The 83669-nt window shown below is 40.8% G+C and carries 68 protein-coding genes and 1 rRNA gene (1 of these 69 cut by a window edge); 40 read left to right on the top strand and 29 right to left on the bottom strand.

Going from position 1 to position 83669, the window contains the following annotated elements:
• Window positions 1-107: ribosomal RNA gene (locus L0657_RS17175) — 16S ribosomal RNA — on the bottom strand; the annotation flags it as partial.
• Window positions 108-182: 75 nt separating this feature from the next.
• On the opposite strand from L0657_RS17175, the gene L0657_RS17170 reads away from it, so the two are divergent.
• The 4 genes from L0657_RS17170 (at window position 183) to L0657_RS17155 (ending at window position 3365) form a co-directional block, all read left to right on the top strand.
• A complete protein-coding gene (locus L0657_RS17170) occupies window positions 183-332 on the top strand; it encodes a hypothetical protein (protein WP_235151979.1) in 150 nt (49 codons plus the stop codon).
• A 17-nt stretch (window positions 333-349) separates the two neighbouring features.
• A complete protein-coding gene (locus L0657_RS17165; RefSeq protein WP_235151978.1) occupies window positions 350-592 on the top strand; it encodes a hypothetical protein in 243 nt (80 codons plus the stop codon).
• Window positions 593-996: 404 nt separating this feature from the next.
• Entirely contained in the window at window positions 997-2712 is a 1716-nt protein-coding gene (locus L0657_RS17160) for a GMC oxidoreductase (RefSeq protein ID WP_235151977.1), read from the top strand.
• A 119-nt stretch (window positions 2713-2831) separates the two neighbouring features.
• Window positions 2832-3365 carry a YceI family protein gene (locus L0657_RS17155; protein ID WP_235151976.1) on the top strand — a complete coding sequence of 178 codons (534 nt, stop codon included), beginning with the start codon at window positions 2832-2834 and terminating at the stop codon, window positions 3363-3365.
• A 63-nt stretch (window positions 3366-3428) separates the two neighbouring features.
• On the opposite strand, the gene L0657_RS17150 is transcribed toward L0657_RS17155, so the two are convergent.
• Window positions 3429-4475, bottom strand: coding sequence for a T9SS type A sorting domain-containing protein (locus L0657_RS17150; RefSeq protein WP_235151975.1), 1047 nt, complete (start codon window positions 4473-4475; stop codon window positions 3429-3431).
• Window positions 4476-5314: 839 nt separating this feature from the next.
• Between L0657_RS17150 and L0657_RS27895 the strand changes: the two genes are divergently transcribed.
• Together L0657_RS27895 and L0657_RS17145 are read left to right on the top strand one after the other, a co-directional pair.
• The gene (locus L0657_RS27895) at window positions 5315-5446 is read left to right on the top strand and encodes a hypothetical protein (protein WP_255717881.1); all 132 of its coding nucleotides are present in this window, start codon (window positions 5315-5317) and stop codon (window positions 5444-5446) included.
• 6 nt (window positions 5447-5452) lie between these two features.
• The gene (locus L0657_RS17145; protein ID WP_235151974.1) at window positions 5453-5863 is read left to right on the top strand and encodes a transcriptional regulator; all 411 of its coding nucleotides are present in this window, start codon (window positions 5453-5455) and stop codon (window positions 5861-5863) included.
• A gap of 33 nt (window positions 5864-5896) precedes the next feature.
• Here L0657_RS17145 and L0657_RS17140 read toward each other — a convergent pair whose 3' ends face one another.
• Window positions 5897-6895, bottom strand: coding sequence for a GlxA family transcriptional regulator (locus L0657_RS17140; protein WP_235151973.1), 999 nt, complete (start codon window positions 6893-6895; stop codon window positions 5897-5899).
• A 223-nt stretch (window positions 6896-7118) separates the two neighbouring features.
• Here L0657_RS17140 and L0657_RS17135 point away from each other — a divergent pair, with 223 nt between their 5' ends.
• The 4 genes from L0657_RS17135 to L0657_RS17120 all read left to right on the top strand — a co-directional run bounded on the left by L0657_RS17135 (window position 7119) and on the right by L0657_RS17120 (window position 9813).
• Entirely contained in the window at window positions 7119-7604 is a 486-nt protein-coding gene (locus tag L0657_RS17135) for a hypothetical protein (RefSeq protein ID WP_235151972.1), read from the top strand.
• Window positions 7601-8098 carry a DUF1579 domain-containing protein gene (locus L0657_RS17130; RefSeq protein ID WP_235151971.1) on the top strand — a complete coding sequence of 166 codons (498 nt, stop codon included), beginning with the start codon at window positions 7601-7603 and terminating at the stop codon, window positions 8096-8098. The genes L0657_RS17135 and L0657_RS17130 overlap by 4 nt, the downstream gene beginning before the upstream one ends.
• 118 nt (window positions 8099-8216) lie before the next feature.
• A complete protein-coding gene (locus tag L0657_RS17125) occupies window positions 8217-9359 on the top strand; it encodes a M23 family metallopeptidase (RefSeq protein WP_235151970.1) in 1143 nt (380 codons plus the stop codon).
• A gap of 4 nt (window positions 9360-9363) precedes the next feature.
• A complete protein-coding gene (locus tag L0657_RS17120) occupies window positions 9364-9813 on the top strand; it encodes a nucleoside deaminase (protein WP_235151969.1) in 450 nt (149 codons plus the stop codon).
• Window positions 9814-9822: 9 nt separating this feature from the next.
• Here the strand turns inward: L0657_RS17120 and L0657_RS17115 are convergent, their stop codons facing one another.
• Window positions 9823-11262, bottom strand: a complete 1440-nt coding sequence (locus L0657_RS17115; protein WP_235151968.1) for an arylsulfatase — start codon at window positions 11260-11262, stop codon at window positions 9823-9825.
• Window positions 11263-11832: 570 nt separating this feature from the next.
• On the opposite strand from L0657_RS17115, the gene L0657_RS17110 reads away from it, so the two are divergent.
• From L0657_RS17110 to L0657_RS17075, 8 genes are all read left to right on the top strand, one after another.
• Window positions 11833-12891 (top strand): substrate-binding domain-containing protein, encoded by a 1059-nt coding sequence (locus L0657_RS17110; RefSeq protein ID WP_235151967.1) that lies wholly within the window; start codon window positions 11833-11835, stop codon window positions 12889-12891.
• A gap of 185 nt (window positions 12892-13076) precedes the next feature.
• Window positions 13077-14081: a Gfo/Idh/MocA family protein gene (locus L0657_RS17105; RefSeq protein WP_235151966.1), complete on the top strand. Its 1005-nt coding sequence runs from the start codon at window positions 13077-13079 to the stop codon at window positions 14079-14081.
• 295 nt (window positions 14082-14376) lie between these two features.
• Entirely contained in the window at window positions 14377-15777 is a 1401-nt protein-coding gene (locus L0657_RS17100) for a Gfo/Idh/MocA family protein (RefSeq protein WP_235151965.1), read from the top strand.
• A gap of 75 nt (window positions 15778-15852) precedes the next feature.
• A complete protein-coding gene (locus tag L0657_RS17095; RefSeq protein ID WP_235151964.1) occupies window positions 15853-17175 on the top strand; it encodes a sugar MFS transporter in 1323 nt (440 codons plus the stop codon).
• Between the two features lie 170 nt (window positions 17176-17345).
• Window positions 17346-18548 (top strand): N-acetylglucosamine-6-phosphate deacetylase, encoded by a 1203-nt coding sequence (gene nagA, locus L0657_RS17090; protein WP_235151963.1) that lies wholly within the window; start codon window positions 17346-17348, stop codon window positions 18546-18548.
• Window positions 18549-18602: 54 nt separating this feature from the next.
• Window positions 18603-19400, top strand: a complete 798-nt coding sequence (locus tag L0657_RS17085) for a glucosamine-6-phosphate deaminase (protein ID WP_310588292.1) — start codon at window positions 18603-18605, stop codon at window positions 19398-19400.
• A gap of 75 nt (window positions 19401-19475) precedes the next feature.
• On the top strand, window positions 19476-20864 hold the full coding sequence (locus tag L0657_RS17080; RefSeq protein ID WP_235151962.1) for a putative oxidoreductase C-terminal domain-containing protein: 1389 nt from the start codon (window positions 19476-19478) through the stop codon (window positions 20862-20864).
• Between the two features lie 137 nt (window positions 20865-21001).
• Window positions 21002-21595: a Uma2 family endonuclease gene (locus tag L0657_RS17075; protein WP_235151961.1), complete on the top strand. Its 594-nt coding sequence runs from the start codon at window positions 21002-21004 to the stop codon at window positions 21593-21595.
• An 81-nt stretch (window positions 21596-21676) separates the two neighbouring features.
• Here L0657_RS17075 and L0657_RS17070 read toward each other — a convergent pair whose 3' ends face one another.
• From L0657_RS17070 to L0657_RS17010, 13 genes are all read right to left on the bottom strand, one after another.
• Window positions 21677-22603, bottom strand: a complete 927-nt coding sequence (locus L0657_RS17070) for an anti-sigma factor domain-containing protein (protein WP_235151960.1) — start codon at window positions 22601-22603, stop codon at window positions 21677-21679.
• Window positions 22600-23145 (bottom strand): RNA polymerase sigma factor, encoded by a 546-nt coding sequence (locus tag L0657_RS17065; RefSeq protein ID WP_235151959.1) that lies wholly within the window; start codon window positions 23143-23145, stop codon window positions 22600-22602. The genes L0657_RS17070 and L0657_RS17065 overlap by 4 nt, the downstream gene beginning before the upstream one ends.
• 377 nt (window positions 23146-23522) lie before the next feature.
• A complete protein-coding gene (gldF, locus tag L0657_RS17060; protein WP_235151958.1) occupies window positions 23523-24251 on the bottom strand; it encodes a gliding motility-associated ABC transporter permease subunit GldF in 729 nt (242 codons plus the stop codon).
• A gap of 111 nt (window positions 24252-24362) precedes the next feature.
• Complete coding sequence (locus L0657_RS17055; RefSeq protein ID WP_235151957.1) at window positions 24363-24878, bottom strand: DUF4199 domain-containing protein; 516 nt, start codon at window positions 24876-24878, stop codon at window positions 24363-24365.
• 59 nt (window positions 24879-24937) lie between these two features.
• On the bottom strand, window positions 24938-25498 hold the full coding sequence (locus L0657_RS17050) for a DUF4199 domain-containing protein (RefSeq protein WP_235151956.1): 561 nt from the start codon (window positions 25496-25498) through the stop codon (window positions 24938-24940).
• Window positions 25499-25570: 72 nt separating this feature from the next.
• Entirely contained in the window at window positions 25571-26854 is a 1284-nt protein-coding gene (locus tag L0657_RS17045) for a dihydroorotase family protein (protein ID WP_235151955.1), read from the bottom strand.
• A gap of 143 nt (window positions 26855-26997) precedes the next feature.
• Window positions 26998-27378, bottom strand: a complete 381-nt coding sequence (gene gcvH / locus L0657_RS17040; RefSeq protein ID WP_235151954.1) for a glycine cleavage system protein GcvH — start codon at window positions 27376-27378, stop codon at window positions 26998-27000.
• Window positions 27379-27455: 77 nt separating this feature from the next.
• A complete protein-coding gene (gene sprA / locus L0657_RS17035) occupies window positions 27456-34634 on the bottom strand; it encodes a cell surface protein SprA (RefSeq protein ID WP_235151953.1) in 7179 nt (2392 codons plus the stop codon).
• A gap of 110 nt (window positions 34635-34744) precedes the next feature.
• The gene (gene ruvA, locus L0657_RS17030; protein WP_090341385.1) at window positions 34745-35335 is read right to left on the bottom strand and encodes a Holliday junction branch migration protein RuvA; all 591 of its coding nucleotides are present in this window, start codon (window positions 35333-35335) and stop codon (window positions 34745-34747) included.
• 32 nt (window positions 35336-35367) lie between these two features.
• Window positions 35368-37203: a LysM peptidoglycan-binding domain-containing protein gene (locus L0657_RS17025; RefSeq protein ID WP_235151952.1), complete on the bottom strand. Its 1836-nt coding sequence runs from the start codon at window positions 37201-37203 to the stop codon at window positions 35368-35370.
• A gap of 238 nt (window positions 37204-37441) precedes the next feature.
• Complete coding sequence (gene gatA / locus L0657_RS17020; protein WP_235151951.1) at window positions 37442-38884, bottom strand: Asp-tRNA(Asn)/Glu-tRNA(Gln) amidotransferase subunit GatA; 1443 nt, start codon at window positions 38882-38884, stop codon at window positions 37442-37444.
• Between the two features lie 91 nt (window positions 38885-38975).
• Window positions 38976-39185 carry a twin-arginine translocase TatA/TatE family subunit gene (locus L0657_RS17015; RefSeq protein ID WP_137338602.1) on the bottom strand — a complete coding sequence of 70 codons (210 nt, stop codon included), beginning with the start codon at window positions 39183-39185 and terminating at the stop codon, window positions 38976-38978.
• A 69-nt stretch (window positions 39186-39254) separates the two neighbouring features.
• Window positions 39255-39686 carry a YkvA family protein gene (locus L0657_RS17010; RefSeq protein WP_235151950.1) on the bottom strand — a complete coding sequence of 144 codons (432 nt, stop codon included), beginning with the start codon at window positions 39684-39686 and terminating at the stop codon, window positions 39255-39257.
• Between the two features lie 193 nt (window positions 39687-39879).
• Between L0657_RS17010 and mdh the strand changes: the two genes are divergently transcribed.
• Window positions 39880-40806: a malate dehydrogenase gene (gene mdh / locus L0657_RS17005; RefSeq protein WP_235151949.1), complete on the top strand. Its 927-nt coding sequence runs from the start codon at window positions 39880-39882 to the stop codon at window positions 40804-40806.
• A 76-nt stretch (window positions 40807-40882) separates the two neighbouring features.
• Here mdh and L0657_RS17000 read toward each other — a convergent pair whose 3' ends face one another.
• Entirely contained in the window at window positions 40883-42259 is a 1377-nt protein-coding gene (locus L0657_RS17000; protein ID WP_235151948.1) for a hypothetical protein, read from the bottom strand.
• Between the two features lie 83 nt (window positions 42260-42342).
• Here L0657_RS17000 and L0657_RS16995 point away from each other — a divergent pair, with 83 nt between their 5' ends.
• From L0657_RS16995 to L0657_RS16965, 7 genes are all read left to right on the top strand, one after another.
• On the top strand, window positions 42343-45201 hold the full coding sequence (locus L0657_RS16995) for a triple tyrosine motif-containing protein (protein ID WP_235151947.1): 2859 nt from the start codon (window positions 42343-42345) through the stop codon (window positions 45199-45201).
• A 165-nt stretch (window positions 45202-45366) separates the two neighbouring features.
• Window positions 45367-48402, top strand: a complete 3036-nt coding sequence (locus L0657_RS16990; protein ID WP_235151946.1) for a TonB-dependent receptor — start codon at window positions 45367-45369, stop codon at window positions 48400-48402.
• A gap of 13 nt (window positions 48403-48415) precedes the next feature.
• Window positions 48416-49909, top strand: a complete 1494-nt coding sequence (locus L0657_RS16985; protein WP_235151945.1) for a RagB/SusD family nutrient uptake outer membrane protein — start codon at window positions 48416-48418, stop codon at window positions 49907-49909.
• A gap of 150 nt (window positions 49910-50059) precedes the next feature.
• Window positions 50060-51406 carry a glucoamylase family protein gene (locus tag L0657_RS16980; RefSeq protein WP_310588291.1) on the top strand — a complete coding sequence of 449 codons (1347 nt, stop codon included), beginning with the start codon at window positions 50060-50062 and terminating at the stop codon, window positions 51404-51406.
• A 43-nt stretch (window positions 51407-51449) separates the two neighbouring features.
• Complete coding sequence (locus L0657_RS16975) at window positions 51450-52826, top strand: glucoamylase family protein (RefSeq protein ID WP_235151944.1); 1377 nt, start codon at window positions 51450-51452, stop codon at window positions 52824-52826.
• A gap of 139 nt (window positions 52827-52965) precedes the next feature.
• Entirely contained in the window at window positions 52966-53949 is a 984-nt protein-coding gene (locus L0657_RS16970) for a kelch repeat-containing protein (RefSeq protein ID WP_235151943.1), read from the top strand.
• A 35-nt stretch (window positions 53950-53984) separates the two neighbouring features.
• On the top strand, window positions 53985-55616 hold the full coding sequence (locus tag L0657_RS16965) for a M1 family metallopeptidase (RefSeq protein WP_235151942.1): 1632 nt from the start codon (window positions 53985-53987) through the stop codon (window positions 55614-55616).
• A 4-nt stretch (window positions 55617-55620) separates the two neighbouring features.
• Here the strand turns inward: L0657_RS16965 and L0657_RS16960 are convergent, their stop codons facing one another.
• From L0657_RS16960 to mazG, 3 genes are all read right to left on the bottom strand, one after another.
• Window positions 55621-56283, bottom strand: coding sequence for a thiamine diphosphokinase (locus L0657_RS16960; RefSeq protein ID WP_235151941.1), 663 nt, complete (start codon window positions 56281-56283; stop codon window positions 55621-55623).
• Between the two features lie 9 nt (window positions 56284-56292).
• The gene (locus L0657_RS16955; protein WP_235151940.1) at window positions 56293-56760 is read right to left on the bottom strand and encodes a hypothetical protein; all 468 of its coding nucleotides are present in this window, start codon (window positions 56758-56760) and stop codon (window positions 56293-56295) included.
• Window positions 56761-56903: 143 nt separating this feature from the next.
• Complete coding sequence (gene mazG / locus L0657_RS16950) at window positions 56904-57734, bottom strand: nucleoside triphosphate pyrophosphohydrolase (RefSeq protein ID WP_235151939.1); 831 nt, start codon at window positions 57732-57734, stop codon at window positions 56904-56906.
• 145 nt (window positions 57735-57879) lie between these two features.
• Here mazG and L0657_RS16945 point away from each other — a divergent pair, with 145 nt between their 5' ends.
• Window positions 57880-59727, top strand: a complete 1848-nt coding sequence (locus L0657_RS16945; protein ID WP_235151938.1) for an ABC transporter ATP-binding protein — start codon at window positions 57880-57882, stop codon at window positions 59725-59727.
• Here the strand turns inward: L0657_RS16945 and L0657_RS16940 are convergent.
• The gene (locus tag L0657_RS16940) at window positions 59724-60143 is read right to left on the bottom strand and encodes a PaaI family thioesterase (protein WP_235151937.1); all 420 of its coding nucleotides are present in this window, start codon (window positions 60141-60143) and stop codon (window positions 59724-59726) included. The two genes, L0657_RS16945 and L0657_RS16940, sit on opposite strands and share 4 nt — an antisense overlap.
• Before the next feature lie 223 nt (window positions 60144-60366).
• Between L0657_RS16940 and L0657_RS16935 the strand changes: the two genes are divergently transcribed.
• From L0657_RS16935 to L0657_RS16900, 8 genes are all read left to right on the top strand, one after another.
• Window positions 60367-61161: a phosphosulfolactate synthase gene (locus L0657_RS16935; protein WP_235151936.1), complete on the top strand. Its 795-nt coding sequence runs from the start codon at window positions 60367-60369 to the stop codon at window positions 61159-61161.
• Between the two features lie 55 nt (window positions 61162-61216).
• Window positions 61217-61876: a DedA family protein gene (locus L0657_RS16930; RefSeq protein ID WP_235151935.1), complete on the top strand. Its 660-nt coding sequence runs from the start codon at window positions 61217-61219 to the stop codon at window positions 61874-61876.
• A gap of 257 nt (window positions 61877-62133) precedes the next feature.
• The gene (locus L0657_RS16925; RefSeq protein WP_235151934.1) at window positions 62134-62688 is read left to right on the top strand and encodes an RNA polymerase sigma factor; all 555 of its coding nucleotides are present in this window, start codon (window positions 62134-62136) and stop codon (window positions 62686-62688) included.
• A gap of 19 nt (window positions 62689-62707) precedes the next feature.
• The gene (locus tag L0657_RS16920) at window positions 62708-63709 is read left to right on the top strand and encodes a FecR family protein (protein WP_235151933.1); all 1002 of its coding nucleotides are present in this window, start codon (window positions 62708-62710) and stop codon (window positions 63707-63709) included.
• A 122-nt stretch (window positions 63710-63831) separates the two neighbouring features.
• Window positions 63832-67272 carry a TonB-dependent receptor gene (locus L0657_RS16915; protein ID WP_235151932.1) on the top strand — a complete coding sequence of 1147 codons (3441 nt, stop codon included), beginning with the start codon at window positions 63832-63834 and terminating at the stop codon, window positions 67270-67272.
• 42 nt (window positions 67273-67314) lie between these two features.
• On the top strand, window positions 67315-68757 hold the full coding sequence (locus tag L0657_RS16910; RefSeq protein ID WP_235151931.1) for a RagB/SusD family nutrient uptake outer membrane protein: 1443 nt from the start codon (window positions 67315-67317) through the stop codon (window positions 68755-68757).
• 125 nt (window positions 68758-68882) lie between these two features.
• A complete protein-coding gene (locus L0657_RS16905) occupies window positions 68883-69305 on the top strand; it encodes a hypothetical protein (RefSeq protein ID WP_235151930.1) in 423 nt (140 codons plus the stop codon).
• On the top strand, window positions 69302-72850 hold the full coding sequence (locus L0657_RS16900; protein ID WP_235151929.1) for a VCBS repeat-containing protein: 3549 nt from the start codon (window positions 69302-69304) through the stop codon (window positions 72848-72850). Before L0657_RS16905 ends, L0657_RS16900 begins: the two co-directional genes overlap by 4 nt.
• Here the strand turns inward: L0657_RS16900 and L0657_RS16895 are convergent, their stop codons facing one another.
• The 4 genes from L0657_RS16895 to mutY form a co-directional block, all read right to left on the bottom strand.
• Window positions 72851-74167, bottom strand: a complete 1317-nt coding sequence (locus tag L0657_RS16895) for a transporter associated domain-containing protein (RefSeq protein ID WP_235151928.1) — start codon at window positions 74165-74167, stop codon at window positions 72851-72853.
• 114 nt (window positions 74168-74281) lie between these two features.
• A complete protein-coding gene (locus L0657_RS16890; RefSeq protein WP_235151927.1) occupies window positions 74282-74755 on the bottom strand; it encodes a single-stranded DNA-binding protein in 474 nt (157 codons plus the stop codon).
• Window positions 74756-74879: 124 nt separating this feature from the next.
• Window positions 74880-76070 (bottom strand): Gfo/Idh/MocA family protein, encoded by a 1191-nt coding sequence (locus L0657_RS16885; protein WP_235151926.1) that lies wholly within the window; start codon window positions 76068-76070, stop codon window positions 74880-74882.
• Window positions 76071-76442: 372 nt separating this feature from the next.
• A complete protein-coding gene (gene mutY / locus L0657_RS16880; RefSeq protein ID WP_235151925.1) occupies window positions 76443-77522 on the bottom strand; it encodes an A/G-specific adenine glycosylase in 1080 nt (359 codons plus the stop codon).
• Window positions 77523-77681: 159 nt separating this feature from the next.
• Between mutY and L0657_RS16875 the strand changes: the two genes are divergently transcribed.
• The 3 genes from L0657_RS16875 to L0657_RS16865 all read left to right on the top strand — a co-directional run bounded on the left by L0657_RS16875 (window position 77682) and on the right by L0657_RS16865 (window position 80702).
• A complete protein-coding gene (locus tag L0657_RS16875) occupies window positions 77682-77987 on the top strand; it encodes an HU family DNA-binding protein (protein WP_090341329.1) in 306 nt (101 codons plus the stop codon).
• A 30-nt stretch (window positions 77988-78017) separates the two neighbouring features.
• Complete coding sequence (locus tag L0657_RS16870) at window positions 78018-78875, top strand: tetratricopeptide repeat protein (protein WP_235151924.1); 858 nt, start codon at window positions 78018-78020, stop codon at window positions 78873-78875.
• 264 nt (window positions 78876-79139) lie between these two features.
• Window positions 79140-80702, top strand: coding sequence for an Rne/Rng family ribonuclease (locus L0657_RS16865; RefSeq protein ID WP_235151923.1), 1563 nt, complete (start codon window positions 79140-79142; stop codon window positions 80700-80702).
• Between the two features lie 65 nt (window positions 80703-80767).
• Here L0657_RS16865 and L0657_RS16860 read toward each other — a convergent pair whose 3' ends face one another.
• Together L0657_RS16860 and L0657_RS16855 are read right to left on the bottom strand one after the other, a co-directional pair.
• A complete protein-coding gene (locus tag L0657_RS16860) occupies window positions 80768-81595 on the bottom strand; it encodes an enoyl-CoA hydratase/isomerase family protein (RefSeq protein WP_235151922.1) in 828 nt (275 codons plus the stop codon).
• 23 nt (window positions 81596-81618) lie between these two features.
• Entirely contained in the window at window positions 81619-82707 is a 1089-nt protein-coding gene (locus L0657_RS16855; RefSeq protein ID WP_235151921.1) for a M20 family metallo-hydrolase, read from the bottom strand.
• Window positions 82708-82832: 125 nt separating this feature from the next.
• Here L0657_RS16855 and L0657_RS16850 point away from each other — a divergent pair, with 125 nt between their 5' ends.
• The gene (locus L0657_RS16850) at window positions 82833-83111 is read left to right on the top strand and encodes a type II toxin-antitoxin system RelE/ParE family toxin (protein ID WP_235151920.1); all 279 of its coding nucleotides are present in this window, start codon (window positions 82833-82835) and stop codon (window positions 83109-83111) included.
• A gap of 27 nt (window positions 83112-83138) precedes the next feature.
• Window positions 83139-83450 (top strand): HigA family addiction module antitoxin, encoded by a 312-nt coding sequence (locus L0657_RS16845; protein ID WP_235151919.1) that lies wholly within the window; start codon window positions 83139-83141, stop codon window positions 83448-83450.
• 15 nt (window positions 83451-83465) lie between these two features.
• Here the strand turns inward: L0657_RS16845 and L0657_RS16840 are convergent, their stop codons facing one another.
• Window positions 83466-83669 carry the 3' end of a glutamate-5-semialdehyde dehydrogenase gene (locus L0657_RS16840; RefSeq protein ID WP_235151918.1) on the bottom strand. Its footprint extends 1047 nt past the window's final position, so the window shows 204 of its 1251 coding nt (coding positions 1048-1251); its start codon lies off the right edge, out of view; its stop codon occupies window positions 83466-83468.

Raw genomic sequence — 83669 nt, 5'->3', positions numbered from 1 at the left:
ATACGCGTTACGCACCCGTACGACGGTGACATTGCTGCCCCCTCGCCTTGCATGTATTAAGCCTGCCGCTAGCGTTCATCCTGAGCCAGGATCAAACTCTCCATTGTAAATTTTGTTTTGTGGTAATCCCGAAAAATCCCACGTTATCTTCTTAAACGAACTATCTTGTTACTCTCTTCATCATGTCAAAGAACTGTGCTCCGCGTCTTCCGAAACTTGATGCGCTGATCGTTTTCAGCGCCGTACTTCCCGATTGGGAGTGCAAAGGTGCACCTCTTTTTTTTCATACGCAAGTACAAGGCAAAAGTATTTTTCCGTTTTTTTTGAAATAATTTGTAAAAAGCTCAAAATGAGGAAAATGTGCCCCGAAAATATTTTGAAGTTTTTTTACGGGGTTAGTTTTAAGTATGGAAATAGGGCTGGAATGGATGGGAATGCGGTTGTGGGTTCTTTTATCGATGTAGGCAAGTTGGGTTTGATGGTGCGTTTGGAAGATCAGACGATCTGGGCAGATTTGATCGTGGTTTTCGTTCCTATATATAAGGAAGGGGAAAGTGTAGTTCAAGGGGGCAGGTTTGCGGATGGTTCATAGGAGGCTCCGAAGGAGCTTGGTCTTATTTATTGCTAGAAACAGGTGGCTCCGAAGGAGCCCTAAGAAACCGCCGGATTTGATTTTAGCTAGTAACAACAGATCTCTGCAAGTTGGGAATGCCGGAAATCTTTACTTGATGGAGCTAAGCGTTCGGACGAGCTGAGAAAGATATATAAACAATTAAATGATTATCACCACAGACTTGAACTTCCATGCGGAATTAAAAACGCATGAGTAAAATGATATGGCATATGAGTACAACATAGAATGTTCAGTCACTCACGGACTAAAATGATTCAAACACTTTTATTATTCTTAGAGTAATTCCACAATTCTATTTCTTTTAATACAAATAACCTGATCGGATCATTTCAGGTTGCTATCATTCATGAACAATTTCTGAAATGTCAAATCTTAATATAGACTCAGTCAAAGCGCGTACTTTTGACGCTATCGTGATAGGAACAGGAATAAGCGGCGGATGGGCGGCAAAAGAACTTACAGAGAAAGGACTAAAAACACTTATTCTGGATCGTGGAAAGGATGTTAAACATATTGTTGATTATCCAACTACCAATATGCAGCCATGGGAATTCCCACATCTGGGACAGCCAACCTTGGCGCTTCGTGAACAAAATCCAATAGCAAGCAAGCATTATATATTCCGGGAGGATTCTGTGCATTTTGTAATGAAAGATGCTGAACATCCTTATATACAGGACAAGCCATTCGACTGGATGCGCGGATATCAGGTTGGAGGACGTTCATTATTATGGGCGCGGCAAACACAGCGTTGGTCTGACTATGATTTTGAAGGCCCGGCCCGGGACGGTTTTGCCGTGGATTGGCCCATTCGCTATGCCGATATTGCTCCCTGGTATAGTTACGTCGAAAAATTTGCAGGTATTTCAGGGAATAAAGATGGTTTGCCTCAATTGCCGGACGGAGAATTTCTTCCTCCACATGAATTAACCTGCGTTGAAAAACATTTCAGCGAACAAACAGCTAAAAATTATAAAAACACCCGTCCAATCATTATAGGTAGAGCGGCACATATTACCAATCCACAGCCTATCCATACAGAACAGGGCCGTGCAAAATGTCAGCATAGAAATATTTGCCAGCGCGGATGTCCGTTTGGTGGCTATTTTAGCAGCAATTCTTCCACAATTCCATGGGCACAACGAACAGGCAATCTCACCTTACAACCTTATTCGGTCGTGCATTCCATAATATATGATGAAAAGAAAAAGAAGGCAACCGGCGTGCGGGTTGTAGACACGAATACAAAGGAAATGACCGAATATTATGCAAAAATCATTTTCCTCAATGCATCGGCTATTAATTCAAACTTAATTTTACTGAATTCAACTTCAAACCGTTTTCCAACCGGTTTAGGAAATGATAGCGGTGTTTTGGGCAAATTTATTGGCTTCCATAATTATCGTGGCCGGGTGACAGCCGAGTATGATGGATATCTGGATTCCACAACGGATGGAAAACGTCCTAATGCTGCTTATATTCCGCGTTTTCGTAACGTATTCAAACAGGAAACAGATTTTCTTCGTGGTTATGCGGCTTCCTTTTCTTCAAGTAAAATGGGGAATCCAACGGACGGTTTGATCGGCGAATCGCTGAAGACAAATTTATTAAAACCAGAATCCGGTGGATGGAGCGCCGGAGCGCAAATGATGGGTGAAACTTTGATGAAGGAAACCAATTTTATATCACTTGATAAAACACAAAAAGACAAATGGGGCATTCCACTTTTACGGATGCACGTTGAATTTGATGATAATGATATGAAAATGGTAAAGGATTTTTACGTTGAGCTGTCCGAAATGTTTGATAAAGCTGGTTTTAAAAATATCAAAACAGCCGATACCAAACGTAACCCCGGAAGTGAAAATCACGAAATGGGCGGTGCAAGAATGGGAAAAGATCCCAAAACATCTATTTTAAATAAGTGGAACCAGATGCATCATTGTTCGAACGTATTTGTAACAGATGGCGCATCAATGACTTCAAGCGCAACGCAAAATCCATCATTGACTTATATGGCTTTAACAGCCCGAGCGGTGGATTATGCTATTGGGGAAATGAAAAAAGGAAATATCTAAAGATAATTTGTAACTGATATAATATTTAGCACTATGCTTTTGGATAGTGCCGGAAATGCGATGTCTTATACCCATAACTTTGGGCTCGATACAAAATTCCAATATTATAACTTATTAGTATGTCTCAAACAACATGGAATGTAGACAACCTGCATTCAGAAGTACTTTTCAAGGTAAAACATCTTGTTATTTCAACAGTTACGGGTTCTTTCAAATCTTTCAGCGGCCACGCGACAACAGAAAATGATCAATTTGAAAATGCGAAAATTGAATTTTCAGTTGATGCCAATAGTGTAGACACAGGTCAGCCTGGACGCGATGAACATTTAAGAGCAGCAGACTTTTTTGAAACGGATGAACATCCACAATTCAAATTTGTTTCAACATCATTTAAAAAAGCCAAGGGAGATGTTTACAACCTCCTTGGAAACCTGACGATCAAAGGGATAACCAAAGAAGTAGAGTTTGAAGCAGAATATGGCGGAACAGAAAAAGACAACTATGGCAACATCAAAGTTGGATTCGAAGTGACCGGAACCATCGACAGAAAAGAATTTGGAGTTACTTTCAATTCTTTAACGGAAACTGGTGGACTTGCCTTGGGCGAAAAAATCAAGCTTATAGCAAATATCCAGCTTGCGAAACAAGCATAAATCAGATAAAAACTGAACCGCTTCCCGGCGGTTCAGTTTTTATCTGATTTATTTATTTATTTATTACCTCGAAATCAAAATCTTCCTTAAAGACGTTGCACCGTCAGTTGTAGTAATCTTAATCAAGTAAATACCTGTGCTTAGATTCTTCACATCAACTTTATCCAAGGGTTTACTCCCCGAATTGTAAACAGAAAGTCCGCTGGTACTGATCAGCTGTATATTGCTGATATTATCCCAATTACCTGACTTGACGTTCAGCACATCAGCAGCCGGATTCGGATAAATTTCCAGTTTTATATTATCAAATCGAGTACTTCGAATAGGCCCATATGCATAGGTAAGATCCCTGTCTATCATTTTTAGTCTGTAATAATTTTCCCCTCCAGATGGACTGTTGTGCCCGAAACTATACTCCTTTCTTATTTTGCTGTCGCCACTGGAAGCAACCGAGCCGATTGCCTTCCATTGTTTTCCATTTAAACTATGCTCAATCTCAAAGCGTTCGCTATTTGTCTCTTCGGAAGTTGACCAGTTTAGATTTGCCAGTTCGCTCTCCTTCTGTACTTCGAAAGAAATTAGCTTCACCGGGAGAGGCATACAAATTGTAACTGGCGCTGATTGAAGATCGTTAGACGGAGTTACGTTACCCGAAGAAGGAATACCAAGATTTGAATCCGTTTTAACCGTTGCATACACAATGTTTACGTCATCTTTTAATCCGATTAATGGAATAGAAACATAACCATTAGCACCCTTGGGAATTCCATTTGGGACAATTAAAAGAATTACCGTAGCTCCCACCGAATTCGGTAGCTGGCTCGCCACACTTACAGGAAACGGAAGATTTGAAAAGTTAAGTGGTCCATTTACTTTTAAAATGGAAGGGATTGTCACCGTGAAAGTTGCGTCATATGGAGATAACGCTTTTCCCATAGAAAGTCCGCCAGAATAATTGCCGATCTGAACCTGAAGCGTTACAGCTTCGCCAACCTGAACGATGGATTTACTAAATGTCATCCCGGCAGAACCAGGGTCAGCTTGTCCATATGATTTAATTACTGAACAAATAACAAGAAAAAACAGAAAGAAGATAAATTTTGATTTCATAACTCTGATTTTAAATTTTGGAGAATAAGGTTTGAATTTTTCTAAACCCAAGTGTGCATAGAAATTTTACGGCTAACTGAGTCTTTATTTGATTGACTATTTTTCATTGCTGGTCTTTTAAAACATGGACATAGAAATTCCATCCCCAGCGTCTTGCGATTTTGGAGCAGGATATATCTGGATAGGTATCCAATTAGTCTTAGCAATATCTACTTGTGAAGCTAAATCAGCATATGATTAAGCGATATACAGATTCAAATTGCAGATAATGATGTGCAAAAAATGATGCGGCCGCATCACGAGGAGTCGTGTAAGTTCATATTCATCGTTAAGTGTGTGTTTATTAATAATTACTAAACCAAGATCATGGGGCGCCAAATTCTTTCTATGTAATCAATCGAAAAAATTTTAAGCTTCACAATACTTTATATACATAAATAAACTATTTAGGTAAATATATACAATTAATATTTTACAAATAAAGATATTATCAAAATTTTATATTGAAATTACAGTTTCTTTACACCACTTGATCAACACCAAAAGATGAGCGAGAATCATTGACTTTTCAATATGATGTCAAAATGAGATGTATCTATCTGTCTAATATCTTCCGACCTACATGTCATAGTTGTTTCTACTAGTCTTATCCTATGAAACGAAACAATTATAGAACTCAGGAATGCAGAAGAACAATTAAACTAATAGTCTCAATTCCCCCCTTTCTTTGTCCCAAATACCGTCTTGAAAATTCTTTTGTTTTTGAGTTATTTGTATCAAAATCTTTGACATTATGCTTAGTACTTTAATCTCTAAACGATATCAACATATACGATATCATGAATGAAGGTATTGACATGAACTTGATAAAACAGGCAGCAGGATATCCATTGCTCAACCCGTTTATAGGAAATGGTAATGGAGGAATGGACGCATTGGAAGGAAATAAAATTATCCAAAACTTAAACTAAAATTTTATGGAGAAGTTCGAATTCGAGGAAGATATTGAGATTATCTGCAATACCGTTACCACTTTCCCTAACCACATCAAAGAGGCTTTTGACGCCTTACAGGAGTCTTTACCAAACTGTGAAAACAGGGATTGGTATGGCATATCCCGCCCGAACGAGAAAGGCGTGATTATTTACAAAGTCGCGGCAACCGAACTTGAAGCTGGTGAAGCACAACGATTTGGCTACGAAAGTTTTACGATAAAAAAAGGCACTTATATAACCGAAACCATAATGGACTGGATGAAACAAACGCATGTCATAGGTGAGACCTTCATGAAACTACTTGAAGACCCAAGAATTGATAAAGAAGGGTATTGTCTTGAATGGTATAAAAGTGATGATGAGGTCGTTTGTCTGGTTGGAATTAAGGAGTAAAATAGAAATTGGGGAAGAAAGATCCAGCTCTATCTACTTTCCGGCATAACCAATACTTTCCATTCTGCCCACATTAAACTTTTCGCGATACGATTTTGGTGTCATTCCTGCACTTTTTTTGAATAACTGCCGAAAAGCCTTTAGATCATTATACCCGGAATTTAACATTACTTCCAAAACACTCTGATCGGTTTGTTCCAATAACTTTTTAGCAGCCTCAATTCTTGTTTTTTGAAGATATTCAATGGGTGTGACACCTGTTGCCAGTTTGAATCTGCGAACGACATTCCTACGACTGGCTGGAATATCCTGAATCATTTCCTCGATCGTACTGACATCCTGATAGGCATTTTCAATTCTCTTTTGCGCCATTGTCACGATCACATCTCCATGATTCTGAGGTGGTTGAAAAGTCCCAAAATAAGCCTGCTGTTCCCGATCCATATCAATCGCAAAAAGCTTGGCAATGTGGATAGTAACCTCCCTGCCACAGTACAATTTAATCAGATGAAGCATTAAATGAAAACTGCTGGTGGCACCGCCGCTGGTATAAATCCCCTGCTCGGCTGTCACAATTGCGTCACCGTATAGCCGGACTGCCGGAAAACTTGCTGCAAAATTCGCAGTGGCGTTCACATGCGTTGTGGCACTTTTACCATCCAAAAGTCCGGTCGCAGCCAGTAAAAAAGCTCCTGTACAAAAACTGGCGATCTCTGCCCCTTCCTGATATTGCCATTTCAACCAGGGAATTAGTTCAAGATTTTCGCCCACGGCTTCCCGTGTCACATCTGAGGCAAAGGCGGGAATTAATATTAGGTCCTGCTTTTCGCCGGTTGAGATAGGATTTAGTTTATATTTTCCAAAGGTTAGCGTGTCTGGTGTTTCAGGTACAAGTCCAAATAATTTAATGTCAAAAAATGGCGCTTCGTTGTGTGATTTATAAAAACTGTTTACCGATTCAAAAACATCTAAAATGGCGGCTACACTCAATAAGCGATGCCGGTTGGTAACCAAAAGGGCTAGTTGTACCATACTGTTATGTTAAAAGTCATGACTAATTTATAAATTTTTGTCCTAAATACCCCGTAAGCTTTACATTTTCTACCAGTATTAAAACTTCTCAATATACTTAAATTTGTCCTGTAACATAATAACTTAATACCATGAATATAAATAAATATCCGATTCTGTCGCCGAATTGACTATTTTGAAAGAAGATGACAATTAAAGAATATCATTTAACTAACAACGATATATGGATGCTGTTTTTAAGAAACTAAACCTGAAAAACCAAAAAGATGTAATTGTGTTAAATGCACCAGAGTCTTTTAAGATCAATCTTGAAAGCATCCGAGATGAAGCTACCGTAATTACTTCTCTGAAAGATTTAAGCGTTATTGAGTTCATCCTCATTTTTGTCACAAAACAAAGTGAGATTGATGCAGTAATTCCTTTAATAGCCCCTCTTTTGAAAGGCGACGCCTTGTTGTGGATGTGTTATCCAAAAGGTACATCAAAAAAATATAAATGTGATTTTAATCGTGATACCGGCTGGACGATTATGGGAAACTATGACCTCGAACCCGTCAGAATGGTTGCGATTGATGAAGACTGGAGTGCATTGCGGTTCATAAAAGTTGATTTTATCAAAACAATGACAAGATCTTCGGTTCATGCATTGTCAGAAAAAGGCAGAATGAAAACAGGTAATATTGACAATGCTGAAAACGAAAAAATATGAGCAAAAGTAAATTTGAAATTTCGCTGGAATCTGGTGTTCACCAACAACTTATGGCATTCATCGGCAACTGGGAAGGAACAACGAAAACCTGGTTCGAGCCGGGTATTGTAGCAGACGAATCTCCTATGAAAGGCAGCATCCGTCCAATATTAGACGGACGTTTTATCGTGCATGAATATTGGGGAAGTCTGGATAACAAACCTTTTGAAGGGATCGCAACATTTGGTTTTGATATTGCTAATAACCAAATTCAATCCTCGTGGATCGACAGCTTCCACATGGGAACGGGCATTATGTTATCGCATGGAAGCATCACTGAAAATGGTTTTTCGGTTCTGGGAAGTTATGGCGGAACAGACATTCCAGAACCTTGGGGGTGGCGAACTGTAGTTGAGTTGGTCGATAAGGATAAGCTGATCATTACAGCTTACAATATTTCTCCTTCAGGCGAAGAAGACAAAGCTACCGAAACTGTTTATTCCCGGATCGACTGAGATTTTGTAATTTATTTCCGACGAGTACTTCACTCTTAATGCCAGCCATGGCATGAATTTGTTAAGTTACCTGATTATGATAACAATAAATCAGGTTATGAAACTATTATTCAGGTGCTTGGCAAGCATTTTAATTATCCTTTATATATCTTCCTGCAAGCCGGTTCCCGTTTCTCATTGGTTTCCTGTAACACCCCAGGAACATTATGAGCAGGAATTATATAAAGCAAAACAGGAAAAAACGGTAGCAGGACAAACCTGGTTTCGGGTTAGTAAGCAAGTTTTGACGGATACACTTTTTTCGTTCGCTCCGTACCAGGAAAGATTTTTTCTCGGCGATTCAACACCGGCCCAATCGATACGTTTGAAGATTCCGGAAGGTAGGAAACTGGTTATAACACCTTCCAAAAATGATGAAGATTCCTCATCACAATTGTTTTTGGAACTATATCGTATCAAAACCAATGGAAAGCCGCAGCGGATCGAATATTTAAAATCGAATGAAAATACCATCACAATCTCCGACCATGATGGCGATACGTTATTATTACGATTACAAACCGGCCTGAATGAAACACTTAAAGTTTCGCTGGCTTTAACGACATTACCCACACTGACTTTTCCAATTGCCAGTTACGGCATGCAAAATCTGATCAGTTTCTGGGGAGCTCAACGTGACGGTGGAGTTCGTTCTCACGAAGGCGTTGATATCAAAGCGCCGCGGGGTACGCCGGTAGTCGCTTCTGACAATGGCTTTATTACGCAGACGGGCACAAATAATCTGGGCGGAAAAATAGTTTTTCTCTCGGCAAACGAAAGTCCATATTCCTTATACTACGCTCATCTGGATAGTCAGATGGTATCCGTCGGCCAACGCGTTGTCCGTGGGGATACATTGGGTTTGGTAGGAAACACCGGAAACGCAATTACGACCACACCGCATTTACATTTCGGTATATACGCACGAGGTTCGGGCGCTGTGGATCCGTTTCCATTTATAAGTGACAAGAAGGAAAAATTACCTGGTTTGCCCGTAACTTCAAAATGGCTTGGCGACACCGTGAAAATCAAATCAAAAGCTAATCTTTATATTTCACCGACATTTTCTAATGCTGAAAAAATACGTGTTCTTTCTAAAAATGAGACAATTCGAATTTTGGGAGAATTGGCAAAAGGATATCGCGTAGAATTAACCGACGGAACGAAAGGATATATCCCGACCGTTGGATTCGAAACGGATAAAAAGCTTTCTAAAAAATAGGATTATGAACCAGCCTGATGACTCGTCTAAACATGAACATTTTATGCGCCGCTGCATAGAGCTTGCAAACATTGCAAAAAGTAACGGCGAAAGTCCGGTTGGTTCTGTCATTGTCCGAAATGGCGAAATTATCGGAGAAGGCATTGAAGCTGGAAAAGCAAATCTGGACATTACTTTTCATGCAGAAATCGAAGCGATCAGAATGGCATCCCAATATTTGAAAAGCCAGAATTTGTCCGATTGCATCTTATATACAACCCATGAACCCTGTATCATGTGCTCTTACATGATCCGGCATACCAAAATCACTACGATCGTTTCGGCAATATCAGTCAATCAATACGGCGGTTTCAGCTCGCAGTATCCGTTACTTTTGGATACTACAATTCAAAAATGGGGAAAACCACCGCTACTAATTTCAGGAATCCTGGAAAATGAATGCAGAGAATTATAGCAATTCAACTTACTTACCTTCTTTTCCAAAAGGAAATAAAACCGAAGGAATGTGCGAGTGCTTCATAATTTTACTTAGCTCTTTTGCCTTATCAGGAAATTTAGAGGCTACATTTACACGTTCCCCTGAATCTTTTGACAGATCGTAAAGCTCGACCGGAGCATTCGGTTTTTCAGCCGCTTTTAGCCTAACCGCTTTCCAATTCCCCTGCCGAACTGCCTGGCGGCCTCCTTGTTCATGAAATTCCCAATACAAATACTCATGTTTTAGCTGGACACCTTCGCCAGTTATTGATGGCACAAAAGAAATGCCATCAATATTCGCTGGAACCTTCGCTCCTGCCAGTTCTGCGAAAGTTGGGAGTATATCCCAGAAAGCGCCTGTAAAGTTATTAGTCGTGCCCGGTTTGATAACGCCAGGCCAGCGGGCAGCAAACGGCTCACGAATTCCACCTTCATATAAATCCCTTTTCACGCCTTTAAAACCTCCACCACTATGAAAAAATGTCGGATCGGCCCCACCTTCGACATGCGGGCCGTTGTCGCTTGTGAAAATAACCAGGGTATTTTTATCAAAACCTTTTTCTTTGAGTTTGTCTAAAATCTGCCCGACATATAAATCCAGTCTCGACACCATAGCGGCAAATGCGGCACGCGGATATTTCTGTGACGCATAACCTCCGTCCTTTGCATCCGCTCCATAATCTGCACCTTTGTAAGGTTCTTCATCAAATTTTCCTTTATAAAATTGAAAAATACTGTCTTCCGGCACTATCAATTCTGCGTGAGGTAAAATGTAGGGAAGGAACAAAAAAAATGGCTGCTTGACATTTCTAGTATTAAGGAATTCCAATGCCTGCTTTTGAATCAGGTCAGGGGCGTATTGTTTATTATAAATCAGGTTCTGGTTTTCCTCTAAAATCACCTTTTTGTGATTGTCCCACAGATGATCAGGATAATACCGGTGGGCCAGACTTTGACAATTGTAACCATAGAATTGGTCAAAACCCTGTTTGTTAGGGTCGCCATAAGAACCAACCGGGCCTAATCCCCATTTCCCAAAAGCAGCCGTAGCATACCCAGCTTTTTTCAACACCTCGGCAATAGTTACTACCGAATCTGCAATTGGCTCCTGCCCTTCCGGATCGACGCCTTTGTTTCCTCTGATGTAGGTATGTCCCGTATGTTTTCCACTCAGTAAAGAAGAACGAGAGGGAGCACAAACAGACGTTCCCGCATAGAATTGAGGAAATTTAACACCCTCAGCTGCCAACCTGTCAATGTTCGGTGTCCTCATTAATTTCTGTCCATTAAAACCTACATCACCATAACCCAAATCATCAGCCAAAATAAAAATGATATTCGGACGTTTTTGACTGTTTTTTTGTGCGTAAATATTTTCAAACGTAACCAAGGTCAGTAGGAATACAAGAAATATTATTTTCTTCATTTTATTCAATCGTAATAAACCAGACACTTTACTTTACACAACGACCTGGTGAGAATATACCTGACATTATATATTTCTGTCTTATCTAAATTAAGAATTTGATATAATCTGTAAAGAAGGAAATTCCCGTGGTCTACCGGGAATCTTAAATAAAAAGACACCGATCCCGATACCCTGCGACAGCCCAGCCGGGCAAGCTTGAATTGACAACCACCGAAAATTCGGCATGTCCGGTTTGTGCTGTCTCCCGGGTATCAGGATCGGATATATATTTTCAATCAATAAAAATCTTGATTCAAAGCAGAAATATAAATCAAATACTCTACTTATCTGATAGACAAAGTAAAGTTTTTGTTTCGATATTTACAAATGGTTTCAGGAAATTATTTTGGTATAAAATTACCATGATTTGCAGCAAGTTTTTTCCACCAATCCGTAATTGCACCAGAGAATATCTTTTTGTTATTTAAAAAAGGCTTGTTACATTGGACAGTATCAACTATTTCAATACATTACTTTTGTTGAATCTGCACATCCGGAATTTAAGATCAACAGTTAATTTTAATCTGAATGGAAAAAGATTCTATATATTTTGGCGTGAAGGAAATTGCACGCAGAGCCAATGTTTCAATTGCGACGGTCGACAGGGTAATTCACAATCGGACTGGTGTTTCTGAAAAAACGAAAAAGAAAATTAATGAGATTATAAAGGAACTGGATTATCAGCCAAATATTCTTGCCAGCCGCCTGGCTTCGAAAAATATTATAATACTGGCAGTGCTGATCCCCCGTGTTTCTGAAGAAACCGACTTTTGGGAAGCGCCTTTAAGAGGAGTCCAGCGTGCAGAACTTGAAATAAAACAGTATGGAATTCAGACAATTCCTTTTTTCTTTGACCTTAGCGATAAAGAAACCTTTGTTCAACAGGCAAGTTTGATACTGGAAAAGGGTGTGCATGGCGTTATGCTTTCACCATCTTTTATAGAAGAATCGAGACGTTTTACAGAAGAATGCCAGAAGATGAAATTACCGTATGTTTTTATCGATTCTAATATTCCGGAACAACGCAGCCTGTCTTATATTGGCCCCCACTTATTTAAAAGCGGATATGTCGGCGCAAAATTACTTACCTATCGACTGAAAAGCAGAAATAAGATACTGGTGGTGAATATTTCAAAGGAGATTGAAAACTACAATTATCTTCAGATTGAAGAAGGATTCAGATCCTATTTTAAGGACAATCAAATGGATAACACGATCGTCCGGATTGATATTAAAGAAACCGATTATTTGTCCGTTGCCCGGCATATGACTTCCGTTTTTCATGACCATCAAGATATCGAAGCGATTTTCGTGACAAATTCCAGAGTTTTTACTGTTGCGTCATTCCTTCAAAATAGTAAAAAGAAAAATATATCTCTGATCGGTTATGACTTTATTAAAGAAAACTTGCAGTATCTCAACAATAATGTAATTGATTTTCTGATTTGCCACAAACCGGAAGAACAGGCATACCGGGCTGTGATGGCATTATATCAAAAGCTGGTCATCGGTAGTTCAGTGGAGAAAATTCAATATATGCCTATCGATATTATCACAAAAGAAAACCACGAGTTTTATCAAAAATAATTCAGAACAAACTAATCCAATTTCTACTTTTAAAATCATACTCATCGTGTATAATAGACATAGACAGAATTTTATCATATATTTTTCAAAAAATACTGGTATTTGAAATTTGTTTGTATATTTACGGGTACGTACCCGAAACCATCACATTTCGGAGCTATTCCTAAACCTATATCTTTTTCTTAATGATTTCTTACAACCGAAGAGCATTCATTAAAACCACGATTGCTTCCAGCGTCGCATTACAACTCATGGATGGCACCCCCACTCTTGCGACCCCCGCTGAGGGGAAAAGAGTGGGGATTATCGGGCTGGATACATCGCACAGTGTCGCGTTTACAAAAGCACTTAATGCCGCTTCGCCAGATCCTGTTTATGACGGATACAAGGTCGTGGCTGCATACCCGCAGGGTAGTAAGGATATCGAATCCAGCGTAAAAAGAATCCCAGGCTACATTGAAGAAGTCAAAAAACTTGGTGTTGAAATTACAACGTCGATCAAAGATCTTTTATCAAAAGTTGATGTCATTTTACTGGAAACTAATGACGGCCGTTTGCATCTCGAACAGGCAATGGAAGTTTTTAAAGCAGGGAAAAGAATGTTTATAGACAAACCTGTTGCAGGAACATTGTCTGATACCATCGCTATTTATGAAGCGTCCAAAAAATACAAGATCCCGATTTTCTCTGCATCTTCTCTACGGTATATAAAAGGTATCGAAGCCATTGATAAATCGAAAGTCCAGGGTGCTGACACTTTCAGCCCGGCGACGCTGGAAAAAACACATCCTGATTTTTTCTGGTATGGAATACATGGTGTGGAAACTCTGTATACCGTTATGGGAACGGGTTGTAAAAGTGTCAGCCGGGTAAGCACGCCTGATACTGACATTGTTGTCGGTGTATGGGCTGACGGCAGAACCGGCACTTTCCGCGGAACCAGAACCGGAAAACATGATTACGGCGGAACGGTTTTCACGCAAGACGGAAATAAAATTTTAGGCCCTTATGCAGGTTATGAGCCTTTATTGGTTGATATTATCAAATATTTCAAAACAGGGGAAGTTCCGGTGACACCAGAAGAAACCATTGAAATATTCACATTTATGGAAGCAGCTGACGAAAGTAAACGTCAGGGAGGAAAGAGCGTTATGATGGAAAGTGTATTTGCAAAAGCAAAGAAAAAATAGATGATCTTTTTTCCTGGTTAATAACTGACCGAGCTGGAATGATGATAACCGTTTTAATAAATCCAACCGTTTAATTCTAACGTATAATCTGCTCAGTACAGCCTGTGTTTCCGAATATTTCATGAGTATTTATAGATATTAAAATACGATTGGCAGACCAGAAGTACCTGTTTTCGTAGATGGAAACCGCTCTGGCATAAGTAATAATTTGTTATCCATCACTTTAAACACTATTCTTTCAGCGGAAATTCCTTTGACGCCGCCAATTTAATTTTGAACCTAAACACCTGATCAGATGAAAGATATAAATAACACGAATGAAAAAAATCTCGTAACATCAGCAAAATTAAACACAGATGATACCAGGCGTGATTTTTTAAAAAAGACCTTAGCGGGATCTGCGCTGCTTACTTTTGGTGGAATTTTACCCGGTTTTACTGCGAAAAGTTATGCCAAAATCATCGGCGCTAATGAGAAAGTGCGCGTTGGCGTTATGGGTGTGAACAGCCGCGGGTTCGCTCTGGCCAGCAATTATGCCTTGCAACCAAATTGTGAAGTAGTTTATATTTCAGATGTGGATTCAAGAGCTGCCGCAAAATGCATCGCAAAAGTTGGGGAAATCTCTGCTTCCAAACCAAAAAACCAGCCTGATTTCAGAAAAACGCTGGAGGACAAAGAGATGGATGCAATCGTTATAGCAGCACCAGATCATTGGCATGCACCTGCTGCAATTCTGGCGTCGAAAGCAGGAAAACACGTTTATCTTGAAAAACCATGCAGCCATAATCCAAATGAAGGAGAGCTTTTGGTTGCTGCCTCGAAAAAATATAAAAATGTGATTCAAATGGGCAACCAACGCCGTTCCTGGCCGAATGTGGCTGCCGGTGTAAAGGAAGTGATCAATGGCTCGATCGGACGCCCTTACTTTGCAAAAGGCTGGTATACCAACAACCGTGCGTCGATAGGAATCGGTAAAGAAGTTGCGGTCCCAACTTGGCTTGACTATGAATTATGGCAGGGCCCTGCGCCAAGAATGCCATATAAAGACAACCTGATTCATTATAACTGGCACTGGCTTTGGAATTGGGGAACCGGCGAAGCCTTGAACAACGGAACACACATGGTCGATCTAATGCGCTGGGGCTTAGGCGTAGATTATCCGACGCATGTTACTTCATCCGGTGGAAGATACCGTTACAAAGATGATTGGCAAACGCCCGATACGCAAGTGATCAGCTGGGATTTTGGTAACGACAAAGGTATGACCTGGGAGGGCAGAAGCTGCAACGGCAGAACAAATGAAGGCGCCAGCGTAGGTGTAGTTTTTTATGGTGAAACAGGATCTATCCAAATAGAACCGGGAAATTCTTACAAAGTCTATGACCTGGAAAACAAACTGGTTAAGGACGTGAAAAACGATTATAAGATTGACCCAAGAAATAAAATGGATCCGTCGCAGGCACTTGATGCGATCCACATCCAGAATTTTTTCGACGGAATAAAAAACGGTGTCACAGTCAATGCTGAAATTGTCGGCGGGCACCAAAGTACCTTGCTGTGCCAGCTAGGCAACATTGCATTACGTTCTGGCGGCTCTCTTGAAATTGATCCTAAAAACGGACATATCAAAAATAATAAGGAAGCAGAGAAATTGTGGAAACGCGAGTATGCAAAAGGTTGGGAACCGACGATTTAGTTTTTTGGGAAAAAAAATGCGTACGTTCTTTAATCCCTATTTGTCAGAAAGTACTTTTAATTTTAAACTCAAGAAATGAGTGCTCAATCAACCGCAATTCAGGTAAATCAGTTAAATAAAAGTGATACGATGATCTCCATTCTGATCATTGGACTGATGTTTTTTATTTTCGGATTCGTTTCCTGGGTTAATTCTATCCTTATCCCTTATTTCAAAATTGCGTGCGAACTAACCAGTTTTCAGGCTTATCTGGTTGCGTTTGCATTTTATATTGCGTATTTCGTCATGTCCGTCCCGTCGTCTTTTTTACTTAAAGCGGTTGGTTTCAAAAAAGGCATGATGATCGGTTTCTGGTTTATGGCGGCAGGTGCATTCATTTTTGTACCTGCGGCGATGTCCCGCACCTACGAAATTTTTCTGCTCGGATTATTTACAATTGGGATAGGTCTGGCCATTTTACAGACTGCTGCAAATCCCTATATTACAATTCTTGGGGCGAAAGACAGAGCTGCGCAGCGCATAAGCATTATGGGTATTTGCAATAAAGCTGCCGGAATTTTATCTCCGATTGTTTTTGCAGCGGTAATTCTGCGACCTACGGATACTGATTTATTTGCGCAATTAAGTTCAATGACTGATATAGAAAGAAGTTCTGCATTAGATGAGTTAATTCGTCGTGTGATCAACCCTTATATCGGTTTAGGAAGTTTCCTTTTTGTTCTGGGATTTTTGGTTTACAAATCTCCTTTACCGGAAATTGATACGGAACATGAAAGCGAAGAAATAGCGCATGCGAATGCTGGGAAAACAAGTATTTTCCAGTTCCCTCACTTGATTTTAGGAGCTCTGGCTATTTTTCTCCACGTTGGAACGCAGGTCATTGCCATTGACACGATTATTAGTTACGCCAATTCCATGGGACTTAACTTATTGGAAGCAAAGGTATTTCCGTCTTACACACTGTTCTGTACCATTTGTGGGTATTTAATTGGAATATCACTAATTCCAAAAGTCATAAGCCAGGTGAATGCATTGAGAATTTGTACACTTTTGGGCACTTGTTTTACGCTGCTGATTATTTTCACTCAGGGAAAGGTGAGTTTCCTGGGTCACTCCACAGACATATCCATCTGGTTTGTGGTGTTATTAGGTCTGGCGAATTCTCTTGTTTGGGCAGGTATATGGCCTCTGGCACTCGCTGATCTTGGGCGATTTACAAAACTGGGAGCGTCCATAATGATCATGGGATTGTGTGGAAACGCGATTATGCCACTATGCTACGGCTATATCGCTGATTTGTATAATGTCAAAACTGCTTACTGGGTGCTATTTCCTTGTTATTTATATCTGGTTTTTTATGCTATAAAAGGTCATAAAATCCGAAAATGGCTGTTTTAGATTGAATCTATTCCCCAATTAAATTTCATGACAATAGTATCAGTCAAAATCCCGAAGGGATGGTATTAGTATAGCAAACAACTGATCAAAATCCTATTTTAAACCCTGAAAGGGTGATAGAATTCAGGCAACCCTATCCAGAACATACTGCCTTAATAAATAAAAAGCCAATGACTTTAACCAAAATATTCAACGGAAAAATACTGACGCCACATCGCGAGATAAATGGCGGCTGTGTTATTATAGAAAACGGTAAAATTCTGGAAGTAAGTGAAAAAAATATTGAAGTTTCCGATGCTTTTGAAATTGACGCAGATGGAAAATATATAGCACCCGGGTTTATAGACCTGCATATTCATGGTGGCGGCGGTGCCGATTTCATGGACGGCACAGAGGAAGCCTTTCTTACCATCGCGGCAACTCATGCCAGATATGGGACAACGTCTATGGTGCCAACCACATTAACGAGTGAAAAAAAAGACTTATTAAAAACGCTCGATCTGTACGAAGTTGCGAATAAAAACAACAACAAAGGAGCTCAGTTTTTAGGTATGCACCTTGAAGGCCCCTATTTTGCCATGAACCAGCGGGGCGCTCAGGACCCTCGTTACATTCGCGATCCGGATCCAGCTGAATATAAAGAAGTCATCGCCCATTCATCTTCTATTACACGATGGAGCGCTGCTCCTGAACTGAAAGGTGCTATCGATTTTGCAAAATATCTAAAATCAAAAGGAATTTTGGCAGCGTTGGCGCATACGGATGCCATCTACGAAGAAGTTCTGGAAGGTTTTGAAAACGGATATACGCTGGCAACACACTTATATTCTGGCATGTCAGGCGTAACACGCAGGAATGCTTTCCGATATGCGGGAGTAATTGAGAGTGCGTTCATTATTGATGCAATGGATGTAGAAATAATTGCGGACGGAATTCACCTACCAGCGCCCTTGCTGAAACTGATCATGAAAATAAAAGGGCCGGACCGTATTGCTTTAATTACCGATGCGATGCGCGCAGCAGGTATGCCCGAAGGTGACAGTGTTCTCGGACCTTTAAAAACTGGTCTGAAAGTTATTGTCGAAGATGGAGTTGCCAAACTACCTGACCGCTCGTCTTTCGCAGGAAGTGTCGCGACGGCGGATCGGCTGGTCCGGAATATGGTCCAGTTGGCTGATGTTTCGTTAATCGACGCTGTCAAAATGATAACACTAACCCCAGCCAGAATTATGAATGTTCATAGACAAAAGGGTTCATTGGCAGCAGGGAAAGACGCAGATCTTGTGATTTTTGATCAGAATATTAATGTAGAGAAAACCATAATTGGCGGTCAGATTATATATGACGCTGTTCACGCAAAGAAGGTAAGTTAAAACGCAAAGCACGCGACGCTTTGCGAACTTTGCGTTACAACTTTTTTGCTTTGCGTGAAAGAAAAATTAAAAAAATACGAAATGAAAGCCGGGAATTTAGAAATACAAATATTTGATACAAGGCAGGAAATGGGTGCAACCGCTGCCAAAACCGTCGCCACAAAAATCCAGGAGCTGTTAAAAACAAAAGAATTTGTTAACATCATATTTGCAGCCGCACCTTCGCAGAACGAGTTCCTCTCTGTTTTAGCCGAAGAAAAAAATATCGCCTGGGAACGGGTCAATGCTTTTCACATGGATGAATATGTCGGACTACCGAACGATGCGCCACAAAATTTCGGGTATTTTCTAAAAACGAGACTTTTTGACAAGATTCCTTTACACGCTGTCCATTATCTGAATGGCAACGCGACGGATATTACGGCAGAGTGTGACCGTTATGCAAAATTACTGACGGATTTCCCGACGGATATTGTGTGTCTGGGTATAGGTGAAAATTGCCACCTGGCCTTTAATGATCCACATGTTGCATTTTTTGACGACGAGCTAATTGTCAAACAAGTGAGCCTGGACGATGCCTGTCGGCAGCAACAGGTTAACGATGCATGTTTTGAATCATTTGATGAAGTTCCTACCCATGCGTTGACCGTTACCATTCCGGCGCTACTGAAGGCGAAATATGCTTATGCGATCGTACCTGGTATTAAAAAAGCCGAGGCGGTTCAGCATACCCTTGAAGATGAGATAAGTGAGAAATACCCATCCACCATTCTTCGTAACCATTCTGATGCAATTTTATATATTGATCAGGATAGTGCGGGGAGATTGACGGAAATTTCGTCTTATAAGTAAAAGCCGGGTTTCGTTTTGTGAACCCCAACACATAAGATTATTCATTTTCAACTTTCCACTGTCAATCAGGATTACATGAAGGGAAAACTTTTGACAATCGCTTTAACAGGTATTATCGCATTGAATCAGGGATGTACTACCAAAAAGGAAGAAAAATCAGAGCAAAAAGAGGAAAAATCATTAAGTCTGATTGTTGTTGAGCCAGGGCATTTCCATGCCGCTTTGGTTCAGAAATCCATGTATGCAGATGTTAATCCGTTGGTACATGTGTATGCATCCGAAGGCCCGGATGTTAAAGCATATCTTGATAAGGTTGAAAAATACAATACCCGTGCGGAAGACCCGACCAAATGGGAAGAAAAAGTATATACTGGTCCGGACTTTTTAGAAAAAATGTTGTCTGAAAAGGAAGGAAATGTTGTTGTCCTGGCTGGAAACAATCAGAAAAAAACTGATTTTATAAAAAAATCAGTTGATGCAAGTTTAAATGTTTTGGCAGACAAACCGATGGCTATTGACGCTGCGGGTTTTGACTTGTTAAAAGAAGCGTTCACAAGTGCTGAGAAAAACAAAGTTTTGCTTTACGATATCATGACAGAGCGTTATGAAATCACCAATACTTTACAGCGTGAACTGGCTGAACTCCCCGATATTTTTGGCGATCTGCAAAAAGGAACGCCGTCGGATCCGGCGGTAGTAAAAGAAAGTGTCCACCACTTTTTCAAATATATTTCCGGCGAGGCTCTCGTTCGTCCTACCTGGTTTTTTGATGTAGATCAACAAGGTGAAGGAATGGTTGACGTGACCACGCATTTGGTGGATCTGGTACAATGGAGCTGCTTTCCAAACGTGACGCTGGATTATCAGAAAGATATAAAATTGCTTTCTACGAAACGTTCGGCAACTCAGCTTACACCGTCTCAATTCAAGCTTGTTACTAAAAGTGATACCTATCCGGACTTCCTAAAAAAAGATGTGAAAGACAGCACTCTGAACATATATTCAAATGGCGAGATCAATTACACATTGAAAGGAGTGCATGCCAAAGTTTCGGTGATATGGAATTTTCAGGCACCTGAGGGAACAGGTGATACGCATTATTCGATCATGAAAGGCTCGAAAGCAAACCTGATTGTGCGTCAGGGAAAAGATCAGAAATACAAGCCGGTGCTTTATATCGAACAAGTTTCGAAAGATAAAGGATACGAAGAAGCGTTAACGAAAAAATTCAAAACAGTACAGGATAAGTTTCCTGGCATCGAATTGAAGAAAAATGAAAAGGGCTGGGAAATCACTATTCCTGCAAAATATGATACTGGCCATGAATCACATTTTGCCCAGGTTGCAAATAAATATATGGAATACCTGAAAGCTGGAAAGTTGCCTGAATGGGAAGTTCCAAACATGATTGCCAAATATTACACGACTACCCAGGCTCTAAAACAAGCAAAAGGGGGAAAGTAAAACCAATGAATTTAGAAAAGGCGGCGCGGTGAAAAATCTGCACCGCCTTTTTCTTTTGACCATAACTGATAATTTCTAAATTTCAGAGGTTCAGCTTTATTTACCTATATTTGTTTTGGTTCAAAATCAATTCATCTATGGAAATTACCAGTCTCGATCAATTAGATCTTAATGGAACTTACAGCTACGCCGATTATTTAAAATGGCATTTTGATGAAAGGATAGAGCTCATTAAAGGAAAAATTTTCAAGATGTCGCCGGCACCGGCGACACGGCATCAGTTAATTGCCGGAGAAATCTATTTTCTTTTTAAAGCCCATTTGAAAAGAAAACCGTGCAAAGTTTTTTTCGCTCCGTTTGATGTTCGTCTGGCGCCTCTAAAAAAACAAGAATCCAATAAAATTTATACAGTTGTACAACCCGACATATGTGTAGTTTGCGATTCTTCAAAGATCGATTCAAAAGGCTGTATCGGTGCTCCGGATCTTATTGTTGAAGTTCTATCTCCTGGAAATACAGACAAAGAAATGAAGGAGAAATTTGAGATTTATGAGGAAAATGGCGTGAAAGAGTACTGGCTTGTTGAGCCGGATCATCACATAGTTCTGGTCTTTAAGCTAAATGCAGACGGAAAGTTTATCGGATTAAAACCGTTTATTGAATCGGAAACATTGCGATCAGATGTTATCGAAGGTTTCGAAGTATTGGTAAAAGATATTTTTGACGTCTAAGATTAAGATAATGGAAACACCCGCAACAGAAATTCTGATACGGGTGTTTTGCATTATACTATAACTCTGAACTGCTAGCGGTTAAACTTTACCCATCACGAACATATCTTCCATTGTTGGACTTGGACTTCCTCCGGTCTTTTCGAGCGTGATAGCAAATGCCACAGCACCCGGATTCGCTTGTTTCATTTTCAGTACTTTATGAGAAAATTCCTGGTCCAGAACACCCATATCGACTGGCTTCCCATCTACGATCGTCCAAAGCTGATACTGTTTACCCGCAGGAGTTGCCGGCAAGTTTTGAACGTCTAGTAAAACGTCATTTGTTTTTGTATCCCAGATCGCAGCAACTATACTCTGCGGAGATTTTTCCAGCCCCGCCATACGCACTACTTTATGGTGTGGATTTCGGTAAAGACTCGCTAACGCATCCTTATATTCCGCATCCTTTTTAACGACATCCATATCAGATTTCAGCACGGCCATTTCAGCGGCATATTGTTCATTTTGCTTTTTAACACCTGACATTTGAAGCGCGGACCATCCGAACAGTGCAGCGAACAAAATAGAAGCAGCCACTGCAAACTTTGCCCAGGAAGGATATATTACAGTCGCTCCGGAATCAGCAATTGTCGCATCTGTATTAACTTCACGTGCCTGCCCTGGTTGAACCTCTGCTCTAAAATCACTATCAACAGGCAATTTTTTTATATTATCGTCAGACTGAACCAATGTAGGCTCAGCACTGATCGCTTCTGTAGATTCAGGTTCTTCTGTAACCTCATCGAAATTCATCTGAGCAAAAAGCGTCTCCTTCAAAAAAGCCGGTGGTGGTGTCTGATGTTTTAGTGCATATTGCTCCAAAGCGCTCTCCGTGCGCATCAACTCCTCTTTTATCTCTGGATAAATATGAGACATACACTCCACTTCCTGCTTCTCCTGAGGAGAAACGGTGCCCAATACATATTCCTCTAATATACCGGACTCTATGTAGGCTTGGATATTCATACTGCAAAGTATTGTTTTAACTCTTGTAATGCTGTTCGGATTCTTGATTTCACTGTGCCCAGTGGTATCTTCAATTCTTCGGAAATTTCTTCATGTGTATAACCCTGAAAATAGGCCATATCAATTAAAATTTTCCGCTCCGGCCGAAGCATATTAACGATTGATTTCATGTCCGAACTAACGGTATTTAACTCTTCACTGGTGTCGCGCTCGTTTAGCGCAACCCGATCGTCGATATCGTCCATGATCGGCTTTCTGCCCTCAACGCGTGCGGCATCGATCGCACCATTACGGGCAATATTTAAAATCCAGGTAAAAAGTCTACCCTTTTCCGGATTGTACGAGGCGATGTTTTTCCAGATTTTCAAAAATGATTCCTGTAACACATCAGCAGCCCGCTCCTCATCACGCAATGTTTTGCATATTATATTAAATAATGCCCCAGAGTAGTGATCGTAGAGGAATTCAAATGCAGTCCTCTCATTTCTTTTGAGAGCCACTACAAGTTCTTCTTCCGAATATTTTACTTTGCTAGTCGCCAAGAGTCGCTTAACATTAAATTTTATATTTCTTATTGGCAAGCTAATAAAATTTCCTAAGATCTGTTCAACTGGTAAGTATATTATTACCCACCTTTGACCATAATCCGAAATTGTTTGACATCCGGACGAAGACGTCCCAATTATCAAGCTTGATAAATTGATCATCTTAGTGTGCTTTTCATTATATACGTGAAAAGCAGAATCTTAGATCAATTCAATTAATTAAGTTCAAAGAGATTATAAAAAGTGTTTATAAAGTGCGGCTTAATGTGATCAAATCATACAGAGAAACGACTATTCCCTTATTGAATCGTAGTTCCGGTTAAACTTTATCTTTCCTTAACAAATAGTCCTGGCCTTCATTTTCAATGCAGGTATTATTTGCGGAGCTGTTCCACGCGCCAATGGGTCAGGAATAGAAAGAATACCATGAGACTTAAAAGGTAGACTACATTACGTGAGTCAACTAACCCTTTCCCTAGGGCACGATATTGTTCATCCAGCGCGGTCCAGGAGAAGATATCGGCGCCAAATCCACTTCCTAATAACGCTGATATGGACCCAAAACCAACGTACCAGATAAAAGCAAGAAACACGCCAAGTATAAACGCAATAATCTGATTTTCATTCAGGGAAGACGACCATATCCCCATCGAAACAAGAACGCCACTGAAAAGGGAAAGTCCGATATAAGACCCAAAAACAGCCGCTGAATCAATATTCCCGACCGGGTTTCCTAATTTATAAATGCTGATATAATAAAGTATCGTCGGCAGTATAGTGAGTAATACTAAAATCCAGTTTGCAAAAAATTTACCAAGGATCAGCTCCCAATTCCTGATCGGTTTCGTAAGTAGTAATTCAAGTGTTCCAGTCCGGCTTTCTTCTGCAAGCGAGCGCATCGTGATGGCAGGGATCAAAAACAGAAGAACATAAGGTGCCAGACTAAAAAAAGCATTCAAGTCGGCGTATCCATAATCCAGAACATTCGAATCAGGAAATACCCAGACGATAAGTCCGACAGCAATCAAAAAGACCGCCATCACCATATAGGCAACCAGCGAATTAAAAAAACTACCTATTTCTTTTTGAAAAATTGCAAACACTTTTGGAAAGAAAAATTAAGAATAGAAACAAAAATTTGTTTGATTGTCAACGGACTGAATACTATTTATATTTCAAAATAGATCGTATCCTCCGAGTAATAAGAAAAAGTTTTATTCGAAAACAGGCTTGTCCCGGCGCAGAATCGCAGCAATAATCAATGAAAAAATGAATCCAAGTAATAAGAATCCGAATACGCCCGCAGCAAACATTATCCCCGGAGAACTGAATTTTTCAGAAATCTCCATATAGTTGTCAATTTGCGAATCGTCCAGGCCCTGCGCTTCCATATCTGCTCTTGCTTTGTCCAATATCTGAGTCCTGATCGTTGTATCAATGAAACGTACATAAAACATTGAAAACATCGATGAAAAAAAACCTAAAATAGCAGAAACAAGACTTCCCAAACCTAAACCTTCACCATAACCCATGAATCCCTTGTTCGTCTCCCGGTATTCCTTCATAGCCAGGTAGATCCCAACAATCATGATGAGATACGATACCATTGCCAGCCACTTATTTTGTGACTGACCTGACACGAAGGTGATTGTCGTGAAAATAATAATAGCAACCGACGTTAAAATTCCATATTTAAGCGCTGTACGAGCAGTGGATGCTTGTTCTTCCATAATGATCCGTATGTAAATTTAAAGCATGAAGAGGTTTTGAAATGCGACTGTTGGTAAATTTAGGACTTATTGTGAAACACACCATAATCCTGCTTTCTGAAAATCAACGTGATAATCAGAATTGGAATGATGGATAGCAAGAGCTTCTGGCTGATTTCATTTTTTATAACAATAGACGGATCGTTGTCCCTAATCTCGTTATAAAGTTTCATGAACTCCGCTTCACTCAGATAACTTAGCTGATCTTTCCGATTTGTAGTTAACAATTCCAGACCTGCCGAAATGTAATCTGTAAAAACACTTGGATCTATTTGTGTAATAAATAGGTAAATCAGCCAACCGTTCAGGATCGCCGCAACGCAGGTAATCACATAACCCATGCTCAAAGCCTCCCAAAGATGCAAAAATCCCCCACCGTAAGTTTTTCTGTAATACCAGCATGCTCCTGAAATCAGAATAGCAAAAATCCCCATATCAAACGCTCTGATATTTCCCAATGGCATAATCTGTAAGGCATATAGTCCAAGAAAAAAAGCGAATGCGAGTATTCCTGTAATCCCGCCAAAAACCAGCGATACCTTTAAAAGCGGTTTGTCAAAATAACTTAATATTGATTTCATAATGAATTATAGTAGAATGACAGATTAACAAACAGGAAGTCCCGTTTGTTAATCTGTCATTCAGAAATGAATTTAAAACCAGTTCAGGCTACCATTGTTAAAAACTCCGCGAACGGCACCTTTTAACGTTTTACCTAAAAATGGTGTATTTTTTGATTTCGAATAAGTCTTCTCGAAAACCCATTCTGTTTCTGGTTCAAAGAAGGTAAGATTAGCCGCCAAACCTTCGGAGACGCCAATTTCTTCCAGTCTTAATATAAACCTTGGCTGAGAGGTGAATTTCTCAATGATATCTTCGGTATTGAGTCCGCTAAACATTACTGCAAGCGAATATGCCGTTTCAAGTCCTGTAATCCCAAAATCGGCATGATCAAATTCCAGGTTTTTGCTTTCCTCATCATGCGGTGTATGATCTGAAACAATCGCATCGATCGTTCCGTCCGATAAGCCCTGGCGAATCGCGTCATGATCTGATGCTGAACGGAATGGCGGATTGACTTTCAAATTGGTATCAAAATCAATAAGATCATTGTCTTCATACGCAAGCTGATGCGCAGCGACGTCACAACTTACAGGCAAACCTTTTTTCTTGGCAGCCCTTACTAAATCCACGGCTTCTTTTGTAGAAACAAGAGAAATGTGAAGTATGGGCTGACCAGTCAGTTCAATTGAAGATTTCTCCAACGCATATTCCAGCAATTTCAAATCACGGTTCAGCATCATTTCCTCCGCCAGAGATGGCATTCCTTTCATCCCTATCAATGTACTTGTAATCCCTTCATGCATCTGCCCGAACACAGTCAACTGACGATCTTCCGGACGGTTCATCAACAACGCATTTAAAGGCTGCAAATACAAAATTGTCTTCAAAAAAAGATCAGCGTTCTGGACCGGATGTTCCCCGTCCGTGAACGCGATAGCACCGGCCGTATGCAGATCGATCATTTCTGTAAAATCTACACCCTCAGCTTTTCGCGTCACAGCAGCTGCGACGTGGAGTTTAACCAAACCGCCACGACCTGAATTTTTTATGTAATTTAATGTGTCTTTGCTATGAACGACAGGTTCAGAATTTGGCAGCAAAACGATTTCTGTAAACCCACCGTGAGCCGCTGCTTCACGAACTGAATCAATATCTTCCTTCTGTTCAAAACCCGGGTCACGGGACGCTACCCGCATATCTACCCAACCAGCCGAAACGCATAAGCCATTTCCTTGTTTTTCTTCCGCCCCCTCTTCCGACAACGCATCACCAATCTGAGCAATTTTCCCATCCCGGATCAATATATCTTTAACCTGCCCGTGAAAAGGAGACTTTTTATCAATGATTCGAACCGATCGAATTAATACTTTCATAAATTATTGTGACCGCAATACATGAATTTACTCCAAAAAATAAACGAAGGAAATTCGTCCGTTTAGTCTGAAAAATTCTCTATTTGATATCTTCTATTTTAACAGGCAAAAAAAAAGCTCCCTTCGGAGCTTTCAATCTTTCATCAGGCACCAATGAATTGTTTGTAATCTTCAACAGAAAGTAATCCTTCGGTGTCCTCAGGATTCGCCAAAGTTATTTTAACCATCCAACCGCGTCCGTAAGGATCAGAGTTTACCAGTTCAGGTTCACTGTCCAATTCATCGTTAACTTCTGTCACTGTTCCGGCAACCGGAATGAACAAGTCCGAAACCGTCTTAACAGCCTCAACAGAGCCAAAGACTTCTCCCTTTCCGAGCGAATCCCCAACTGTATTAATGTCTACATACACGATATCACCCAATTCTTTCTGAGCGTGATCTGTAATTCCGATAAATGCCGTATCTCCTTCAATACGGATCCATTCGTGATCTTCTGTGTACTTTAGTTCTGAAGGGAAATTCATGATATAATTAGAGTAAGTTTTGAAACGTATTTCAGACGCAAATTACAGGATGTAGTTTGTATTTTCCAAATCGAATTTTATTCCGCCAGATTGAACTTCAACTGGACACCGCCCGAAGTGCTGGAACGATAAAACGAGTTAGATACCAACGGATCGTTAAACGTCCTGTCAAAATAGAATTGGCAACTCAATCTGTTGTTCACGACATAATTGATTGTCGGGTGAAGCTGGAAATTGATGTTACCTGCAATCGGAATATTTTCCCCGTCGAACTTGCGCTGAATATGGCGCGTATCACGGAAAGTCAAACCAAGCTGCATGGTCATATCGTTTTTCAGTTTCTTCTTCACACCATTAATCTTGAATGGAAGCGGAACATTATTTTTCGTAAAACCAATATTAACCGTCACATCCTGATTGAAAAGTTCGGCTACCTGAGAATTGGATAGATTTAGCGCTACCGTCCTGTCCCGGTTATAATCTACGCTTCCCGTTATCCTGCTTTGCGTACGGAATGTCACCCCAACGAGTGGAGCAAATTTTTCCGAAAGTGTAATGGTGCTCATTGAGAAAACCGGCACATACTGTCCCAGATAATTTGTTTTAGAAGATAACGGATAACCCGTTACTGCCAGGTTAACATACAATGCTTCGTAATCAAGATTTGAAGTAAAGTTACCAACACTGTAAGTCGATGAATATCGGTGCTTCATTGTAAAGCTGCTGAACAATCTTTTAAATGCCGGAAGTCTTGCCAGACCGTCATAATTGATATCCCAGTTTGGCATCGGGAATTTCAGGAATGGATTCGTACGAACGGTCGCGGGGTCCTTTCCAGTGTATGCTGCGAAGAAAGAAGAAATAAGTACATCCTGAGAATTTTCATTATACTCCCCGCCGCCACTGGTATTTTCAGCATTAAGGCGGTCTCTCAAAATTGCCCGGTATGATATAAATTTATCAAAAACCGGCGAAGAATTATCTCTTCTCATTTTAGCAAATGCTGTTCTAAAAGACATAAAAGACATACTAAACTGGCCATTCCGTAACGGGTTCTGGTGTGTAAAGTCGCCTGTCGAGTCCGGCCTGTAAAACTCCTGATAAGCATCCTGCCGTGTCAGCCTTACTTCGATCTGCATCCGGAAATCCTTGAAGGGTTCCAGTGAAGTATTGGCTGCAAAGTTTTTCGCAATGGTTTGCTGGAATGGCTGGTTCTGTTCCTTACTTTTCGTAATCCATCCGTTCGCCGCAGCTTTCGTCTGGAAATTCCGATCTTGTTCTCCAAGTACAAAACCTAGTCCGGGTGCATTTGCATTATCCAGACCAAAATATTTTGGCGCACGTAAATAACCCGGAAGTGCCGTTGTTTCCTGCACGGAATAACTGACATTGATACCACGTACCGTCATCAAAACACGGGTTATATTTTTCAAAAGATCAGTTGTACGTAAATCGATGTCTTCAATGTCACCAGGACTTCTCGCAAAATTCTTGCGCTGTGCTGATGGCGTATTGGCAAATTTCAGGTAACGCAATTTGTTATAAAGCATCACAAAATCCACCTTTCCAGTAATACCTCTTTCGCGACTATTCCTGATAATATCACCAAAAGGAAGACTATCAGCATCCATAAGACCAAATGCATTTGCCTGATAATTGTACCCAACCGAATGCGAATAATCCGCAGTCATCCAGTCAAATAGCGGAATTTTATCCAGAGGCAAGCGATAAGTAAGCTTGATTTTCTGATCAAAATTCTTGATCCGGCCCAGATTTTTAAAGTTACTCCAAAGCGAATCTCTTTTTTGTGACGTATTCAAGTCGCCCTGGGGCTCGTCGATAATCGCGTTCGCAGAAGCATTATACATCAGCGTCATGTTCTTCGTCAGGTTCCATCCGAAATCGTAATAACGGTTAAACCAAAAATATTTTTCGAACATCGGCGTCATGCCTTCCGTTGTCAGGTCTGAATTTCGAAGCTGCGTTCTCGCAAAACGCCGGTCAACGTCAGTTCGAATTGAAACCATATTGGGAAGCAATGTCAAGTTAAAATCTCTGACAAATTCTGCATAGCGGTTTGTCGCCTTCATGTTTTTGAAGGGTTCAAAAGGCTTTGGCTGGCTGCTGTATATGTAGGCAATTCCACCCTTATACATTCGCTGCGAATATTCCTGCGTCAGGATATTTCTTCTCGTATCGTCACTGAAAGCATAGGTAAAGGCAAAGTTTTCAAAATCATAAAAATGATTTTTCGCTCCTGGCTTCATCTTGATTTTCCTGACATTTGAAAAATTAATACCTCGCCGTACAGCATTTTCCTCCACCAAACGCCGGTATCCATCCCGTTCTTCATCAGACTGTAAATTGCCCAGGGAAGTCGATAAGGGAGTATCAGGATCGAGCGGATCGAAATGCGGTTTCACATTTCTTCTGTCATAACTTACAAACAAAGGAATACTGAATCCCCACTGCTGCGGCAACAATTTATCGACTGCGATATTAGAAGAAAAACCATATTCAGTAGTCAGGTTACGGGAGCGTTCTCCTATGCGTTGCTGCACACTTCCAAACCCAAAAGTCTCCACACGGCCGGAAGCTGTAACCGTTGCAAAATCTGCAAGTTTGGCGTTTAGTTGAGCAATTGCTGCCCAGCCGCCCTTGTCATCAAAGCCTTCGGCATGCATTTCGTCCGTCCAAATACAGAAACTTTTCGCACGTTCGTCCGCTGATTTTGGATTTCTCATACCGATCATCATGACACGAACGGCACTTAAATCCGGATTACCAACAACTGTAATTTTATATCTTCCGTCGCTAGTGGTAATCGTGTAGGGGATACTTTGATTCTTGTCAATACTGCGATTACGCTCTGCTTTCGCACGAATCAAATCGTCCAGCGCAATATTCAATTCATTATTTTCTGGCCAGATTTCTTCACGAACCGCGGTATTTTCACGCGTCGACTGCAAGCCTGAAATATCTATTTCGTAATAATTCTGAGTAAGGTCCGTTCCAATTCTCATGAAAGCGCCAACCATTCCGTTTTCGTTATCATCATTCTGCATGTGGATATACATACGCAGACGCTTACGGAACAAAAGATCCAGATTTACATTTTTAAAAACTGCTCTCGAATCACCGTCACGAAGATTCGTTACGCAAAGACTCATCGACTGCTCATTCAACTGCAAACTTGGTCTCTGGGTAAAATCCTGATCCCGCTCCCAACCCGGAGGTAATTGATAAATGTATTTTTTGTCTGTGCTGCTTGCCGGATTTACCGCCACGCCATTTTCCTCAATACTCACAGTTCCAACCGTAAATTTAGCATCATAAGGTTCAGGAACTTCCTGTAAACCCGCGGCATCCAGATTGTAAGTATATTTCCGGTATTGCTGCCCGATCATTTGCAACTGCGCAAAACGAAGCACGACCGGCTGCTGGAAATCTGCCAGGTACATACGCATGAAACGGATGGATTTAAATCCATTAATTGTTCCAACCTGACTGGTAAATTCTTTAATCGGCACACGGAATAAATACCAGTTTTGCGTGCCGCCATCACTGGTTGTGGTGGTTTTATCAACAATAAAACCGCTACCAACACTCAGTTGATTTGGTTTCAGGTCAATTGAATATTCATAATATGCCTCGTTGTCATTGATCGTATTATCAACGTTCATATCCTCTCCATCAGGAATACTTCCCGATGCAGGTGTTACCTGCGAAGAGTTTCCAAGACTTTCAGGAGAGTTATTTTCCATACCGATATATTCTTTGTACCGTTCGAGAATTTTTAAATCTTCTGCATCCTGCTCTTCACCTAAGAAATATTTAAAATCATCTCCCGACGGATCTGCGAGTATTCTTGCTCTTGCTTCGGCGGTAAGATTCGCTGGCAAACGATCCAGATATTCCTTGAAAAATGTTCTTTCCTCTTCACTGCTCAAACCATCCAAACCAACATCCTGCTTTTGGCGGGCACCAGATTCATTACTGAAAGCATTGATCAGATATTGAGATTTTGTCACCTGTCCCCAAACGGTTTGCTCAACATTTTCACCAACAATTTTTTCCGTAAGCGGAAGGCCATTTTCAAAATTGTAACGCTCATCAGGTATCACATCCTCCGAAATGTCACCCAAATTGAAAACAAGCTTACCGCCCGTTGTGTTATTCTGAGGATTTGCTGATCCGTCACGGACAACACCATTTGGTCCTGTTACAAAAGGATCCAGCATCCAGAATTCAATACTTTCAATATTGGCATTATCAAAGTCATTGTCCGAAGTGATAGCCCGGCTTAATCCACCAAAGTTTTGTCTTGGATTTTTCAATCGTCCATTCGCATCCAGGTCAGTATTGAAGTTATACATACCTCGTTCAGTTGGATAGTATGCAATGTCCAATACGTTTTGAGGATAATTGATCAAACCTGCGACCGAACGATTCGGGAAAATATCTTTTGGAAGATATAATTTTTCATAAACGTTTTTCCGGTCATCATCCGTGATATTGATTGGAGACTGCGCTGCGCCTCCTAAACCGGCTGCGCCTCCAAAAAGGTTGTCAATAACATAAGCTGATATTTTCGCGCGTTTGTATGCGTAATCCAGCGTTTTCCCGTCAAATCCCTGACGATACTGAGGTGGCACAGCAGACAAACGCCATTTTTGTGGTTGTCTTGCCAAATCATAAACGGTTCTTGTCGATTCAAAATCATCAATAAGAGAGCGGTTATTCACTTCCTTGGAAACGCCCGGCAACAATTGCGCAAATTCAGCTTTGAACTGAATACTCGACATTTCCTTGGTTTGCAATAATGGAAGTGCGTCAAGCCAACGCGTCAGGAATGGAACATTTTTGCGGATGTTCACATTAAAGCCAAGCATGGTATTGTTAACCGGTTCGTTTCCGATTGCTACGCGGGTTAGAAATCCGGCAGGTTTTTCCTTATACCGGATTGCTGTTAAACCTAAACTGATATCGCGGTTAACAACATAGTCAAGGTGCGTTCCGAGTAGCGTCCGTATCTGGTTCTGGAACATATCCGGACGTTCATATTCAATGACAATTTCCCGTCCTGAATTCATCACGCTGCCGTTCAAAATACGAACTCTCCCTATCTGCGCTTCTACGATATAATCTGACCCGGCAGATAAAGGAACGCCGCCTGATGTTACAGTTACAGAAGTTTCCAGAACGCCATAAGGCAATGAAACCTCAGCCCCGCCGCTGGATTGGTATGAACCTTTGATATAAAATTTGTTACGTTCTGTAACTTGCTGCGCATCGATCATTGTCGTGCGATAGAGCTCGTTAAAAACATATTTTTTACGAAACGCATCCTCGCTCAACCTTGCGTTAAGATTAGAGCCAAACGGTTCCAGTACTGGAAAAAACACGCGACCTGTTTTTGTATCAATGGTCACGCCGTCAACAAAGTCAAAATTACCGTCCGGCTGCAAATCGTTTACAGGATTTAACCTGTCAAGTCCCATCACACGAATCAATGGAATATTGGCAAGATTACTTTCCTGTAAATTTGGGTTATCAATACCGGTTAAATCGTCTTTGTAAATAATGCGTAACTGAAAACCGGTTTTATCAATTGAGCTTGTCCCAAGGGTATAAACGTTTTTCATCATCAAATCCCACATCGGCAATGTTGTATTATTCCGAATTGTAGATGATTTGATCAGTTTCAACGCGATAACTTCATCATCCTGACGGTTCTGGTAATCTTCGGTCAGTTCCCCTACTTTGTATGACCTTCCGTTGAAAGTATACTCGTAAGCAACGGCAAGAACCTCATCATTTCTTAGTGGTGTCGTAAGGGAAATGAAACCCAATTGTGGACTGAAAGTATATTCACGTTCTGCAATGAGCCTTTTTGCTCCTCTTAACAATTCGTAGTCTACTGTTTTTTCAAGCCCTAAATTGGTGATTGCAGAATTGGCATTATCCACCTGACGGAATCCGGGATTATCAGTCAGTGTTTTGTATAACCCGTTTGTGGCATTGTCAGCCGGCTGATTCGCACGAATCGGCTGAATATTTGGATTTCCTGTTTTGTAAGGAGCAGGTTCACCAAGATCTGTGAAACCGACAATATTTCTTAGTGATTCTGTTGTGGTTGTTCTGTTTGTAACATAAACTTCCATCCGCGTCACGGTAACTCCGGACGTAATTTGAGGCGTGTTTCTTAAAGCACTTTCATATTTATTCCTGAAATACTGAGACAGGAAAAAGTTTCTGTTTTCGTCATAATTATCAACGCGAATTTCAAAATCACGGCTTTGCGCACCTCCGCGCAAAACGATTCTTTCCTTGCTCGAACGCTGTTGAGATGCGACAAAAGTTGCACTCAAACGTCCAAACTGAAATTCAGTTTTTAAACCAAACAAATTTTGAACACCCGGTATCAGCTGGCTATTAATAGCCCAGTTAATATTTCCGGCCTCAATCTTACGGAGAAAACTTTCTTCAGGGTTTTTATAATTAAGTTTTAAAGCATTTTCAAAATTGAAACTTGCCTTGGTATCAAAATTGGTAAGAAAACCCAGCCTGTCTCCCAGATTAGCATTGAAATTAATTGCAATCTGTTCATTAAAAATAAAATTGGTATTACGTCTTTGACGAATAGGAAGAGCAGGATTATCAATAAACTGATTCATCACACCAATATCCAGCGCCACGAAACCAGTCGGTTTAAAATCAAGGAAATTGTCACCAAGGATTTTTGACAAAGCAGGCGGCACGTCAAGTTTAGGCAGAAGGCCTCTCGCTCCCATCGCACTTTTCCCATCTTGCCTCGATGAATATTCGCGCAGCAAACTTTTGAAGGCACGATCTTCCAACGCTTTATCATACGTTTCCATATCCATACTTTCAGGCGCCCGATAATCGAGATTTCCTGATGGAGTCTGAATATTTTCAGTAACAGCAATTTTGCCGGAACTGTCTAGTAAAATATTGGTGGAAATATTTGCCGGATCTTTGAGATAAAAAGGCGAACGCGGCCTGGGTTGGGCAAATTTGTTGGAATAAAAATCTTTCCAACGCATGATCAGCTGATTGCCTGAGCGATCAACATTTCTGCGAGTCGTATCCGGAATCGTATCTGCAAGTATAGCCCAGTCGGCCAGAGCTTCGGAATTAGATTCAGTTTTATCAAAAGAAGCCGTTGCCAGCAGCAAAGCTCCGGATGAGATCGTAATAGCCTTAAAGAGGAATGAGTAAACCGTTGATGACAAAGCTTAATACTTTATTTTTTGAGGGTTTTCTTCGATAATCAATGTCAACATATCCGACGCAACGGTAAAAATCCTTTCCATATTCCTGCGCGATTTATTTAAAATCCTCACTAGCGAAGTGCCAATTTAATCAACTGCTCCACCGTAATTTCGTACCCCTCGCGTTTGATGATAACATCCAAACTTTTCTCCGCAGTCGCCTTCGGAATACCCAGTGTCACCAGGGCAGCCAGAGCTTCGCTTTTCAATGCATTATTCGAACTTGCAGGCGTTTTCACACCCGTAGTAAGCATTGCATCTTTGCGCATTTTATCACTTAATTCAAGAATTACCCGCTGGGCTGTTTTTAATCCGATTCCTTTAATAGACTGGATCAGACGTAAATCTTCGTCGATGATACCCTGGCGGATTTCCGGCGACGAAAGGGAGGAAAGCATGACTAAAGCAGTCGATGGCCCTACACCCGAAATACTGATCAAATCCAAAAAGAGGCTTTTCTCATCACTTTCCAGAAAACCGAAAAGCACATGAGCATCCTCACGTATGTTTAGATAGGTTACCAATTTGCACCGCTTGCCAACATCCGGCATAGCAGTGTATGTCTGCAATGAAATACGAACTTCGTAACCCAGACCCTGGACATCAATAACGGCAAATGCAGGATCTTTGTAAGTTACTGTTCCGTCAACGTAGGCAATCATATATTTATAGTATGTGCGTTAAAATAGCTTTTCTAGCTTGAAACAATGAGTTTCATACCAGGTTTAATCTCATTTCCTCTGATCTTGTTCGCCTTTTTCAAATCATCGATTGGTAATCCATAACGTAGGGAAATGTTCCAAAGCGTGTCACCCTGCTGAACAGTATGGTAACGCATTTTGATATGTCTTGATCTTCTTGACTCTTCCTTCTGCGCTTGCTGTGATTTTGCAGACAATGCCAGTGTCGAGGTAGATGCTTCTTTGGTGTCTCTATAAACAATTAATTTTTGTCCGCTTTGAATCGCACTTCTCCGTATGCCATTCCATTTTCTCAATTCAGCGATTTCGACATCATATTTTTTTGAAATTGATTCAAGCGTCTCTCCACGTCTTACCGTATGTGAAGATTTTTTTTGCTTAATTTTTGAAACAACAACAGGCTCTTCCTGATAATCTTCACTTGTATCCTCCGCCTCTTCGTTCGATGCCAAAGTTGTTTCAACGGTAGTATCTGGTTTAACCTGCTCCTTTTCTACATTTTTAGAAGCAATTAAAGTTGGTCGGACAGTAACTTTTACATCTTTGTAAACTACCAATCGTTGTCCTCTCTGCAATGAATTTCTCCGAAGGCGATTCCATCTTTTTAACTCCGCAATCTGAACACGGTATTTTTTGGAGATGGATTGCAGAGTCTCTCCTCTTCTGACTGTGTGAGATGACTTTTTAGAAACTACCTTAGTGTTGCCAGCAAATTCTTCGCCTTCCCCGTCTCCATTTACATAAGCAAAAGGAAATGCTCCTTTAGAATTATCAAAACTGGCTAAAACTGCTCCTGCCGGGATATACCTGCGTGTGCAGGAATCCATAATTACACTTCTATTGCTAACCAGATAAGTATATTTAACGCTTGGTATTTTAAGAACAAAATCACGCGTCTGCTCAGGAAGCATTGTCTTTGTCAACTGAGGATTCAGTTTGTTGAGCTCAGCAAAATCAATTCCGCTTTGCTGACAGAAGCTTGCAAGGTCAATGTAACCGTTAATATGGATCGTATCATTCGGTATCTGATATTCAGGGTTTTGTGCGTACACCCCATGATCATTTCCATAATTCATCATGTAGTTCATCGCCACATATTGCGGAACGTAAGATCTTGTTTCTTTTGGAAGTGCATTATAAATCCCCCAAAAAGTAGTTCCATGAGAACGTCTCATCGCGCGTTTCACATTTCCAGGGCCTGTGTTATAAGAAGCCAAAGCCAGCTCCCAGTCTCCAAATATGTTGTAAAGTTGTTTTAAATATCTACACGCCGCATCTGTTGCCTTGGCAGGTTCAAAACGTTCATCGACATAACTGTCCTGATATAACCCAAACTCACGGCCTGTTGCAGGCATAAATTGCCAAAGTCCACCAGCCCTTACACGAGAAAGTGCAGTTGGATTCAAACCTGACTCAATCATAGACAGATATTTTAGCTCTGTCGGCAAACCATATTTTTGAAGTGTCCTTTCGAATAAAGGGAAATATAAAGGCATTTTTTCCATCATTGTGATGGTAAAATTTGTCTTTTTGTAGATGAAATATTCGACAAATTCATGAGACGACTTGTGATATGTCAAAGGAATCGACTTTTCAAGTTTCGCAAAACGCTCTCTTAATAATTCTTCCGGAATGGCAGGCGTTAACCCAATCTCCTCAACCGTCGGAATTTCCGGGATTTCCGCATTTTCATCTGCGACCGCCGCAATTCCGAGCGTATCAGACTCAATAATTTCTAATTTCTCTTTTTGTATTGTCGCCATCACCGGCGAATCCCACATCCCTACACACACGGCTCCAAGCCACAATACTCTTTTTGAAATCCTCATTAATTAAAGCTTTTTGATGGGTTAGCGATTCCTGTTATCAAATAGTCAACGTCTGATGATGAATACCTTATGAAAATAACTATCTTAATTATAGGCGATTTCTGTAATTTTTTTCAGAAATCTGGTAACTAGGCACAGTTTTTTTATTGTAATTTCTGTTAATACTATCGAAACCAAACTGCCGCCTTTTTAAATACTTACGAAAAATCAGGTAAAAAATTATTTGCCTGATGATGTTTTATGCTTCAATATTTTCTTTCAAAGTTAAAGAAAGATGGTTAGCAAAAGAAAGCATTATCTCTTCTTTAAAGAAAGGAGCCATAATTTGTATCCCAATTGGCATACCGTTTTTGTCAAAACCGTTAGGTATAGAGATGGCAGGATTCCCAACGACATTGGCCTGTACTGTGAAAATATCGGCCAAATACATTTGTAACGGGTCATCTGTCTTCTCACCAATCGTAAATGCTGTGGTTGGCGTTACCGGCGAAATAAGAAAATCAAATTTCTCAAAAAATCTTTCCGTTTCTTCACGCACTAACCTTCTAACGCGTTGCGCCTTGGTATAGTATGCGTCGTAATAATTGGCACTTAAAACAAAAGTACCCAATAATATCCTTCTTCTCACTTCTTCGCCAAAACCCTCGGTACGCGTGTTTTTGTAAAGTGCTTCTAAGTCGCCCGTTTCAGTAGATCTGCTGCCATATCTAACACCGTCAAATCGTGATAGGTTGGAGCTGGCCTCAGCGGTCGTTAAAATATAATAAGTAGGTAATAAATAATCAAGAAGCGGCATTTCAACTGGTGATACTTCATGCCCTTGCGCACGAAGCCGGTTTAAAAGGTCCAGCGTATGTTCCCTGATTTCAGGAGCAATTGCCTCGTTTTCAATCGTATCAAGAATATAACCAATTCGTGCTTTTCCGTTCCAATCAAGGTTTTTTGTATAATCCGGAACGCCCTTCGCAGATACAGTACTATCAAACGCATCAGCACCGGCCATGATTTCCAGAAGCAAAGCAGCATCTTCGACACTTTTGGTGATTGGCCCGATGCAATCAAATGAGGAAGCATAGGCCAGAAGTCCCCATCGTGAGACGCGGCCATACGAAGGCTTTACGCCGACAACGCCGCAAAAAGCAGCCGGCTGACGAACGGACCCACCGGTGTCACTCCCCAATGAAGCGTGACACAATCCTGCCTGTACGGCAACTGCCGATCCTCCGGAAGAACCACCAGGGACTTTCGTATTATCAGCCGCATTAAGAACAGGACCAAAGGATGAGTTTTCATTAGAAGATCCCATCGCAAACTCGTCACAATTCTGACGGCCGATCACGATAGCATCTTCGTCTAAAAGACGTTGAACTGCTGTCGCAGTAAAAGGGGAATGGTAAGTATTCAGAATCTGGCTTCCGGCCTGAACAGCGTGTCCTTTATGAGCGAGCACATCTTTCAAACCTATTACCAAACCGGCAAGCCTGCCAGCAGTTCCATTCTGAATTTTTATGTCAATTTCAGCAGCAAAGCGAAGTGCTTCTTCTGAATAGACTTCAACGAAAGCATTTAAATGGGCATTGGACTCAATCCTTTCCAAATAATGACTCACCAACTGCACGCAGGTTAAACCTCCTCCACGCAAATCATTTTGTATATCGGTTAGCGTCGGGTACTCTTTCAACGTTATTATTTTTGGCGGGTAATAAATAAAGAATCAGAGCCATTAAGTTTTTACTAAACGGCTCTGTTATATACTCAATACGATGGAAAAACTACTTTGTGGTAGTATCTTCCATGCTTTTCTCAATATTTTCTTTTACGTCTTTCGTAGCATTCTTAAATTCGTTGATACCCTGACCTAAACCACGCATCAACTCAGGAATTTTCTTCGCACCGAAGAATAGCAAAACAAACAAGGCTACCAGAAAAATCTCTTGTCCACCTAACCCCATAATTCCACCTAAAACAGTTACTGATTCCATATCTATTCTTTGATTATATGTTTACAAAAATACTTATTATTTCGAAAAGAACTAAAATAATCAGACACTTTATCCGATATTAATTGTTTTTTCATTCTTTTCCCATTCACTAAATTTAGCAATATCATCCCCCAAAGTCTTGATTAGCCACAAAACCAGGGCAAAATCATCTGCAATTCCGATAACTGGCAGAAAATCAGGTATAAGGTCAATCGGAGAAACGAAATAGATTAGAACTGCAACGATCGAAACGAGGCTTTTCCACGGAAGCGTTCTGTATGCTCCGGACGAATATGCCTTAACCATACGAACCAGTATCCCAACGCTCCCCTGAAATTCGGCCAGATTTCCTTTAAATCCAACATGCTTTAATTTACTTACTACCTGGCCAACCAGCTCAACAAGACGACTTGTATTACTTGCATACCTACCCGCTTTACCTGTTGCTTTTTTAAAAAAAACAGACTTTAAAATTTTCGCTATCAATGATTCATTGTTCATTTCCCTAAGTAAAGAAAAAGTGGTTTGAAATGCCAATATAACTATCTAATTACGTAAAAAATTGCATTATGGATCAAAGCATACCAGTTTTTAAACAAAATTTAAATCCGTGAGTGGTTTTAACAAATTATGTAACCTATTTTTAGGGTATATTTCAAAACATTAATTTTTACACAATTAAATACATTTTTTTATGAAGATTACTGTCGTAGGCGCTGGCGCCGTGGGTGCAACCACAGCCGACAATATCATTCGTCGCGAATTGGCGGAAGAATTAGTGTTGCTGGATATCAAAGAAGGTGTGAGTGAAGGAAAGTCATTGGACATGTACCAGACAGCTGCATTGCTTGGTTTTAATACCAAGCCGGTTGGCTCAACCAATGACTACGAAAAAACAAAAGGTTCTGATGTGGTTGTAATCACCTCGGGTATCCCTCGCAAACCTGGCATGACACGCGAAGAATTGATAGGAATCAATGCCGGCATAGTAAAATCCGTAACTGAAAATGTGTTAAAATATTCACCAAAGGCCATCATCATCGTTGTTTCCAATCCAATGGATACAATGACTTATCTCGCTTTCAAAGAAGCCGATATTCCTAAAAAACGCATTATCGGTATGGGTGGTGCTTTGGACAGCGCCCGTTTCAAAACATACCTGGCACTTGCGATGGATGTTTCTCCAAGTGATATTCACGGTATGGTGATCGGCGGACATGGCGACACGACCATGATTCCTCTGACACGTCTGGCAACCTACAACGGTATTCCGGTAAGCCGTTTTTTATCTGCCGAAAAATTGGAACAGGTTGCAGCGGATACGATGGTTGGTGGAGCAACGCTTACAAAATTAATCGGCACCTCAGCCTGGTATGCACCGGGTGCAGCGGCCGCTATGATGGTTGAAAGCATTGTACGCAACCAAAAACGAATCGTTCCCTGCGGAGTTTATCTGAACGGTGAATACGGACAGAAAGATATTTGTATGGGTGTGCCTGTGGTTCTTGGCCGTAATGGATGGGAGAAAATCATAAATCTCCGCCTGAGCGACGCTGAAAAAGCGGCTTATGAAAAATCTGCAGAAGCGGTTCGTGCAATGAATGGCGCACTTACGTTCTAGTTAAACAAAATAGAGAAGTCAGCCTTTTTCTTAGTTGACTTCTCTATATTCTTCCTTAAATATTTTTCTCCAAGGCTTAAATAGAAATCTGATACTGCAAAATCCAGGAACCTTTTCTTCCATCTTTTCCCAGCTCATTTACCTCCGGCCCGTTTTTATAAACCGGGCGGTTTTCGTAGTTTAAAGTCAACTTTGCATTACTCCCTTTAATAATCCAGTTAATACCAAGATTAAAAAGGTTCATCGGATCTTTCAAACGTTCGTAATCTGAATGCTGCACAGAGGCAAACGGCATGAGGGTTCCCTGACTACCAATTAATCCATCCTTAAATTTATATCCTGCCTGTGCATAAATCACATTGCCCGTTCCGAACATCGGATAAGCATTCCCATGTGTTCCACTAACGCCTGTGATAGGCAAATTGGTACCAGTTGCAGGATTCATGCTGCCATTGTAGCGAAGGTAACCTTTGCCATAATCAGTATAAAAATAGCCCAGGTAAGCAGACACACCCGTTCCTTTGTCTTTGTTGATCGGTATATCCAGATAAGAAGCGACTGACCATAAATTCATGCTGGAATATATAGTGTCAACTCCTTCTCTTCTCCATGTCGCGTTTTTCTGCCCGATAAAACCCGCTTCAATATTCCACACTTTCCGCTTTCCGAGATACGTCCCTGTCATATATCCCGGTGTGGTGTTGTCTTCTGTATCAAAAATGTTGTAGATCAATAAAGCATCGAACTGCTTTTTATGTTTCTTTTGAGCAAATACAGCATTGGTACCCAACGCAGCAGGAACTCCACCGCTTGTCTCAATCGGGAAAGGGTCAGCTATACTGACACGATAATTGATTTTACCAATTTGCCCGCGGCTGTAAACAGCAAGTTTCCTTGAAAACTGATCTGTCTGATCCACAGTGGCCTGTGCAAAAATTGGTACATCCATTGTCATGATCGTCCCAATGCTTGGTTGCGAGAAACGGGACAGACCATTAACAATAGTCAACCCTCCGCCAAAACGAATAAAATTATTTCCTTTTCTGTGCACTTCATATTCCCCTACCGCATCGTGAAAAAATGCAGCAACTTTCCTGTTACTTGGCGTACTAGTAGTATTATAACTTGGGAAACCATTTGTTTTGTTAAAGTTGTTAAGACCAAACTGTGTATAAAAAAATACTCTGTCAGTAATTTGGCCGAATAATTGCATGCGTGTCCGCCTCAACCCAATATCAAAAGTTTGAGAAGCTGGATCACTGAGGACAGTAGTTCCGGGATTGTTATCATTAAGTCGAAGCCAAACCTGATTTGTAAAGGTAAATTTAACATAATGTGAGCCGGACGGATTAAGGTTATATCGGATATCACTCTTGTTATTTTCATCTACCGTTTTAATCTGTGCCATTGCGACAGATGAAGCCATTAAAATCAAACAAAGTACTTTTTTCATTCCCATGCGTTATTTTTTTCAGATACGAATGGTGTATCTTAACCCCGAATAATTAAATAAATATTATAAAAAAGCTAGTTAAAATGATATTCCTCGTAGAGAAAGGAGAAGGATTTTTCACTCCTTTTTACTATCATATTTTAAAACATAAGCATAGGTTAAACGGGGTTTTACTCCTTTTACTTGTGTTATTTTCTGGTGCATTTGCACAAGAGACGCCTCCGCTTGTAAATTTTCCCAACACTATTTATAAGGCACACAACCAAAACTGGGCGATTGATCAAAGTAAAGACCACATCGTTTATACAGCAAATTCTGATGGTTTGCTTGAATATGACGGTGCTGCCTGGAAATTATATCCCTTCCCAAACCGCCAGATTGTCCGGGCGGTATTGTGTGATACGATGCCCAACGGTGAATCGAGAATTTATGTCGGAGGTTATTCTGAATTTGGGTACTGGAAGAAAACAACTAATGGTCAGCTGATATACCACTCTTTGAGTAAGGCCGCCAATTTTAAAAGTTTACAAACCGAGGAAATTTGGCATATACTGAAAGACGGAAAAAATATTTACTTCCAATCCTTCGCCCGAATTTATCGCTATGACGGAAAGAGAATAACAGAGCTGAAAACAAAAGACAACTTTATGTTCATGCGAAATGTCAGGGGCAGGTTGTATGTACATTTTCTGAACAAAGGGATCTACGAATTGATCGGAAATAAATTTGTGATTTTGAAAGGCTCGGAGTTTTTTGCATCAACGGTCGTTTCAAGTATCCTGCCTTTTTCGGGAAATAAAGTATTAATCACAACAACAAGACATGGATTGTTCATTTATGAGAACGGAAAATTCACAGAATGGAAAATACCACTGGCTGAGGAATTAAAACAAAACATTATAAACAAAGCAGTAATATTAAGCATCGACAGCAGTTATGCATTTGGAACCATCTCAAAAGGTCTCTATGTAGTAGACAAAAATGGAAATTTAAAATTTCATTTTAGGAAAGAAAATGGTCTTCAAAACAATACGATACTTTCCCTTTTTGAAGATCGCAGCCAGCATTTATGGCTAGGTCTCGACCAGGGAATTGATCTCATCAAACTTGCGTCACCTTTTATTTCATATCAAACGAACGACAATCCTCTTGGATCAACCTACGCTGCGGCTGTTTGGAAGGGGAATTTATATGTCGGATCAAACAATGGAGTTTTTGTAAAAAAATGGATGTCTATTGAGCCATTTCGTGCAATTCGTGGCCTGGAAGGACAAACCTGGACGTTAAAAGTTGTAAATGGGCAATTGTTATGCGGGCACAATGACGCGACTTTCAGAATTGAAGAAAATGGGATCACTAAAATATCTGCTGTGAATGGCGGATGGCAATTTTTGCCGGTTGTTACAAAAACAGACACAATATTATTACAGGGTTCTTATACAGGATTACATATTTATAAAAAAGACAGGACCGGCCTATGGACTTACCAATTTCCAATAAAAGGCTTCCCACCAGTACCTGCTAAACAAATTGTCAGGACACAGGACGGCTCATTCTGGATTGCTCATGCCTATCGAGGATTATACCATGTCATTTTAAACCCAGCACTTGACTCTGTCATTTCCTGGAAAGCGTATAAGGCGCCGACCGATATTCCCAGTGAATTCGCCACCGAAATTACACCCTGGCAGGAAAATGTGCTTGTCAGATCCGGCAACAACTTCTTTACACCCAACAAGCAAGATAAATTAATACCATACAAAAATCTTGGCGGTAAGGAGGACGAAGAGTTTAAAATAAGATCCGGTGTCGATAATGACTGGTTCAAAATATATCCGAACAGGATTATCTTCCACGGCAATAATGACCCGCGGACGCTACAATTATCTCTGGTTCGAAACAGCGAGACCATCATCCCACTTGCTAATCATTACTATTTCTTTTGTCTTGACAATGGGTATGCGCTGTATAATCGCAGGCAGGATGAACAGCCATTTTTAATACCACTCAGGCCAGTAATTAGGAAAGTTTTAAACCTTCGAAATCTTGGAGAAATGTTTAAAACAACGGACGAAACTACATTGCCAATTGATGTAAGATCTGTCAGAATCGTTTATGCGCTACCGGTTTTTGGTCAGGATGTGCAATATAAATACAGACTAAAAGGACTTTCAGAACAGTGGTCAGAGTGGACAGACAAGAGTTATGTGGAATATACCAATCTTTCGTCTGACAAGTATACGTTTGAAATAAAGACAAGTTTGAATGACGAAGTCACGGCTTACCACTTTACTGTGACGCCATATTGGTATGAAACGGTTTGGGCCAGACTGATTTTTGTTTTATTAGCTGCCGCGCTCCTGACGGGAATTATCATATTTCAAGAAAAAAGACTTGTCAGACACCGACAAAAATTACTGGAAGAACAGGAAGAAAAGTTGCGTCAACAAAAACTAATAAATGAAAGACGAATTATAGAAATACGTAATGAAAATCTTCAGAGCGAAATAAAAAACAAAAGTCAGCAGTTGAGCAACGTTGCAATTAATGTTGTAAAGAAAAACGAAATTCTTCAGGAAATCCGAGACGAGCTGCAGCAAGTGAAGCAGGAACTCGGGCAGCAGTTACCAAATATTCACTACCAAAAATTACTTCACAGTATTGAAAGAAATGTAGCTGGTAAGGACGACTGGGTTTTGTTTGAAGAAAATTTCAACGAGGTTCATGACGAATTTTTTAAGAGGTTAAAAAATGTATGTCCCGCTATTTCGCCATCAGAGCTGCGCCTCGCAGCTTGTCTCAGAATGAATTTATCAAGCAAAGAAATGGCTCCCGTCATGGGAATTTCCGTTCGAGGAATTGAAATTAAACGTTACAGACTTCGCAAAAAGCTGAATTTAGACAACGATCTGAACCTTACTGAGTACATGATGGATGTATGAAATCATGAGACGAAACCGATATTTTTACAATAAAATAATATATTTTGTTGCATTATTCTCATTGATGTAGTTGTGATGTAGTGGTATTTTTGACAATAGTTAGTATAAGTAGTTAGCTTTGAAGACAATTTAATCTTCATAAAGTTCAATACTAACTAAAGACCAATGAAAGCAAATGTACGATCTCTGTACTTGCTGATCTTTTTTGCATGCGTAACCTCGATGGCATTCGCGCAGGAAATCAACATTACAGGTAAGGTCACCTCAGCAACAGATGGCTCCGGGCTTCCGGGAGCTAGTGTACTACTTAAAGGAACTACAACTGGTGTTCCTACTGATGTAGATGGAAGTTTTAATATTCGCGTTCCTTCGTCAGCATCCATTCTTGTGGTATCCATGATTGGAATGACGTCTCAGGAGATAACAGTTGGTTCAAATTCTGTTATAAATGTCGCACTTTTAGAAGATGCGCGCGCCTTAAATGAGGTGGTTGTTGTAGGTTATGGTTCTCAGAGAAAAGTGGATGTGACAGGATCTGTCGTTTCTATTAAGGGAGCTGAAATCGCCAAACAATCTTCTATCAACCCGGTCAGTGGTCTTCAGGGAAAAGTTGCGGGTGTTCAGGTGAATAACTCAGGTAAACCAGGTGCTTCACCACAAATCCGTATTCGTGGTGTTGGTACCGCTTATGGAAGTCCTAACCCGCTATATGTTGTCGACGGTGTGTGGTTTGATGATATCAGTTTCCTTAACTCCGCAGACATAGAAAGCATGAACATCCTGAAAGATGCGTCAAGCCAATCTATCTATGGTGTTCGTGCGGCCAATGGTGTAGTTTTGATTACCACGAAAAAAGGTAAATCCGGACAGGCAGTTGTGGATTATAATGGATTTGTCGGTATGCAAAAAGTGACAAATCAGATTAAAATGGCCAATGCGAACGAATATGCTACGGCGATCAATGAACTGAGCGCGATCAATGGCGGACAGGAAATTTTGAACCCCGCAAATTATGGCGAAGGTACTGATTGGTACAAACAAATTCTTCGTGACGCCTTCATTACCAACCATCAGATTTCTGTTAGCGGTGGTGGAGAAAAATCTACCTACAACTTATCGCTTGGCTATTTGAAGCAAGACGGTATTGTGGAAAAAAATAACTTCAAACGTTATACTGCACGTTTCCAGAACGATTTTCAGGTTTCTAAAAATTTGAGAGTTGGGTATACGGCAACTGGTGCTTTCAGCAAATCGCAAGATGAAGCAGGTGGGATTTTCAGACAATTGTATGCAGCATCTCCGGCCTTATCGATCTATAATGCGGATGGAACGTACGGTGATCCTTCAAAATTAAACCTTGGTGACGGTGCTAATTTCAATCCCCAGGTTACGGTTGATTATTTCAACCAAAACACAAAAAAGACGCTTCTAACTGCCAATGCATATGCAGAATTATCTTTTTTGAAAAACTTTACTTTCAAAACAAGTCTTGGTGGTCGTTATTCGCAGGATGAAACGAGGTCGTATGTTCCGGTTTACGCAGCAACAGTTGCTCAGCGAAATACAAACAGCCTTTTGACATTCACGCGTCCGCAAGCACGTTATTGGATTTTTGAAAACACGCTGACCTATACCAAAGAAATCGGTAACCATTCCATTACTGCTCTTCTTGGTCAATCTGCGCAACGCGATCAGTCTTACCAATTAACAGCATCTGCCCGAGATGTTCCTTATTCAAGTGAAGGTGATTTGTACCTTACCTTGGGTAATGTTGATGGACGAAATGTAACAGATCAGGGTGATCTTGCAACCTATTCTTCTTACTTTGGACGTGTCAATTACGGCTTTTCAGATCGTTATCTTTTGAATGCATCTTTGAGAGCGGATGGTTCTTCTAAATTTTATCAGGGCGGCAATGCATGGGGGTATTTCCCGTCAGTAGGTGCCGGCTGGGTAATCAGCAATGAAGCCTTCATGGGTGATCAGAAGATTTTTGACAACTTGAAATTACGTGCGAGCTGGGGTAAAATCGGTAATGCATCAGTTCCCTCAAACTTGTCGACACTGACCGTAGCGACGGGTGGTAGTTTGGCTGCAATTTATGGCGGAACGGTAAACACTGGCGCCAGTATCAATTCAATCATTCCACCTGTGACTGTTTGGGAACGCGGCGTGGGTACGGACATCGGTCTAGAAGCATCCTTATTGAAAAACCGTTTGAGTTTTGAATTGGATTACTATACTAAAAAAACCGAACGTGCAATTTTTGACCTCCCTGTGTTAACATCAATCGGAACCGCGAGTGGTAAGATTATCGGAAACCAGGCCGATTTCCAAAATAAAGGTTTTGAAGCAGCTATTAACTGGAATGATCAAATCGGAGACGACCTGACTTACAGTATCGGCGTTAATGGTAGTGTCAACAACAATAAAGTACTAGCTGTGTCTACGGGTGCCAATCCAATCTATGATGGTGGTGTTGGTCTGACCGGTGGTGCACTCGCAACGAGAACGAGAGTTGGCGATCCTATCGGTTCATTCTACGGATATATCGTTGACGGAATATTCCAAAACCAGACAGAAATAGACGGATCAGCACAAAAAACGGCTAAGCCGGGAGATTTCAGATATCGGGATATCAGCGGTTCAGCAGGTACTCCTGATGGAAACATCACTGGCCTTGATCGCCAGGTTATTGGAAATCCAAATCCAAAATATACTTACGGTATCAACACAAGCTGGAACTACAAATGGTTTGATTTGATGCTTGATTTCCAGGGTGTTGCCAAAGTGGATATTTATAACGCCAATATCGGATGGCGTTATGGAAATGAGAATTTCACGAAAGATTATTTCGACAACCGCTGGCATGGAGAAGGAACTTCCAATACCTATCCATCAGCTAATATCGGTGGAGGTTCTAATTATCTTCCTAACTCATTTTTCGTTCAAAGCGGAAGTTACTTCCGAGTTAGAAATGCACAGTTAGGATTCAGCCTGCCTGCAAAAGTGACTGAGCGTTTGAAAATGAAAAAGCTGAGAATTTATGCCAATGCACAAAATGCGCTTAACTTTTTCAAATATAAAGGACTTTCTCCGGAGATCACGGCGACAGACAACAAACCTACTCAGGCAGGTATTGATGCCAATGTTTATCCGTTGTCAGCAACCTATAACTTTGGTATAAATGTTACTTTCTAAGACAAATAAGAATATGAAAAATATAGATTTTAAAACCAGATTAGGCAGATTCGGGGTTTATGCCGGCCTGGCTTCGCTGCTGCTGCTTCCATCGGCATGCCAGGATAGTTTTCTGGATACAGATCCGCAAGGACAACAGTCAGGCGATGTGTTTTGGCAAAATGAAGGCGATGCTACAAAAGCAGTAAATGCCATGTATGCAAATCTGAGATCCTTTGGAAATACTGCTTTCGGTGCGATTGCCGTAGAAAGTGTTGGATCCGACGAAACAGAAAAAGGGAGCAGCGCATCTGATGCAACCTTTTTTAACACTTATGATAACTTTTCTGTTGGTTCAACGGAAGGGCAGTTAGGAGCGTTCTGGAGTGCTCAATACCAGAATATTAATTATGCCAATCAGGTTTTGGATAATGTTCCAGCGATCGAAATGACGGCTGCTTTAAAAGACCGGTATTTGGCTGAGGCGAAATTTATCCGGGCCTATTCCTATTTCAGGTTAGTCCGTGCTTTCGGTGACATTCCGTTGAGACTAACCGTACCGGCCGGGACTGAGGAATATAACATACCACGTACTCCCAAGGCAGAAGTTTACGCAGCCATTGAAAAAGATCTGACAGAAGCTGCGGCAGTTTTGCCTGCAACTTATGGTGCAACAGATCTGGGACGCGTTACCAAAGGTGCTGCGCTTTCATTACATGCAAAAGTTTCCATGTATCAGCAAAAATGGCAGCAGGTATATGATTTGACTTCCCAGGTGATGGCTTCCGGCCAATATTCTCTTTTCCCGAATTACGAGCAATTGTTCAGGATTCAAAACGAAAATTCGTCTGAATCAATTTTTGAGATTCAGAACGAATTGGTACTTGAAAATAAAGATGCTTCAAATTCTCAGTATTCCCAGGTTCAGGGTGTAAGGGGCGTTGTTGGGGGCGGATGGGGCTTCAATGTGCCAACAAAAGAACTGGCCGCAAGTTACGAAACGGGTGATCCAAGGAGAGATGCAACGATTATTTTCAGGGGAGAAACAACACCTGAGGGTGATGCCATAGCAGCAACGGGTGACAACACCATGTATAACCAAAAATCATATGTGCCTTTTAACCTGTTTGTATCCGGCTTTAATGAAGGTGCTCAGCAAAATGTACGCGTGATCCGTTATGCTGATGTATTATTAATGAATGCAGAGGCAGCTAATGAACTTGGTAAAACAACCGAAGCTTTGGCATCCCTTGAATTGGTTCGTGCAAGAGCGAGAGGTACAAGTGCAACGATTTTACCAAAAGTTACTACTGCGGAAAAAACTGCGCTGCAAAGAGCAATCTGGCGTGAACGCCAATTTGAATTGGCTTTGGAATATGATCGTTATTTCGATGTGATCCGCCAGGGAAGAGGAACTGAGGTTTTCGGACCAAAAGGATGGCAGGCGAACAAAAACGAAGTTTGGCCAATTCCTCAGACAGAAATTGACCTGAGCGGCGGAGTGTTAACCCAAAACGCAGGATACTAAAGGTAGGCAAAAATTTAATCCAGCCCGCAGGGCGATGAAAGAATTCAGATTTCTGATATTCAGGAACATCGTTCTGCGGGTTATTTATGTCCTGCCGTCTGTGACGCGTTTCACTATTTCATGAAATCTTCATCAATAACCGAGTAAGCCGTGAAAAATTATCATGTTATTATTTGTTTATTTTTCGCAACATTCGGATGCAAGAATGACAAAGTTGAAGCACCAGAAGTTATCGTGCCTTCAACCTTTGAAATCGATTCAACGGATAAATTCCCCAGGATTACGGATGATGCACTTTTGACATTGGTGCAAAAACAAACTTTCAAATATTTCTGGGATTTTGGCCATCCTGTTAGCGGCCTGGCAAGAGAAAGAAATACTTCCGGCGACGTAGTAACATCAGGCGGAAGCGGATTTGGAATTATGACAATTCCCGTAGCCATTGAAAGAGGATTTATCACAAGAGCACAGGGCTTGGAGCGCTTGCAAAAGATGATTGCTTTCCTGAAAAATAACACCCAGAAATTTCATGGTGCCTTTCCGCATTGGATAAATGGCGCAACAGGATCCGTTGTGCCATTCAGCACGAAGGATGACGGAGCTGACTTGGTTGAAACCTCGTTTTTGATTCAGGGGCTGTTAACAGCACGTCAATATTTTAGTGGAAACGATGCGTCAGAAATTGCATTGAGAAGTGATATCAATGCCGTCTGGCACGGCGTGGAATGGGACTGGTTTAGAAAGAATAACGAAAACGTACTTTACTGGCACTGGAGCCCTACCTATGGCTGGGATATGAATCTTCCGATTAGAGGCTGGAACGAATGTCTGATCACATATGCCCTCGCAGCCTCATCCCCCACTCACCCTATTTCGAAAGAGGTATATGAAAATGGCTGGACTGGCAATGGTTCGTTTGTTAATGGCAATAGTTATGAGGGAATAAAATTACCTCTGGGTAGTCCATACGGTGGTCCGTTATTCTTTTCCCACTATTCCTTTCTTGGACTGAACCCGACTGGACTAACAGATAAATACACCAATTATCTGGATCAAAATCGGGCTCATACATTAATAAATTTTAATTACTGTAAAACAAATCCGCTTAAATATTACGGTTACAGCGAAGATTGCTGGGGATTAACTGCCAGTGATGTTCCTGATGGATATAACGCAAACTCGCCAACAAACGACAAGGGAGTGATCACTCCAACGGCTGCCTTATCCTCGTTTCCTTATACCCCCGATGAATCGATGAAAGCGCTCAGATTTTTTTACTATAAACTGGGCGATAAGATTTGGGGAGACTATGGATTTTACGATGCATTTTCTTTACAACAACCCTGGTTTGCAACTTCTTACCTGGCAATTGATCAGGGACCGATCGTTATCATGATTGAAAACCATCGCAGCCAGCTACTTTGGAATCTTTTTATGAGTAATCCGGAAATAAAAACAGGCATGAAAAGCCTCGGATTTCAGAGTCCGGATTTATAGTAAATGACGATTACTCCGACACAAAAAATCAATCTCTAATATCATGAAATATATAATTTTTCAATTCAGCATTTTTGCATTGGTACTGTTTTCAACAACAGATATTCTTGCACAAAAGAAAAAAAATACCACTTCCCCTGCTGTATTTAATCCCGCCAACCGGCCAAAAAATTTATCGGATACAGCATTGCTTGAATTGGTACAAAAGCAGACTTTTCGTTATTTCTGGGAATTTGGACATCCGGTAAGCGGTATGGCCAGAGAACGGAGCAATGTTGCGTTCGATTATGGCGATGAGGTAGTCACAACAGGAGGTACCGGATTTGGGATTATGGCTATGATTGTCGCCGCCGAACGCGGCTGGGTTCCGAGAGATTCCGTTTCAAACCGTTTATTGAAAATGGTTAAATTTTTGTCCAAAGCAGATCATTATCATGGAATATTCCCCCACTGGTTAAATGGAGGAACCGGGAAAATTATTCCTTTCGGGCGTAAAGATGACGGAGGAGATCTTGTCGAGTCATCATTTCTATTTCAAGGGTTACTTTGTGCAAAACAGTATTTCAATGGAAACAACAATGTCGAACGTGATTTGAGGAACCGGATTACCTGGATTTGGGATGAAGCAGAATGGGATTGGTATACCAGGGGAAACCCTGATCAGCTGTTTTGGCATTGGAGCCCGAATCATGGCTGGGCGATGAATTTCGAATTACGAGGTTATAACGAAACGCTGATTACCTACATTCTGGCTGCTTCGTCTCCAAGATATCCAATCAATGCACAGGTTTATGACAAGTGCTGGGCCCAAAGTGATCATTTCAAAAATGGAAAAGAATTTTATGGCGTAAAACTTCCACTGGGTTTCGATTTTGGCGGCCCTATGTTCTTCGCTCATTATTCGTTTCTCGGACTTGATCCACGTAATCTGAAAGATAAGTATGCAAATTATTGGGAACAAAACGTCAACCATACGCTGATCAACTATAAACATTGTGTGGCTAACCCTGGGAAATTTAAAGGATATGGTGACAACAGCTGGGGTCTTACGGCGAGCGATACCTTTGATGGCTACAATGCTTTTTCACCAACAAACGACTTTGGCACCATTACGCCTACCGCAGCATTATCATCTTTCCCTTATACGCCCGAACAATCGATGAAAGCAATGCGTCATTTCTACGACGATCTGGGAGATAAAATTTGGAGCGAATACGGATTTACGGACGCTTTTAATGAGTCGCAAAACTGGTATGCAAAATCGCATTTGGCTATCGATCAGGGCCCAATTATCGTGATGATCGAAAATTATCGGACTGGGTTGTTATGGAAATTATTCATGAGTAATCCTGATGTTCAGAATGGTTTGAAAAAGCTAAATTTTGAAAGCCCGGCATTAAAATCAATCAGCAAAAATTGACCAGTAATTTCCCAAAATTGGTAAGTATAGGATACAAGGATGAATATTTAAAAATAATAAAATAAATTGTACCTTGATGGTAGTTAATAGTTTTCCAGGCGTCGATTGACGTCTGGAAATATTTATATCCGGACAATTTATGAAAAGTATTTTCCACAAAATCGGCGCATTCTTATTGGTCATCCATATGATGGCCATTTCCGCTAATGGTCAGGTCTGGCGGGCAATCGAACCAGAAAATCTCCCTGACAAAAGACATGAAAATGCGATGTCCCATGCCAACGGAAAACTTTATTTACTTGGTGGCCGCGGCATTAAATCGGTTGACGAATATGATCCTAAAAAAGATACCTGGATCACGCTTAGTAAAACCCCGCTTGAAATGAGCCATTTTCAGGCTGTTTCTTATAAAAATGAGATCTACGTACTGGGCGCTTTTACCGGAAGTTATCCGCATGAAGTACCCATTCCTAATATCTACATATTTGATCCGGTAAAAAATGAGTGGCGAAAAGGCCCGGAAATTCCGGAAAACAGAAGACGCGGAGCCGCAGGGGCATTCACGCTCAATGATAAAATTTATCTTGTTTGCGGGATTCAGGATGGGCATTGGGACGGACAGGTAACATGGTTTGACGAATATGACCCTGCAACGAATACCTGGAAGCAATTGGCTGAAGCTCCCCGCCCCCGTGATCATATTCAAGTTGCCGTTGTGGACAATAAACTTTACGTTGCCGGCGGCAGATTATCCACTGCAAGGATCAATCAGGTTTTAAATACGACGATTGCAGAAGTTGACGTTTATGATTTCAAAACCGGGAAATGGTCTACCCTTGACGCTTCAAACAATATTCCAACCAAGCGCGCAGGAAACACAACAGTTGCACTTGGCAAAAGAATTCTGATCCTGGGTGGTGAAAGTGATGCCCATGTGGAAGCTCATAACGAAGTTGAAGCATTCAACACACAGAACCAGAAATGGGAAAAATTTCCTTCAATGCAACAAGGACGGCATGGAACGCAGGCTGTGTCCATCAATAGGAAAGTCTACATCGCCGCCGGGTCTGCTAACCGCGGAGGAGGCCCTGAATTAAATGCGATGGAAGTTCTTGAAGAGTAATCTAACACAAATTCTGTACTATAATCTCCTATTTAATGTTGAAAAAAATCTTGTCATTTTGCCTCATTTTAACTCCATTTTTATCGAGTGCCCAAAAGCAAACCACATTTACCCATGCCGATACACTTCGTGGGGCTATAACACCTGAGCGAGTCTGGTGGGATCTTACTTATTACCATTTGCGTGTGACACCGAATGCAAAAGACAGCACCATCTCAGGAAGTACGATTATTAATTATAAGGTTTTAGAGCCTAAACAAGTCATCCAGGTGGATTTGCAGGAACCACTTCAAATCGAGAAAGTGATACAGGACGGTCAAACCCTGACTTACAAAAGAGACGGAAATGCTTTTTTTATCACCCTTTCGAAAAAACAGGAAAAAGGAAAATCAGAATCAATTGAGGTTTTTTACTCCGGACGACCAAGATTGGCAAAACGCCCGCCATGGGATGGAGGCGTTCAATGGGTTCCGGATGGCAAGGGAAATACTATTATTTCAACATCTTGTCAGGGACTTGGTTCCAGCGTTTGGTGGCCGTGCAAGGATCACATGTACGATGAACCTGACAGTATGATGGTAAGTATTACAGTTCCAAAAGCGATGACGGATGTTTCCAACGGAAAATTGCGAAGTGTAGTTGAAAATAATGACGGCACACATACTTTCAATTGGGCCGTTGTCAATCCAATTAATAATTATGGCGTAAACATGAACGTTGCACCGTATGTGAGTTGGAGCGAAATATACAAAGGAGAAAAAGGAGATTTGCCGGTAAGTTTTTACGTTTATCCAGAAAATCTGGAAAAGGCAAAAGTTCAGTTTGATCAGGCTAATAAAATGCTGAAAGCTTTTGAGCATTGGTTTGGCCCATATCCATTTTACGAAGATGGATATAAATTGGTTGAGGTACCTTATCTGGGAATGGAACATCAAAGCTCCGTTACTTACGGTAACGGCTACAAAATGGGATATCTGGGCCGGGATTTATCAAAAACAGGTTGGGGATTAAAATGGGATTTTATCATTATTCATGAAAGTGGTCATGAATGGTTTGCCAACAATATCACATATAAGGATGCCGCAGACATGTGGATTCACGAAAGTTTCACTAATTATTCGGAGAATTTATACACTGAATTTTATTTTGGCAAAGAAGCAGGCGCTGATTATGTAATCGGCACAAGAGCGTTGATCGCAAATGACATTCCAATTATTGGAACATACAATGTCAATCAGGAAGGTTCCAGGGACATGTACTACAAAGGTGGAAATATGCTGCATACCATTCGCCAGGTTGTAAATGATGACGAAAAGTGGCGTCAGATTTTACGTGGCCTAAATAAGACTTTTTACCACCAAACAGTAGAAACGAAGCAGATTGAAGATTATGTCAATAAAAATACGGGTCGTGATATCAGCAAGATCTTTGATCAGTATTTAAGAGATACCCAGATACCCGTTCTTGAATATTCTTTCAAAGGAAATAGCGTACAGTATCGTTGGGTAAATGTTATTGCCGGTTTTGATATGCCTGTAAAAATAAAATTAGCGGATGGAAAGAATCAATTCGTTTATCCGACAACGGATTGGAAAACTTTAAAAACAAAAGGAGAAAAAACGCTGACCGTAGATCGTAATTTTTATGTTGAGTCAAAAAGTGTATAGGGGTCTAATCCCAACACTCCATAATTAACAAGTCACCATTTCGGGCGGAAATTCGAACCATACCATCAGTTTCCGCCTCATTGCTATTTCCTGTACGATGACCGAGCGTCAGTGTTTCGTCATTCAGATTATATTTTAAACCTTCTGTCTTAATCCCTTCCACCACTCCTACCGGAATTAGGGAAATTGGCGTGCCGGCGACATACCACTTTTCAAAAATTCCCGATAAGGGAAATATTTTGGAATAGTCATCAAATAAAACCAGACGAATAATTTCTTTGTAGCGAACCAGATTGGTGATATTCGTAATCGCATGATCAGCGCGCCGACCAGTTGCCCAGACAATATTGGCAGCAGGAAAACCCTCGTCAACTAAATAATCAATTGCCTTTTCAAGATCTGTTTTTTCCTGGTCCGGCGTATGGACAATTTTTATCGGATCCTGCCGGGACCGTATTTCCTCGAAGTCATGATTATGATCAAAGTCGCCCAGCCAAACATCTACTTTAATTCCTAAATCCAGAACCCGGTAAATAGCATGATCTAAAACCAAGACCAGCGGACTCCATTCTAATAATTGCCCAAGCAATTCTTCACTACATGCTTCACCATTGGCGATAATAAGTGCAGGTTCCTGCTTTTCTCTGATAATATGATGTGAAGACATTTATTAATCTTATTTCGCTTTAATGAGTTCGACAAGTAAGTCAAATTTTCCATTAAAGTTACTTTCCATCTTATCAAATCTTAAATCTATCAAATTAAAGCGCTCGTCCATTTCATGACGGATATCTTTTAAATCCTGTTGAATAACAGCAACGTCGATTTTTAATTTGTTTACGTCTTCTTTCAAACCAATTACGTCGGATTTTAAAGATTCAATATCCTTTTTTTGGCCGGACATATCCTTTTGTAAACCGGACATATCCTTTCGTAAACCAGAAATATCCTTTCGTAAACCAGACATATCCTTTTGCAAAAGTGATATATCATGACGCAGTAAAGTATTTTGCTTTTTAGATTCAGCAAAACCCTTATGCATCTCGATTGTCAGTTTGCCTAACCCGTCTGCAATCATTTCTATCTGCTTTCCCTGATCCACGGATACTATTTCTAATTGTGCAATTCGGTCTTCAATGTACATTTTAGCGTGTGTTAGTTGATAAGCAATTCTCAGTGAACTGAAACTTTATACAATATCAAAAACAATCATTATTGACACAAATCATATTCCAACTTTGAATAATTATTTGAATCTACCGCGTAAAATTACCTTAAACAACACATTTAAACCTTCAAAGCCTTTGCCTGGTTCCAATATTCATCCATCTCTGAAAGCGTCATTTCTGTTAGTGACTTCCCATCCAACTTCGATGCTTCTTCCATATATTGAAACCGGCGGATAAACTTTTTATTTGTTCTTTCTAATGCCGTTTCCGGATTAATATCAACGAATCTCGAATAATTAACCAGTGAGAAAAGCAGATCGCCAAACTCTCCTTCCGCTTCCTTCTGGTCAATTACAACCTGCGTTTCAATATTGAAGTTTTCTTTAAACTCCTGTAATTCCTCTTCAACCTTCGCCCATACCTGCTGTTTTTCATCCCAGTCGAAGCCAGCTCCGCGGGCCTTTTCCTGAATGCGCATAGCCTTCACAAGCGCAGGCAAAGATCCAGGCACGCCAGATAATACAGATTTATTACCTTCTTTCAATTTCAGTTTTTCCCAATTCTGCTTTACCTGCTCCTCCGTATCCGCTTTTGCATCGCCGTAGATATGAGGATGTCGAGAAATCAGTTTTTCACAAATTCCGGTTAATACATCAGCGATATCGAAACTTTTCCCGATTTCAGTATGCTCCGACGCGATTTTGGCATAAAAAACAATATGCAAAAGCACATCTCCCAATTCCTTTTTTATTTCCGGCAGGTCATTTTCAAGAATTGCGTCAGATAATTCATAAGTTTCTTCTATTGTAAGATGTCGTAAACTTTCCAGCGTCTGCTTCCGGTCCCAGGGGCACTGTTCACGAAGTTCATCCATAATGGTTAGCAAACGATCAAAAGCCATAAGCTGCTGCTGGCGATTTTCTGACAAGTCATTGAAGTTTTTTTCCATTCTACAAAGGTAATATTTAGGCCGGTAAACTCCGGGGATCAAATTAAATCGATCTGATTTATTAGCGGGCAAAAGCAATTGATTTACAGAGAACTTTTTTCATAACAAAATGATTAACAGAAAGTCACCATACTCATTTTAACTATTGAAGAAAATTCCTGCAACGAAGTCCTTTAAAAATCCAAAACAACCCTCAGAATCATTTAAAAAGCGATTTTCTGCTTTACAAAACCTCCCTCGTTTTTTCCGTCTGGTCTGGGAAACCAATAAATTGCTCACATTAGGAAATATTATTTTCCGGCTTATAAAATCCGGCCTTCCGCTGATAATGCTTTACATTGGTAAAGAAATTATTGATCAAGTCGTCCGATTAATTGATCATCGCGCTGATTCGCATGACTATCTTTGGATGTTGGTTGCCGCTGAATTAGGATTAACCATTGTATCCGACCTCTTAAATCGTTGTATAAATCTTTTTGACAGCCTTTTGGGTGATCTGGTCGCTAATAAAACGTCGGTCGATCTGGTACATCATGCTGCAAAGCTGGATTTATATCAGTTTGAAAATCCTGTTTTTTATGACAAACTGGAACGTGCAAGACGCCAGACTGCCGGCCGAACTGTTTTGCTTACTCAAACACTCGCACAGATACAGGATATTTTAACGCTGCTTTCTCTCGGAGCCGGATTGGTCATTTTCAATCCCTGGCTCATTTTAATATTGATCATAGCCGTTATTCCTTCTTTTTTAGGGGAAACTCATTTTAACGAAAGAACTTATTCACTGACAAGAAGCTGGACGCCGGAAAGGCGCGAATTGGATTATCTGCGCTATCTCGGATCAAGTGCGGAAACGGCCAAAGAGGTCAAGGTTTTTGGTCTGGAAAATTATCTGGCAAAACGTTTCAAAGAATTGTCCGAAGAATATTATCTGGCAAACCGTAAAATTGCGATTAGTCGCGCTGGCTGGGGATATCTTTTGTCTGCAATTGGCACCATTGCTTATTATGCAGCTTATGTTTTTGTATTGGTACAAACGCTCGCGGGATTGATCACAATCGGTACGATGACATTTCTTTCCGGTTCTTTTCAAAGGATGCACGGTATGTTACAAGGCATTATGAGCAGGTTTTCCGGTATCGCTGAAAATGCACTTTATCTTAAAGATCTGTTTGATTTTTTTGAAATACAACCGACAATTCTGGCAAATGAAAATGGCCATCTTATCCCACGACCAATCCAAAGAGGTATTGTTTTTGAGAATGTAAGTTTCAAATATCCGGAAAGTGATTTTTGGGCGATAAGGAATCTTTCATTCACCTTAAATGCAGGAGAAAAACTTGCTCTTGTTGGTGAAAACGGCGCTGGAAAGACAACGCTGGTTAAGCTTTTGGCGTGTTTGTATAAACCAACCGAAGGCAGAATATTAATTGACGGAATCGATATCTTGGATTATAAACTGGCTGATTTAAGAGCAAATATTGGTATCATTTTTCAGGATTATATCCGCTATGAAATGACCGTTTCTGATAATATTGCAGTAGGTGACATTGATAATATTAATGACAAGGAGGCTATCCAAATTGCGTCCGGAATGAGTATGGCCAACGAGGTTATTGACCAGCTTCCTAATGGTTTTGAGCAGGTTTTGGGCAAGAGATTCAAAGAAGGGACAGAACTTTCAGGTGGTCAGTGGCAGAAAATTGCCTTGGCCAGAGCCTACATGCGCGACGCTCAGCTTATCGTTCTCGATGAACCGACTTCCGCGCTTGATGCCAGAGCGGAGCATAAAGTTTTCCAACGGTTCAGCGAATTAATTAATGGAAAAATGGCTGTGCTTATCTCACACCGGTTTTCAACGGTGCGAATGGCGGACCGAATTCTTTTCATGGAAAAAGGCAGATTAATTGAGTATGGTTCGCATGAAGAATTACTAAATCTGGATGGAAAATACGCAGAACTTTTTCAGCTACAGGCTCAGGGTTATCTTTAATGAGGCGGAATTTTAAAGCCTGTTTGAATCAGATTACTGCTGCATTTCGCGATAATCAGTCCTGCCGGATTTTTAATCATACCTTCAACATGAATAATATTCTTGCCCGCCCGAACCACTTTTGCCTCAGCAATAATGGTTTCACCTGTCCTTGCTGCGTGTAGAAAGTCGCAGTTCAAATTAACAGAGGTGTAAGCAAACTCACGGCCAAGAGCATAAACCATAGTTCCAACCACATCATCAAGAATAGTCGCAGCAATTCCGCCGTGCAACACGCCCATCGGATTTGACATATCCTCGCGAACAATAAATTCGACACTCATATTCCCATCCTGAATGTCGAGTAATTTTCCATTTAGCCATCTCCCGACAGGCGACAAACTTTCCTTCATCAATTGACCGGTGAATGATTGCATATACTCCAACCGTGATTCATGTTTTTTCTGCGATGAATTATCCGATACCAGCATTTTAAAAGTAGTCAAAGAGTGAAATATTAAACCGGATGTATTCCTGAAATATTAATTATCGTAGATTTAACTATTACAATAAGTCAATACTACTGATTTTATTGCTACGTATCAAAGGTAATTGCTACCTTTGCCCGAGTTTTTCGAAGACTTAAAAGAGTATCCAAATATGAATTTTACGTTATCACAAATTCCTTCCCGTTCAGAAAAGCCTCGTGAAAAGGGAATTACGATGGTTATGGATAAAGGGCTTAGTATCAGGGAAACCGAAGATATGCTTTCCAGTGCCTCCACATTTATAGATATCGTAAAGCTTGGATGGGCCACTTCCTATGTAACCTCCAACCTTGATGAAAAATTAGCAGTATATAAAAATGCCGGGATTCCGGTTTATTTCGGCGGCACATTATTTGAAGCTTTTGTGGTAAGAAATCAGTTTGATGACTACCGTAAATTACTGGATAAATATGACCTCAAATTTGCTGAGGTTTCTGATGGCTCTATTGAAATGCCTCAGGATGTGAAATGTGAATATATTCGCAAACTGGCTCAGCAGGTAACGGTTTTGTCAGAAGTTGGATCAAAAGACGAAAATAAAATCATCCCTCCTTATAAATGGATCCAGCTCATCCAGTCTGAACTGGAAGCAGGCGCCTGGAAAGTGATCGGAGAAGCAAGAGAATCCGGAAATGTAGGACTTTTCAGAGCTAGCGGCGAGGTTCGTCAGGGTTTGGTTGAAGAGATTTTAACGCAGATTCCCTTTGAAAAAATGTTGTGGGAAGCGCCTCAAAAATCTCAGCAGGTCTGGTTTGTCAAACTCTTGGGTGCTAACGTGAATTTGGGAAATATTGCTCCGAGCGAGCTTATCCCATTAGAAACGATTCGTTTAGGGTTACGCGGTGATACTTTCACGCACTTCCTGAATGCCAAAACAAAGAAAGAATGGAAAGTTGATTCGAAATAACTGTTTTAAAGCTCACCTTTCATATTTATAACTAATTGGTTAAACTTAAAAAGCAATGGAATTTTTAACGCAGTTTATTGATTTTTTCCTCCATCTGGATAAGCATTTGTTTGATATCGTTCAGGAGTACGGTACGCTTACCTATGTGATCTTATTTCTCATTGTTTTTACAGAAACCGGGTTAGTTATTATGCCGCTTCTTCCTGGCGATTCGCTTCTTTTTGCAGCCGGCGCGATTGCTGCCAATGAAGGAACAGGCCTGAACGTTTTTCTGATCATCGTTATCCTGATCATCGCTGCGTTGTTGGGTGACAACCTCAATTATTTTATGGGTAAGAAGTTCGGTGGCGAGATAAAAAAACGCGAAAGAATCCTTTTCCTTAAAAGAGAATATCTTGAAAAAACAGAAGCTTTTTATGAAAAACATGGCGGAAGCACTGTGATCATGGCTCGTTTTATCCCTATCGTTCGTACGGTCGCTCCTTTTGTTGCGGGTGCGGGAAGTATGAATTACTCAAAATATATCGGTTACTGTGTCCTTGGAGCTGTTCTTTGGGTACCATCTCTGACACTACTTGGATATTTCTTCGGAAACATGGAGATCGTGAAAAAGAACTTTGAACTGGTTATTTTTGGAATAATCGGATTCTCAATTCTACCTATGATCTACCAGTTTTTCAAAAGCAAAATGTCAAAGCAAAATGCTGCTGCATAGTATTTAGCTTCATTTTTAATAAATATTCTAAAAATGCTCTGCCTATCAGCAGGGCATTTTTTGGTTTTAAACCCCGTTTATTAGGTTGCGTATATCATAAATTACCAGTTTTTCAGAGCCAGGTATGTCGCAGAATTTTTAAAAATATTTATATAACCAGACGTAAACTAAAATTTATTTAAAATAATCTTAAAACGGGTTAGGGATTTTTGTGCTTTGTTTGACCATACCTTTGTAGTTCCATAACGAATTCCCGGATGAGCAAGTTGTTAACCGATGAACAGCTGGTTATTAAACTGATTGAAGGCAGCAAACCTGCTTTCGGGGAAATCTATGACCGGTACTGGTATAAATTATTTTGTATTGCCTACCACCAGATCGGAACTCGTGAAGAAGCGGAAGAACTGGTTCATGACCTGTTTGAAAGTCTATGGAACCGCAGAACTGAAAGCAATATCCGGCATCTAAGTTCATACCTGGTGATTTCGATGAAACATCTGATCACGAATTTCATCAAATCAAAAATCACCTGGCGGAAGTACAAGGAATATGTTCTTCTTCAAAAAATGCAGGAGTCTTCCATTACAGAACAGGATGTGGAGTTTACCGATCTGTCCACAGCGTTGGACAATGCGTTAAAAAAACTACCGGAAAAAACGAGTAAAATTTTCCAGCTCAGCCGGTTTGAGAACCAATCCGTCAAGGACATCGCGAGGGATTTGAATCTTTCTGAAAAAGCGGTCGAATATCATATTACAAAATCACTAAAAATCTTAAAAGATCACCTCTGGATCTATCACACACCCAATTGATATCCGAAAAAGCAAAATAATGAATCAATTCGATTTCGATATCCTGTTGCAAAAATACCTGGCCGGCGAACACTCACCGGCAGAGGAGAAATTCGTTCAGGATTATCTTCATAGTAATTCTATTGACGAGTCACCCGTTTTTGAGTCTGAAAAAGAAAAAATAGGAAAACGGATCAAAAAAAAGGTAGATAAAAGCACAGCAAGCAAAAGTTTTATTTTACGCTTTTCACCCTGGATAAAAGGTATTGCAGCATCTATCTTGCTTATCGTCGGATGTTGGTTCGCGTTCAGTCAGATCAATAACAAAGAAACATCCAATATTCAGTCCATCGAAAAAGAGGGCGTCATTGAAATTAAAAATACATCAGATACTCCACAAAGAATTCCGCTTGAAGACGGGAGTATCGTAATACTTCAAAAAAAGAGCAGCATCAGCTATCCCGAACATTTCGGCGAAACGAAACGACTGGTCTATTTACATGGCGAAGCTTTTTTTCAGATCAAAAGAAATCCAGCAAAACCATTTATTGTCTCGACAGAAAACTTAGTAACCCAGGTTCTGGGGACCAGTTTTACAGTAAAATCCTACGACGACGCACGTTCCATTGAAGTTCAGGTCGCCTCCGGGCGCGTATCTGTTTATGAAGTGGAAGAAAGGGCATCAAAGATTAGTAACGGTGTAATCCTGACTCGAAATCAGAAAATTGTTTTTGATAAAAAATCCAAGAAAATGGAGTTGGCAATTGTTTCAAATCCTAAACTAAATCATTCGGTCTTGCCAGCTGATTATGTGTTTTCGTTTCTCGAAACACCTGTAAAAGACGCTTTCACGATGCTCGAAAAAGCATACGGGATTGATATTGTAATCGAAAATGATTCGGTCGAAACCTGCCTGTTTACAGGTGACCTGGCAGATCTTTCCTTGTTTGAAAAGCTTGATCTGATTTGCAGGTCCATAAATGCCACATATGAACGACGTGGAACCACACTGTTCGTAAGAGGAGAAGGCTGTACAAAATAGTTAATCTAAATAAAAAAGTGCTGCGGATGCGCTAACATCAACGGCACTAAAATGTCCCTGCTGAAAATCAGCAGGTTGTTTCATGTTTTTGCGTTTCGTTAACCACAAAAACTCTTAAAATTATGAATAAAAAAATACCCCTCAAAAGGGTTGTTTACAAAGTCATGCGCACTAGTGTTAAGCAACTGATTATTGCGATTTTATGCTGTGGGATTTCCATGGCCCATACTTTACGTGGGCAGGAATTGCTGAGCAAAGAGATTTCTCTCAAAGTGGAATCTACGGAAATTAAAAAGGTATTGAACCTGATCGAAAAGCAGGCTGACGTAAAGTTTGTTTACAGCACAAGCAGTATCCAGAATTCTCAAAGTACATCTTTGAAAGAATTAAAAGGACCTTTGTACAAAGTGCTGGATCAGATATTAACTCCCCTGAATGTTTCCTATGAGGTAGTTGGCAACACTCGTATTTTGCTACGAAAAAACCCAGCAGGCACTTCGATCCAGACGCAGGGCTTCCTTTTTCCACTTAAAACCGCTGAGCGCAAAATTTCGGGAAAAGTGACAGACGACAAAGGCGAAGGCTTGCCTGGCGTAAATATTCTTGTGGTTGGAACCCAGCTAGGAACTTCCACCAACGAAAAAGGTGAGTACCAATTATCCATAGCTGATGCCGCCACTGCCTTGAAATTTTCTTTTATCGGATATGTCAGTCAGGAAGTGGTTCTTGACAAAAACGATATAATCAATATATCGCTTGTTCCTGATGTAAGTGCTTTGAATGAAGTGGTTGTCGTTGGTTATGGTACACAGGAAAAGAAAGATGTGACCGGAGCTGTATCGTCTGTCAAAGGAGCTGATTTCGAAAACCTTCCGTCTGGTGGAGCGCAGCAGGCATTACAAGGAAGAGCTGCGGGCGTTAATATTGTCCGTAACGGCGGTGCTCCGGGTGATGCAGGTACCATTCAGATCCGTGGTTTCGGAACTGTGAATAATGCTTCACCGCTCGTTGTAATCGACGGTGTACCGTCAGGAAGTATGAACGATGTCAACCCAAATGACATTGAGTCAATTGAAATTCTGAAAGATGCTTCTGCATCGGCAATCTATGGAACGCGTGCAGCAAACGGCGTTATAATCATCACCACCAAACGTGGGAAATTTGATAATCCGATTGCACTTTCCGTAAACGGTTACGTGGGTGTAACAAACCGGATCAAGACCTTGGACGTACTGGATGCTCCTTCTTTGGCGATGATTAAAAGGGAAGCTTATGAAAACGATGGCTTACCAATTCCGGCTATCTGGCAGGATACCAGATATCAGACCCAGCTTACCAACTGGCAGGATGAGCTGTTGCAACAAGGCATTACACAAAATTATGACGCTTCTATCCGAGGTGGTGGCAAATATTCGTCTTTTTCAATTTCGGGTGGATACTACGATGAAAAGGGTATTATTGAAAAATCGAAGTACAAACGGTTGAACTTCCGTATTAATTCAGATCATAAAATTGGCTCAAAAATCAAAATTGGTCAGAATTTCCAGTTCACCAATACTCACAACAGTTCACCTGATACAAGGTCTTCCCAAACGGGTTTACTTTGGAGTGCCATCCGTTTTCATCCCGGATTACCTGTTAAAAATACCGACGGCACTTATAGTTCCACGCAGGGAATCGGTGCTTTTGGCGATATTAACAACCCGGTTTTCACGGTCGATAACCAGGATACAGACAATATTCGCAACCGTTTTCTAGGTAGTGTGACCGGCGAGCTTGAAATTATCGAAGGTTTGAAACTTCGCGCGAATGTTGCCATGGATGCAACTTTTAGCGAAACTCGTACTTTTGATGTTAAGATTAATGACCAGTTCAGAACCAACGCTTACAATCAACTTGGATTAGGTCATGATAAAAACTGGTCGTTTTTGCAGGAATATTTTTTGTCTTATGATAAAAAATTTGGTCAGCACTCACTAAGTCTGGTAGGTGGATATACTTCCCAAACCTTCAATGATATTTATTCCAATCAGCGCGGACGTGATTTTGCGAGCGAGGATCCTTCGCTGCGTTACATGCAATATGCCGGAACGATCGTGTCGATACCTCTGAGCGATGGCGGAAACGGCGGACGCAGCTACGACGCACTTGCCTCAGTTTTTGGCCGGGTTAATTATTCTTTTAGAGACCGATATTTATTTACTGCAACTGTCCGCAGTGATGGTTCTTCCAAATTTGCTCCCGGAAACCAATGGGGTTATTTCCCTGCCTTTTCAGCAGGATGGAGAATTTCTGAGGAATCATTTTTCAAAAATGCACTCCCGATTTTCAGCAATTTCAAGGTTACAGGAGGTTGGGGACAATTGGGTAACCAAAATGTTGCCTCATTGCAGTATCTTGCTCTGATCAATTCTTCTTACCGCTATGCATTTGGTAACGGAGGCGTGCAAAATCAGATCGCGGGTTCAGCGCAAAGTCGGTTGGCAAATATCAATATTGGCTGGGAAACTGCTGAAATGAGCAACTTCGGACTGGAAGCCGGATTAATGAAAAACAGCCTGTATCTGTCTGCAAATTATTTTATTAAAGACACAAAAAAGATGCTTCTCGCCCCGCCATCCATCGGAACAATTGGTACCTCAACTATTCCTGATCAAAATATCGGAGAACTTAGAAACCAAGGTCTGGAATTGGAAGCGTCTTACCGTCATACGCTTGGCGACTTTACTTTTAATTTAAGTGGTAACGCGACTTTTATAAAAAACAAAATTACCAAACTGGCTACACCGGGCGGCTTTCTGGCGACGCAACTATATGGACGTGGCCAGCAGGAAATTGTCCGTACCTACGAAGGCCAGCCTTACGGAACATTTTACGGATATAAAACGGACGGACTTTATCAAAATCAGGGACAAATTGATTCAGACGTCAACATTGCTAACGATTCACGTCGTTCTGACGGACAGATAAAACCTGGCGACGTAAGATTTGTGGATTTGAATAATGATGGCGTAATCGATGATCAGGATAGAACAATTATTGGCAGCCCGCAGCCAAAGATCAATTATGGATTTTCTGCCGGTGTTAATTACAAAGGTTTTGATTTCAACCTGTTTTTTGTTGGTGTAGGCGGCGTTTCGGTTTACAATGCGGACAGGATGCAAGGACTTGACGCCAGTTATTCCTTTAACCTTTATGCTGATGCAATGAATCGCTGGAATGGTGACGGAACAAGCAACTCGGTACCAAGAGTTAGTATCGATAACGCAAACCGCAACTTCCGTCCTTCGGATCTGTTTGTTGAAAAAGGTGATTTCCTGCGTCTGAAAAATATGACGCTGGGATATACTTTGCCAAAGTCTGTTATTGGCGCGCTAAAAATGTCTCAGGCGAGACTTTACGTCACTGGCCAGAACATTATCACATTTACGAAATATTCCGGACTGAACCCCGAACTGGGATATGTGAGCGGAGGAACAGGGCAATACAACCAGCTAAATGTTGATTATGCACAGTACCCGTTGGCAAGAACCTGGACCATTGGCGCTTCCCTATCTTTCTAGTTCAAACGTTCAGATTCTTATACCAGCAGATTTTATATGATTATGAAAAAGATAACTACACTAGCCGGATATATTTTTCTTGCAACTTTGATCAGTTGCCAGGACAATTTATTGGAAACGACGCCGTATGGTCAGGTTACGTCCCAGCAATACTGGCGTAATGGCGACGACGTTGTGGCCGCAACAAATGCCATTTACGCTCCCTTGTTAAACGAAGATGGATTCGCACACACAGAATACACTTTCGATAACTGCTCAGATGATATGAACCGGGCAGGTGATCACGCGGATGAAACGGCTTTGGAAATGTTCACTTTTGATCCCTCCAATTCCCATATTCTTGCAACCTGGTCCACGAAGTATGAAGTTATTTCAAGGGCAAATGCAGTACTTATCAACGCCCCGAAAGTGGATATGGACGAAACCTTGCGAAACCGGAGCATGGGCGAAGCTTATTTCCTGCGTGGTTTTGTATACTGGCGCTTATCTCTGATCTATGGCGAAGTACCGATTTTATTGGAGGAAGATGCATTGAACCAGACCTATAACAAACCGAAATCTTCGCTGGCCGAGGTGAGAGCGCAGGCAGAAGCTGATTTCCAAAAAGCTGCAACGATGCTTCCGGTTACCTACGAAGCAACAGAAGCTGGCCGGGCAACGCAGGGAGCTGCTTATGGTTTTCTTGCCAAATTGTATGTATATCAGGAAAACTGGGCTAAGGCAATCGAGGCAAGTGCAAAGGTTACTTCGAATGCAGCTTATAAACTAGCAACCGGATTCAATCAGAATTTTGAGTTGGTTACAGAAAATAATACAGAAACATTATTTTCGCTGCAATACGAAACAGGATGGACAGCAGATAACTCACCAGCCTATTACCACACACCGCAAACTTTTGGCGGTTGGGGATTTCATGAGCCGATTCAGGATCTCGTGAATGAGTTTGAAGAGGGCGATCCGCGTAAGGCCTATTCTATTTTTAGTCCGGGTGATAAGGTGGAAAGAGGATCTCTTGGCGAAACGGAATTTACTGCTGATATGACTCGTGTTACTGGATTTGCTTTCCGGAAATATTCTCAGTTTACCCCAACGGGTGATATGGATCAGAGTCTGAATGCTCCGTTTTTGCGTTCAGCGGATGTTTATCTTTTGGCAGCCGAAGCTAAAATCCGTTCCGGACAAAGTGGTGATGCTGAAATCAATGCGGTCAGAAAACGGGCAGGTGTGAAAGAGATCACCGGTGCTACGATGAAGGATATCATGCACGAACGTCGTGTCGAACTTGCCGGTGAGAACGAGCGTCATCAGGATCTGATGCGTTGGGACAAAGCCGGCCTCATTGATATTGCTGCACATTATAAAATTGCCCGCGGACCGTATAAACCAAGTCGTAATTTTGTAAAACCTAAACATTATTACTTCCCGCTCCCACAACGTGAAGTGGATTTGAGTGATGGGGTTTTGATCCAGAATAGTAATTATTAATTGTTAATGGTTAGTGGTTAATGTGGCTGAGGAATTTTCCCGGCGTTTTGAAAGAAGTCAACGTAGGGATATTGTCCTTTAATGGTTGGCTTCTTTCTTTTTCAATTGAAGTAATTTAGAAAATTGTGAAAAAAGTAGTTGTTGCGTTTTTTTTAATTTCTGTTTTGACACGATGTGCGTCGAAAGAAAAGCAGATTTTGGGTATCTGGAAAACGGATTCTATTTCGAACTTTGTCAATGGTTTTACACATGTCAACAATTCTCAGGATGAGCATTGGTCGCATTTTGAGTATACCAAAGATGGGGTGGTTTTTGAACGCCGGAAGGATGAATTCAGGAAATATAATTACAAAATTCTGAAATCGGATTCGCTTGTTTATCTGGATTCGGCTGGTGCTTTTTTGAATGGTTATAAAATTCTGAAACTGGACAATGATCAGCTTGTGCTTAAAAAACTTCAAAAACCATACCTTCCCGGCAAAAATCAGGAATTATATGAAATCCGCTTTTTCTCTAAAATAACCTCCGATAGTACCGCATCCAAATGATCCGAAAACTGATTTTACTTTTCATAATTAGCAGTGCGCTGTTAACCTGTAAAAAAAAGAATCAGGATACCTTATTTGAATTGCTTCCTTCCGGCGAAACCGGAATTACTTTCTCCAATAACTTGAAAGAGGATGAAAAACTCAACATCCTCACCTACGAATATTTTTACAACGGCGGCGGTGTTGGTATTGGCGATATCAACAATGACGGTTTACAGGATGTTTTCATGGGCGGAAACATGGCTGAAAGTCGGCTTTATCTCAACAAAGGCAATTTAAAGTTTGAAGATATCACTGAGAAGTCAGGAATAAAACTTGCCGATAGTTGGTCTCGCGGAATTTCCATGGTCGATATTAATGCGGATGGTTTTCTGGATATCTACGTTTGTCGAGCGGGGCCTCAACAACCAAATTCCTCTATTGTACCTCGCCCCAATCTCCTGTACATCAATCAGGGTAATAACACTTTTGTTGAAGAGGCAAAAAAGTATGGTCTGGATTATTCCGGAAACACTACTCAGGCTGCGTTTTTCGATTATGACAAAGACGGTGATCTCGATATTTTTCTGGTAACCAACGTCATGGAGCGCAAAGGTCCTAATGTGATCCGGCCAAAACGAACGGATGGTTCTGCACTAAGTACTGATAAATTATACCGGAATGATGGTAAAATTAATGGTCAGATAAAATTCACCAATGTTTCCACAGAGGCGAATATCCTTACCGAAGGTTTTGGTTTGGGTGTTTCTATCGTTGATGTCAATGAAGATGGCTGGCCGGACGTGTATATTTCCAATGATTATTTGTCGAATGATCTGCTGTATATTAATCAGCAAAATGGGAAATTCCAAAACGAGATAACCGATTATTTCCGTCACCAAAGTTACTCAGCCATGGGTAACGATGCGGCTGATATTGACAATGACGGACTGGTGGATTTTGTAACGCTCGATATGCTACCGGAAGGAAATATCCGCCGGAAAAACATGTTTGGGCTGATGAACTATGACCGTTTTCTTTCAGAACAAAGAATGGGTTACCAGCCACAATTTATGCGTAATACCTTACAGCATAACAATGGAAATCGCCCCGGAACAAATCATCCTTTTTTTAGTGAAATAGGGCGTTTTTCCGGTGTCCAGGCGACGGATTGGAGTTGGAGCGCTTTGTTTGCCGATTATGACAATGACGGGAAACGCGATCTGATGATCACAAACGGATATCCAAAAGACATTACAAACCGTGATTTTGTGATTTACCGGATGGCGCAATATCAGCAGCAAATCCAGTCCGGAAATCTGGATAATACCCCAACCGTTCAGGCTTTGAAAGAAGTTGAAGGCGCGCATGTTTCTAATTATTTGTTTAAAAACAACGGAGATCTCACCTTTAAAAACCAATCCGAATCCTGGGGTTTTAATAAGCCATCTTTTTCAAACGGTGCAGCTTATGCGGATCTGGACAATGACGGTGACCTGGATTTAGTGATAAATAACATTGATCATGAAGCATTTGTATACAAAAACAATTCAGAAAAACTGCCTGATCATCATTATCTCCGCATCAAATTAAACGGCACAAAAGAAAATCCTTACGGATTTGGGTCTAAGGTGACAATTTACACGAAGAACGAAAAACAGTATATTGAGCATTCGCCCTACCGAGGATATCAGTCGACTGTTGAAAACACGCTGCATTTTGGACTTGGGAAAAATAAAAAAGTGGATTCTATCCGGGTGGTTTGGTCAGACAAGAAAACACAATTGTTGACCAATATTTCTGCTGATCAGGTTTTAAAACTGAAACATGATAGAGCATCTGTCAATCAGAAAAATAATCCGATAATACCAAAACCCCTTTTTCAGGAAGTTTCGGATGCGTTGGGGATTCTTTACAAACACAAAGAAGAATTATATATTGATTTTAAAATACAGCCGCTTTTACCACATTTATTATCACAAAACGGGCCGGGCATTGCAGTTGGCGATATCAATGGGGACGGGCGTGAAGATTTCTATATAGGTGGGGCATTCCGTCATTCGGGAAGTTTTTTTGTTCAAAATGCGCATGGACAGTTTATTGAAAAACCGCTGACCAAAGACCAAAAATTCGAAGAAGATATGGGTTCGCTGTTTTTTGACGCAGACGAGGATGGCGATCTGGATTTGTATATCGTCAGTGGAAGCAGCGAATTTCCGATTGATTCAAAATATTATCAGGATCGTCTTTATTTGAATGACGGAAAGGGAAAATTTAAACTGGATTTATCAGCTTTACCTATCAATACGACCAGCGGTTCTTCGGTTAATGCTGTGGATTTTGACAAAGACGGTGATCTGGATTTGTTCATCGGCGGCAGACTGACGCCCGGCCAATATCCAACTTCACCGAAAAGCTCGATCCTCAGGAACGATCAAGGAAAGTTTACAGACATTACTACTCAGGTTTGTCCTGAACTAAATTCAATCGGCATGGTTACGTCTTCGCTCTGGACAGATTTCGATCACGACGGATGGATGGATTTGATTTTGGCCGGCGAATGGATGCCGCTTACATTTCTAAAAAATACAAATGGAAAATTTGTTAATATCACTGCCTCTGTTGGTCTGACCAATACAACAGGTTGGTGGAATAGTATCAGTTCCGGAGATTTTGATGAAGATGGCGATATGGATTATGTCGTTGGAAATGTTGGTTTAAATTCAGAAGAACGTCCGTCATCAACCAAACCGCTGACAATGTTCGCCAAAGATTTTGACAAAAGCGGAACAATAGATCCTGTTATATTCCGATATACCGGCGAAAACTTGTATCCTATCCACCCGCGTGACGAAATGACAAGCCAGATGAATTTTCTTAAAAAGCGCTTTGTCTATTATGGCGATTATGCAAAGGCAGAGATAAAAGATATTTTCAAAAAAGATGAGTTGAAAGACGCCAGGAAGCTTATCTGTGAAGAAATGAGAAGTGTTTTGCTGGAAAATCTGGGAAATGGGAAATTTAAAATGAAGGCTCTTCCCGCGGCGGCACAACTCGGACCAGTCTACGGCATTCTGACCGGGGACTACAACGCAGACGGACATCAGGACTTATTGTTAACAGGAAATTCTTATGCTCCTGAATCAATCAGCGGAAGACTTGATGCTTTTAATGGCTTGCTTTTATTGGGAAATGGCAAAGGAAATTTCAGTCCGGTATCAGCGGCTTCCGGCGGTTTTCTTGTAGAAGGCGACGGAAAAAGCCTGGCGGAATTAACTTTAACTGATGGAAATAAACTGATTCTTGCAGCCCAAAACAATGACAAGCTCAAAGTTTTCTTTTCTCAAAATAAAGAAAAAAACCTGATCAAAATCACGCCAATCGCCGATGAGATCAGGGCAGAAATTATCTTAAAAAATGGCAAGAAAAGAACGCATGAATGGAATTATGGTTCGGGATACTTATCTCAATCGTCCCGGGTTTTGACAATTTCAAAAGACAACGTGAGCAAAATTAACATCTACGATTCAAAGGGAAATCTGAGATCTGTTTCACCGCATAATTGATCATCCAACCAAAACTCTCACTTTTTTAATTCTCTTTTTGTCAGCTGATTGTACCTTGAAAGTAATTTCCCGGTGCGTGGCAATTTCTCCAGTGCGGGGTAATCTTGAAAAAAGTTCTAATAAAAGTCCCGCCAGCGACTCACTGTTTCCACGCACTTCCTCAAAATAATCCGATTCAAGATCCAGGATACGGCAAAGATCATTGATCAAAACTTTACCTTCGAAGACGTACGTATTCTCATCTACTTTGGTATAATTGACTTCCTCTTCCTCGTCATACTCATCATTGATATCACCAAAAATTTCCTCAATAATATCTTCCAAAGTGATCAATCCGCTCGTTCCTCCATACTCGTCGATCACAATCGCCATGTGAACGCGACGGTTCTGGAATTCTTTCATAAGATCATCCAGCCGCTTACTTTCAGGAATCAAATAAGGTTCACGAAGCAATTTTTGCCAGTTGAAATGCTCATTATGATGCAGATAAGGAAGGAGATCTTTTACATTTAGGGTTCCTTCCACACTGTCCAGCGTATCTCTATAAACAGGAACCCGGGAATATCCCGACTTATTGATTTTATCCATAAGCTCATGGAAATTGAGCTCAATGTCGAAAGCTGTGATATTAACACGTGGCTGCATCGCCTTCCGCGCATTGGTCTGCCGGAAATTTGCTAATCCGCGGAGGAGATCCGTTCCTTCTTCGCTTTCTGCTTTTGCTTCTAATCTTTCAGTAGAAATTTCAGAACCTTCCGGTGTCAAAATTCCAAAAAAGTAGCCCAGGCGAGTAACTGGTTTTGTCAGTGGTTCACATAGTTTTATAATAAAATGGGTAGTACCGGAAATTTTCGGAATTAATTCAGCAGCATTGCGTGCAGAAAAAAACCTGACCATAACATCAAGCCATATCCAGAAAGCCAGCGTTGCCAGTGAAATCCAGTGAAATATAGTTTCATCGTTGTTCTGAACCTGGAGCCAGGTAAACCTTGCAGCTAATAATAACCCAAGCAATGTAACCCCGCGCTGGATAATAGAAAGTGCTAATTGCTGAATGCGCGTAGGAAGCTGGTTTTCCGGAATACTTTTTCGCTCCCAGGGATTTTCCATTGCGCCGGCTGTTGCATAAGAAGCTCTGATTCCCGACAGAAAAAGAGAGACAGCCAAAAGAATGAAGACAAGAATTAATTCGTAAACAGCAGAGCTGTCAATGGGTATGACCATACCGGCCAGTAATGGAAGCGCACTTTTAGCGGGATAAATTATCCCCGTACGCTTTCGAGACAAGGGATCGTCACTATCGGCAGTTTCTTTCACAAAAAATCTGAAAAGTTCATAATAAACCCAAGTTAAGAATTCTACCCAAAAATCCTGTTGTCAAATGACATTACGTCTTAAAAAACATGCGATTTGGATAGAATTCTTAGAAAATCAGAATGGCAGATCGTCATCATCATTTCCTGCTGCCATCGAAGGCGGGATCGGATCAGCCGATCTCGGAGCCTGGTTTTGTTTCGGAGCAGACGACTGCGCATAACCCTGATTTCCCTGGTTATTTTCGCCTCCGCCTGTGTTAGGCCCGCCCAATAAAGTCATGCTGTTTGCGCGGATCGTTACGCCGGATTTCTGAACACCTTCCTTGTCCGTCCAGTTATCCGTACGGATTCTTCCTTCTATATATACAGAATTACCTTTTTTAAGATATTTCTCAGCAACTTTCGCAAGTCCTTCCCATAATTCAATGCGGTGCCATTCGGTATTTTCTACTTTTTCACCGTTCTTATTTGTGTAAGAATCAGTTGTTGCAATACTGAATTTTGCAACTGCCGAACCGCTCTCCAGATATCTGACTTCCGGGTCGCTTCCTAAATTTCCGATAAGGATTACTTTGTTAACTCCTGCCATGATTTCGTGCGTTTGTGATGATTGTGGATAATTAAATTCAATATACCGGATATTAGTTCAAATATGCAAATTCAAATTTCGCATAAATATTTTCATGACCATTTCCAGTATTCTGAATCATTTTTCACACATCCTGCTCACTGATTTTTCCTGTAATTTTATTTTTCAGGATCAATTTGTTCCGTCCGTCGTGCGTCACTTCCTGTTTGATCAGATAATGCTCTTCATCATGTTCAACATAATTTGAAGGTTTCGTCACGCCTTCCTGTCCACGCCAAACCGGCAACTCCACGTTCTCCCACAACTTGGTTTTTGAAGAACGATAGGCCGCGTCAATAACCGCATTCACAACATAACCGTCATAAAAAGTTTCGGCCGCATCACGCCCTTCCTCAGCTGCATTGAACATATCCGTGAACATGTGGTTATAACCCAGATCATTTACTTCATCGCCCACAGGAAAAAGCCAGCCGCTTTTACTTTCTGCTTTTTCAGCAACATAATCGCCTCCACTCCCTGATGTATACATTTCAAATCCGGTGCGCAGGAAATTGTTAATCCAGATTGTCCCTTCAGTACCCATCACCTCATCTCGCAGGTCCATACCTCCGCGGAAAGTCCAGCTTACTTCAAATTGTCCGATCGCGCCGTTCTCATATTTTACCAGAGCAATGGCATGATCTTCGGCATCAATCGGTTTTACCTGCGTATCTGCCCAGCACATCACTTCCACCGGACGAATATCTTTGCCAATAAAATTTCTTGAAATTTCGATGCAATGGCAACCCAGATCCAAAATACATCCACCGCCAGCCTGTTCAATATCCCAAAACCATTCACTATGCGGGCCAGGATGTGCTTCTCTGGATTTTGCCCAGATAATTCTGCCAAGAGCTCCGGTTTTTACACTTTCCAGTGCCTTCAAAAACTTTGGACTATAACAAAGATCTTCCAGATAACCGGCAAAAATCCCGGCTTCTTCCACCGCCTGCATCATGCGGAGTGCCTCGTCCGCATTTCTTCCCAAAGGTTTTGTGGAAACAACGGCCTTTTTATGTTTTGCGCAAAGCATAACCGCCTCTTCGTGCAGATTATTTGGCAGTGCGATACATACCATATTAACACTCGGGCTTGAAATAATCTCTTCCATATTGGTGGACCAGAAATCACAACCATAATCATCCGCGAATTTTTTGGCGCTTTCTTCCCGACGCGCATAAATCGCAACAACCCGGTCGCGGCCACGCTGGCCATGAATGGATTCCGCATAAAAACGTCCGATGAAACCGGACCCAAGCATGGCAATTTTTTGCATAATGATTATAAGGTTAGGTGAATTGGTATCTGGTAATCAAACCTTCGAAACTAAATTATATTTCGGTGCTCTGCACCTTGGGAAACCTTCTCTTTTCGCTTATTCCTACAAGTATTGCGGTACTCTGTACCTGATATAAGTTAAGTGCAGAGCGCCCAAATATTTGTAGCAACCAATAATATCAACAGGCCAAAGGTGCAAAGCAACGTAATAATCTATTTATTCGTATTTTCTCAATTCCGTTTTGGTTCTTGTTCTTATCCTTCGTTTTCATGATCTGGAACGATATCATCTCAAAATAAATTTGCCACAAATGCAAGAAAAAATTAGGGCAACGTTTTGTGAAAAATTCGTGTATTTGTGGCAAAAAAATTACAAGAATAACTCTTCTTTTAAAACTGTATCCATTAAAATGGGTTTTGGTAATTCTTCCACTTCACTTCTCGAATAAAACGCCATATCCTCCGGCAGATTTATAACTTCACCTTCCGGAACTATAATCCACCAGAATCTTACTGTCAATCTTTGATGAGTCAACAAATGCGTGTACTCTTTCAGAACCTGGCGAACTTGTCCCTTGTTTTTCCAGTCTTCAAGAAAAGTGTCCTTTGGTAGATCATCAGGGCTGTTAATATCAGAAGACGATTCAATTAAATAAAAATCATAAAGTCCCTTCCAGATATCCTTTTTAAGCCGCTCATGCATCGCAAGACTATCGCCTTTTTGTAAAATGAAATAGTTAAAATACCGGTTTTTCACCGCATTCTTTTTCATCTTGACCGGAAGTTTATTCTGCATTTTGAATTCATAAGCATAACACATATAAGCGAAAGGGCAAATTGAACAATTTGGAGAAACCGGCACACATTGCAGTGCCCCGAACTCAATCATCGCCTGGTTATAAGTTGCAGGATCATCCTTTGAAATAATCTCTTTTGCGAGATTAGTGAATTCATTTTTTGCACCGGAACTTAATATATCCGTAAAAATCCCGAACAAACGGGACATCACTCGGTATACATTTCCATCGATGGCCGGAACAGCTTCATTAAAAGCAAAGGATGCGATGGCTGCGGCGGTGTAAGCACCCAGACCTTTGAGTTTCGCAAGTTTCACTGCACTTTCAGGAAACTTCCCCTCCCACTCTTCCACAATATGCCTGGCCGTATGGTGCATGTTTCTGGCTCTCGAATAATAACCCAAACCCTGCCATAATCTCAGCACATCGCGCTCATCCGCAGCCGCCAGATCAAATACTGTCGGATAGTTAATCAGGAATTTTTCATAATACGGAGTTCCCTGTGCGACACGGGTTTGTTGTAAAATAATCTCCGAAAGCCAAATTTTATATGGGTCTGTCGTTTGTCTCCACAATAGCGGACGATGGTTTTCGAGATACCAGGATTTTAGTTTTGCGTTAAATTCAAGTAGTTGTAAATGATCGGGTAGCATAACGTTTTGACTTATATACACTGTTTTTTAACCAATTAGAAAAAAAATGAAAATGCTAACCTTTTAAATTATGGTAAAATTACCCTACCTTTGTGTTCCCAAAATTTGGAGGAGGAAATAAAGAAAAGAAATAATATCCACTTAAAGTAAATAATCAAAGTGACTAAGGCAGACGTAATCGCACAAATTTCCGAGAAAACAGGTGTAGACAAGGGCGATGTTCAACAAACGCTAGAATCGTTTTTCACCGTGGTAAAAGACTCGCTTGCAGAGGGTGAAAATCTATATGTTAGAGGTTTCGGTAGCTTTATCAATAAAAAGCGTGCCCGTAAAGTAGCTCGTAATATCTCACAAGGTACTTCAATGATCATTGACGAGCATTTTGTACCAAGCTTTAAACCAGCAAAAGTTTTTGTTGAGCAAGTTAAAGTGAGTGACAAATTGAAAGATCTAGCTGAAAAATAATTTGCCTTAATTAGGTTTGATTAAAACAGTATGAAAAAGTCTATAATTCTTTCTTGTGTATTGGCGTTGGCCCTGGTTGGAACTCTTTACAGTCTTCCGAAGGTGGTTGTTAATACAAAAGCAAAAGAAGTGGACACCGAGAAGAGTCAGGCTGCAAAAGCGCCAGGTGCTAACACACCAGCTACTCCGGCATCCGAAACTCCCTCGAACATGCATGATGGAGCCACTTTATCCCCAGAGCAGCAAAAAAATGTTGATTCTCAGAGAAGTGGCTTCAATCAGGCAAGTGGAAAAGAAAAAATAGCTGCCGGATTAAAATTGTCCGACACGTTCTCCAAACTTCAAAAATTCGACAGCGCTGCACATTATGCTGAACTGGTAGCACAGCTATCACCTTCTATTGAAAATATTACAAAAGCAGGTGATCGTTATTATGAAGCATATGGATTTGCCGTTGATGATGCCAAAGCAAAAAGCCTTGGTAACAAAACACGGGAGTTTTATGGAAAAGCAATTGAAAAAAATCCAGGGTTGCTGGCAGCAAAAGCCAATATGGCCATGACCTATGTGAACACTGAAAACCCGATGCAGGGAATTTTGATGTTGCGTGAAGTTTTGGATACTGATCCTACAAATGAGTTAGCTTTGTTTAATCTGGGTATTCTGTCCATGCGTTCGAATCAATTCTCGAAAGCAGCAGATCGGTTTAAACAAATTCTGACAAATAACCCGGCGAATACAAAAGCTAAGTTCTATTTAGGACTTACGCTTGTGGAGCTTGGGAAAAAAGAAGAGGCTCGTAAAGTACTGGCGGAAGTGAAGAAGGAAGAAAATGACCCCGTGATTCAGCAGGCCATTGTGGAACTTCAGGAGCGTCTTGACAATTAAATAAGTAAAACAATTATTTTTTATTATATAAACGACATAAATTTATGCCTTGCGGAAAGAAAAGAAAGAGACATAAGATTTCCACTCACAAGAGAAAGAAACGTCTTAGAAAAAATAGACATAAGAAGAAATAATTGATATATGACCGGATCTCAATCATTTGAATCCGGTCATATTATCACTTACGAGATATATGTTGCCTGTCTTTAATGTAAAGCAGGAGGTTGAGTATTAACTTTATATAGCCATTTGGTTGGTTGAACATTGAGTAACGAATTACTAATAAATTCTACTCAAAAGGGAGAGCGTATAGCCCTTTTGCAGGATAAACGTCTGTTAGAATACCACGTCGAAACACCGGACCAGAGCTTTACTGTTGGGGATATTTACCTTGGTACAGTAAGGAAACTTGTGCCTGGGCTTAATGCCGCGTTCGTTGACGTAGGATTTGAGAAGGATGCTTTTTTGCATTATCTGGATTTAGGGTCGAACATAAACTCTCTTAATAAACTAACCAAAGATGTAATCTCCAAGCGCGTCAATTCCGGGAAGTTGAATAACTTCAAGATGGAACCCGAAATTGAAAAACTTGGCAAGATTGATAAAGTACTTTCTAAAAATCAGGCTATTCTGGTTCAGATTGTTAAAGAACCTATTTCAACAAAAGGCCCCCGCCTGTCTTGTGATATTTCTATTGCAGGTCGTTACATCGTCTTGGTTCCTTTCTCAAATTCGGTAAATCTTTCCAAAAAGATTACTGACAAACAGGAAAGAACGCGTTTGCAACGACTCATGTCTTCCATCAAACCAGCCAACTTCGGTGTAATTATCCGTACTGTTGCCACTGGAAAAGATGTAGATGAACTGAATAAAGATCTTCAGGATTGTCTGGATAAATGGGAAAATGGTATCAAAACGCTTCGTGATGCCAAGCCTCGCGACCGTGTGATCGGTGAAATGAACCGTGCTTCTTCGATTATCCGTGATATGTTGAACGAATCGTTTGACAGCATTACGGTTGATTCAAAAGAAGTTTACGAGGATATAAAAGCCTATATCCACAACATTGCGCCGGATAAAGAAAGTATCTTGAAATTGCATAATGGCAAGAACAAGATATTTGAACAATTCGGTTTAGAGAAGCAAATCAAATCTCTTTTTGGCCGTTCGGTAAGTTTGCCAAACGGTGGTTATCTGATCATTGAACATACGGAAGCTCTGCACGTTATCGACGTGAACAGTGGAAATAAGTCTAATTCGGAAGAAGATCAGGAAGCTACTGCGCTCAGTGTAAACATTGAAGCAGCGAAAGAAATTGCCCGTCAGTTGCGCTTGCGCGATATGGGTGGAATTATCGTTGTCGATTTCATTGACATGAAGAAGGCGGAAAACAAACGCGTTCTTTTTGACATGATGCGCGACGAAATGAAAGGCGACCGTTCAAAATATACGGTTCTTCCGCTTTCGAAATTCGGGTTACTGCAAATCACACGTCAGCGTGTAAGACCCGAAATGAATATTGTTACCCGCGAAACCTGTCCTACTTGCGGCGGTACGGGAACGATCCAGGCAAGTATTCTGGTAACGGATATTATTTTGTCGAATCTGGATTATATTCTTTCAAAACAAAATGAACGTGGTATCACCATCGCGCTTCATCCATTTATCCATGCTTATTTCACAAAAGGAATAATTTCTGAACAGGTAAAATGGCTTTTCCAATACAAAACCTGGGTGAAACTAATTAAGGATACTTCATTGGGGGTTATTGATTTCAAGTTCCATAACAAGTATGGGGAAGAAATTGAGATTGTGCCGGGAAGCTAAATTGGCTGTCGGCTGTCTGCAATCAGCTTTCGGCATTGGCTCGGTGTAAGTTTTTGGCAATTCTGTTACTTTCCTTTCCAGATTGGATTTCGTTTTTCTTTGAAAGCGGCTGTGCCTTCTTTTGCGTCTTCGGATTTTAGGAGTTTATCCAGTTGAGCTTTGAGATAAATATGGCGATCATTTTCCGCTATATCTGATATATTTTGAAGTGCCTCCATTCCCGATTTGACTGCATATGGAGCATTTGAGCAAATCAGATCGGCAAGTTTATTGACTTCATGTTCAATAACTTCTTTATTTACTATTTGAGTAACCAGACCGATATTCTTCGCTTCTTCTGCCGAATAACTTTTCCCGGTTATTGAAATTTCAAGTATTTTTCTTTTGGGGATAATTTCTAATAACGAAGCCATGACCTGCATCGGCCATATTCCTCTTTTCACTTCTGGTAGACTAAAACTTGCTTCTGGTAGACTCACAACAAAAGTGCATCCACAGACAATCAAAAAACCTCCTGCAAAGACAGAACCTTCTACTTGTGCGATACACGGTTTATGTAAATTCGCAAAAGCATCACCAAGTCTGACTTCTTCAATCGGCTCGGCAAGCGTTAGATTTTTAAGATCTATTGTCGGATCATGGAAAGCATTTAAATCAGCGCCAGCACAAAAAACCGGACCTTCAGCTTTTATAATAACACACCGAATATCAACCTGACTTTTTGCATAAGCCAGCGCAAATGCGATCTCACTGGCCATTGTGGGCGTGAAAGCATTTCGCTTTTCCGGCCGATTTAGGATTATTTCAAAAACATTTCCTTTCAAAGAAGTTTTGATATACAGAAACCGGACTGTATAAAATTTCGCAACGTCTTCTTCTTTGAAAAAAAACATAATAGGCAAGTATTAATGTGAAATTACTTAGTCACAACTTCTTCCAGCATACTGATATATTGCAAGATACCAGCTTCGATTTCATGGAGATAAATAAATTCGTTGGCTGTATGTGAACGCTCCGAATGTCCCGGCCCCATTTTCAACGACGGACAATCCAGTAATGCCTGATCCGAAGTAGTTGGTGAGCCATAAGCAATTCTGCCTCTTTTTAAACCTGCCTGCACGATCGGATGTTCCATCGGAATACTCGAAGGACGCAGGCGGATTGAACGCGCGCTTACCTCCGACTGAATATTTTCCTGGATCACCTCAATGATTTCTTCCAGAGTATATTGATCCGTCGCCCGAACGTCAATCGTAAAAATGCAGGTATCAGGCACTACATTATGCTGCGTCCCGGCATTGATAATGGTAACCGACATTTTGATCGGTCCCAGAGTCGGGGAAATTTTGGGGAATTTATAATTCCGGATCCATTCTATATCCTGAATGGCTTTATAAATCGCATTATCCCCTTCTTCTCTCGCCGCGTGTCCGGATTTTCCTTTTGCAGTACAATCCAGTACCAGCAAACCTTTTTCAGCCACCGCCAAATGCATTTCCGTTGGTTCACCAACAATCGCAAAGGCTATTTCAGGAAGCTCGGGAACAACAATTTCCAAACCTTCTTTTCCTGAAACTTCTTCCTCTGCGGTAGCAGCAATAACAATATTGTAAGTTAAATCTTCGCGATTATAGAAATAACAAAAAGTAGCAATCAACGAAACCAGACAACCGCCGGCATCATTACTTCCCAAACCAAAAAGCTGATCCCCTTCAACCAGAGCCTGAAAAGGATCCAGTGTCCAGGATTTATTTGGTTTTACCGTATCGTGGTGAGAATTTAAAAGAACAGTAGGTTTTGCGGGATCAAAATATCTATTGTAAGCCCAGATATTATTTTTTTTTGTCTGAAAAGGAATCTCTTTTTGTCTGAAAAAATCCTGGATCAATGCAGCCGTATGTTCTTCCTCTCTGCTAAACGAAGGTGTTTTAATCAGTTTTTTTAGTAATGAAATTACCTCCTGCGTAAGCTGTTGGATATTTTCAGAGTCTGTTAGAGAGGACATATTCGGGCTTTCTGGTACAACAATCTTTTAGGCAAAGGTATAAAAAAGGAATTACAAGAGTGACCTATCAATCTGGGCGCGTCAAATCTCTTTGCACCTATAACATTTTGTTCAATAGTTGTGTTATGATAATAAACTTTCGACACAAAGGTCTGAGATTATTGTATGAAAAGGATGATCCTTCTAAATTACAACCTCACCATATTGAAAAAATTAGACGAATTCTTTATCGCCTGGATGAATCGTTCAGTATTGAAGATATGAACCAGATCGGTTGGGGACTTCATGAACTTACAGGAAATTTGAAAGGTTTTTGGTCTGTTAAGGTTGATAAAAATTTTAGAATTATATTTAGACTGGAAAACGGGATTGTGTTTGACGTCGACTATATCGACTACAATTAATAAAGGTTATATATGATCAATCGAGGCATGAAACCTCCACATCCAGGATCAATGATTCGGGATATTATGGAAGGAATAAAAGAGGAGACTGGAAATACTTTGACAATTACTACTGTCGCAAAAGGACTAGGCGTAACGAGGAGTACTGTTTCAGCAATTTTGAATGAACGCCAGGGAATAAACTCAGAAATGGCGATTCGTTTGTCTGAGGCATTTGGTTCATCGCCTCAATTTTGGGTAAAATTGCAATCAGACTATGATCTCTGGCACGCCGACAAGAAAGTGAACAAAAGTGAAGTGAGACATTTCTTGTCACCAAGAACGTTAGAATCTGCGTAGTGACAAGAAATGATATTACGCCCTAATTTGCCCGTCACCCCTCACAACCCATTTTTCAGTCACCAGTTTTTCCAAAGCGAAAGGTCCACGGGCGTGTAGTTTTTGTGTTGAAATTCCAATTTCAGCACCCAATGCAAAAACCCCACCGTCTGTAAAACGCGTTGAAGCATTGGCATATACCGCAGCTGCATCTACCTCATTTAAAAACTTTTCAATCGC

This window comes from Dyadobacter sp. CY345 (assembly GCF_021502725.1).
GTDB lineage: Bacteria > Bacteroidota > Bacteroidia > Cytophagales > Spirosomataceae > Dyadobacter.
This window is presented reverse-complemented; position numbering and strand designations above follow the sequence as displayed.

Bases quoted from the DNA above. Each gene is read 5' to 3' on its own strand.
- L0657_RS16890 (WP_235151927.1), bottom strand. From the start codon at position 74,755: ATGGCAGGAGTTAACAAAGTAATCCTTATCGGAAATTTAGGAAGCGAC.
- L0657_RS16985 (WP_235151945.1), top strand. From the start codon at position 48,416: ATGAAAAATATAGATTTTAAAACCAGATTAGGCAGATTCGGGGTTTAT.
- L0657_RS16870 (WP_235151924.1), top strand. From the start codon at position 78,018: ATGAAAAAGTCTATAATTCTTTCTTGTGTATTGGCGTTGGCCCTGGTT.
- L0657_RS17045 (WP_235151955.1), bottom strand. From the start codon at position 26,854: ATGAAAGTATTAATTCGATCGGTTCGAATCATTGATAAAAAGTCTCCT.
- L0657_RS16935 (WP_235151936.1), top strand. From the start codon at position 60,367: ATGAATTTTACGTTATCACAAATTCCTTCCCGTTCAGAAAAGCCTCGT.
- L0657_RS17140 (WP_235151973.1), bottom strand. From the start codon at position 6,895: ATGGTACAACTAGCCCTTTTGGTTACCAACCGGCATCGCTTATTGAGT.
- L0657_RS17155 (WP_235151976.1), top strand. From the start codon at position 2,832: ATGTCTCAAACAACATGGAATGTAGACAACCTGCATTCAGAAGTACTT.
- L0657_RS17150 (WP_235151975.1), bottom strand. From the start codon at position 4,475: ATGAAATCAAAATTTATCTTCTTTCTGTTTTTTCTTGTTATTTGTTCA.
- L0657_RS17070 (WP_235151960.1), bottom strand. From the start codon at position 22,603: ATGAATATCCAAGCCTACATAGAGTCCGGTATATTAGAGGAATATGTA.
- L0657_RS17130 (WP_235151971.1), top strand. From the start codon at position 7,601: ATGAGCAAAAGTAAATTTGAAATTTCGCTGGAATCTGGTGTTCACCAA.
- L0657_RS17000 (WP_235151948.1), bottom strand. From the start codon at position 42,259: ATGAAAAAAGTACTTTGTTTGATTTTAATGGCTTCATCTGTCGCAATG.
- L0657_RS16900 (WP_235151929.1), top strand. From the start codon at position 69,302: ATGATCCGAAAACTGATTTTACTTTTCATAATTAGCAGTGCGCTGTTA.
- L0657_RS16910 (WP_235151931.1), top strand. From the start codon at position 67,315: ATGAAAAAGATAACTACACTAGCCGGATATATTTTTCTTGCAACTTTG.
- L0657_RS17170 (WP_235151979.1), top strand. From the start codon at position 183: ATGTCAAAGAACTGTGCTCCGCGTCTTCCGAAACTTGATGCGCTGATC.
- mdh (WP_235151949.1), top strand. From the start codon at position 39,880: ATGAAGATTACTGTCGTAGGCGCTGGCGCCGTGGGTGCAACCACAGCC.
- nagA (WP_235151963.1), top strand. From the start codon at position 17,346: ATGACTTTAACCAAAATATTCAACGGAAAAATACTGACGCCACATCGC.
- ruvA (WP_090341385.1), bottom strand. From the start codon at position 35,335: ATGATTGCCTACGTTGACGGAACAGTAACTTACAAAGATCCTGCATTT.
- L0657_RS16925 (WP_235151934.1), top strand. From the start codon at position 62,134: ATGAGCAAGTTGTTAACCGATGAACAGCTGGTTATTAAACTGATTGAA.
- L0657_RS17110 (WP_235151967.1), top strand. From the start codon at position 11,833: ATGGAAAAAGATTCTATATATTTTGGCGTGAAGGAAATTGCACGCAGA.
- L0657_RS17165 (WP_235151978.1), top strand. From the start codon at position 350: ATGAGGAAAATGTGCCCCGAAAATATTTTGAAGTTTTTTTACGGGGTT.
- L0657_RS17160 (WP_235151977.1), top strand. From the start codon at position 997: ATGTCAAATCTTAATATAGACTCAGTCAAAGCGCGTACTTTTGACGCT.
- L0657_RS17095 (WP_235151964.1), top strand. From the start codon at position 15,853: ATGAGTGCTCAATCAACCGCAATTCAGGTAAATCAGTTAAATAAAAGT.
- L0657_RS16920 (WP_235151933.1), top strand. From the start codon at position 62,708: ATGAATCAATTCGATTTCGATATCCTGTTGCAAAAATACCTGGCCGGC.
- L0657_RS16845 (WP_235151919.1), top strand. From the start codon at position 83,139: ATGAAACCTCCACATCCAGGATCAATGATTCGGGATATTATGGAAGGA.
- L0657_RS17010 (WP_235151950.1), bottom strand. From the start codon at position 39,686: ATGAACAATGAATCATTGATAGCGAAAATTTTAAAGTCTGTTTTTTTT.
- L0657_RS17015 (WP_137338602.1), bottom strand. From the start codon at position 39,185: ATGGAATCAGTAACTGTTTTAGGTGGAATTATGGGGTTAGGTGGACAA.
- L0657_RS17080 (WP_235151962.1), top strand. From the start codon at position 19,476: ATGAAGGGAAAACTTTTGACAATCGCTTTAACAGGTATTATCGCATTG.
- L0657_RS17120 (WP_235151969.1), top strand. From the start codon at position 9,364: ATGAACCAGCCTGATGACTCGTCTAAACATGAACATTTTATGCGCCGC.
- L0657_RS16970 (WP_235151943.1), top strand. From the start codon at position 52,966: ATGAAAAGTATTTTCCACAAAATCGGCGCATTCTTATTGGTCATCCAT.
- L0657_RS16960 (WP_235151941.1), bottom strand. From the start codon at position 56,283: ATGTCTTCACATCATATTATCAGAGAAAAGCAGGAACCTGCACTTATT.
- mutY (WP_235151925.1), bottom strand. From the start codon at position 77,522: ATGCTACCCGATCATTTACAACTACTTGAATTTAACGCAAAACTAAAA.
- L0657_RS17115 (WP_235151968.1), bottom strand. From the start codon at position 11,262: ATGAAGAAAATAATATTTCTTGTATTCCTACTGACCTTGGTTACGTTT.
- gcvH (WP_235151954.1), bottom strand. From the start codon at position 27,378: ATGAATTTCCCTTCAGAACTAAAGTACACAGAAGATCACGAATGGATC.
- L0657_RS16940 (WP_235151937.1), bottom strand. From the start codon at position 60,143: ATGCAATCATTCACCGGTCAATTGATGAAGGAAAGTTTGTCGCCTGTC.
- L0657_RS17135 (WP_235151972.1), top strand. From the start codon at position 7,119: ATGGATGCTGTTTTTAAGAAACTAAACCTGAAAAACCAAAAAGATGTA.
- L0657_RS16885 (WP_235151926.1), bottom strand. From the start codon at position 76,070: ATGCAAAAAATTGCCATGCTTGGGTCCGGTTTCATCGGACGTTTTTAT.
- L0657_RS16855 (WP_235151921.1), bottom strand. From the start codon at position 82,707: ATGTCCTCTCTAACAGACTCTGAAAATATCCAACAGCTTACGCAGGAG.
- L0657_RS16955 (WP_235151940.1), bottom strand. From the start codon at position 56,760: ATGTACATTGAAGACCGAATTGCACAATTAGAAATAGTATCCGTGGAT.
- L0657_RS16860 (WP_235151922.1), bottom strand. From the start codon at position 81,595: ATGTTTTTTTTCAAAGAAGAAGACGTTGCGAAATTTTATACAGTCCGG.
- L0657_RS17025 (WP_235151952.1), bottom strand. From the start codon at position 37,203: ATGAGGATTTCAAAAAGAGTATTGTGGCTTGGAGCCGTGTGTGTAGGG.
- mazG (WP_235151939.1), bottom strand. From the start codon at position 57,734: ATGGAAAAAAACTTCAATGACTTGTCAGAAAATCGCCAGCAGCAGCTT.
- L0657_RS16975 (WP_235151944.1), top strand. From the start codon at position 51,450: ATGAAATATATAATTTTTCAATTCAGCATTTTTGCATTGGTACTGTTT.
- L0657_RS16850 (WP_235151920.1), top strand. From the start codon at position 82,833: ATGATAATAAACTTTCGACACAAAGGTCTGAGATTATTGTATGAAAAG.
- L0657_RS17055 (WP_235151957.1), bottom strand. From the start codon at position 24,878: ATGGAAGAACAAGCATCCACTGCTCGTACAGCGCTTAAATATGGAATT.
- L0657_RS16965 (WP_235151942.1), top strand. From the start codon at position 53,985: ATGTTGAAAAAAATCTTGTCATTTTGCCTCATTTTAACTCCATTTTTA.
- L0657_RS17075 (WP_235151961.1), top strand. From the start codon at position 21,002: ATGGAAATTACCAGTCTCGATCAATTAGATCTTAATGGAACTTACAGC.
- L0657_RS17050 (WP_235151956.1), bottom strand. From the start codon at position 25,498: ATGAAATCAATATTAAGTTATTTTGACAAACCGCTTTTAAAGGTATCG.
- L0657_RS16995 (WP_235151947.1), top strand. From the start codon at position 42,343: ATGATATTCCTCGTAGAGAAAGGAGAAGGATTTTTCACTCCTTTTTAC.
- L0657_RS16930 (WP_235151935.1), top strand. From the start codon at position 61,217: ATGGAATTTTTAACGCAGTTTATTGATTTTTTCCTCCATCTGGATAAG.
- L0657_RS16990 (WP_235151946.1), top strand. From the start codon at position 45,367: ATGAAAGCAAATGTACGATCTCTGTACTTGCTGATCTTTTTTGCATGC.
- L0657_RS17105 (WP_235151966.1), top strand. From the start codon at position 13,077: ATGATTTCTTACAACCGAAGAGCATTCATTAAAACCACGATTGCTTCC.
- L0657_RS17145 (WP_235151974.1), top strand. From the start codon at position 5,453: ATGGAGAAGTTCGAATTCGAGGAAGATATTGAGATTATCTGCAATACC.
- L0657_RS27895 (WP_255717881.1), top strand. From the start codon at position 5,315: ATGAATGAAGGTATTGACATGAACTTGATAAAACAGGCAGCAGGATAT.
- L0657_RS17100 (WP_235151965.1), top strand. From the start codon at position 14,377: ATGAAAGATATAAATAACACGAATGAAAAAAATCTCGTAACATCAGCA.
- L0657_RS16915 (WP_235151932.1), top strand. From the start codon at position 63,832: ATGAATAAAAAAATACCCCTCAAAAGGGTTGTTTACAAAGTCATGCGC.